The sequence below is a fragment of the Acidovorax cavernicola genome (assembly GCF_003581445.1).
Map to the genome: position 1 here is coordinate 1 of NZ_QXMN01000030.1, position 86003 is coordinate 86003.

Here is an 86003-nt window from a genome sequence, read left to right on the forward strand (position 1 = left end):
GGCCGGGATGGGTGGTGCTGGGCGTGGTCAAGATGCTGGGCGGGGCGCTGCTGGCTTACCTGGCGATCACGCACATGGTGCCGGTCGAGCGCGCCGTCGATCCGAACCAGATGTACCTGGCGGCCTACGAGTACGTGTTTCCGAACTACGGCTGGGCGGTGGCGGCCACGGCGTTGTTCGTGGTGATCTCGCAGTTGAAAATCAACGTGACGAATGCCTATGCGGGCTCGCTGGCCTGGAGCAATTTCTTCTCGCGCGTGGCGCACAGCCATCCGGGACGCGTGGTGTGGGTGGTGTTCAACGCGCTCATCGCCTTCATGCTGATGGAGATGAATGTGTTCGAGGCACTGGGCGATGTGCTGGGCCTCTTCGCCAACATCGCCATCGCCTGGATGATGGCCGTGGTGGCCGACCTGGTCATCAACAAGCCGCTCGGGCTGTCGCCGCCGGGCATCGAGTTCAAGCGCGCGCACCTGTGGGACATCAACCCGGTGGGCGTGGGCGCGATGGCGCTGGCGTCGGTGCTGTCGATCACGGCGCACCTGGGGGTGTTCGGGCCGCTGGCGCAGGCCTTCTCGGCGCTGATCGCGCTGGGCACGGCATTGGTCGCATCGCCGCTGCTGGCGTGGGCCACGGGCGGCAAGTACTACCTCGCGCGCACGTCGGATGCGGGTGGCTCCGTGCTGTTCGCGCCGGCTGCAGGCGGGCGCGAAGTGCGCTGGGCGCGGGTCGAATCCTCGTCGGAAGAGGGCGGCAGTTACCAGCGCCTGAAGGTGCAGCACTGCGTGATCTGCGAGCGCGAATACGAAGGGCCCGACATGGCGCATTGCCCGGCCTACCAGGGCGCGATCTGCTCGCTGTGCTGCACGCTCGACGCGCGCTGCGGCGACCTGTGCAAGCCGCACGCGAGCCTGTCGGCGCAGTGGTCCGCGGTGCTGCGCTGGCTGCTGCCGCGCCGCAGCTGGCGTTACCTCGACACGGGGCTCGGGCACTTCCTGCTGCTGATGCTGGTCATCGTGCCGCTCCTGGCCGTGGTGTTCGGCGTGCTCTACCAGCAGGAGCTGCGGGCCCTGAGCGAAGGTGCGCTCGCGCTGGCGGCGCAGGCCGATGTGGCCGGGGCGCTGGCCTCTGTGCAGCAGGCTTCATTGCGCTCGGGCTTTCTGAAAGCCTACATGGCGCTGCTGGTCATCGCAGGCATCGTCGCGTGGTGGCTGGTGCTGGCGCACCAGAGCCGCAAGGTGGCGCAGGAAGAATCGAACCGCCAGACCCACCTGCTGGTGCGCGAGATTGCCCTGCACCGCGAGACCGACCGCGCGCTGCAGGACGCCAAGCAGAGCGCCGAGGAGGCCCGTGAGATCGCAGAGCACGCCAAGCTCGCGGCCGACCAGGCGCGGCGCGCGGCGGACCTCGCGAACCAGGCCAAGAGCCGCTACATCAGCGCCATCAGCCACGAGCTGCGCACGCCGCTCAACAGCATCCTGGGCTACGCGCAGCTGATGGGCGAAGACCACTCGGTGCCGCCGCACCGCCAGCAGGCCGTGGCCGTCATCAAGCGTGGCGGCGAGCACCTGCTGTCGCTCATCGAAGGCACGCTGGCCATCGCCCACATCGAGGCCGGCAAGCTCACGCTGGACGCGCGCCCGATGCGCTTTGCCGACGCGATGCGCGAACTCGCCGACATGTTCGAGCTGCAGGCGGCGGAGAAGGGCCTGAGCTTTCATTTCGAGGCGGCCGGCGCGTTGCCCGAGGTGGTGCGCGCGGACGAGAAGCGCGTGAGCCAGATCCTCATCAACCTGCTGGGCAACGCGATCAAGTTCACGGCGGCGGGGCAGGTGATCTTGCGCATTTCCTACGCGCGCGAGTTCGCCGCCATCGAGATCGAGGACACCGGGCCGGGCATGACGGCGGCCGACATCGAGCGCATCTTCGAGCCCTTCGCGCGTGGCCATGCGGCGGTGTCGTCGGCGCCGGGCGCGGGCCTGGGCCTGACCATCGCGAAGATGCTGACCGACCTGATGGGCGGCGAGATGAAAGTGCGCAGCACGCCGGGCGAGGGCTCGCTGTTCTGCGTGCGGCTGTTCCTGCCGCGGGTGCACGACGCGGTGGCGGGCGCCGCGCGCATCGCACCGGGCCCGCGCGCGCGGCGTGGCTACGAGGGCGCGCGCCGGCGCCTGCTGGTGGTCGACAACGAGGAGGCCGACCGCGAACTGCTGGGCCATGTGCTCGCGCCGCTGGGCTTCGAGCTGCGCACGGCGGCCAGCGGTCATGACGCGCTGGACCTGATTGCCGCCGGCTACCGGCCCGACGCCATGTTCGTCGACCTCGCGATGCCCGGCATCGATGGCTGGGAGACGATCCGCCGCGCGCGCAGGCTGGGACTCGCCGACGCGTCGGTGGCCATCGTCTCGGCCAACGCCTTCGACAAGGGGCTCGACAACGACGTGGGCATTGCGCCCGAGGATTTCTTCGTCAAGCCCGTGCGCCACACCGAACTGCTCGACTGGCTGGAGCGCCGGCTCGCCTTGCAATGGACCGACATCGCCGTACGGCCCGCGCCCGCCGTGGCTGCGCCGCGCGCGATGCAGCCGCCGTCGCTGGTGCGCCTGCGCGCGCTCGACGAGGCCGTGGCCCTGGGCTACTTCCGAGGCATCATGAACCAGCTCGACGACATCGACCTCGCGCAGCCCGAATGCGCCGCGTGGACCGAGGCCCAGCGCGCACTGGCCCGCCAGTTCCAGTTCGAAGCCATGGGCCGCGCGCTGGCCGAGGCCGCAGAAGCTGCCGAGGGCGCCGCATGACCATGGAAACTTCCGCGCTCGCCCGCACGCTGCGCGAACAGCAGGGCGCTCACGGCGACCTCGTGCTGATCGTCGACGACGTGCCCGACAACCTTGCCGTGCTGCACGACGCGCTCGATGAATCGGGCTACACCGTGCTCATCGCCACGAATGGCGAGCAGGCGTTGCAGCGCGCCGCGCAGGCGCGCCCCGACATCGTGCTGCTCGACGCCATGATGCCGGGCATCGACGGCTTCGAGGTGGCGCGCCGGCTCAAGGCCGATGCCTCTACCGCGCACATTCCCATCGTCTTCATGACCGGCCTGACGGAGACCGAGCACCTCGTGGCCGCGCTCGAGGCGGGCGGGGTCGACTACGTCACCAAGCCGATCAAGCCGAAGGAGGTGCTGGCGCGCATGAACGTGCACCTGCAGGGCGCCCGCCGCGCGCGGCAGGAGGCGCACCAGGCCGGGCAGGCGCGCAACGCGCTCGACGCCTTCGGCTACGCGAGCATCACGGTGCGGCTGCCCGAGGGGCGGCTGATCTGGCAGACGGCGCTGGCGCGCGAGTTGCTGGCGCGCTACTGCGAGACGCAGGCGCCCGAGACGCCGCCGGTCGTGCTCGAGTGGCTGCACCAGCACGCACCCGAGGCGCGCGCACGCGGCGTCGAGCCGCCGGCCCTGGCGATCGCGCAGGGCGCGCGCAGCCTGAGCCTGCGGTTGCACCGCCAGACCGGCGAGGACGACGCGGGCGACGAATGGATGATCGTCATGCGCGAGATCTCGGACACCGCCGTGATCGAGGCCATGAGCCTGAGCCTGAAGCTCACGGCGCGCGAGGCCGAGGTGCTGTACTGGGTGGTCAAGGGCAAGACCAACAAGGACATCGGCGAGATCCTCGGCAGCAGCCCGGCCACCGCCAAGAAGCACCTGGAGCGCGTGTACGTGAAGCTGGGCGTCGAGACGCGCACCGCCGCGGCGGGCGTGGCGATCAAGCGCATCCGCGAGCTGCAGCCGCAGTTCGAGTTCTGAATGCGGTGCGGCAGCGTTGCGTCATGGCGCGGACTTTCCGGCTTCCTAGAATGAGACAAGGGCTCTTCGGGGAAGCACGAGATGAAGAACAACAAACGCACCGCACGCCTGCAACTCGCCGCATTCACCGTGTTCACGACGCTGTCGGGTACCGGCGCGCATGCCGCCGGCCACTTCGATGTCGACGATGCCGGCACGCTCGACCCGGGCCAGTGCCAGTACGAAACCTGGTGGGGCCGCAGCGGCGTCGAGCCGGTCGTCGGCCTGCATGTCGGGCCGGCCTGTCGCGTCGGGCCGGTCGAGCTGGGGCTGAACTTCGACCGGCTTTCGGTGCAGGGCGTGCACTCGGTCACGGGCGGTCCGCAGATCAAGTGGACCTTTGCCGGGACGGCCGCCGACGCGCCCTTCAGCGCCGCCGTGTCGATGGGCGCGGTGGCCGACCTGCGCCGCGGCGGTCGCATGGGCGGCCAGCTGGTCGTGCCGCTCACCTGGCGTCCCACCGGCAGCCTGCAGTTCCACGCCAACCTGGGCGCCGACTGGGCGCTGGGCACCGGCGCGCGCACGCCGCGCGGCGGCCTGGCGGTGGAGTGGGCGCTGAACGACGCCGTGTCGCTGATCGCGGAGCGCAATCGCGCAGGGGGCGTGTGGACCTCGCGCGTGGGCGGCCGCTTCAGCCTGACGCCGCTCATCAGCGTCGACATCAGCGCCTCGCGCACCGGGCTGCCGGGCGGGCGTGGTGTGCGCGGCGTGGTGATCGGGCTGAACCACGAGTTCACGTGGAAATAAGTGAAGAGAAACTGAAATCCACTGCAATGGGATGAACTCCCGTATCGTGGATTTCGTTGATTTTGAATAAGATTCGGTCACATTTATTAACGAGTCAACGATCCGTGACCCCATCGCCCGTTCTGGACTTCAAGTTCACCGCGCCGCCGGAGCGCCCCGCGCAGACCTATCTGCCGGGCCGTCCCCTGGCCGGGGTGCTCGGCCGCTCGTTCATGCCCGAGCGCAACCCGCGCCTGCAGGGCCTGCAGTGCCTGCGTTGCGACACGCTGTACCCGGTCACCCTCGCGAACGACGGCTGCCCGGCCTGCCGGCAGGCCGGCTTTCACGTCGGGCTGCAGGCGAGCTACCGGCCCGGGGGCGCGGACGTGGTGCCGATGCCGTACGTGCAGGGTTTTTCGCTGGGCGAGGGGAACACGCCGCAGCACGACATACCCGAACTGGCGAAGCGGTTCGACATTGCGCGCCTGAGCATCAAGGATGAATCCCGCAACCCGACCGGCTCGCCGAAGGACCGGCTCACGGCGATGGGCGTGGCCCAGGCGCTGGACGCCGGCGCCCACACGCTGGTGCTCGCATCGTCGGGCAACACGGCGGTATCGGCGGCGCACTACGCATGGGCCGCGGGGCTCGGTTGCGAAGTGGCCACTTACGAGGCGATGCCCGCCACCTATGCCCGCCAGCTCGACGCGCTGGGCGCGCGGCGCTACGTCTTCGCCGACAACACCGGCCGCTGGGGCTTCGTGCGTGAGCGCTCGCAGTACCCAGGGTATTTCGCGCTTTCCAATTACCGCCTGCCTGCGCTTGGCAGCGCGCCGCTGGGTGTGGAAGGCTACAAGGCCATCGCCGAGGAGTGCCTGAAGGATGGCGGCCTGCCCGATCACGTCGTGGTGCCGACCGGGCGCGGCGACATGGCCTGGGGCATCTACGCGGGCTTTCGCGACCTGCTGGCGGCGGGGCGCATCGCGCGCCTGCCGCGGATGTGGCTGGTCGAGCCCTTCCCGCGGCTGTCGCGCGTGCTCGAGGGCGGGGCCCTCAACGGCAGCTACCCCGGCCGCACCGCGCAGCTTTCGAGCGCGGGCGCGACGGTCACCTACCTGCAATGGCAGGCGGCCACGGCCAGCGGCGGCGGTGCCGTGGTGGTGGGCGACGACGAGGCCCGCGCGGCGCGGCGGCTGCTCACCGCGGCCGGCGTGAGCGCCGAACTGGCGGCAGCGGCGGGCCTGGGGGCGGTGCGGCAACTGCGCGAGGCCGAGACCATCGCGGCCGACGCACATGTCGTGCTGGTGCTGACCTCCGACGCTTCCAGCGATCCGAGCTGGCCTGATCGCGCTGTCGCTGCCTGAGAAAAAGAGTGTGTGGCTTCGGGGCTCACCGCCCCGTGTACACCTTGATCCGGATCGTCGACACGTCCCAGCCGCGGTTCTTCAGGCGCGTCACCAGCATCGGCGACAGTTGCCGCAGCTTGGCGGCCGCGGCGCTGCCCTTGACCAGCAGGCACCAGACATCGCCCTCGGCCGGCCCGGGCTGGATGGCCGCGCGCATGGCCGGTGGAATCAGCCCTTCGATGGCCTTCAGCCGCTCGGCGCTGTCGCGCGCGCGCGCCATCAGGCTCCCCAGTGTGGGGGCGCCTGCCGCAGCTTCCTGCAGTGAGATGGCGGGGGGGAGTCGGCGATACATGGGTAATCCAGGGGTTAGAAACAAGACAGCTAAAATGCCCGGTTTGCCGACGCTTGCGTCGGCGTTGTTCCGGAACGGGGCCATCCGACTTCGAGACTTGCGAAGCTTGCATTCGAAGAAGATGCGCCCAACTGCTTTCACCATATCTTAGGGAATCCGGTCGCAGTGCCTGTCGTCTCAGGTGCACGCCCCTCTCCACGCCCATGGCAACCAACTTCCTGACCCAGATCTTCGGCAGTCGCAACGACCGGCTCCTCAAGCAGTATCGCAAGACAGTGACGCGCATCAATGCGCTCGAACCCGAGTTCGAAAAGCTCAGCGAGGACGCGCTGCGTGCCAAGACGCAGGAATTCAAGGACCGCCTCGCCAAGGGCGAGACGCTCGACGACCTGTTGCCCGAAGCCTTCGCCACCGTGCGCGAAGGCTCCAAGCGCATCATGAAGATGCGCCACTTCGACGTCCAGCTGCTTGGTGGCATGGCGCTGCACAACGGCAAGATCTCCGAAATGCGCACGGGCGAAGGCAAGACGCTGACCGCCACGCTGCCGGTGTACCTGAATGCGCTGTCCGGCAAGGGCGTGCACGTGGTCACGGTGAACGACTACCTCGCCAACCGCGACGCGACCTGGATGGGCCGCCTGTACAACTACCTGGGCCTGTCGGTCGGCATCAACCTGCCGCAGATGCCGCGCGAGGAAAAGCAGGCCGCCTACGGCAGCGACATCACGTACGGCACGAACAACGAGTACGGCTTCGACTACCTGCGCGACAACATGGTCTACGAGCCCGGCGACCGGGTGCAGCGCGGCCTGAACTTCGCGATCGTCGACGAGGTGGACTCCATCCTGATCGACGAGGCCCGCACGCCGCTAATCATCAGCGGCCAGGCCGAAGACCACACCGACCTGTACCTGGCCATCAACAAGGTGGTGCCGCTGCTCAAGAAGCAGGAAGGCGAAGCCGATCCGCGCACGGGCGAGGGCGTCACGGTGCCCGGCGACTTCACGGTCGACGAGAAGACCCACCAGGTGTTCCTGACCGAAGACGGCCACGAGAATGCCGAGCGCATCCTGGGCGAGCTCAAGCTGATTCCCGAAGGCGCGTCGCTGTACGACCCGGCCAACATCACGCTGATGCATCACCTGAATGCCGCGCTGCGTGCCCGCCACCTGTACCACCGCGACCAGCACTACGTGGTGCAGCAGGGCGAAGTGGTGATCGTCGACGAATTCACCGGCCGCCTCATGAGCGGCCGCCGCTGGAGCGACGGCCTGCACCAGGCCGTGGAAGCCAAGGAAGGCGTGGAGATCCAGGCCGAGAACCAGACGCTGGCCTCGATCACCTTCCAGAACTACTTCCGCCTGTACGGCAAGCTGGCCGGCATGACCGGCACGGCCGACACTGAGGCCTATGAATTCCAGGAAATCTACGGTCTCGAGACCACGATCATTCCGCCGAACCGCATCAGCAAGCGCGACGACCAGCTCGACCGCGTCTACAAGACGACGCGCGAGAAGTACGAAGCGGCGATCCAGGACATCCGCGAGTGCTACGAGCGCGGCCAGCCGGTGCTGGTGGGCACCTCGTCCATCGAGAACTCCGAAATCATCGACGCCCTGCTGGAGAAGGCGGGCCTGCCGCACCAGGTGCTGAACGCCAAGCAGCACGCCCGCGAAGCCGACATCGTCGCGCAGGCCGGCCGCACGAAGATGATCACCATCGCGACCAACATGGCCGGTCGCGGCACCGACATCGTGCTGGGCGGCAACATCGAGAAGATGATCGAGGCGATCGAAGCCGACGAAGGCCGCGACGAAGCCACCAAGCAGGCCGACATCGCCCACGTGCGCGCCGAATGGACCAAGGACCACGAGTTCGTGAAGTCGCTGGGCGGCCTGCGCATCATCGCCACCGAACGCCACGAGTCGCGCCGCATCGACAACCAGCTGCGCGGCCGCTCGGGCCGCCAGGGCGACCCGGGTTCGTCGCGCTTCTACCTGAGCCTGGACGATCCGCTGATGCGCATCTTCGCGGGCGACCGCGTGAAGGCGATCATGGACCGCCTGAAGATGCCCGATGGCGAAGCCATCGAGGCCGGCATTGTCACGCGCAGCATCGAAAGCGCGCAGCGCAAGGTCGAGGCGCGCAACTTCGACATCCGCAAGCAGCTGCTCGAGTACGACGACGTGTCGAACGACCAGCGCAAGGTGATCTACCAGCAGCGCAACGACATCCTCGACGCGGGCGACCTCACGGCGCAGATCGCCGCGCTGCGCGAAGGCTGCTTCACCGACCTCGCGCGCCAGTACGTGCCGCGCGAATCGGTCGAGGAGCAGTGGGACCTCGACGCCCTCGAGAAGAGCCTGTTCAGCGAATGGGGCATCGACATGCCGCTCAAGCAGCAGGTCGAGGCTTCCGAAGCCATCTCCGACGAGGAAGTGGTCGAGAAGATCGTGGCCCATGCCAACGAGAGCTTCGATGCCAAGGTCGCGCTGATCGGCCAGGAGAACTTCACCCAGTTCGAGCGCATGGTGCTGCTGCAGAGCATCGACACCCACTGGCGCGAACACCTGGCCTCGCTCGACTACCTGCGCCAGGGCATCCACCTGCGCGGCTATGCGCAGAAGCAGCCCAAGCAGGAATACAAGCGCGAGGCCTTCGAGCTCTTCGGCCAGCTGCTGGACTCGGTCAAGAACGAAGTCACGCGCCAGCTCATGACGGTGCGCGTGCAGTCGGGCGAGCAGCTCGAGCAGGCTGCCGAAGAGATGGAAAGCCGCGGCGAGAACGTCTCGAACATCACCTACACCGCGCCCACCGAGACCGGTGGGGTCGAGGTGCGTGTCGACGAGGAAAACCAGCGCCGCATCGCGGCCGCGGGCCTGGGCACGCTGGGCGCCGAAGCGGCAGCTTTCGCGCGCGTCGGCCGCAACGACCCGTGCCCCTGCGGCAGCGGCAAGAAGTTCAAGCAGTGCCACGGCAAGCTGAACTGAAATCCCGAACGCTTCATTGAGAGAAATTCCATGCCCGTGAACCTGTCAGCTCCCGATCCCGCCGCCTTGTTCGCGGTGCCCGGCGTCCGCATCGGCGTGGCCGAAGCCGGCGTGCGCAAGGCCAATCGCAAGGACCTGACCGTCGTGCTGATCGACGAAGGCTCGGCGGTCGGCGGTGTGTTCACGCAGAACCGTTTCTGCGCGGCCCCGGTGCAGGTCTGCCGCGACCACCTGGCGTCCAACTTTGGCATCCGCGCGATGGTGATCAACACCGGCAATGCCAATGCCGGCACCGGCGAAGAAGGCCTGATGCGCACGCGCGCGACCTGCATCGCGCTGGCCCGCCACCTGGAGCTGGCACCCGAGCAGATCCTGCCGTTCTCGACCGGCGTGATCATGGAGCCGCTGCCCGTGGACCGCATCGAAGCCGGCCTGCCCGCCGCGCTGGCCGATGCGTCGGAGAACAACTGGGGCCGTGCCGCCGAAGGCATCATGACCACCGACACGATCCCGAAGGCGTTCAGCCGGCAGGTGAAGATCGGCGGCGCCACGGTCACCATCACCGGCATCAGCAAGGGCGCCGGCATGATCCGCCCGAACATGGCCACCATGCTCGGCTTCATGGCGACCGACGCGAAGATCGACCCGTCGCTGATCCAGCCGCTGGCCAAGCAGCTGGCCGACGCCTCGTTCAATCGCGTGACCATCGACGGCGACACCTCGACCAACGACTCGTTCGTGGTCATCGCCACGCAGAAGGCTGCGCACGCGACCATCACCTCGCTCGACTCGGCCGACGGCCAGGCGCTCGTGGCTGCGATGCGCGACGTGGCGCGGCTGCTGGCGCAAGCCATCGTGCGCGACGGCGAAGGCGCGACCAAGTTCATCACCATCCAGGTCGATGGCGGCAAGAACACGGCCGAGTGCCGTCAGGTGGCCTACGCCGTGGCGCATTCGCCGCTGGTCAAGACCGCTTTCTTCGCCAGCGACCCGAACCTGGGCCGCATCCTGGCGGCTGTCGGCTACGCCGGCATTGCCGACCTCGACCAGACCGGCATCGACCTGTTCCTGGACGATGTGCATGTGGCCGTGAAGGGCGGGCGCAACCCGTCGTACCGCGAGGAAGACGGCCAGCGCGTGATGAAGCAGAGCGAGATCACGGTGCGCATCGGCCTGGGCCGCGGCAACGCGAGCGAAACCGTGTGGACCTGCGACTTCAGCCACGAGTACGTGACCATCAACGCCGACTACAGATCATGATGACCCCCACGCTCCGCACTTCGTGTCGTCGCTGCCCCCCGAGGGGGTGCTCAACGCCCTTCGGGCGGCCGGGCGGGCGTCGATGAACGAGCAGTTCCAGAAGCTGATCGAGCGCGCCGAGCAGCTCATCGGCCGCATCGAGTCGATCCTTCCCCAGCCGCTGGCCGCGCCGGCCGACTGGAATGCCTCCATCGCCTGGCGTTACCGCCGCCGCAGCTCGGGCCACGGCGTGCTTGAGCCGGTGAAGCATGTGGCGGCGATGTCGCTCGATTCGCTGAAGGAAATCGACGTCCAGAAGGAAAAGATCGCGCGCAACACGCAGCAGTTCGTCGAGGGCAAGCCGGCCAACAACGTGCTGCTGACCGGTGCACGCGGCACGGGCAAGTCGTCGCTGATCCGCGCCTGCCTGCAGGCCTATGCACCGCAGGGCCTGCGCCTGATCGAGGTCGACAAGGCCGAGCTGACCGACCTGCCCGACATCGTCGAAGTGGTGTCGCAGCGACCCGAGAAGTTCATCGTTTTCAGCGACGACCTGAGCTTCGATGAAGGCGAGCCGGGCTACAAGGCGCTGAAGTCGATCCTCGACGGGTCGATCGCGGCCTCGACGCCCAATGTGCTGATCTACGCGACCAGCAACCGGCGCCACCTGCTGCCCGAGTACATGAAGGACAACCTCTCGTACACCCACACCGAGGACGGCGAAGTCCATCCGGGCGAGGTGATCGAGGAGAAGATCTCGCTGTCGGAGCGCTTCGGCCTCTGGGTGAGCTTCTATCCCTTCAGCCAGAACGAATACCTGACGATCGTGGGCCAGTGGCTCTCGTCGTTCGGCGTCAGTGATGCCGCCATTGCGGCGGCACGGCCCGAGGCGCTGGTCTGGGCGCTGGAGCGCGGCTCGCGCAGCGGCCGTGTGGCTTACCAGTTCGCGCGTGACTACGCCGGGCGGGCCCAAGCGTGAGCGAGGCTGTGGCATCGGCACGCAAGCACACCGAAGTGGCCGTCGGCGTGCTGATCCGGCTGGCCGACGATGCGCTGTTGCTCACCACCCGTCCCGAAGGCAAGGCCTACGCGGGCTACTGGGAGTTTCCGGGCGGCAAGATCGAAGTCGGTGAAACGGTCGAAGAAGCCCTGCGCCGCGAGCTGCAGGAAGAACTGGGCATCACCATCGGCGGCGCCGAGGTCTGGAAGGTCACCGAGCACGACTACCCGCACGCGCTGGTGCGCCTGCACTGGTGCAAGGTAACGGACTGGACCGGCGAGTTCGAAATGCGCGAAAGCCAGGCCATGGCCTGGCAGCAGCTGCCACTCGACGTGGCACCGGTGCTGCCGGGCGCGCTGCCGGTGCTGGCGTGGCTCGTCGAGGAACGCGGACTGCCCGCGTCGGCCGCCGAGGCGGTGTCGACCGTCGCCTGACGACACACGGCGCGACCGTGGCCCTGAAGTAAGAGATATGCATCCCAAGTACCGCGCCGACATCGACGGCCTGCGCGCCGTGGCCGTGGCCTCGGTCGTCATCTATCACGCGTTTCCGAAGCTGCTGCCTGGCGGCTTCATCGGCGTCGACATCTTCTTCGTGATCTCGGGTTTCCTGATCACGACGATCATCATGCAGAGCCACGCGGCCGGCGATTTCAGCTACCGCGATTTCTATGCACGGCGCATCCGCCGGATCTTCCCGGCGCTGATGCTGGTGCTGGCGGGCGTGCTCGCCTTCGGCTGGTACGTGCTGCTGAACAAGGAGTTCGTCGAGCTGGGCAAGCAGGCGCTGGGCGGCGTGGGCTTCGTGGCCAACTTCGTCTTCTGGAGCGAGGCCGGTTACTTCGACACGGCCGCCGAGACCAAGCCGCTGCTGCACCTGTGGTCACTGGGCATCGAAGAGCAGTTCTATATTTTCTGGCCGCTGCTGCTCGGCCTGGCCTGGCGTCGGCGCTGGCCGATCGTGCGGGTGCTGTGGGTGCTCGCGGTGGTGTCGTTCCTCATCAACGTGACGACGATCCATCCGTTCCGCACCGCAGCGTTCTATTCGCCGGCCTCGCGTTTCTGGGAGCTGATGGTGGGCGGCATCCTCGCCTGCATGCGGCTGAAGCCCGCGGCACCGAGCGTCTGGCGCAGCCATGTGCAGTCGGTCCTGGGTGTGGGCCTGATCGTGCTCGGCCTCGTGATGATCCGCAGCGACAAGGCCTTCCCAGGCTGGTGGGCCCTGTTGCCCACCCTGGGCGCGGTGAGCTGCATCGCCGCCGGCCCGACGGGTGTGTTGAACAAGTACTTCCTGTCGAACCGCGCGATGGTGTGGATCGGCCTGATCAGCTATCCGCTGTACCTGTGGCACTGGCCGCTGCTGGTGTACGCACGCATCGTCAAGGGCGTCGGCCTCGAGCCGTCGGTGGGCACGCGCCTGGCGATGGTGGTCTCGAGCGTGCTGTTGGCCTGGCTGACCTATCGCTTCATCGAGCGGTTCACGCGGGCCCGCTTGGGCGTGGGCATGTTGCGCACGCTCGTGGGCACCGGCGCCTTCGTGGCCGTGGCTGGCGTGGCTGTGATGAACGGCTTGCCCGCACGCCACAACAGCGAGCTGCTCCAGAAGGTGACCGACGCAACGGTGGACGGTGACTATTACAGCGGCTTTTCTTCGGAAAACTTCGGCCCCTACGCAGTGAATCGCGTCGGCAACGGCGCTCGCAAGGTGCTGCTGATCGGCGACAGCCACGTCATCGAATACGGTCCCCGCGCCGAGGAACTGGCACGCACCGCGCCGGAGCGCATGGCGACCACCTACTTCTTCACCTACGGGGCGTGCCCGGCCATTCCGAACGTCTTCGCCGAGCAGAACCCCGGCTGCGGCCCGGCTCGCGATCAGTGGATGGCGATGGCGCGCGACCCGCAGATCGACACCGTGGTGATCGGGAGTTGCTGGAACTGCTACTTCACGGGCGATTTCCCGCTGGACTATGTCTATCGCGAAAACGGTGCTTCGTTGTCTCTGACCCGCGGAGACCGTGCAGGCATCGAGCCCTCGCTGAAGGCGCTGCAGGCGTGGGTGACCGAGTTGGTCAAGCAGAAGAAAAAGGTCTACCTGCTGCTCGACAACGCGCTGGGCGACGACTTCGAGCCGCGTCGCATGATCGCAGGCAGCCGCCTGCACACGCTGACGGTCGTGGGCAACTCGCCGACCGCACCCGCACCCGCCGACCAGGTGAAGCTCAACCAGCGGCTCCTGCAGATCGCGGCCGCCAGCGGGGCGGAAGCGATCGACGTGTTGGGCGCCCTGTGCAAGGACGGACAGTGCCCGCGGACGATGCCCGACGGTGCGCCGGCCTACAAGGACCACGGCCACCTGCGGCCGGCGTTCACGCGCCAGTTCGCGACTTACCTGGACAAGGTGTTCCTGGAAGAGGGCGTGCAGCCCGCGGCTGCCAACTGATCGTCTGGTTGGGCGCGGCAGCCCGCAGCGCTTGCCGGGGCTGCGGTGCCGGGCAGCCTGGACCGCCTATTGCTGCAGCTTGGGATCGCCGAACGGCTCGTCGTCGGGCGGTGTCTCCGCCGGCATCCTGAACTCTTCGGTGGCCCAGGCGCCGAAGTCGATGCCCTTGCAGCGTGCGCTGCAGAACGGCCGGAACGGGTTGCGCTCGGCGTAGATGCTGTCGCCGCCGCAGGTCGGGCAGCGGACGATGCGCTCGTCTTCTTTCTTCTTGCTCACACCATGCCTCATGCGCAGAGTGTCAGTTCGAAGGGCGTGTCTTCCGTGCTCGGATGCAGGCGGTCGTCGGACTCGTGCCGCATGAGCCGCACCGAAACCATGAGGCGGTTGCCACTGATTTCTGGGATGAGGCCCAGCTTGGGATCGATGCGCAGCCGCAGCAGCTGGAAGCTGCGCCCCTGCGGCAGGTTCTGCTGGAACTGGCCGTGGCTGGCGATCACCTTGTAGGGCACGTCGGCGTCGCGCAGCAGCTTGAGCAGCAGATAGATCGACGACGCCAGCGGCGACAGCGTGTTCGACCAGCGCTCCAAGTCAGCGCGGCGGCTGGCCGGGGTGCGGTGCTGCCAGGCGTAGTAGGCGGGCAGGTCGAACTCGCAGGTGCCGCCCGGAATGCCGGCACGGCTGCGGATACTCATGAGCCACTCGTTCTCGGTGAGTGCCTGTCCTGCCTTGCCGGCCACGCTGTTGAGCGAACTGAAGTTGCGCTCGAGCTGGTCGACCACCTGGTTCAACACCGTCTCGGCGATGGCCGGATTGCCCCGGTAGCTGTTGAAGACGTTCTTGTGCTTGTCGAGGTCGCGCAGCACGTCGGCCTTGAGGTCGGCGCGCGCCGCCACGTCCATGATCTCGAAAATCGTGACCAGTGCGTAGTGGTGCGAAAGCGGCGATTCCGAGGGCACCAGTTCCCCGAGGCGACGGAACAGATGCTCCAGCCTCAGGTACGTACGGATGCGCTCGTTGAAGGGGTACTCGTAGAGGATCACGCGTATTTGTCGGTTTCCTGTCGCGGAATCATAACTTCAGGGCGATTTCGAAGGGGGTGTGGGCATCACTTCGCGCACGGCGGCCAGCATGCGCTCGCCCAGGGCGAGCTGTCCGTGCATGGACATGTGCGTGTCGTTCGAGAAGTAGAAGTCGCGGATCTGCGTGTGCTTTTCGCGGGTGAAGGCGTAGAGGTCGGGGCCGAGCTTCGCGCTGCTGAAGCCGCTTTCGAAGTCCTTCGAGAAATCGGGATTGATGTAGACCGTGGTCTTGTTGGGCACCACCATCCACATGATCGGGATGGTGCTGTGCGCACCGGTGAAGTTCTTCATTCGCGCCAGCGTGTCGAGGGTCAGCGGGCCATTGTCATCGTCTTCCTTGAAGAAGGGCATCCGGTCGCACTGGCGATGCGAGAAGAATTTGCAACCATCGGGTACTTTCCTGACCCAGGTGTCACGATCGAAATAGGTGTCTACCGGCGAGTTCTTGGCCCTCCACGTGTGGTAGTAGGTCACGACACCCGTCATGTACTGCACTTCCCAGTTGGGCGAGAAGGTCGGCACGGTCTCGTCGGGCTCGATGAGCGGCTCGGCCTTGGCGCTGTACGGGAAGATGGTCTTGCCGTCCTTGCAGCGCTCGCTGTAGCGCATGCGCATGTCCAGCAGGCGCTCCACGCTTTCGATGATGACCAGCTTGCCCTTGAAGCCGGAGTTCTGGACCCACTGGCTGAAGTCGCCGCACAGCGATTCGCCGTACTGGCCCCAGTAGGAGGTCGAGACGCGGTAGCCGGCCTTGGCGAGCACCGACTGCCAGCGGTGGGTCATGGAGAAGCTGTCGCCAACGACCATCACATCGGCCTGCGCGATGGGCGTGCTGGCGAGGTAGACCGGGTCGACCTTGGGCGGCGGGTCCCGCCAGCCGAATTCACGTTCGGACAGGCGTCCGATGCGCGTGAGGTCGCCGTAGGGGACCGGGCTGGTGAGCGAAACGATCCACAGGGCCATCAGGACGAAGTAGCCGATGAGGAAGAAGCGCAGCCAGACTTTCGCGGGCGTCGTCGTCATGTCGAATCAGAATTGGAAATAGAGGAAGGGGCTGTAGCCGCCCAGCTTCGAAACGCACCACGCGAACAGCGCGAAGGTGCCAATGGCGAGCACGACGGTCGACAGGCGGGCCATCACCGGACGGCCGGCCATCGATTTCGGGTGGGGAATCCAGCGCTCCAGCGTGATGGTCGGCGGCAGCGTCAGGCAGATGATGATCGCCACCAGCATGAGCTGGAAGAACTCCGGCTTGCGGAACGGCACCTTGCCGAACTCGCTGAACGCCGATGCCGGTGCGCCGTTCAGGCCGAGCATGCCCTTGTAGACGGACATGGCCGTGTCCATGCTGTCGGCGCGGAAGACGATCCAGGCCACCACCACGCACACGAAGGTCAGCAGCCAGCCCAGCACGCGCGCGATGCGCCCCGGGGTGGCGTTGCGGCGGACCTTGGCGTTCCAGAGGTGGTTGATCATCAGGAACACGCCGTGCATCGCACCCCAAATCACGTAGGTCCATGCCGCGCCGTGCCACAGGCCGCCCAGCAGCATCGTGAGGAACAGGTTGATGTAGCGCCGCGCCGGGCCCTTGCGGTTGCCGCCCAGCGGCACGTAGAGGTAGTCGCGCAGGAAGGTCGACAGCGAGATGTGCCAGCGGCGCCAGAACTCGATGATGTTGGTCGACTTGTAGGGCGAGCGGAAGTTGAGCGGCAGCTGCACGCCCAGGCACATCGAGAGGCCCACGGCCATGTCCGAGTAGCCCGAGAAGTCGAAGTAGATCTGCAGCGTGTAGGCCATGGCACCGAACCACGCGGTGTACAGCGTGGGTTCGATGCCCCCCTTGTGAACGCCGTTGAACATCAGGTCGGCGTACTGGCCCATGGGGTCGGCGATCAGCAGTTTCTTGGCAAGGCCGAAGACGAAGATCGCGACGCCGATGGCGACCTTGTTCGGGTCGATGCGGTAGGTCGCGGGGTTCGCGAACTGCGGCATCATCTGCGCGTGATGCAGCACCGGGCCCGCGATCAGGTGCGGGAAGTAGGTGACGAACAGCATGTAGTGAATGAAGCTGCGCTCGTGCACCTTGCCCTGCCAGCAGTCGACCAGGAAGGCGATCTGCGTGAAGGTATAGAACGAGATGCCGATCGGCAGCACGATGTGCACGAGCTCGATCGGCGTGAGACCCGCCGCGACCAGTCCGGCATCGACGTTCTGCAGGAAGAAGTTGGCGTACTTGAAGACAGCCAGCACGCCCAGGTTGATCACGAGCGCTGCGATCAGCAGCGCCTTGCGCTTGCGCTCGTTGCGGCCCGGCGCAGGCGACAGCTGCAGGCCGAACCAGTAGTTGACGCAGATGGAGCCCAGCAGCAGCGGCAGGGCCTCGACGCTCCACCAGCCATAGAAGAACAGCGAGGCCAGTCCGAGGAAGCCGGCGGCGGCGCGGGTGTTGCGCTTGCCGATCAGGAAGAACCCGAGCAGGACCAGCGGGAAATAGACAAAAATGAAGGGATACGAGTTGAAAAGCATCTCGGGGAGGGCACTGCTGTGGCGAGCGCCTTTTTGTCGTAATCGTTATAGAGCCGCCGGGGCGGCTGGTCGCCGATTATCGCGTGGTGGCCGCAGCCCACAGTTTCCAGAGACCCCGCACCTCGGTGCCTAGTTCCGCGAGCGTCAGCGACTCGTTGTAAATCACGGCGTCGGCGGCGGCCCGACGTGCCTTGCGCGGGGCCTGTTGCGCGATCACGGCACGCACGGCCTCGGGTGCCCAGCCCGAGCGCGACATCACACGCTGGAGCTGCGTTTCTTCCCGGGCATCGACCACCAGCACGCGATCCACCAGGGTGCGCCAGCGGCCGGATTCGACCAGCAGCGGCACGTCGAACACGACCACCGCATGGTCGCCGGCCGCAGCCGCCTGGCGTTGGGTTTCGGTGCCGATCAGCGGGTGCAGGATGGCTTCGAGGCGGGTCTTGGCGCCCGCATCGGTGAACACCAGCTGGCGCATGGCGACCCGGTCGAGGCTGCCATCGGGGGCGATGACCGAGGAGCCGAACGCCGCTTCGATGGCGGGCATCGCGATGCCACCGGTTTGCGCGATGCTGCGTGCGATGGCGTCGGTATCGACCAGCACCGCACCTTCAGCCACCAGCAGCGACGCGACCGTGCTCTTGCCGCTGCCGATGCCGCCGGTCAGACCGATGCGCTTCACTGCCATGCCGCAGTCATTCTCAAAGGGCCAGGGCCCCGAAAGGGAAAGCGAAAGGAATCCATTGCTTCACGACGGCGGGGCCGGCCACAAGGCAGATCAGCCCGGCACCGGCCAGGAAGGGGCCAAAGGCGATGGGAATGTCCTTGTGGGCCAGCTTGCCGGCGAAGCGCAGCGTCAGGCCGATCACGGCACCCACCACCGAGGAGACGAGGATGATTGCGATGAGGTAATCGGCGCCGAGCCAGGCGCCCAATGCGGCGAGCAGTTTGAAGTCCCCATGTCCCATGCCTTCCTTGCCTGTGACCAGGCGATAGGCATGGTACACAAGCCACAGGCTCAGGTAGCCGAACACGGCGCCCCAGACTGCAGCGCTCAAGCCGATACCGGTCCAACCCATGGCGGCACCGATCAGGCCGAGCCAGAGCAGCGGATAGTTCAGCGCATCGGGCAGGAACTGGGTGTCGAAGTCGATCAGGAACTGGCAGATCAGCACGGCCCCGAAGGCCGCCCAGAGCGCGCCCGTAGGGGTGAGGCCGAAGCGATGGCCGCACAGCGCGAACAGCGCACCCGTGATGAGCTCCACGAGGGGGTAGCGAGGGCTGATCGCCGTCTTGCAGCTGGCGCACCGGCCGCGCAGCAGCAGGTAGCTGAGCACGGGGATGTTCTGGTACCAGCGGATCTGGTGGCCGCAGGCGCCGCATCGCGAGGCGGGGCGTGTGAGGTCGAAGGGCGGCAGCTTCTCTAGAGCTTCGGCCGCCTTGTCCGCTGCCGCTTCAAGACATGCAGGCGGCACCGCTTTTGGACCGAAGACCAGCGACCAGAGTGAAGGCATGTCCTTCGACGACATGAGGTTGGCGACCGCATCGCTCAGCCAGCCTCGATACATCATGACCGGGGTCCGGTAGATCACCACGTTCAGGAAGCTGCCGATCAATAGCCCCAGCACACCGGCCAATGCGGTGTCGAACCCTTGCGACACCAGCATCAGACGACCTGGCCGAGCTTGAAGATGGGCAGGTACATCGAGACCACGATGCCGCCGATGATGACGCCCAGGAACACGATGATGATGGGCTCCATCAGGCTGGAAAGGCCGGCGACCATGTCGTCGACTTCGGATTCATAGAAGTCCGCGGCCTTGCCGAGCATGTGATCGATCGAGCCCGACTCTTCACCGATGGCGGTCATCTGGATCACCATCGATGGGAACAGGTTGACGTTGGTCATGGCCGCCGTCAGGCTGGTACCGGTCGAGACTTCCTGCTGGATCTTGGCTGTGGCGTCGCCGTAGACCGAGTTGCCTGAAGCACCTCCCACCGAATCGAGAGCCTCGACCAGCGGCACGCCGGCCGCGAACATGGTGGCGAGCGTGCGGGTCCAGCGCGCCACACAGGATTTTTCGATCAGCGTGCCGAAGATGGGCAGGCGCAGCAGCAGGCGGTCCATGACCTTCTGGACGCGCTCGTTGCGTTTCCAGGCTTGGAGGAAGAAGTAGATGCCGCCGCCGAGCACGCCGAAGATCAGCCACCAATAGGAAACAAAGTACTCGCTGATTGCCATCACGAACAGCGTCGGCGCGGGCAGGTCGGCACCGAACGAGGAGAACACCTGCTTGAAGGCGGGGATCACGAAGATCATGATGATCGCGACCACCACGAAGGCCACGACCACCACCGAGGTCGGGTACATCAACGCCGACTTGATCTTCGACTTGATCGCCTCGGTCTTCTCCATGTAGGTGGCTAGGCGATCGAGCAGGTCTTCCAAAATACCGGCCGCTTCACCGGCTTCCACCAGGTTGCAGTACAGGTTGTCGAAGTACTTCGGAAACTTGCGGAAGGCGGCAGACAACGAGGTGCCGGTCTCGACGTCGCTGCGGATGTCGTTCAGCAGCTTGGCGACGCTCGGGTTCGCGTTGCCGCGACCCACGATGTCGAAGGATTGCAGCAGCGGCACGCCGGCCTTCATCATGGTCGCCAACTGGCGCGTGAAGATGGCGATGTCCTTGGGCTTGATGGCCTTGCCCGAGCGCATGCGGCGCTTCTTGATCTTGGACGCCAGCACGCCCTGCCGGCGCAGGGCCGCCTGCACCTGGTTCTCCCCGGCTGCACGAAGTTCGCCGCGCACCAGCTTGCCGTTGCGATCCTTGCCTTCCCATTCGAAGACAAATTCCTTGTGCGTGACCTGGGAGCGTGGAGTTGCCACTGTTGCCATTCGATCTCCGGTGTTCAGTGTGTTCGTTATAGGTTGGTGCAAGCCACGACTTCTTCGAGCGACGTGAGGCCCTGCATGACTTTGCGAAGACCCGACTGGCGCAGCGAGCGCACGCCTTCGGCTTCGGATTGGTTTGCGATGTCCAGCGCGCTGCCGTCGCGCAGGATGATTTCCTGGATGGCTTCCGAAATCGGCATCACTTGGTAGATGCCGACCCGGCCCTTGTAGCCGCTGCTGCAGGCGGCGCAGCCGACCGGGCGGTACGGCTTCCAGGAGCCATCGATGTCTTCTTCGCGAAAGCCTGCATCGAGCAAGGCGTCGCGCGGGATGTCTGCCGGCACGCGGCACAGCATGCATAGCCGGCGTGCGAGGCGCTGCGCGGTGATCAGGATCACGCTCGATGCGATGTTGAACGGCGCGATGCCCATGTTGCGCATGCGTGTGAGCGTGGTCGGGGCGTCGTTGGTGTGCAGCGTCGACAGCACCAGGTGGCCGGTCTGCGCGGCCTTGATCGAGATGTCGGCGGTTTCGAGGTCGCGGATTTCGCCGACCATGATGATGTCGGGATCCTGCCGCAGGAAGGCGCGTAGTGCGGCCGCGAAGGTGAGGCCAGCCTTCTCGTTGACGTTGACCTGGTTGACGCCGGGCAGGTTGATTTCCGACGGGTCTTCCGCCGTCGCGATGTTGACGCCTGGCTGGTTGAGCAGGTTCAGGCAGGTGTAGAGCGACACGGTCTTGCCCGAGCCCGTCGGGCCGGTCACCAGCACCATGCCGTAGGGGCGGCCGATGGCGTGGAGGAGCCGTTCCTTTTCATCGGCGTCATAGCCCAGGGCATCGATGCCCATGCGGGCGCTGCTCGGGTCCAGGATACGCACGACGATCTTCTCGCCGAACAGCGTGGGCAGCGTGCTTACGCGAAAGTCGATGACACGGTCGGGGCCGATCTTGAGCTTCATGCGGCCGTCTTGCGGCACGCGTTTCTCGGAGATGTCGAGCCGGGAAATGACCTTGATGCGCGAGGCCAGCTTGTCCTTGATGACTGTGGGCGGCGAGGCGATCTCGCGCAGTTCGCCGTCGACCCGGAAGCGCACCCGGTAGTGGTGTTCGTAAGGCTCGAAGTGGATGTCCGAGGCCCGCATGCTGACTGCGTCGAGCAGCATCTTGTGCAGGAAGCGCACAACGGGTGCGTCTTCGACTTCGGCGATGGCCTGCTCGTTGGCGTCGCCCGAGGTGTCGGCCGTGACGTCGTCGAATTCGAACTCGGTGCCGACGATGCTGTTGATGGTTTCCGCCGCGCTTGCGGCGGCGGCCTCGATCATGCGCGAGAGCTTGTCGTATTCCGCAATGACCCAGTCCACGCCCATCTGCGACGCGAACTTGATCTTTTCAGCGGCCTGTTGGTCAGACGGGTCGGCGGTCGCGACGATCAGGCGGTTGTTGCGCTTGCTGAGAACGACAATGCGGTAGGCGTGACAGAGCTTGGGATCGAGCAGGTCCTTGGGCAGGCGCTGATGATCGACGGCATCGAGATCGAGCAAGGGGGCGCCAAAGGCGCTCGACAGGGTGTGAGCGAGGTCGGCGGCAGAGACGGCGCCGGTGCCGGTCAGCTCGGCGATGAAGCTGGTGCGACCGCTCAGCGACTTCTGATAGATGTCTTCGGCGGTCTTTGCCGCGAGCTTGCCGGCCGACACCAAGGCGCGCGCCAAGCCGGGAAGGGCGATCTGCGTAGTTTCTTTAACGGGAATTTCGGCAGCGGCCATTCAGCGAATGCAAAAGATGTGAAAAAGTGCTTCACGATCATCGCTGAACACACCTGTGCTGTAAATCGCTACACAGCAACAGGGGCTGACATTAACTGGACCAGTCGAGAAAAACTGGTCGGGGTGAGAGGATTCGAACCTCCGGCCTCTACGTCCCGAACGTAGCGCTCTACCAGGCTAAGCTACACCCCGATTGGTTGCAAGAAAAAGAAATCGTCCTAGATGCCAACTCTGGTGAGGTGTTCAGGCACGTCGCTCAAGCAACTGAGCCGCTAATTGTAGCAAACCTGAAGCGTGCAAATTCGACGGAAGGTCGCGCAATGCGTGAATTGCGCGTTCGGCCTCGGCCGCAGCGGCGGCGCGCGAGGCTTCCAGGGCGCCGGTTTCGCGAACGATCTCGACGATTTTCCCCAGCTGCGCGGTGTCGCCGGCCTCGATGGCTGCCCGCACCAGGGCGCTCTGCTCGGGGGTGCCGCGTTGCATGGCGAAGATCAGTGGCAGGGTGGTCTTGCCTTCGCGCAGGTCGTCGCCGACGTTCTTTCCTGTTTCCTGGGCATCGCCTGCGTAGTCGAGCACGTCGTCGATCACCTGGAAGGCTGTGCCCAGCGCTTGCCCGTAGGTGGCGCAGGCTTCTTCGATTTCAGGTGTGGCGCCGGCCAGCACGGCGGCCAGCCGGGTGCTGGCCTCGAACAGCTTGGCGGTCTTGGAGCGGATCACGCGCAGGTACGCTGCTTCGTCCAGCGAGGCGTCGTGCATGTTCATCAGCTGCAGCACTTCGCCTTCCGCGATCACGTTGGTTGCCTCGGCCAGGATCTGCATGATGCGCATGTTGTTTGCATCCAACATCATCTGGAAGGCGCGCGAATACAGGAAGTCGCCGACTAGCACGCTCGCGGGGTTCCCGAAGGATTCGTTGGCGGTGGCGCGGCCGCGGCGCAAGGTCGATTCGTCGACCACGTCGTCGTGCAGCAACGTGGCGGTATGGATGAACTCCACCACGGCTGCCAGATTGAAGCGTTGCTCGCCCTTGTAGCCGAGCGCGCCTGCCATGAGCAGCAGCAGCGCCGGCCGCAGACGCTTGCCGCCGGCCGAGATGATGTATTGCGAAACCTGGCTGACCAGCGGGACGCCGGTGCTCAGGCGTTGGGCGATCACACGGTCGACTTCGACCATGTCGCCGGCAATCAGGTCCAGCACGGTGGCGGTGGGGGAGGTGTCGGCGGCGGGAACTGGCAAAGCGAAGGCGCGAGGCGCTGCGAAGATGAGGGCGGCCCTGGAGGCCGGAACGCGGGAATTATAGGGAGCCGTGCACGAATCCCGGGCGCGTCTCAGAGTCGGGGTGGTGAGCGTTCGCAAACCGCGCTATAATCTTGGGCTCTGCGGAATTCGCTGCGGAGACTCATTTCTAAGAGGTTTACATGTACGCGGTCATAAAAACCGGCGGCAAGCAGTATCGCGTTGCTTCCGGCGAGAAAATTAAAGTAGAACAGATTGCTGCGGACGTAGGCCAGGAAATCGTGATCGACCAGGTTCTGGCCGTCGGAAACGGCGCTGAAATCAAGGTTGGCACGCCCCTGGTGTCCGGCGCAACGGTGACAGTCACGGTGCTGTCGCACGGCCTGCACGACAAGGTTCGCATCTTCAAGATGCGCCGTCGCAAGCACTATCAAAAACGTCAAGGCCATCGCCAGCAGTTCACCGAACTGCAAATCGGCGCGATCGCCGGCTAAGGAGCACATTCCATGGCACAGAAAAAAGGCGGCGGCTCCACGCGAAACGGGCGCGATTCCAAGCCCAAGATGCTCGGCGTGAAGGCCTTCGGCGGCGAACTGATCAGCGCAGGCTCGATCATCGTGCGCCAGCGCGGCACCCAGTTCCACCCCGGCGTGAACGTCGGCGTGGGCAAGGACCACACGCTCTTCGCCCTGGTCGACGGCCACGTGTCGTTCGGTCACAAGGGTGCGCTGAACAAGCACATGGTCAACGTGACGCCCGCGGCCTAAGCCCCGCAGTCACTTCGATCTTTCCGAGGCCCCGCATTGCCGGGGCTTCTTCATTTGTAAACTGGACATCCCATGAAGTTCGTCGACGAAGCCTTCATCGACATCGCCGCGGGCGATGGCGGCAACGGCTGCGTGTCGTTCCGTCATGAGAAGTACAAGGAATTCGGCGGCCCCAACGGCGGCGACGGCGGCCGTGGCGGCCACGTGTTCGCGGTGGCCGATTCGAACCTCAACACCCTGGTCGATTTCCGCTACTCGCGCCGGCACGAAGCCAAGCGCGGTGAGCATGGCATGGGCTCCGACATGTTCGGTGCCGCGGGCGACGACATCGTGCTCAAGATGCCTGTCGGCACGATCGTCTCCGACGCTGAAACGGGCGAGGTGCTGTACGAACTGCTCAAGGACGGCGAGGTCATCACCATCGCCAAGGGCGGCGACGGCGGCTTCGGCAACATGCGCTTCAAGAGCGCGATCAACCGTGCGCCGCGCCAGAAGACGCCGGGTTGGCCCGGCGAGAAGAAGAGCCTCAAGCTCGAGCTCAAGGTGCTGGCCGACGTTGGCCTGCTGGGCATGCCGAATGCCGGCAAATCGACACTGATCAGTGCCGTTTCGAACGCTCGACCGCGCATTGCCGACTATCCCTTCACCACGCTGCACCCGAACCTCGGTGTCGTGCGCGTCGGCCCCGAGCAGAGCTTCGTGGTGGCTGACTTGCCTGGTCTGATAGAGGGCGCCTCGGAAGGCGCCGGTCTCGGTCACCTCTTCCTGCGTCACCTGCAGCGCACCCGCCTGCTGCTGCACGTGGTCGACATGGCGCCGTTCGACGACAGCGTTGACCCGGTCGCACAGGCCAAGGCGCTCGTGGCCGAACTCAAGAAGTACGACGCCGCGCTGTACGACAAGCCGCGCTGGCTGGTGCTCAACAAGCTCGACATGGTGCCGGAGGACGAGCGCGCCGCGCGCGTCAAGGACTTCGTCAAGCGCCTGCGTTTCAAGGGCCCGGTCTTCGAGATCTCGGCGCTCACGCGCGAAGGCTGCGAGCACCTGGTCCAGGCCGTGTACCAGCAGGTCAAGGCGCAGCAGGTGGCCGAGCACGAAACCGTCGTGGTCGATCCGCGCTTCGTCCCGCTGCCGCCCGAAGGAAACTGAAGGCGTCGCAGCACCTTGGGTGCTGCAAAATGGATAGCAAGCAGCGCAGGCTGCATCCCTGAAACACGCCTTCTTCCTTCATGACCTCGAATTCCGGTTCCACTGCTTTGCGGGATGCCCGCCGTATCGTCGTCAAGGTGGGTTCCAGCCTTGTGACCAACGAGGGGCGCGGCCTCGACGAAGGTGCCATCGGCGAGTGGTGTCGACAACTGGCCGAGCTGGTGCGCGACGGGCGCGAGGTGGTCATGGTGTCGAGCGGCGCGATCGCCGAAGGCATGAAGCGCCTGGGCTGGAAGAGTCGTCCGCACGAAGTGCACGAACTGCAGGCCGCGGCGGCCGTCGGGCAGATGGGCCTGGCCCAGATGTACGAGACCAAGCTGCGCGAGAACCAGATCGGCAGTGCGCAGGTGCTGCTGACTCACGCCGACCTCGCGGACCGCGAACGCTACCTCAACGCGCGTTCCACGCTGGTCACGCTGCTTCGGCTCGGCGTGGTTCCGGTGATCAACGAGAACGACACCGTGGTCAACGACGAGATCAAGTTCGGTGACAACGACACGCTTGGCGCCTTGGTCGCCAACCTGGTCGAGGCCGACGCCCTGATCATCCTGACCGACCAGAAGGGCCTGTACACGGCCGATCCGCGCAAGGATCCCGACGCCAAATTCGTGCACGAGGCTGCCGCTGGTGACCCGGCGCTCGAAGCCATGGCCGGCGGTGCCGGCTCGAGCATCGGGCGGGGCGGCATGATTACCAAGATCCTCGCGGCCAAGCGCGCGGCGGGCTCCGGTGCTTCCACAGTCATTGCTTGGGGGCGCGAAGCCGACGCGCTGCTGCGGCTGACGCGCGGCGAATCCATCGGCACGTTGCTGGTGGCGCAAACCGCGAAGCACCAGGCGCGCAAGCGCTGGATGGCCGACCATCTGCAGCTGCGCGGCGCCGTCATCGTTGATGCCGGTGCGGCGGCCAAGGTCCGTGGCGAGGGAAAGAGCCTGCTGCCGATCGGCATGACGGGCGTATCCGGCGAGTTTTCGCGCGGCGATGTGATCGCGGTGCGTGACGTCGACGGTGTCGAGTTGGCCCGCGGGCTGGCCAACTATTCGAGCGTCGAGGCCCGGCTGCTGTGCCGCAAGCCATCGACTGAGTTCGAGCGGCTGCTGGGCTATGCGGCCGAGCCGGAGATGGTGCACCGCGACAACATGGTGTTGATGCCGGGCTGATCCGGCCAGTGGTCATCAAGGCGGGGCGCGATGCCCCGCAGGTTCAGGGCAGTTCGCGCAGCGGATTGCGGATGTTCTGCACCATCTCGTTGACCGAGCTGCGCGGCGCATTGCCCCGGCACAGCCCCTGGGACGTCAACGCCGGCACGTAGCTGGAGTTCATGTCCTTCACGCGCTTCCACTCGGGCGACTTCGTTTCCTGCCATGCGCCGTTGTTGTAGCGGGCATAGCTCTTCATCTCGGCCGTCGAGCAGCGCACGCCTTCGTAGAAGGCATTGACTGCGCCGCCGGCTCGGTTCTGCGCCACCACCACGTAACGCACGATGCCGTCCTTGGTGATGGCGATCGTGTTCGGATCGACACCGAATTTCAGCGTCATGTAGGGCGGCATTGCGATCGGCAGCAGGCGGCTTTCGCTGAAGGCCGGCGGCGGCGGCACCGCGGTTTCTTCCCACTCCTTGTCCTGCTCGGTGCTCTTGGGCGCGGGTGGCATGCCGGCCTGGGCCCAGTCGGGGTTGTCGGTGTCATAGCCGCGGGACGCGCAGGCGGAGAGCAGGCCTGCGCAGGCGATGACGAGCGCGCACTCAGCGTGGCGTCGGGAAAGAGGAAGGCGCGCTGTTCTTGGGAGGAGGTTCATCGCTCGCAGAAGGAATGTCGGGATGCGGATCGAAGCTACCGCCGGGCGGCAGGTCGAGGCCCGCGGGCGCCCCATGCTCCAGCGGATGGCGCTCGAATTCTCGGGCGCGCACGTTGCTGCGCAGGAAGCGATTGCGGAAATCCTGCCGGGGCAGGTAGCGAGCAAGCTCGGTAAGCGCCATCTCGTAGACGCCGCGCTTGAACTCGACGACCACGTCGAGCGGGACCCAGTAGTCGTGCCAGCGCCAAGCGTCGAATTCGGGATGGTCGGTGGCACGCAGGTTGAGATCCCAGTCGTGACCGACAAGTTGCAGCAGATACCAGATCTGCTTCTGGCCTTTGTAGTGGCCCCGTGCGTCACGGCGGATGAACCGATCCGGCACCTCGTAGCGCAACCAGTCGCGGGTACGGGCCACGATGCGCACATGCTCCGGATGGAGCCCGACTTCCTCGTGCAGTTCCCGGAACATGGCTTGCTCGGGACTTTCGCCGCGGTCGATGCCGCCTTGCGGAAACTGCCAGGAATGCGTGCGTATGCGCTTGCCCCAGAAAACCTGGTTTCTCTGGTTGAGCAGGATGATGCCGACGTTGGGCCTGAAGCCGTCCCGGTCGAGCATAATCAAACCCCAATTTTTGAACTGAGTCGATTATGCATGCCGGGTTGCCCTCGGCAAGCGACCGGTTCCGGGCTCTCAGGGTCTATCCGGGGTGCCTGTCTCCCTCCTCACTTCGAACCCACCTGCGCGATCCCGATGAAAGCTTCCCGATTTTTTGTCTCCACCCTGAAGGAAGCGCCCGCTGACGCGGAGGTCGCGAGCCACCGGCTCATGATGCGCGCCGGCATGATCAAGAAGGTCGGCACCGGCATCTACACGTACATGCCCATGGGCCTGCGCGTGATCCGCAAGGTCGAGGCGATCGTGCGCGAAGAGATGGACCGTGCAGGCGCGATCGAGATGACGATGCCGGTGGTGCAGCCCGCCGAGCTCTGGCAGGAGGCGGGTCGCTTCGACAAGATGGGTCCCGAGCTGCTGCGCATCAAGGACCGCCATGACCGCGACTTCGTGATCCAGCCGACCAGCGAAGAGGTGGTGACCGACATCGCGCGTCAGGAAATCCGAAGCTACAAGCAGCTGCCGAAGAATTTCTACCAGATCCAGACCAAGTTCCGCGACGAGCGCCGCCCGCGCTTCGGCCTGATGCGTGGGCGCGAGTTCACCATGAAGGACGCCTACAGCTTCGACCGCGACCTCGACGCGGCCAAGGCCAGCTACCAGAACATGGCGCAGGCCTACCGCAACATCTTCGACCGCTTCGGCTTGCGCTACCGCGCCGTGGCGGCCGACAGCGGTGCCATCGGCGGCGACCTGAGCGAAGAGTTCCAGGTGATCGCCGCCACGGGCGAAGACGCCATCGTCTACTGCCCCGACAGCACCTACGCCGCCAACATGGAAAAGGCCGAGGCGCTGGCCCCCGCCGGCCCGCGCCCCGCCGCCGTCAATGCGCTCGAGAAGACGCCCACGCCCGGCAAGAGCACCTGCGCCGACGTGGCCGAACTGCTCGGCGTGCCGCTGGCCACCACGATCAAGTCACTGGTGCTCGCCACCGACATCGTCGACGACGCCGGCAACATCAAGGGCGCGCAGATCTGGCTGCTGCTGTTGCGCGGTGACCATGACATGAACGAGATCAAGGTCAGCAAGGTGCCGGGCCTGGACAAGGGTTTCCGCTTCGCGACCACCGCCGAGATCGACGAGCACTTCGGCTGCAAGCCGGGCTACCTCGGCCCGCTGAACCTCAAGAAGCCCGTCAAGCTCGTGGCCGACCGCGAAGCAGCCGTGCTGGCCGACTGGATCACCGGCGCCAACGAGGTCGACTTCCACATGACCGGCGTCAACTGGGGCCGCGACCTGCCTGAACCTGACCTGGTCGCCGACCTGCGCAATGTGGTCGCCGGCGACGCCTCGCCCGACGGCAAGGGCGTGCTGGCCATCGAGCGCGGCATCGAAGTGGGCCACGTGTTCGTGCTCGGCACCAAGTACAGCAAGGCCATGAACGCCACCTACCTCGACGAAGGCGGCAAGCCGCAGTTCCTCGAGATGGGCTGCTACGGCATCGGCATCACCCGCCTGCCGGCCGCTGCCATCGAACAGAACCACGACGAGCGCGGCATCATCTGGCCCGACGCGCTGGCGCCGTTCACGGTGGTGGTCTGCCCGATCGGCATGGACCGCAGCCCCGAGGTCAAGGTCGCGGCCGAAGCCCTCTATGAAGAGCTGCTGGCCAAGGGCGTCGACGTGCTGCTCGACGACCGTGGCGAGCGCCCCGGCGCGATGTTTGCCGACTGGGAGCTGATCGGCGTGCCGCACCGCGTCGTCATTTCCGACCGTGGCCTCAAGGAAGGCCAGCTCGAGTACCAGGGCCGGCGCGACACCGCGGCCACCAAGGTGCCTGCAGCCGGCATCGCCGACTTCATCGCGGGCAAGCTCGCGGCATGAGCGTGACCGGGGGGCTTTCGCGACGCAGCTGCCTGCTGGGCAGCGCTGCGGCAGGCGCCCTGACCGCACTCTCGCTGCCGCAAACGGCCTGGGCCGGCGCGCAGATCGAGGAGCCGCTGATCGACTCGGTGCGCACCGCGCTGAGTTCGGCCATCCACAACAAGGCGCCGCCGGTGCCGCAGTTCGCCGACACCGAGGCGCGCCTAGCGTACCTGCGGTGGCTCGGCGAGATGAGCGAGCGCCTGCGCAAGAAGGTCGCCGACCCGGCCACGCGCATCGAGTTCCTGCAGACCGTCTGGTACGAGGCCAGGCGCTCGGGGCTCGACGTGAGCCTGGTGCTGGGTTTGATCCAGGTCGAGAGCAACTTCCGCAAGTTCGCAGTTTCCAGCGCCGGCGCGCGCGGCTACATGCAGGTGATGCCGTTCTGGACCCGCGTGATCGGCGACAGCGACTCCGCCAAGCTGTTCCACATGCAGACCAACCTGCGCTTCGGCTGCGTGATCCTGCGCCATTATCTCGACCGCGAGAAGGGCGACCTCTTCATGACACTGGGCCGCTACAACGGCAGCCGGGGCCGCGCACCCTATCCGAACGCCGTGTTCGCGAACCAGCGGCTGTGGGCCTACGTCGACAGGGACCGCTCGGCGGCCTGACCGCAGTCGCGGTCGCTCAGTCTGCGGCGACCACGGCCTTGGCGGTGACCGAGCCCTTGGTGACCATCACCTGGTCGATGCGGTAGCTGTCGACGTCCATCACCTCGAAGGTGTAGCCGCCCCAGGTCACGCTGTCCGTGCGCTTGGGCACGCGGCGCAGCATCACCATCAGGAAGCCCGCGAGCGTTTCGTACTCCTCGGCGTGCGGCAGCTCGTCGATGTGCAGCGCGCGCTGCACGTCCTGGATCGGCGTGATGCCGTCGATGAGCCACGAGTTCTCGTCGCGCTTCACGATCTGTTCTTCTTCGGGTGTCGAGGTCGACACCAGGTCGCCCATCACCGTGCTCATCACGTCGTTGAGCGTGATCACGCCGACCACCAGGCTGTACTCGTTGACGATGATCGCGAAGTCTTCATGTGCCTGCTGGAACTGCTCCAGCACTTCGGTGAGCGAGAGCCGGTCGGGAATCACCAGCGCCTTGTGGAGCGTCAGGCCCTGGTCGAACGCCAGCGGCTGGCCGCTGAGCACGCGCTGGAACATGTCCTTGGCGTCCACGTAACCGAGCACGTGATCGATGTCGCCGTCGCACACCGGGTAGGCCGAGAAGGGCTCGGCCACGATGCGCGCGCGCAGCACCGATTCGGTGTCGTCGTGCAGGAACCAGGCGATGCTGTCGCGCGCGGTCATCACGCTGCTGACAAGGCGGGTGTCGAGTTCGAACACGTTGGCGATCACCTGCTGCTCGCGCGCTGCCAGCACGCCGGCCTGCGCGCCGGCCTCGGTCATGGCGAGGATGTCGGCCGAAGTGATCTTGTCGTCGCGTGCCATCGGCATGCCGAGCACCTTGAACAGCAGGTCGGTCGCGCGGGTGAAGAACCACACCAGCGGCTTGAAGGCCGTGATCAGCAGCAGCATCGGGCCGACGATGCGCACCGCGAGCCGTTCGGGGGCGCTCATGCCCAGGCGCTTGGGAAACAGGTCGGCGAACACCAGGAACACCGCGATCACGATCACGAACGAGCACAGGAAGGCGATGTTGGCCGCGAGCTCCACGCTCAGCCAGTTCTCGAAGAAACGGGCGAAGTAGGGGCTGAGCGAGCCTTCGCCCACCACGCCGCCGAGGATCGCCACCGCATTGAGGCCGATCTGGACCACGGTGAAGTAGTGGCCCGGCTGCTCCTGCACGCGCAGCACCTTTTCCGCGCGAGGGTCGCCTTCGTCGGCCATCTGGCGCAGGCGCAGGCGGCGCGAGGCGGCCAGGCAGATTTCGGCGAGGGAGAAGAAGGCACTCATCGCGATCAGCAGCGCGATGATGAGCAGGCTTTGGGTGAGAGTCATGGCGGCACGTTGTAGACCGCCATGGTGCCATGACTGGCACCGGGTTCGGGCGCGCGCGGGGCGCGGCGCCCGTCAAACGGAAAGGCTCAGGCGGCCGCGCCGCCGCCGATCACCTGCTGCAGCTCGCCCGACTCGTACATCTCCATCATGATGTCGGAGCCGCCCACGAATTCGCCCTTGACGTAGAGCTGGGGGATGGTGGGCCAGTTGCTGTATTCCTTGATGCCCTGGCGGATCGCGTCGTCCTCGAGCACGTTGACGGTCTTCAGCGCCTTGGTGTCGACCCCCACGGCCTTGAGGATCTGGATGGCACGGCCCGAGAAGCCGCACATCGGGAAGCTGGCGTTGCCCTTCATGAAGAGCACGAGTTCGTTGGATTTGACGAGGTCGTCGATGCGTTGTTGAGCGTCGGACATGGGGACTCCTGAAGAAAAGTGGGCTGGGGGGATTATTTCACCGTGCGCCAGATGCCGCCGGAGCAGCGCGCGATGCCGGCGAGGTCGTCGCGGCTTTGCACCTCGGCAAAACCGCGCGCGGCCAGCAGCTGGCGCACCGCGTCGGCCTGGTCGTGGCCGTGTTCCAGCAGCAGCCAGCCGCCGTCGGCCAGGTGGGCGGGCGCGTCGCGCACGATCTGGCGGATGTCGTCGAGGCCGTCGGCGCCAGCGACCAGCGCGCGGGTGGGCTCGTGGCGCAGCGCGGGCAGGTGCGGATCGCCGGCGGCGATGTACGGCGGGTTGCTGGCGATGACCGCGTAACCGCTCTCGGCACCGTCGAGCCAGCTCGATTCGGTGAAGCGCACCGGCAGGCCGAGGCGCTGCGCGTTGGCCCGGGCCACCGCGAGCGCATCGGCGCTGGCATCGACCGCGTCGACCTGCGCGTCGGGGCGCGCATGCTGCAGGGCCAGCGCGATCGCGCCGCTGCCCGTGCCGAGGTCGAGCACGCGCGGGGCCAGGCGGCCGTCGAGGCACTGCAGGGCCCATTCGACCAGCGTTTCGGTGTCGGGGCGCGGCACCAGCACGCGGGCATCGACCTGCAGCTGCAGGCCGTGGAATTCCTTCTCGCCCAGCAGGTAGGCGACCGGCTCGCCGGCCTTGCGGCGCGACAGCTGGCGCGCAAGCGCAGGCCAGGCCTCGCCGGGGAAGGGATCGGTGTCGTGTGCGAGCAGCCAGGCGCGGTCGTTCACGGGGCGGCCCAGCGCGTGCAATAGCAGCAGCTGGACGTCGAGGCGGTCGATGCCCAGGGCCATGGCCGCGGCCAGCGCCTGCGCCACGGTGGACGGTGCGGCGGTGTCGGTCATCACGCGGGCAGGCTCGATTCCAGCTCGGCCAGTTGCTCGGCCTCGCGTGCGGCGCGCAGCGCGTCGAGCACGTCGCCCAGGTCGCCTTCCATGATGGCCAGCAGCTTGTAGAGCGTGAGGTTGATGCGGTGGTCGGTGAGCCGGCCCTGCGGGAAGTTGTAGGTGCGGATGCGGTCCGAGCGGTCGCCGCTGCCGATCAGGCCCTTGCGCATGGCGGCGTCCTTGGCGGCGCGCTCGCTGCGCTCCTTCTCCTGGATGCGCGCCGACAGCACTTGCAGCGCCTTGGCCTTGTTGCGGTGCTGGCTGCGGTCGTCCTGGCACTCGGCCACGATGCCGGTCGGGATGTGCGTGATGCGCACGGCCGAGTCGGTCTTGTTGATGTGCTGGCCACCGGCGCCGCTGGCGCGGTAGGTGTCGATGCGCAGGTCGGCCGGGTTGATCTGCACCGCCACGGTCTCGTCGGGCTCGGCCAGCACGGCGACCGTGCAGGCGCTGGTGTGGATGCGGCCCTGCGTCTCGGTGGCCGGCACGCGCTGCACGCGGTGGCCGCCCGATTCGAAGCGCAGGTGGCCGAAGACCTCGTCGCCCACGATGCGGATCACCACTTCCTTGTAGCCGCCGAGTTCGCTCTCGCTTTCGCTCACCACTTCGCAGCGCCAGCCGGCGCGCTCGCAGTAGCGCGTGTACATGCGCAGCAGGTCGCCCGCGAACAGGGCCGACTCGTCGCCGCCCGTACCGGCGCGGATTTCGAGGAAGGCGTTGCGCGCGTCGTCCGGGTCCTTGGGCAACAGCAGGCGCTGCAGCTCGTCCTCGAGCTGCACCAGCTCGGCCTCGGCGCCGGCGATTTCTTCCTTCGCCATCTCGGCCATGTCGGGGTCGTCGAGCATTTCCTTCGCACCCACGATGTCGGCCTCGCGCTGCTTGAAGCGCTCGTAGCGGCCCGCGATCTGCGTGACTTCGGCGTGCTCGCGCGAGATGGTGCGGTACTGCGCCATGTCGCTCATGATGTCTTCGCGCGAAAGCAGGAAGTCGAGCTCGCCCAGGCGTTGGGCGTAGCGTTCGAGTTGGTGGCGCAGAAAGGATTTCACGACGGAAGGGGCTCGGAAAAATGAGGGGAGAAACGCCGCAGTGCAGCAGCAGGGCGCATGAAAGACCGCGGCCCGCGCGGCGAGCGGGGCCATCGACGCGCGTCGTCGCTAACGCTCTTTGCGCAGGAACAGGCGCGAGAGCGTCTGCGCCGTCTGTTCGCGCGAGGCGGCGTCGCCCGCGTGCAGTTCGGCCATGGCGCCGTGCATCATCTTCTGCGTGAGTCCGCGCGACATGGCTTCGAGCACGGCGTCGATCGATTCGCCCTTGGCGAGCAGCTTGCGCGCACGGGCCATCTCGGCGGCGCGCCATTCGTCGGCCTGCGCGTTGAGCTGCTGGATCAGCGGCACGGTGCCGCGCTGGCCCAGCCAGTGCATGAAGCTCTGCACGCCGGCGTCGATGATGACTTCGGCCTGCGCCACGGCGGCTTGCCGGTTGGCCTGGCCCTGCTGCACGACCTGGGCGAGGTCGTCCACGGTGTACAGGTAGATGTCTTCCAGCGCCTTCACTTCGGGTTCGATGTCGCGCGGCACGGCCAGGTCGACCATGAACATCGGGCGGTGCTTGCGAGCCTTGAGCGCGCGTTCCACGGCGCCCAGGCCGATGATCGGCAGCGTGCTGGCGGTGCAGCTGATGACGATGTCGAATTCGGCCAGGCGGGCGGGCAGGTCGGCCAGCCGCATGGCTTCGCCGCCGAAGCGCGAGGCGAGCTTTTCACCGCGCTCCAGCGTGCGGTTGGCGATGGCGATGGCCTTGGGTTCCTTGGCCGCGAAGTGCGTGGCCGCGAGGTCGATCATTTCGCCCGCGCCGACGAACAGCACGCGCGTCTTGCGCAGGTCTTCGAACAACTGGCCGGCCAGGCGCACGGCGGCGGCGGCCATGCTGATCGAGTGGGCGCCGATCTCGGTGGCGGTGCGCACCTCTTTCGCGACGGCGAAGGAGCGCTGGAACAGCTGGTTGAGCGTGCTGCCCAGCGCGCCGGCGGTTTCGGCGGCGCGCACGGCGTCCTTCATCTGGCCGAGGATCTGGGCCTCGCCGAGCACCATCGAGTCGAGGCCGCTGGCCACGCGGAAGGCATGGCGCGCGGCTTCGTCGTCGTGCAGGGTGTAGGCGTGCGAGCGCAGCAGGGCGGGGGCCACGCCGCCGCTCTGGGCCAGCCAGCCGAAGGTGTGGTCGAGCGCGATGTGCTCGGAGGCGCAATAGATCTCGGTGCGGTTGCAGGTCGAGATGATCGCGGCCTCGACCTGCGGGTGGCGACCGCCGGCGAAGGAGCTGCGCAGGCTGTGCAGCGTCGGGGCCATCTGGTCGAGGGCGAACGCGAAACGACCGCGCAGATCGAGCGGCGCGGTCGTGTGGTTCAAGCCGAGAGCCCAGACTGACATGCCCGTGATTATAAAATCAGCAGCCGGGCGAGGTTTGCCGAGGGACAAATGGCTTTCCCTATGACAGCCATACGCTCTGCCGCATGGCCCCCGCGCGCTCTCACGGCCCCTGACCGGCCCTCTTCCTGGACCTCATGGACCTGCTGGATTTCCTCAATCACCTGCTCAATTTTGTGGCACCGGCGGCCTTCATCGCCTTGGTGCTGGTGGCCATGGGGCGCTTTCTCGGCGGTCCGCGCACCGGCATTCCGCGCTGGTGGATGCAATGGGCGATCACCTTCGGGGCCGGCGTGCTGACCTCGCTGGCCGGCCTGATCGTCACGGGCCGCGACGGCTCGATGGCCACTTACGCCGCACTGGCCGCGGTCTGCGGCACCGTGCAGTGGCTGGCGATGCGCGGCTGGGGCCGCTGAACCCGCTTCAGTCGAGCCGGCGAGCCATGTAGACCGAGAGCCCGGGGTAGGTCGCCAACCGGGCCTGTTGTTCCTCGCCGGCCGGCGTGACGGCCGCATAACCCTGCCGTTCCCAGAACCCGACCGACGCCTGCACCGACACCAGCGTCGAATGCCGCCAGCCCGCGCGCAGCGCGTGGGCCCAGGCGTGGCGCACGAGGCGTGGCCCCAGGCCCAGCCCCGACGCATCGGGGTGCACCGCCAGGTCGTGCAGGTAGAGCGCGTCGGCGTCGGGCGCCACGTCGAAGTCGCCATGCAGCGGCGTGAGCTTGCCGCGCTGCGAGGGGTACGCCGCCAGGTAGGCCCGCACGGCGCCGCCGTGTTCAGCCACCCAGCCGGTGTGCGGCGAGGCCGCCAGCCGCCGCGCGATGAGCACGCCGTCCTCCACGAACCCCGCGCCGTAGCAGGCGAGCTGGATCGCCAGCACCGCCGCGAGGTCGTCCCCGTGCATGTCGCGCACGACAACGGTGGGTGGGAGGGCGGAAGGCGCCGCGTCCATTAGGCCAGCAGCAGCTTGTCGTCGTCCAGCTTCTCGCCGCGCGTCTGCTCGAACATGCGCAGCAGGTCGGGCACGTCCAGGCCCGCGCGCTGGTCGCCGGCCACGTCGAGGATGACTTGGCCTTCGTGCAGCATTACGGTGCGCGAGCCGTAGTCCAGCGCCTGGCGCATGCTGTGCGTCACCATCATCGCGGTGAGCTGGCTGCCTTCGACGATCTTGGCCGTGAGCTCCAGCACGAAGGCGGCGGTCTTGGGGTCGAGCGCGGCCGTGTGCTCGTCGAGCAGCAGGATGCGCGAAGGCCGCAGCGATGCCATCAGCAGGCTCACGGCCTGGCGCTGGCCGCCCGAGAGCAGGCCGATGCGGTCGGCCAGGCGGTTCTCCAGGCCCAGTTTCAGGATCGACAGCTTCTCGCGGAACAGCTCGCGCAGGTTGCGGTTGAGCGAGAAGCCGAAGCCGCGCCGCTCGCCGCGCTTCCACGCCAGCGCCATGTTCTCCTCGATGGTCAGCGCCTCGCAGGTGCCGGCCATCGGGTCCTGGAACACGCGCGCGACCATGCCCGAGCGCTGCCACGCGTTCATGCGCGTCACGTCCTTGCCGTCGATCTCCAGGCGGCCCTTGTCGACCAGCAGGTCGCCGCTGATGGCGTTCAGGAAGGTCGACTTGCCTGCGCCGTTCGAGCCGATCACGGTGACGAACTGGCCGGTGGGAATCTCCAGGCTCAGGCCGCGCAGCACGCGGTTCTCGATCGGCGTGCCGGGGTTGAAGGTGATTTCGAGTTGTTGGGCGCGCAGCATCAGTTCTTCCCCTTGAAGAGGCCGCCCAGCTTGCGCTTGTAGGCAGGCACCAGCAGCGCGAACGCCACGAGCACGGCGGTGACCAGGTTCAGGTCCTGCGCCTGCAGGCCCATGAAGTCGGTGTTCAGCGCCATCGCGATGAAGAAGCGGTACAGCAGCGCGCCGATGATGCAGGCCAGCGTGGTGATCACCATGCTGCGCGCGGGCATCAGCGTCTCGCCGATGATCACGGCCGCCAGGCCGATCACGATCGTGCCCACGCCCATCGAGATGTCGGCCGTGCCCTGGCTCTGCGCGAACAGCGCGCCGGCCAGCGCCACCAGCGCATTGGAGAGCGCCAGGCCCGCCATGGTCTGGAAGTCGGTCGAGATGCCCTGGGCCCGCGCCATGCGCGCGTTGCCGCCGGTGGCGCGCATCGCCAGGCCGGCTTCGGAGGCGAAGAACAGGTCGACGACGATCTTCGCGGCGATCACGATGATCAGCAGCAGAAGCGGCTTGGCCCAGTGCTCGGGCATGCCGCCGAAGCTGACCATGCTGAACACCGTGGGTTCGGTGATGAGCGCCACGTTGGGCTTGCCCATCACGCGCAGGTTGATGGAGTACAGCGCGATCATCACCAGGATGCTCGCGAGCAGCTGCATGATCTTCAGCTTGACGTTGAGCCAGGCCGTGAGCCAGCCCGAGGCGGCACCGGCCACGCAGGCCACGGCCGTGGCGGCGATGGGGTTCCAGCCCGCGACGATCAGCGTCGCGGCCACGGCGGCGCCCAGCGGAAAGCTGCCGTCCACCGTGAGGTCGGGAAAGTTGATGATGCGGAACGACATGAAGACGCCCAGCGCGACCAGTCCGAAAATCAGACCAATCTCGATGGCGCCCAGCGAAGCAATGAGGGACATGGGGGCTTCCGGCGGGAGCGCGGTCGGCGGGCCCCGGCGCCCGGCCTGCGCCGGGAGCGGAAGGCCCGCCGGGGCGGCTTTTACTTGGTGCTGACGACCTTCGCCGACTTCAGCAGCGCGTCCGACAGGGTCACGCCCTGCAGCTTGGCGGCGCCGGGGTTCACCACCAGCTCGAAGTTGGTGCTGGTCTGCGAGGCGATGGTGCCGGGCTTCTCGCCCTTGAGGATGCGCACCACGATCTTGCCGGTCTGGCGGCCGATGTCGGTGTAGTTCAGGCCCAGCGCGGCCACGGCGCCGCGCTCGACGGTGGCGGTGTCGGCGGCCACCACGGGCAGCTTGGCCTGTTGCGCGACCTTCACGATGCCCTCGAAGGCCGAGACCACGTTGTTGTCGGTGGGCGTGTAGATCACGTCGGCCTTGCCGACCAGGCTCTGTGCGGCGGTGGGCACGTCGACCGTGCGGGCCGCGGCGGCTTCCACCACCGTCATGCCGGCAGCCGAGGCGGCCTTCTTGAGCGAATCGACGATGGCCACCGAGTTGGCTTCGCCGGGGCTGTAGATCACGCCGATGCGCTTGGCCGCGGGCACGACCTTCTTGATCAGGTCGATGTGCTTTTCGAGCGGCGACAGGTCGGACACGCCGGTCACGTTGGTGCCCGAGGGCTCCCAGTTCTTCACCAGCTTGGCGGCCACCGGGTCGGTGATGGCGGAGTACACGACGGGAATCGTCTTGGTGGCGGCCACGGTCGCCTGCGCCGACGGCGTGGCGATGGCGACGATCACGTCGGGCGCATCGCCCACGTACTTGCGGGCGATCTGGGCGGCGGTGCCCACGTTGCCCTGGGCGCTCTGGTAGGTGAACTTGAGGTTCTTGCCTGCTTCGTAGCCGGCGGCCTTCAGCTCTTCCTTCACGCCGTCGCGCACGGCGTCCAGCGCCGGGTGCTCGACGATGGCGGTCACGGCGACCGACTTGTCCGCGGCCAGGGCCGGCGCGGCGGCGAGCACGCCGAGGGCCAGGGCGACGGCGCTGAAGGGGGTGCGAAGCAAAGCGTTTTTCACGAAAAAGGTCTCCGGGTGGGGAAGGGATGGATGCGTTCAAGCCGCCGGCAATCCGCCGGGGCGGGTCATTCAGCGCCCCGGCTTGGCGTGGTGCTGTCCGGGCGCGTCGAAGTCTAGATCGTACTTTGCACAATTAAGGTGCATGAAGGCCTCGGGCTTTCCCCGCTTTAGGAAACATAATTGCGTCCACTGATGAATCGGGGAGATGAAATTGCAGACTGTCGGACTTGACCGCATCGACCTTCGAATTCTGGACCACCTCCAGGTCAACGGCCGGGCCTCGAACCTGGAGCTGGCGGAGGTGGCCAAGCTGTCGCCCGCGCAGTGCCTGCGGCGGCACAGGCGGCTGGAGGAACTGGGGCTCATCACCGGCTATGCGGCGCGGCTGAATGCCCGCCATGTCGGGCTGGGCGTGATCGCCTTCATCCACGTCACGATGGCGCGCGGCCATGTGGACGAGCTGCCCAAGTTCCAGGACCTGATCGCCGACATGCGGCAGATCCTGGAGTGCTATTCGGTGACGGGCGACTTCGACTACGTGATCAAGGTGGTCGCGAGCGACCTGGAGTCGCTCTCGCAGTTCCTCATGCACACGCTGATGCGCATGCCGGGGGTGTCGGCGGTGCGATCGAGCGTGTGCCTCAACGAGATCAAGTCCACCACGGCGCTGCCGCTGGAATGACGCGAGAGGCTCAGGTGCTCGCGCCCGGCAGCGGCGAGGCCGGCGTGGCGGGTGCCGGCGACGGCTCGGCGGGCAGCACCGGCGCGGCCGCGGCCATCACGAGCGTCGTCGGCGTGGCCAGCGGCAGGTCGGCCTTCTTGAGCGCATCGAGGATCGTGAACAGCAGGTCGCTGCGCACGCCGCCCGCCAGCCGGGGGCTCGGCACGTAGGCGATGGCCTGGAAGATCAGCAGCCCGTTCTCGATGCCTTCGAGCGTGAGCGAGGGCGCCGGCGTTTCCAGCACGCCCTCGTGCGAACGGCAGGCCTCCAGGATCAGCTCGCGCACGCGCTGCGCGTCGGTGGTCAGCGGCATCGGCAGGCGGATCAGCACGCGGCCTTCGGCGTTGGCCAGCGTCATGTTGCGCACGGTCTTGGTGATGAACTCCGAGTTCGGCACGATCAGCGTCGAGCGGTCGCCCAGCTGGATCTCGGTGGCGCGCACGTTGATGCGCCGCACGTCGCCCTCGGTGGTGCCCAGCACCACCCAGTCGCCCACCTTCACCGGCTGCTCGGCCAGCAGGATGAGGCCCGAGATGAAGTTCTGCACGATGGCCTGCAGGCCGAAGCCGATGCCCACCGACAGCGCGCTGGCCACCCACGCGATGCGCTCGATGCCGATGCCCAGGGCCGACAGCGAGAACGCCACCACAAGGATGCCGCCCACGTAGCCCAGCAGCGTGGTGATCGAACTCTGCATGCCCGGCTCGAACTGCGTGCTCGGCAGGTAGCTGCGCGACAGCCAGCGCTTGAACACCCGCAGCACGATGAAGCCGACGACCGCCACCGCCACGGCGCTGAGGATCGCGCCCGGCACCAGTTGGAACTCGCCCACCTTCACACCCGTGCCGAGCTTGCCGCCGCGCTGGAACACCTCGCCGGGGCCCGTGCCCAGCGGCGCGGCGAGCGCCACCAGCATGTAGAAGAACAGCCCCACGCGGCTCAGGCCCGAGAGCACCGTGGCGGCCTGGTCGAGCGTCTGCGGCGCGAGGCCGAAGCTCTTCTGCAGCCGCTGGCCGGAGGCGCTGCGCGAGGACACCACGGCCATGAACAGGTCGTCGGCGAACTTGAACAGCACGTAGAAGGCCGCCGCGACGATGCCGCTCCAGGTGAGCTGCGAGGCCAGGAAGCTCGCCAGCGCCACGTAGCCGAAAGCCACCAGCACCCAGATCGCGATCACCAGCATCGCGATCAGCGCCACCAGCACCCCGACCCACATCGGCCGTTCGGGCAGGCCGGCGTCGGGTGCGTCGGCGCGTAGCGCCTTCAGGCGGTACACGACGATGCCGACCAGCGCGGTGAGCAGCAGCGCCGTCGCCACGTGCGTGGTCACCACGGCGGCAAAGCTGGCGTCGATGAGCGCGTTGATCTCGGCCGGTGTCCACGCCAGGGCGGCCACCAGCGCGACCAGCCAGGGCAACGCCGCCAGGCGCTCGGCCGTGAGGTCGGGAATGGCCGGCAGGCGCCACGTCGGCCGCCCGGTGGCCAGCAGCCCGCGCCCCAGGCCGATGATGAAGGCCATGAAGGTCAGCGTCTGCGCCGTCGATTGCAGCGCCTTGCGCGCCTGCGCGTCCCATTCGGCGTGGGCCTTGAGCACCTCGACGACGCCGTGCGCGGCCACGGCGACCAGCAGCACGTGCGTCGCGACGATGGCGATCACCAGCAGCGAGCGGCGCAACCGCCCGGCCGGCAGCACGCGCGTGGCCAGGCGCGTCAGGCCGTGCTCGGCGGCCCAGACGCCAAGCCACGCGAGCAGCAGCGCGCCGATGAACGCGGCGATCACCGGCGTGCGGCTTTCAGGCTGCAGCGCCTGATCGAAACCATCGCCAAGCGCCGCGCCTATCGCCCGCAGGCGCTCGGAGTCGTCGGGCCAGGCCTCGCGCAGGTCGTCCCAGAACTCGGCGCCCAGCGGCGAGGCGGCGCGGTTGGTGAGCTCGGCCTCGAACTGCTGGCGCCGCTGCGACACCACGTCGGTGCCGCGCTGGCGCACGTCGATCGCCAGCAGCCGGGCCAGGCGGATGTCGGCGTCGAGCGCATTGCGCTCCTTGGTCAGCTGCGCGCGCTGGCGCGTGATGTTGGGGTCTTCGGTGGCACCGGCCGCGGGCGGGTTGCCGAGTTCGCCCAGCCGCGCGTTCAGGTCGGCCAGTTCGCCGGTGCGCGCGGCCACGAACTTGTCGGCCTGTGCGCCGATCTCGTTGATCTGCGCGAGCTGCTTGCGCGCATCGTCTTCGGCGCCGGGAACGACACTGGCATTGCCCTTGGTCGAAGGCGCGATCCGGGCGAACTGTGCGCGCAGCTCGGCGATGGTGGGCGGCGGGGCGGCTGCGGCAGCCGCGGTGTTGGCGCTGTTGTTGGGATTGCCGATGCCGGCGGTCATGCTGGCGTCCGGCTGCGCCAGGGCGCCGCCGCACGTGAGCAAGGCCAGCAGGGCCAGGAGGGCTGGGAGGCACAGGCCTGCCAGGCGAGAGGTCCGATTCATGGCCGCATCATAGAAGCGGCCATGACGTAAGAACGGGTAAGAAATGCTGCGGGGCAGCGTCAGCCCGCGGGACTGAACAGGTCCACCCGGTCAGTGATGATGCCGTCGGTGCCCAGGTCGATGAGCCGCTGCGCCGCCCAGTCGTCGTTCACCGTGTAGCTCAGCGAGCGCAGGCCCGCGCCATGCACTTGCGCCACGGTGGCGGCGTCCCACAGCGCGTGGTTGCAGACGATGGCGGTGCAGCCGAGCGCGAGCGCGGTGTCGAGCCAGCCGTTCCAGAGCGTGTCCAGCAGCAGGCCGCGCGGCAACTCGGGCTGCACGGCCTGCGCGCCCTTGAGCGATTCGACCTGGAACGAGGTGAGCAGCGGCGGCACGGCCGCGCCCTGCCAGAGGCGCGCGGCTTCCCGAGCCACCACCTCGCCGGTCTCGCGTTCGGTGCCGGGCGTGGGCTTGATCTCGATGTTCAGCAGGTGGTCGTTGGCTCGGCAGAAGCGTGCCAGGTTCTCCAGCGTGGGCAAGGGTTCACCCGCGAAGGCGCGCGAATGCCAGCCGCCGGCGTCGAGCTGCGAGAGCGCCCCCCACGCCTGCTGGCCGCCGATGCCGCGGCCGTTGGTGGTGCGGTCCAGCGTGGCGTCGTGCATCAGGAAGACCACGCCGTCGGCGCTGAGCTTGGCATCGCACTCGAACATGCGGTAGCCGTGCGACGCGCCGAAGCGGAAGGCCGCGAGCGTGTTTTCAGGCGCCAGCTTGCCGGCGCCGCGGTGTGCGACCCAGCGGGGGTAGGGCCAGGGTTTCATGAACATTTCCAGAATTGGCTTTCGGCTTCTTCGCGGGACACCGCGGAACCGGCTTTGCCGGGCCGCTGGTGTCGCCCCCGGTAGGGGGTAGGAGAAGCGACACGAAGTGCGCGAAGCCTGGGGGCGAGCACTAGTCCGCCCTTTTGCCGGAGCCGGCGTCGAACCAATGGAGCTTGTCTTCGCGCGCGGCGATCTTCACCGTGTCGCCGGCGACCGGCGGGTGATCGCCTTCGTCGGTGCGCATGATGATCTGTTCTTCGCCGATGCGGCCGTACACCAGGCGCTCGGCGCCCAGCAGTTCGACCTGCTCCACCTGCACCGTCCAACCGCTCTCGTCGAGCGTCAGGTGTTCGGGACGGATGCCCAGGATCTGGCCCGGGCGCACGCCCGGCGCGTGCTTGAGCAGGTTCATCGGCGGCGAGCCGATGAAGCTCGCCACGAAGGTGGTGGCGGGCTTGGAGTACACCTCTTCGGGCGTGGCGAACTGGTCCATCACGCCGCCGTTCATCACGATGATGCGCTGGGCCAGCGTCATGGCCTCGACCTGGTCGTGCGTGACGAACAGCGAGGTGATGCCCAGCTCGCGGTGCAGCTTCTGGATTTCGAGGCGGGTCTGCGCGCGCAGCTTGGCGTCCAGGTTCGACAGCGGTTCGTCGAACAGGAACACCTGCGGCTGGCGCACGATGGCGCGGCCCATGGCCACGCGCTGGCGCTGGCCGCCCGAGAGTTCGCGCGGCTTGCGCTCGAGCAGATGGCCCAGCTCGAGGATCTTGGCCGCCTTGTCGACGCGCACCTTGATCTCGGCCGTGGGCACCTTGGCGATCTTCAGGCCGTAGGCCATGTTCGCGAACACGCTCATGTGCGGGTACAGCGCGTAGTTCTGGAACACCATGGCGATGTCGCGCTCGGAGGGTTCGAGCTGGTTCACGACCTTGCCGCCGATGCAGATCTCGCCGGCCGAGATTTCCTCGAGGCCGGCCACCATGCGCAGCAGCGTCGACTTGCCGCAGCCCGAGGGACCGACGATCACGATGAATTCATGGTCGGCGATCTCGGCGCTCACGCCGTGGATGACCTGGTTGGCTTTCGGCCCGTGGCCGTAGCGCTTGATGACGTTGCGAAGAGAGAGAGCAGCCATAGTTATTTTTCAGTGTCCACGAGGCCCTTGACGAACCACTTTTGCATCAGGATCACCACCAGCGCGGGCGGCAGCATCGCCAGGATGGCGGTGGCCATCACGACGTTCCATTCGTTCTGTCCGTCGCCGCCGGCAATCATCCGCTTGATGCCGACCACCACGGGGTACATGTCTTCGCTCGTGGTCGCGAGCAGCGGCCACAGGTACTGGTTCCAACCGTAGATGAACTGGATCACGAACAGCGCAGCGATCGATGTCTTCGACAGCGGCAGCAGCACATCGAAGAAGAAGCGCATGGGGCTCGCGCCGTCCATGCGCGAGGCCTCGGTGAGCTCGTCGGGCACCGTGAGGAAGAACTGGCGGAACAGGAAGGTCGCCGTGGCCGAGGCAATCAGCGGCACCGTCAGGCCCGCGTAGGTGTTCAGCATGCTCAGGTCGGACAGCACCTTGTAGGTGGGCAGGATGCGCACCTCCACCGGTAGCATCAGCGTCACGAAGATGGCCCAGAAGCAGATCTTCTTGAACGGGAAGCGGAAGTACACGATGGCGAAGGCCGACAGCAGCGAGATGGCGATCTTGCCGATGGCGATCACCATGGCCGTCACGAAGCTCACCCACATCATGTGGGCCACGGGGGCGTTGGAGCCCGCGCTGCTTTCGCGCCCGAAGAGCGCGCCCTTGTAGCTGTCGACGATGTTCGAGCCGGGCGTGAGCGGCATCGGCGCCTGCACGATCTCCTGGGCCGTGTGCGTGGAGGCCACGAACGCCAGGTAGAGCGGGAAGGCGACGATGAACACGCCCAGGATCATGATGACGTGGGCCAGGATGCCCTGCGTGCCGCGTTTTTCAACCATGCTGCGCTCCGCCCAGTTTGAATTCTTGTTGTTGCTTCATCAGTACTGCACCTTCTTCTCGACGTAGCGGAACTGGATGACCGTCAGCGCCACCACGATCACCATCAGCACCACCGACTGCGCGGCCGAGCCGCCGAGGTCGAGGCCCTTGAAACCGTCGTGATAGACCTTGTAGACCAGGATGGTGGTGTCCTTGCCCGGGCCGCCCTGCGTGGCCGCATCGACGATCGCGAAGGTGTCGAAGAAGGCGTAGACCACGTTGATCACCAGCAGGAAGAAGGTGGTGGGCGACAGCAGCGGGAACTGCACGGTCCAGAAGCGGCGCCACGGGCGCGCGCCGTCAATGGCCGCAGCCTCGATCAGCGACTTCGGAATGGACTGCAGGCCCGCCAGGAAGAACAGGAAGTTGTACGAGATCTGCTTCCACACCGAGGCCATCACGATCAGCGTCATGGCGTGGCCCGAGTCGAGCAGGTGGTTCCAGTTGATGCCGATCTTGCCCAGGGCGTAGGCCACCACGCCCAGCGAGGGCGAGAACATGAAGACCCACAGCACGGCCGCCACGGCCGGCGCCACGGCGTACGGCAGGATCAGCATGGTCTTGTAGAACATGCCGCCGCGCACGATGCGGTCGGCGAACACCGCCAGCAGCAGCGACAGGCTGATGCCGATGCTGGCCACCAGCACCGAGAACAGCGCCGTGGTCTTGAACGACTCGGCATAGGCCGGGTCGTCGAAAAGGTGACGGAAATTGTCGAGTCCGACGAACTCGACCGACGTGCCGAACGCGTCCTGCTGCTGCAGCGACTGCAACAGCGCCTGGCCGGCCGGCCAGAAGAAAAACACGAGGATCACCGCCATCTGCGGTGTCAGCAGCAGCCAGGGCAGCCAGCCCGAGCGAAAGAAAACGCGTTTTTCCATGAAGCCTCTACATAAAAAATCCCGCCCGGCTCGCCCTGGAAGAAGGGCGTGCGGGGGCGGGCGATATTAGCCGGACACGGAGCCCGGAACTTCAATCGTTAGCTTTTGTTAGCTTTTTGGAAGCGTTCCAGCTGTTCGTTGCCACGGGTCACGATGGCGTCCAGGGCTTCCTTGGCGGTCTTCTTGCCGCCCCAGACCTGTTCGAGCTCTTCGTCCTCGATGGCGCGGATCTGCACGTAGTTGCCCAGGCGGATGCCGCGGCTCTTGTCGGTGACCTTGCGGATCATTTGCGTCACGGCCACGTCGGTGCCGGGGTTCTGCTTGTAGAAGCCCGATTCCTCGGTGAGCTTGTACGAGGCGGTGGTCACCGGCAGGTAGCCGGTGCGCTTGTGGCTGGCGGACTGGACTTCAGGCGTCGAGATGAAGCTGAAGAACTTGGCCACGCCCTTGTACTCGGCGGCCTTCTTGCCCGACATGACCCACAGGCTCGCGCCGCCGATCACGGTGTTCTGCGGTGCGCCCGGCACGTCCGGGTAGTAGGGCAGGGGTGCCAGGCCGTAGGCGAACTTGGCGTTCTTGGCCACGTTGCCGTAGAAGCCCGACGAGGTGTTGATCATGGCGCACTCGCCCGAGACGAACGAGGCTTCAGGCACGTTGCCGCGGCCCTTGTAGATGAACAGGCCCTGCTTGGCCATGCTGGCCAGGTTCTCGATGTGGCGCTGGTGCAGCGGCGAGTTCACCTTCAGGCGCGCGTCCAGGCCCTGCAGGCCGTTGGCCTTGCTGGCGAACTCCACGTTGTGCCAGGCCGAGAAGCTCTCGACCTGCGTCCAGTTCTGCCAGGCGGTGGTGAACGGGCACTTGTGGCCGCTGGCCTTGAGCTTGGCGGCGGCGGCGACCACTTCGGGCCACGTGGCCGGAGCCTTGTCGGTGGGCAGGCCGGCGGCCTTGAAGGCGTCCTTGTTGAAATAGAAGATGGTGGTCGAGCTGTTGAACGGGAAGCTCAGCATCTGGCCGTTGGGGGCGGTGTAGTAACCGGCCACGGCGGGGATGTAGGCGGCCGGGTCGAACTTCTCGCCCGCGTCCTTCATGACCTGGCCGACCGGGATGATCGCGCCCTTGCTGGCCATCATGGTGGCGGTGCCCACTTCGAACACCTGCAGGATGTGCGGCGCGTTGCCGGCGCGGAAGGCCGCGATGGACGCCGTCATGGATTCGTCGTACGTGCCCTTGAAGGTCGGCACGATCTTGTATTCCTTCTGGCTCTCGTTGAACTGCTTGGCCAGGTCGTTGACCCACTCGTTGTTGACGGCGGTCATGGAATGCCACCACTGGATCTCGGTCTGGGCCTGGGCTGCATTGAACAGCGTGGCGGCCAGCGCCGATGCCAACGCGAGCGTCTTGAATCGCATGAAGACTCCTGAGGGAAAAAATGGAAAGCGCGAATGCTAGGGCATGTGCGTGACACAGCCGCGTCACATTGGGGCATGGACCGTGGGGTTCTTCCAATCAGGGAAACCCCTTTGGCGTCAAGCCCGGCGCGGGTTGCGGGCCTCATGCTGCGCTGCACCATGCTAGCATCGCCCTCCCTTTTTTGGCCTAGCTTGTCGCCATGGCCGGGGCTTCCTTGAGTACGTCATGAGCAGCAAAACCTCCCTCGACAAAAGCAGGATCAAGTTCCTTTTGCTCGAAGGCATCCACCCCTCGGCCGTGGAGGTGCTGCGCGCCGCCGGCTACACCAACATCGAGTCGCTGCCGGGTGCCTTGCCCGACGCCGAACTCAAGGCCAAGATCGCCGATGTGCATTTCGTGGGCATCCGCTCGCGCACCCAGCTGACGGCCGAGGTGTTCGCTGCCGCGCACAAGCTGGTGGCGGCCGGGTGCTTCTGCATCGGCACCAACCAGGTCGACCTGGACGCCGCCCGCGAGCACGGCGTGGCCGTGTTCAATGCCCCGTACTCCAACACCCGCTCGGTGGCCGAGCTGGTGCTGGCCGAAGCGATCCTGCTGCTGCGCGGCGTGCCCGAGAAGAGCGCCGTGGCGCACCGTGGCGGCTGGCTCAAGTCGGCCGACAACGCCTTCGAAATCCGCGGCAAGACGCTGGGCATCGTGGGCTACGGCTCGATCGGCGCGCAGCTGTCGGTGCTGGCCGAGGCGCTGGGCATGCACGTGGCTTTCTACGACGTGGTCACCAAGCTGCCGCTGGGCAACGCGCGCCAGGTGCGCGAGCTGCACCAGCTGCTGGGCCAGAGCGACATCGTGACGCTGCACGTGCCCGAGACGCAGGCCACCCAGTGGATGATCGGCGCCGCCGAGATCGCGGCCATGAAGCCGGGCGCCATCCTGCTGAACGCCTCGCGCGGCACCGTGGTCGAGATCGAGCCGCTGGCCGAGGCGCTGAAGAGCAGGAAGCTGCTGGGCGCCGCCATCGACGTGTTCCCGGTGGAGCCGCGCAGCAACAAGGACGAGTTCCAGTCGCCGCTGCGCGGGCTGGACAACGTCATCCTCACGCCGCACATCGGCGGCTCGACCATGGAAGCGCAGGCCAACATCGGCCTCGAAGTGGCCGAGAAGCTGGTCAAGTACAGCGACAACGGCACCTCGACCTCGTCGGTCAACTTCCCCGAGGTGGCGCTGCCGGCGCACCCGGGCAAGCACCGCCTGCTGCACATCCACCGCAACGTGCCGGGCGTGCTGTCCGAGATCAACAAGATCTTCTCGGACAACAACATCAACATCTCGTCCCAGTTCCTGCAGACCAACGAGAAGATCGGCTACGTTGTGATGGACATCGACGCCGCCTCGTCGGACCTGGCGCTGGAAAAGCTGGCGAAGGTGGGCGGGACGATCCGCAGCCGGGTGCTGTTCTGAGCCCTGGTCGGGGCCTTCGCGGTTTCCTCTTCAGGGTATAGCAGCAGGGCAGGGCAAAGCCCCCACGCCCTGCCCTAAAATCGACCCCCCGGCTACATGGGCGCGCAGCGCCTGGCCAAGGGCCCCACCCGATGAATGCTCCGACCGCGTTGAATACGCTGTTGTCACAGGCCGCAGAGCCTGTACGACTGCGCGAGATCCCGTACAACTACACCAGCTTCTCCGATCGCGAGATCGTGATTCGCCTGCTGGGCGAACGCGGCTGGGACCTGCTCCAGACCCTGCGCGCCGAGCGCCGCACCGGCCGATCGGCGCGCATGCTCTACGAGGTGCTGGGCGACATCTGGGTGGTGCAGCGCAACCCCTACCTCGTCGACGACCTGCTCGACAACCCGCGCCGCCGCGGCCAGCTGGTCGATGCCCTGCGCCATCGCCTGGGCGAGGTGCAGAAGCGCCGCACCCCCGACAGCGACCTGCCGCGCGACCAGCTGGTGGGCGAACTCACCGGCCTCGTCAGCCAGGCCGTTGCGGCCTTCGACGACACCTTCCGCGAAGTCACCGCCCTGCGCCGCAAGGCCACGCGCGTGCTGGGCCGGCTCACCGCCAAGGACAACATCAAGTTCGACGGCCTGTCGCGCGTGTCGCACGTGACCGACGCCACCGACTGGCGCGTGGAGTACCCCTTCGTCGTGCTGTGCCCCGACACCGAGGTCGAGATGGCGCTGCTGGTGAAGGGCTGCATCGAGCTGGGCCTGACCATCATCCCGCGCGGGGGCGGCACCGGCTACACCGGCGGCGCGATCCCGCTGACCTGGAAGAGCGTGGTCATCAACACCGAGAAGCTCGAGGCCATGACCGAGGTCGAGCACGTGTCGATGCCCGGCCTCGACCACCCCGTGCCCACCATCTGGACCGAGGCCGGCGTGGTCACCCAGCGCGTGGCCGATGCGGCCGAGCGCGCGGGCTTCGTGTTCGCCGTCGATCCCACCTCCGCCGAGGCCTCGTGCGTCGGCGGCAATGTCGCCATGAACGCCGGTGGCAAGAAGGCCGTGCTGTGGGGCACGGCGCTGGACAACCTCGCCTCGTGGCGTATGGTCACGCCGCAGGCCGAATGGCTCGAAGTCACGCGCATCGGCCACAACCTGGGCAAGATCCACGACGCGGAAAGCGCGCTGTTCGAGTTGCAGTACTACGCCGCCGACGGCAAGACGAAGCTGCGCACCGAGCGCCTCGACATCCCCGGCAAGACCTTCCGCAAGGAAGGCCTGGGCAAGGACGTGACCGACAAGTTTCTCTCGGGCCTGCCGGGCATCCAGAAAGAGGGCTGCGACGGTCTCATCACCAGCTGCCGCTGGGTCGTGCACAAGATGCCGGCGCACACGCGCACGGTGTGCCTGGAGTTCTTCGGCAACGCGAAGGATGCGGTGCCCAGCATCGTCGAGATCAAGGACTTCATGTTCGCCGAGCAGAAGCGCTCGGGCGTGCTGCTGGCCGGCCTCGAACACCTGGACGATCGCTACCTCAAGGCGGTGGGCTATGCCACCAAGTCGAAGAAGCACGGCGGCCTGCCCAAGATGGTGCTGTTCGGCGACATCGCCGGCGACGACGCCGATGCCGTGGCCCGCGTCACCTCCGAAGTGGTACGCATCGCCAACTCGCGCAGCGGTGAAGGCTTCATCGCCATCAGCCCCGAGGCACGCAAGAAATTCTGGCTCGACCGCAAGCGCACGGCCGCCATCAGCAAGCACACCAACGCCTTCAAGATCAACGAAGACGTGGTGATCCCGCTGCCGCGCATGGCCGAGTACAGCGACGGCATCGAGCGCATCAACATCGAGCTGTCGCTGCAGAACAAGCTCGCGCTCACCGACGCACTCGAAGCCTTCCTGACGCGCGGCAACCTGCCGCTGGGCAAGACCGACGACGCGCACGAGATTCCCGCGGCCGAGCTGCTGGAAGACCGCGTGACGCAGGCCGTGGCGCTGGTGCACGACGTGCGCGCGCTGTGGGCCGGCTGGCTGCGCAATGTCGACACGCTGTTCCCGCAGTTGCAGGACCACACCTTGCGCGCGAGCTGGAAGACCCAGCTGCGCCAGCCGCTGCAGGAGATCTTTTCGGGCGCCGAGTTCGGGCCGATCCTGGCCGAGTGCGCCGCCATCCACAAGCAGGTGCTCAAGGGCCGCGTGTGGGTCGCGCTGCACATGCACGCGGGCGACGGCAACGTGCACACCAACCTGCCCGTCAACAGCGACAACTACGAAATGCTGCAGACCGCGCATGCCGCGGTGGTGCGCATCATGGCACTGGCACGCAGCCTGGACGGCGTGATCTCGGGCGAGCACGGCATCGGCATCACCAAGCTCGAGTTCCTGAGCGACGAAGAGCTGCGTCCGTTCACCGAATACAAGGCCAAGGTCGACCCCGAAGGCCGCTTCAACAAGGGCAAGTTGCTGCGCGCCCCGGCGGGCCAGACCGAAACGCTGCACGCCGACCTGACCAACGCCTACACGCCGAGCTTCGGCCTCATGGGGCACGAGTCGCTGATCATGCAGCAGAGCGATATCGGCGCCATCGCCGACAGCGTGAAGGACTGCCTGCGCTGCGGCAAGTGCAAGCCGGTGTGCGCCACGCACGTGCCGCGCGCCAACCTGCTGTACAGCCCGCGCAACAAGATCCTCGCGACCTCGCTGCTGGTGGAGGCCTTCCTCTACGAGGAGCAGACCCGGCGCGGCATCAGCATCAAGCACTGGGAAGAGTTCGAGGACGTGGCCGACCATTGCACGGTCTGCCACAAGTGCCTCACGCCGTGCCCGGTGAAGATCGACTTCGGCGACGTGTCGATGAACATGCGCAACCTGCTGCGCAAGATGGGCCAGAAGAGCTTCCGCCCCGGCAACGCGGCCGCGATGTTCTTCCTCAACGCGACCAATCCGCAGACCATCAAGACGGTGCGCGCGGGCATGGTGGGCATCGGCTTCAAGGCGCAGCGCATGGCCAACGACCTGCTGCGCGGCCTGGCGAAAAAGCAGACCTCGGCCCCGCCGGCTTCGCTCGGACCGGCGCCGATCAAGGAGCAGGTGATCCACTTCATCAACAAGAAGATGCCGGGCAACCTGCCGAAGAAGACGGCGCGCGCGCTGCTCGACATCGAGGACGCGGACTACGTGCCGATCATCCGCAACCCGAAGGCGACCACCTCGGAAACGGAGGCGGTCTTCTACTTCCCGGGCTGCGGTTCGGAGCGCCTGTTCTCGCAGGTCGGCCTGGCCACGCAGGCCATGCTCTGGCATGCGGGCGTGCAGACCGTGCTGCCGCCGGGCTACCTGTGCTGCGGCTACCCGCAGCGTGGCAGTGGCCAGTTCGACAAGGCCGAGAAGATGATCACGGACAATCGCGTGCTCTTCCACCGCGTGGCCAATACGCTCAACTACCTGGACATCAAGACGGTGGTGGTGAGCTGCGGCACCTGCTACGACCAGCTGCAGGGCTACCAGTTCGACAAGATCTTCCCGGGCTGCCGGATCATCGACATCCACGAGTACCTGCTCGAAAAGGGCATCACGCTGGCCGATGCGGCGGGCGGTGGCTACCTGTACCACGACCCCTGCCACTCGCCGATGAAGCAGCAGGACCCGATGAAGACCGTGAAGGCGCTGGTCGGCGACAACGTGCTCAAGAACGACCGCTGCTGCGGCGAGTCGGGCACACTGGGTGTGTCGCGTCCCGACATCTCGACGCAGATCCGTTTCCGCAAGGAGGGCGAGCTGAAGAAGGGCGAGGCGGCGCTGCGCGACAGCGGCGCGATCGGCGCAACCGACAGCGTGAAGATCCTCACCAGCTGCCCGAGCTGCCTGCAAGGCCTCTCGCGCTACGGCAACGACCTGAACAACGGTCTGCTCGAAGCCGACTACATCGTGGTCGAGATGGCCAACAAGCTGCTCGGCGAGGACTGGATGCCGAACTACGTGGCCGCGGCCAATCAGGGTGGCATCGAACGAGTGCTGGTATGACGGCAGTGGCCGGTTGCCCCCTGTGCGATGCACCCGGCGGGCGCATCGTGTTCGAAGGCGCCAAGCTGCGCGTCATCCACGCGCAGGAAGAAGGCTTTCCGGCTTTCTATCGCGTGGTGTGGCGCGACCATGCGGCGGAGTTTTCCGACCTCGACGCGGCCGATCGCGTGCTGTGCATGGAAGCCGTGGTGCGCGTGGAGCAAAGCCTGCGCGACGCGCTGGCGCCCACCAAGCTCAACATCGCCGCGCTCGGCAACATGGTGGCGCACCTGCACTGGCACGTGATTGCGCGTTTCGACTGGGACAGCCATTTCCCCGGTTCGGTCTGGGCGGGGGGGCAGCGCGTCGCACCGGCAGAGCGGTTGGCCGCCGTGCAGGCCCTGCTGCCGCAGGCGGAGACCGACATGGTCCGTCGGCTGGCGACGCTGGCCTGAGCCTGTCGTTTCCTAGCTGGCTGCGGCGGTGCGCGTCGTGGCGGCGGCCTTGCGGTCCGCGCAGGCCTGCTTGAATTCCGGTGTGGCGCGTGTTTCCTTCGAGAAACGCTTCGAGGCCACGCTGCCGTCCCTGCACACGCGATCAAGCTCAGCCTGTGCGCTCTTGTTGCCAGCGTGCGCGGCGTGGGCCAGCAGGCGCACGGCATGGAAAGGCAAGGCACCCGAGGTGCCGGACGAGGCGGCGGCAGGTGCCGTGGCAGCCGTCGGCTGCGGTGCCGCGGCCTTGACGGGCTCCGCAGGCAGCGTGCGCGCGGTGTTCGCAGAGCTCGGCATGCGCTCGACGGCCGTGAAGTCGCCGCTCTTGCCGGCGCGCTCGACCATCTGCCGGTAGCTGTCCATCATGAACGACGTGTCCTTGGGCGTGAGTTCCTTCGCCGGCTTGGCGAGGTAGGCCGCCACCTCGGGCGGCAGCGCGGCATTCACCGCGCTCAGTTCGTGGGCGCCGCCGAAGCCCTTCGAGCCGACCTGGGCGGCATGCGCCGCGTCGTCGCCCAGCGCCATCGCACCCTTGGCAGCCACGCCCGTCGCGCCTTCGGCCGCCACTGCACCGGCGCCGACCGCTGCCCCTTTGCCCGCCACGCCAGCCGCCTTTCCGGCCGTCGCAGCCTTGCCTGCCGCCTTGCCGATCAGGCCCCAGAAGGCATGGGCGGGCGGGGCGAGGGCCGCGCCCGTGAGCGCGGCGCAGAGGACGAGGGCGGCCCGGTTCGAGCGAGACAGGAGCGGGTGGAGGCGTGTGCGTGACGGCATGCGACGATGCTAAGCGCAGGCGGCCGGCACACCACCGTGGAGCGCGCGGCATACTGCGCGACTCCCGCACCTTTTCTCTCTTTCACTTCTTCCGAACGGACTCCCCATGGCAGGTTTGCAAGCCGGCGCGCCGACGCCCCAATCGATCACCGTGCACGGCCAGTCGCGCGTGCTCGAAGTCGGCTTCTCGGACGGCGCCACCTTCCGCATTCCCTTCGAACTGATGCGCATCTATTCGCCCTCGGCGGAAGTGCAAGGCCATGGTCCGGGACAGGAGGTGCTGCAGACCGGCAAGCGCGAGGTCGAGCTGGTCGGGCTGGAGCCGGTCGGCAACTACGCCGTGCAGCCCGTCTTCAGCGACGGCCACAACACCGGGATCTACACGTGGAGCCTGCTGTACGACCTCGGTGCGCGCCAGGCCGAACTGTGGACCGACTACGAGCGGCGCCTGGCCGAGGCCGGCGTGGACCGCGATGCGCCGATGGTCGACAAGGGCGGCCACGCCTGCAGCAGCCACTGAGACCGGTGGTGAGGGCGGACATGCCCTGTTGCTATTGAAAAGATAGCCTTACACACAGCAAAGACGCGCGTTGCGGCGGCCCTCCGTTGGAGGAAAAAGCAACAAATGTCCGCCGTGGCCGCGGGGTCGTCGCCTTGAAGGAATGCCTTCCGGCCTAACATCGACCGCATGAGTACAACCCACTTCGGCTTCGAGAAAGTCGACGAAAGCGAGAAGGCGCAACGCGTTCGCGGCGTCTTCGACTCGGTGGCCTCGCGCTACGACATCATGAACGACCTGATGTCGGCCGGCCTGCACCGGGCCTGGAAGGCCTACACCGTGATGGTCGCGAACGTGGGCGAAGGCTCGCGCGTGCTCGACATCGCAGGCGGCACCGGCGACCTCGCGCTGGCCTTCTCGAAGAAGGTCGGCGCCACGGGCCAGGTGGTCCACACCGACATCAACGAAGCCATGCTGCGCACCGGCCGCAACCGTCTGCTCGACGCCGGCGTGGTGCTGCCGACCACGGTCTGCGATGCCGAGAAGCTCCCCTTTCCCGATGACCACTTCGACGTGGTCACCGTGGCCTTCGGCCTGCGCAACATGACGCACAAGGACGTCGCGCTCAAGGAGATGAACCGCGTGCTCAAGCCCCGCGGCAAGCTGCTGGTGCTCGAGTTCTCGAAGGTCGCGAAGCCACTCACGAAGGCCTACGACTGGTATTCGTTCAACGTGCTGCCGCGCCTGGGCAAGCTCGTGGCGGGCGACGACGCGAGCTACCGCTACCTGGCCGAATCGATCCGGATGCACCCCTCGCAAGAGGAGCTCAAGACCCTCATGAAAGAGGGCGGTTTCGGACATGTGGACTATCACAACATGACGGGGGGAATTGCAGCCCTCCATGTTGGAATCAAGTGTTGATCACGATGACGACGCGATTTTTCGCTCAAGAGGAGACGGCATGAAGAGTTTGGGTACTTTGTTTTTGGCGGCTGCACTGGTGCTCGGAAGCGTTCAGGCAGAAGCCGCACGCATGGGCGGCGGCAAGTCCGTCGGTCGCCAGTCGTCCAACGTGACGCAGCGCCAGGCCACGCCGCCCGCGGCCCCTGCGCAACAGAACGCGACCAATGCGGCACCCAAGCCTGCAACGCCCGCAGCGGCTGCACCGAAGCGTCCATGGGGCGCCATGCTCGGCGGTCTCGCCGCCGGCCTGGGCCTGGCATGGCTCGCGAACTCGCTGGGCCTGGGTGCGGGCTTCGCCAACATCCTGCTGATCGCGCTGCTGGCCTTCGCTGCGATTGCGGTGTGGCGAATCTTCAAGGCGCGCTCGGCTGCGTCGTCGGGCAACGCCAACCGCCAGGGCGGCTTCGCCTTCCAGGGCGCTGGCAGCCCCGCCGATGCACGCGCACCGGCACAGTACAGCCCGGCCAACGTCGGCAACGACGCTTCGGCACGGCCATGGGAACGCAACGCCACCGCGTTCGATGCCACGCCCGCGGACTCGGAGCGTCACGGCAGCAGCCTCTCGGCCGCGGGTGCCGCAGCCGGCGGCAGCATGATCGGCTCGGCACTGGCCGGTTCGCAGTCCTGGGGCATCCCCGCGGGCTTCGACACCGACGGCTTCCTCACCGCTGCCAAGCGCAACTTCGTGACCCTGCAGGATGCATGGGACCGCGCCGACGTGTCGACGCTGCGTTCCATGATGACCGACGGCATGGTTGAAGAGATTCGCACGCAGTTGGCCGACCGCGCCAGCCACACCGGTGGTGCGCTCAACAAGACCGAGGTCGTGATGCTCGACGCCAAGCTGCTGGGCATCGAGGAGCTGCCCGATGCCTACATGGCGAGCGTGGAGTTCTCCGGCATGATCCGCGAAGACGCCTCGGCGGGCCCGGCCCCGTTCCGCGAAGTCTGGAACATGACCAAGACCGGCAGCGCTGGCTGGCTCGTCGCAGGCGTGCAAGCCCTGCAATAAGGACAACAAACTCGCCGCGCGAGGCGGTTGCCGCCGGGCCGCCCCAAGGCGGACCGCGCCTCACCCTCGGGGGGTGGCGAATGACACGCAGCGCAGCGAAGTGCAAAGCCGGGGGGCTTCATGACTGGGATAATGGGGACCATGGCTACACCATCGTCCCCTTTTTCTTTGCTCGGCGACCTGTTCAACCGTATCGGCGAACGCCTGCAACCGCCGGCCTGGGCCATCCACGAGATCCAGCACCGTGTGGTCCTGTTCCTGAACCATGTGCTGCAGCAGGAGCCCGAAGCGCAGCAGCGGCTGCTGCGCCAGCAGGGGCGGGTGGTGCGTTTCCAGTGGCGCTTCGTGACGATGGAGCTGGTGGCCACGCCGGCCGGCCTGCTCGACCTGGCGCCCGAAGGCTCCACGCCTGAGCTCACGCTCACCGTGACCGACGACTCCCCCTTCGACATCGCTCGCGCCACGCTGCGCGGCGACAAGCCCTCCGTGCAGATCGTCGGCGACGTGCAACTCGCGGCCGAGGTCAACTGGCTGGTCGATCACGTGCGCTGGGACGTCGAAGACGACCTGGCCCGCGTGATCGGCGACGTGCCCGCGCACACGCTGGGCAACGGCGTGCGACGCGTCGTGGGCGCGCTGCGCCAGTTCGTCGGCGACCGCACGGCCCGCGCCGGCGGTGCGGCGGGCCACGCCGAATGAGGCGCTTCTATCGCGGTCTGTTCATCGTCTGGATCGCACTGCGCTACGGTCTGGACGAGCTCGTGCTCTCGAGCTTCCAGAAGCCCTGGCTGCGCGTGGTGGCGCGCATCGTTTCGATCGGACGCAATCTCGACGCACCGCGCGGCCAGCGCCTGCGTGAGGCGCTGGAGCGGCTGGGCCCCATCTTCGTGAAGTTCGGCCAGGTGCTGTCCACGCGCCGCGACCTGCTGCCGCCCGACATCGCCGACGAACTGGCCTTCCTGCAGGACCGTGTGCCGCCGTTCCCCTCGTCGGTGGCGGTCGCGACCATCGAGCGCGCCTTCCGCCGTCCGGTGAGCGACGTGTTCGTGCAGTTCGACGAGACACCCATTGCCAGTGCGTCGATCGCGCAGGTGCACTTCGCGACCATCCGCACCAACCAGGGCGAGATCCGCGACGTGGCGGTGAAGGTGCTGCGCCCGAGCATGCGCGGCGTGATCGAGAAGGACCTGGCCTTGATGGCCATGATGGCCGGCTGGATCGAGAAGCTCTCGCCCGACGGCAAGCGCCTGAAGCCGCGCGAGGTGGTGGGCGAGTTCGACAAGTACCTGCACGACGAGCTCGACCTCGTGCGCGAGGCGGCCAACGCTGCGCAGCTGCGCCGCAACATGGCCTCGCTCGACCTGGTGCTGATTCCCGAGATGTTCTGGGACTTCTGCCACCCCGAGGTGATCGTGATGGAGCGCATGAACGGCGTGCCCATTGCCCAGATCGACAAGTTGCGCGCGGCCGGCGTCGACATTCCCAAGCTCGCGCGCGACGGCGTGACGATCTTCTTCACGCAGGTGTTCCGCGACGGCTTCTTTCATGCCGACATGCACCCGGGCAACATCCAGGTGAGCCTGGCACCCGAGACTTTCGGGCGCTACATCTCGCTGGACTTCGGCATCATCGGCACGCTCACCGAGTCCGATAAGGAGTACCTCGCGCAGAACTTCGCGGCCTTCTTCCGGCGCGACTACAAGCGCGTGGCCGAGCTGCATCTCGAAAGCGGCTGGGTGCCGCAGGGCACGCGCATCGACGAGCTCGAGGCTGCGATCCGCACCGTGTGCGAGCCGTACTTCGACCGGCCGCTGAAGGAGATCTCGCTGGGCATGGTGCTGATGCGCCTGTTCCAGACCTCGCGTCGCTTCCATGTCGAGATCCAGCCGCAGCTGGTGCTGCTGCAGAAGACCCTGCTGAACATCGAAGGCCTGGGCCGCAGCATCGACCCTGAACTCGATCTCTGGGCCACGGCCAAGCCTTTCCTCGAGAAGTGGATGGTCGACCAGATCGGGCCGAAGAAGCTGTTCCAGCAGCTGCGGGCCGAGGCGCCGCGCTACGCGAAATTGCTGCCGCAATTGCCGCGTCTGCTGCACGATTTCCTGGAAAATCGGCCGCCCGATCACCGCCGTGAACTGCAGGAGCTGCTGGCCGCGCAGAAGCGCACCAACCGGCTGCTGCAGGCGATTCTTTACGGCGGCATCGGGTTCGTTCTGGGTTTGCTCGCCATGCAACTGCTGCTGCGCGTGCGCTTGTTCTAGATCTAGAGGCTGAAGGAGTTTCACCGTGTTGTTGACGCTGGTCATCGTCTATCTGCTGGTCACCATCGCCATCGGCCTGTATGCGGCCAAACGGGTGAAGAACACCACCGACTTCGCGATCGCGGGGCGGCACCTGCCGCTGTTCATGATCATCACGACCACCTTCGCGACCTGGTTCGGTTCCGAGACGGTGCTCGGCATCCCGGCCAAGTTCATCGAAGGCGGCCTGAGCGGCGTGGTCGAAGACCCGTTCGGCGCAGGCACCTGCCTGATCCTGGTGGGCCTGTTCTTCGCGGGCAAGCTCTACCGCATGACGCTGCTGACCATCAGCGACTACTACCGCGAGCGCTATGGCCGCAGCGTGGAAGTGGCCTGCTCGCTGATCATCATGCTGAGCTACCTGGGCTGGGTCTCGGCGCAGGTCACGGCGCTGGGGCTGGTGTTCAACGTGCTGTCGGCCGGCGCGATCAGTATTCCGGTGGGCATGGTGATCGGCGTGGTCTCGATCCTGGCCTACACGCTGTTCGGCGGCATGTGGTCGGTGGCCGTGACCGATTTCATCCAGATGATCATCCTGGTCGTGGGCCTGGCGGTCATCGCGATGTTCGCGGGCGACATGGCCGGCGGCGCCGACAAGGTGGTGGCCTTCGCGGTCAGCAAGGACCTCTTCAAGTTCTGGCCCGAGCCCAACTGGCACGACATGGTGTTCTTCTTCGCCGCGGCCATCACGATGATGCTGGGCTCCATTCCGCAGCAGGACGTGTTCCAGCGCGTGATGTCAGCCAACAGCGTCAAGGCCGCGACCCGCGGCCCGGTGATCGGCGGTGTGGCGTACATCCTGTTCGCCTTCGTGCCGATGTTCCTGGTGGCCAGCGCGCTGCTGATCATGCCGGAGGAGGTGGCCGTGCTGCTGAAGGAGGATCCGCAGAAGGTGCTGCCCACGCTGGTGCTGCAGAAGATGCCCTTCGTGATGCAGGTGCTGTTCTTCGGCGCGCTGCTGTCGGCCATCAAGTCGACCGCGTCGGCCACCTTGCTGGCGCCCAGCGTCACCTTCACCGAGAACATCTGGCGCCAGTTCCGCCCCGCCGGCACCGACCGCGAGAACCTGATGACCATGCGCATCACGGTGCTGCTGTTCAGCGCCGCCGTGCTGGCCTACGCGATCCGCATGCAGGGCACGCCGATCTACGAGCTGGTGTCGGGCGCCTACCAGGTGCCGTTGGTGGGCGCCTTCGTGCCGCTGGTGTGCGGCCTGTACTGGCGCCGTGCCACCACCCAGGGCGCCATCGCCTCGATCGCCGGGGGCATCGGGGTCTGGCTGCTGTTCATGGCGATGCCTTGGGGCACGGCCTTCCCGGCCCAGCTGGCGGGCGTGCTGTCCTCGTTCGCGGGCATGGTCATCGGCTCGCTGATGCCGCAATGGATAGCGAACACTCACACGCCGCACCGCATGCTGGCGACCGAGCCGGCCTGACGGCGGGCAGGGCCGAGCCCTCTCGGCCCTTGCCGGCGAGGGCGCCTCTATAATCGAGGGCTTTGCGAGCGGCAGCTGCGCCGCGCATTTCCACCCCGATTCCCATGCCCATTTACGCCTACAAGTGCAGTTCCTGCGGCTTTGCCAAGGACGTTCTGCAGAAGATGTCGGACACGCCGCTCTCGGTGTGCCCGGAGTGCGGTGCGAGCGCATTTGAAAAGCAGGTCACGGCCGCCGGCTTCCAGCTCAAGGGCTCGGGCTGGTACGTGACCGACTTCCGCGACGGCGGCGGCAAGAAGTCCGAGACGGCTGCCGCGCCCGCGGCGCCTTCTTCCGCGGCGCCCAGCCCGGCACCTGCCCCCGCCCCGGCGCCTGCGCCGGCACCCGCTGCCGCCAAGAGCGGCGACTGACGGAACCCTCTCCCATGTCCGCCCTGCGCAAATGGCTGCTCTCCGGCTTGCTGGTCATCGTGCCGCTGGTCATCACGCTCGGCGTGCTGAACTGGATCATCGGCACGCTCGACCAGACGCTGTGGTTGCTGCCCGAGCAGTGGCAGCTCTGGCTCAGCGACCACAAGGTGCGCGGCCTGGGCGTGCTGCTCACGCTGGCCATCCTGCTGGTGGTGGGCGCCACGGCCAGCAACTTCGTCGGCAAGCGCCTGCTCGGCTGGGGCGACGCCGTGGTGCGCCGCATCCCGGTGGTGCGTTCGATCTATTCGAGCGTCAAGCAGGTGTCGGACACGCTGTTCTCCGAGAACGGCAATGCCTTTCGCACCGCGGTGCTGGTGCAGTGGCCGCGCGAAGGCGTGTGGACCATCGCCTTCGTCACCGGCGCGCCCGGCAATGAAGTCGCCGAGCACCTGGGCGAGGGCGAGTTCCTCAGCGTCTATGTGCCGACCACGCCCAATCCCACGGGCGGCTACTTCGTGATGCTCAAGCGCAGCGACTGCATCGAACTCAAGATGAGCGTGGACGAAGCGCTCAAGTACATCGTCTCGATGGGGGTGGTCGTTCCAGGCGGCCCCGCCACGGTGGCGGTGAAGCCATCCAATCCGTAAAACAAAACGAACGCGCCACGACGGCGCCGGAAGTCCTTCCTATGGCCATGCGTACTCACTATTGCGGTCTTGTGACCGAAGCCCTGTTGGGCCAGACCGTCACCCTGTGCGGGTGGGTCAACCGTCGCCGCGACCACGGCGGCGTGATCTTCATCGACGTGCGTGACCGCGAAGGCTACGTGCAGGTGGTGTGCGACCCCGATCGCGCCTCGACCTTCGCCGTCGCCGAAGGCCTGCGCAACGAGTTCTGCGTGCAGATCACCGGCCTCGTGCGCGCGCGCCCCGAAGGCACCGCGAACGACCAGCTCAAGAGCGGCAAGATCGAAGTGCTGTGCCACGACCTGAAGGTGCTGAACCCCTCGGTCACGCCCCCGTTCCTGCTGGACGACGACAACCTGTCGGAAACCACCCGCCTCACGCACCGCGTGCTCGACCTGCGCCGTCCGGCCATGCAGCGCAACATGATGCTGCGCTACAAGGTGACGATGGAAACGCGCAAGTTCCTCGACGCCAACGGCTTCATCGACATCGAGACGCCGATGCTGGGCAAGTCCACGCCCGAAGGCGCGCGCGACTACCTCGTGCCCAGCCGCGTGCACGACGGCAGCTTCTTCGCGCTGCCGCAGTCGCCCCAGCTCTTCAAGCAGCTGCTGATGGTGGCCGGCTACGACCGCTACTACCAGATCGTGAAGTGCTTCCGCGACGAAGACCTGCGTGCCGACCGCCAGCCTGAATTCACGCAGATCGACATCGAGACCTCGTTCCTCGCCGAAGAGGAAATCCGCGAGATGTTCGAAGGCATGATCCGCAACGTGTTCCGCAACGCCGCGGACATCGATCTGCCGGTGTTCCCGACCATGAGCTACGCCGACGCGATGTTCAAGTACGGCTCCGACAAGCCCGACCTGCGCGTGAAGCTCGAGTTCACCGAACTCACCGAGCTGATGAAGCGCGTCGAGTTCAAGGTGTTCTCGAACGCCGCCACGATGGCCGGTGGCCGCGTGGTCGCGCTGCGCGTGCCGGGCGGTGGTGCCGAGGGCGGCCTGTCGCGTGGCGAGATCGACGCATACCAGGAATTCGTAAAGATCTACGGCGCCAAGGGCCTGGCCTACATCAAGGTCAACGACGCAGCGGCTGGCCGCGAAGGCCTGCAAAGCCCGATCGTCAAGAACCTCGACGACGCCACGTTGGCCGAGATCGTTGCCCGCACGGGTGCGCGCAACGGCGACATCCTGTTCTTCGGCGCCGACAAGGAAAAGATCGTCAACGACGCCATCGGCGCGCTGCGCATCAAGATCGGCCACAGCCCCTTCGGCAAGAAGACGGGCCTCTTCGACGACCGCTGGGCGCCGCTGTGGGTGGTCGACTTCCCGATGTTCGAGTTCGACGAGGAAGGCCAGCGCTGGAGCGCCGTGCACCACCCGTTCACGGCACCGAAGGACGGCCATGAAGACCTCATGGACACTGCGCCCGAGAAGTGCATCGCCAAGGCCTACGACATGGTGCTCAACGGCATCGAGATGGGCGGCGGTTCGGTGCGTATCCACCGCGAGGAAGTGCAGAGCAAGGTGTTCCGCGCACTGAAGATCAGCGCCGAGGACGCACAGCTCAAGTTCGGCTTCCTGCTGGACGCGTTGCAGTACGGCGCGCCGCCGCACGGCGGCATCGCCATCGGCCTGGACCGCCTCGTCATGCTCATGACCGGCGCCGAGTCGATCCGCGACGTGATCGCCTTCCCCAAGACCCAGCGCGCGCAAGACCTGCTGACGCAGGCGCCGAGCCCGGTCGACGAGAAGCAGCTGCGCGAACTGCACATCAAGCTGCGCAACACGCCTCAAGCCGCTGCCTGAGGCCGGCAGGTTGGCGCGGAGGCGGTGATTGGCTAAAATGGCTAATCACTCCCCGGAGCCAACCATGCAGATCACCGCCACCGAAGCCAAGAATCGATTCGGCTACTACCTCGGCCAGGCTGAGCGCGAACCGGTGCATGTGATGAAGAACGACCGCGTGGCGGTCGTTCTTGTTTCTGCGGCGCGCTTTGCGGAGCTCGAAGCGCTTGAAAAGCAGAAGTCGATGGCGCAACGCAAGCGCGAGTTCAACGAGGAATACAAGGACTGGATTGCTGCGCAGAACGAGCTGGTCGAGACGCACGGTGTCTTCGGCGAAAACTTTCGCCCCTGGTAAGCACCTGTGGCGCAATTCGACATCTACGCCAATCCCGACAAGGCCCAGCGCGCCGCGTTCCCGTGGTGCGTCGACATGCAAAGCGACCTGCTCGGCGTGTTGGCCACGCGGTTGGTCATGCCGCTGACCACTCAGAAGTACCTGCCGGCCAAGGCGCCGCGCCGGCTGTGTCCGCCCGTCCAATGGGACGGCGAGACTTTCTTTGCGTTGCCTCAGATGACTGCGCCTTTCCGGGTGAAGGACCTGGGCACTGCGAAAGGCAACGTGCGCCTCGCTTCGAATGACCTGGTGGCTGCGCTCGATGCGGTCATCAGCGGTATCTGAGCACTGCTGTGAAGCCATTCAAGATCCCGGAGTCGGTGCTGGTCGTGATCCACACGCCGGCACTTGATGTGCTGCTGATCCGGCGTGCCGATGCCAGCGAGTTCTGGCAATCGGTCACCGGCAGCAAGGACACGCTCGACGAGCCGCTCGTGCTCACAGCGGCGCGCGAGGTGGCCGAGGAAACCGGCATCCAGTGCGGCGAGGGCACGCCGCTGGCTTCTCAGCTGGTCGATTGGCAGCTGCGCAACGTCTACGAGATCTACCCGGGCTGGCGCGCGCGCTACGAACCCGGCGTCACCCGCAACACCGAGCACCTGTTCGGCCTGTGCGTGCCCGAGTGCCTGACGCCCGTGCTCGATGCGCGTGAGCACACCGACTGGCGCTGGCTGCCGTATCGCGAAGCGGCGGACGCCTGCTTTTCCCCGTCGAACGCCGAAGCCATTCTGTTGCTGCCAGAATTTGCGAGATGAACCAGCCGGCAGCCGCCACCGCAGCAGCAATTCAGAACCTCCGGGTCGCGACCTACAACATCCACAAGGGTGTGCAGGGGATCGGGCCGACGCGTCGGCTTGAAATCCACAACCTGGGCCATGCCATCGAGCAGCTCGACGCCGACATCGTCTGCCTGCAGGAAGTGCGCAAGATGAACCGCCAGGCGGCCGCGCGCTTTCCGCGTTGGCCCGAGTTGCCGCAGGCCGACTTTCTTGCGCCCGAGGGCTACACGGCCGTCTACGAGACCAATGCCGTCACGCGCCACGGCGAGCACGGCAACGCGCTGCTCACGCGCTGGCCGGTGCTGCGCACGGGTCACCAGGACATCTCCGACCATCGCTTCGAACAGCGCGGCCTGCTGCATGCCGTGATCGAGGTGGAGGGGCGGCCGGTGCACGCCATCGTGGTGCATCTGGGCCTCATCAAGGGCAGCCGGGTGCGCCAGATCGCGCGGCTGCGCGAATTCATCGACCGCGAGGTGCCGGCCGACGAAGCCGTGGTGGTGGCCGGCGATTTCAATGACTGGGGCGCGCGCATGCGCTACGCCATGAACGCCATGGGGCTGCGCGACGCCAGCGACCTGCGCGGCCCGCGCACGCTCACCTACCCGTCGCGCCTGCCAGTCACGCAGCTCGATTTCGTCTACGGTCGCCGGCTGGAGCCGCTGGCCTGCTCGGTGCCGCGTGGCCCGATCTGGGCTCGAATGTCCGACCACCTCCCGCTGGTAGCCGATTTTTCGCTACCTAATTGATAGCATTGCTCCGAGAAGGGGCGGGCGTTGCAGCCCGAATCCTCTGGAGCCATTCACTGGTACGATCCCCGCCATGCTGAGGAAAACCGACGTCGAACCGCTTCCCGATCGAAAAGACGATGACGAGGGCACCCCCGTCTCCGTCAAGATCCGTGAGCGACTGAATGCAGCGCGCAAGCGTTTCAACGCCAACGACAACATCGCCGAGTTCATCGAACCGGGCGAACTGGAGTCGCTGCTCGACGAGGTCGAGGTCAAGATGAAGGCGGTGCTCGAGAGCCTCGTCATCGACGTCGACAACGACCACAACACCGACAACACCGCCCGCCGCGTCGCCAAGATGTACCTCAACGAGGTGTTCCGTGGCCGCTACGTGGCGCCGCCATCGCTCACCGAGTTCCCCAACGCCGAGCACCTGAACGAGCTGATGATCGTCGGCCCGATCACCGTGCGCAGCGCCTGTTCGCACCACTTCTGCCCGATCATCGGCAAGCTCTGGATCGGCGTGATGCCGAACGAGCACACCAACGTGATCGGCCTGTCGAAGTACGCGCGCCTGGCCGAATGGGTCATGGGCCGCCCGCAGATCCAGGAAGAGGCCGTGGTGCAGCTGGCCGACCTGATCCAGGAAAAGACACAGCCCGACGGCCTCGCGCTCGTCATGGAAGCCGAGCATTTCTGCATGGCCTGGCGCGGCGTGAAGGAAATGGACAGCAAGATGATCAATTCCGTGATGCGCGGCGTGTTCCTGAAGGACCCGAGCCTGCGTCGCGAATTCCTTTCCCTCCTGCCCAGAAAGAGCTGATCATGCTGGTCCGTCTTCTCTATGCCAGCCGCGCCGTCGATACCAGCCCCGATGCCATCGAGGCGATCCTCGCGAAATCGCGCACGCACAACCCGGCCTGCGGCATCACCGGCATCCTCTGCTATGGCGCCGGCACCTTCCTGCAGGCCATCGAGGGCGGGCGCGACGCCATCAGCGATCTCTACGGCCACATCCAGCGCGATGCGCGCCACAAGGACGTGGTGTTGCTGCACTACGAGGAAATCTCCGAACGCCGTTTCGGCGGCTGGACGATGGGGCAGGTAAATCTCTCGAAGCTCAACGCCTCGACGCTGCTGAAGTACTCCGAGAAGCCCGAACTCGACCCGTACAAGGTCTCGGGCAAGGTTTCGTTGGCACTGCTCGAAGAACTGATGGCAACAGCTGCCATCGTCGGCCGCCACTGAGAACGTGGCCCCCACGCTCGGCACTTCGTGTCCTCGCTGCCCCCCGAGGGGGCCGCTCGCGCCTTGGGGCGGCCCGGCGGCGCTCGGGTTCGACTGACCCGAGGTGCCACTTTCCGCTTTCGCACTGATCCTGCTGGCCGGGGTCATTCATGCCAGCTGGAACATCGCCGCCAAGAAGGCGAACGGCGACGCGCGCTTCGCATTCCAGAGCAGCGTCTTCATGGCGGTGGTGTGGGCGCCCGTGGGCATCGCGCTTGGCTGGAGCGTGGTGCCGGCCTGGGGCACGAAGGAGTGGGCCTTCATCGTGCTCAGCGGCGTGCTGCACGTCTTCTATTACGTCGTGCTGCTGCGCGGCTACCGCAAGTCGGACCTCACGGTGGTCTACCCGCTGGCGCGCGGCTCGGGGCCGCTGCTCTCGTCGCTGGTCGCGATCCTGTTCCTGGGCGAGAAGATCAGCCTCATCGGTGTGGCCGGCATCTTCGGCGTGGTGCTCGGCGTGTTCCTAGTGGCTGGTGGTCCGCGCCTCTTTCAGAAGAAGCACGACCCGGCGCAGCGCGAGCGCGTGCACAAGGGCATGCGCTACGGCGTGCTGACCGGCGCCTTCATCGCGGCCTACACGGTGACCGACAGCTACGCCGTCAAGTTCCTCGCGATGTCGCCGATCCTGCTCGACTACATGGGCAACTTCGTGCGCCTCGTGCTGCTGCTGCCCGCTGCGCTGCAAGACCGCGCGACCACCGCGCGCATGTGGCGCGCGCAGTGGAAGTACGCGTTGCTGGTGGCGGCGATCAGCCCCGTCTCCTACGTGCTCGTGCTGTACGCGGTGCAGCAGGCGCCCATTTCGCACGTCGCGCCGGCGCGCGAGGTGTCCATGTTGTTCGCTGCGCTGATCGGCGGGCACCTGCTGCGTGAGGGCGACCGCGTGCTGCGGTTGCTGGGTGCGCTGTTCATCGCGGCCGGCGTGATCGCGCTCGCGCTGGGCTGACCGGGCACGGGCGATGCTCTTCGGCTGCGATTTCTCGAGCGCACCGACCGCCCGCAAACCCATCGTCGTGGCCGTCGGCGAGACGGCCGGCGATGGCGTCGTCACGCTGACCGGCCTGTATCGCTTCGCCACGCTCGACGCCTGGGGCCAATGGCTCGACAGCGCGCCCGCCTGGCTCGGCGGTTTCGACTTTCCCTTCGGCCTGCCGCGCGAGCTGATCGAGCATCTGCATTGGCCCACGACATGGGACGCGCTGATCGCTCACTACGCCGTCCTGAGCCGTGCCGAGATTCGCGACACTTTCGCCGCCTTCTGCGCGGCCCGGCCGGTGGGCGGCAAGTTCGCGCACCGTGCGACCGACGCGCCGGCCGGGTCGAGCCCGTCGATGAAGTGGGTGAACCCGCCCGTGGCCTACATGCTGCACGCCGGGGTGCCGCGCCTGCTCGCGGCCGGTGCCACGTTGCCTGGACTGCATGCGGGCATCCACGAGGACCGCATCGCGCTGGAGGCCTATCCGGGCCTGCTGGCGCGCGAATTGATCGGCCGGCGCAGCTACAAGAGCGACGACCTCGCACGCCAGTCGCCCGAGCGCGAGGCGGCACGCGCCGACCTGCTCGCCGAACTCGAAGCCGGACAGACGCGGCTCGGCCTGCGTCTCCAACTAACGGCCGTGCAGCGCGACGGGCTGCGGGCCGATGCCAAGGGCGATGCACTCGATGCCGTGCTGTGCCTGCTCCAGGCCGCCTGGGCCCGGCAGCGCGCTGACAGCCCGGGGCCTGGCTACGGATTGCCGTGGGACATGGACCTGCTCGAAGGCTGGATCGTCAGCGCCTGAGCCGCCTGCCGGCGCTTGCTTGTCCTACAGCGCTTCGGGCCGGTGGCGACACCCGTGCGCGGGCGGGGGGGGGCTAGATTGACCGGCGTGGGCCAAACCGGTCCATGCATTCATTCCGACCGCAGGAGGATTCCCATGACAACGTCGAACCGATCTCTCGTCCCCTTCGCCCCTTCCGCCACTGCGCGCACCTGGCTCGCCGTGCTCGCGGCGGGCGCCGCGCTGACCCTGGCCGCATGCGACAAGCCCGGCAACCAGACCGCCGGCGAAAAGCTCGACAGCGCCGTCGCCAAGACCGAGCAGGCGGCTTCCGATGCCAAGGCCAAGACCGAACAGGCCGCGACCGACGCCAAGACCGGCATGGCTGGCGCCGCGGCCGATGTGAAGGAAGCGACCAAGGACGCCACCGCCGCGGTGACCGCCACGGTCGACGACGCCGCCATCACCGCCTCGATCTCGGCCGGCCTGGCCAAGGACCCGGACCTGAGCGCGATCAAGATCGACGTCGATACCAAGGGCGGCGCCGTGAGCCTCAAGGGGCCGGCACCGACAGCCGCCGCCAAGTCGCGCGCCGAAGAGATCGCCAAGGCCGTGCAGGGCGTGAAGTCGGTGGACAACCAGCTCGAAGTGAAGAGCTGACCCGCTCTTCGCACCCAGCAAAAAGCCCGGCTCGACCGGGCTTTTTCTTTGGGGTGTGTGACGGTGAAATCTCAGGGCGGGTCCTGGCGCGGAGGCCGTTCGGGCTTCTGCATCAGCGTGTTGACCAGGTCGGCCACGTCGGAAGTCTTGAGCACCGCCGCGATCACGGCCGTGGCCGAAAGCAGACGCCAAGGCCGCACGAGCACCAGCAGCGAGCCCGTGGCTGCCGCGGCGGCCATGAGCTTGACGGGCTCCGTGCGGGCGTAGTGTTCGAGCAGGGGGCGGGCCAGCTGGCCAGCCGCGTGCGCGGGATGGCGACGCCACCAGCGCTGCACCACGCCGCGCGCCATCGCGCTCCAGACGTTGTGACGGCGCCCCGGCGACGCGGGGGACGCGCCGCTGTCGGTGTCGTGGTGGGCGTATTCGAGATCGTCGTCGGCGTCGCTGGCGGCAAAGGCGCGGTGAGGTGTCGGTGTATCCGGTTCGCCGCCGTTGAGTTGGCGCACGAGTGCGCGGCGCGAGATCGCCAGCCGTTGCTGCGGGGTCAATGCTTGCGCGGAAGGACGGCGTGAATCAGTGCTGCGCATGGCGGGCTCCGGCGGCGTGCAGCGCGTCGAGGTCCGCGGCCAGCTGGGCGCGCAGATCGTCGAAGCCGTAGTTCGGACTCGGGCGGGTGGCGATCCAGGTGCAGATCGCCGCAATCACCACCGCCACGGCAGGCACGGCCACCAGCACCCAATGGAAGCTGCCGTGCAGCACGCCGAGCAGCACGGCCACGCCGATCAGCCCGAGTGCCAGCACGGCGGTGGCCACCGCCAGCACGCCCGCGACCAGTCGGGCGACGAGGCCGCGTCCGGCCACGGCACTCTCCTGCCGGGCCAGGGCGGCGTAGTTGGCGATGTGATCGGCAATGAGCTCCGGATGCCCGAGCAGCGTCGAGAAGATCGGATGAAGCATGTGCGGGCGGGGGCCGGCGCGTCGCTCGATCAGTAGTCGTCGCGGCTGCGACGGCTGGCCAGCACGATCAGCGCGGTGATGGCGGCGCCGGCGGCGGCGGCCAGCAGCACCGAGCGCACCGGCTGGTCGGAGATGTAGCGGCCCGTCACGTCGGCGGCCTGTTCGATGCGGCGGCTGGCGCGGGCGCTGGTGGTCGAGGCGGCGTCGAGGCCGCGCTGGACGGCCTGCTGCACGCGTGCGGCCAGTTGCTCGACGGCCGGCTCGGCGTCGCGGCGCAGTTCGCGGACCTTTTCGCCCGCCGCATTCACCGCGTTCTGAGCGTAGGCGCGGGTGGTTTCGGCCGCTTCCTGGGCGGTCTGGCGCGCGTCGTCGGCGAGTTGCGAAGGGGTCTTGGTCGTGTTCATGGGAGAGTCCTTTCCGGGAAGATGAAATGCGGGAGCCTGTGGATCGTAACTACGCTACTTGCGTCGTAGCAAGCCGGCCAGGAAGCTGGCGATGGCGAGCACGGCAAAGATGATGAAAAGGACCTTGGCGATCCCCACCGCGCTGGCGGCGATGCCGCCGAAGCCGAACACGGCAGCGATGAGTGCGATGACCAGAAATACCACGGCGTAGTGCAGCATGCGGAACTCCTTCGAGGCTTCCCTCTTTATGGTTGAAACCGCGCATCCGATGCACCGGCTGAAGCAGCAGCCCGGTGCCGGATGACACAGGACCTACCTTAAGTGCCGGGCCGCTTCGACCCTGTCAGCGACCGGGGCGGGGGAGCGTAGGAGGCGACCGAGTGGCCGCATGCCGGTGCGTGAAGAAATGCCGCCGATGCCACGCGCCGTCAGGCCCCGCGCGATGCCGTGGCGGCGTCGGCGCTCGTCGGCTTCACGACCGGCAGCATCGCGGTGAGCCGCGTGCCTTGCCCGGGCGCGGAGGTGATGGTGAGCTTGCCGCGCGCGGCCTCGACGCGGTGGCGCATGCCTGCAAGGCCGTGCGTCGAAGGGCGCACGCGTTGCGCATCGAAGCCCTTGCCGTTGTCGGCCACCTCCACGATCACGTGGTTGGCGTAGTTCTTCAGCACGATGGTGGCTTCGCTGGCTTCGGCGTACTTGCCGATGTTGGTCAGGCTCTCCTGCACCATGCGATAGATCGTGAGCTGGCGCGACTCGTCCATGGTCACGGGCTCCAGTGCCATCTCGATCTCCAGCCCCGAACGCTCACCGAACTCGCGGCCCAGGATTTCCAGCGAGGCGACCAGCCCGAGGTTCGACAGTGAGGAGGGCCGCAGGTCTTCGATGATTCGGCGCTTCAGTGCGATGCCGCTGTTGAGCAGCTCGGTCAGATGCTGCAGCCGCTGGATCGCATCGGGCGAGTCGGCCAGCCGCGACTTCAGCCGCGCCACATCGAGCTTGGCGGCCGTGAGCAGCGAGCCCAGCTCGTCGTGCAGTTCGCGCGCCAGGTAGCCGCGCTCGGTCTCGCGCACGTCCTGCAGGTGGGTGGCGAGCTCGGCCAGCGAGGCGGTGCGCTCGCTCACCTCGTCCTCGAGCGCATTGCGTTCGCGCTGCAGCGCCTCCTGCTGGCGCTCGCCGATGGAGCGCAGCGCGTGCGTCTGCCGCAGGTACAGGAAGAAGGCCATCAGCGCGGCCAGCGCCACGATGCCGGTGCCGACGCGTGCCAACTGCAGCGACTTCATCACCTGCAGCTGGCCGGCATGCAGCGTCTGGTTGCTGGCCTTCACGAGCTCGTTGGCGGTGGCGCGGATGGCTTCCATTTCCTCGCGCCCGACGTCGGTGGTCATGACGAACTTCCAGGCATCCTCGTTGCCCTCGTGGCGCAGCCGCACGCTCATGTCCATCTCGGCGATCTTGCGCAGCACGTGCTTGGACAGTTCGGACAGCTGGGCCTGCTCGGCCGGGCGTCCGGCATACAGCTGGCGCAGCGTGGCCAGGTTGCCGTCCACCTCCTTCACGGCGATGTCGTAGGGTTGGCGATAGGCCGCTTCGCCCGTGAGCAGGAAGCCGCGCTGCCCGGTCTCGGCGTCCAGCATGTTCTGCAGGATCTGGTTGAGCGTGCCGCGAATCTGCTGTGCATCGTCGATGTCCGCCAGGGCGCGGCTCGATTGCCTGTACCCTGCCTCGTTGATGCCCACGAGGGCCAGTGCAGCCAGCGCCGCGAGCAACAGGCTCACGGCCATTTTTTGGGGGGCTAACCAGTGCATGACACCCTCAGGGTCGCATTCAATGCAACTTCGTGAATAATTGATAACAATCAGGGACCCGGCTGCTTCGGTTCGCAGAGCCGCAGCACAACGACGAAAGTAACAGATGATCAAAATTGGAATTGTGGACGACCACGCCATCGTGCGATCGGGCCTCCGGCAGTTCTTCTCCGAGCACGTGGACTTGCGCGTGGCGGGCGAGGCAGCGAGTGGCCGCGAAGCCATCGAGCTGGTGCGCACGACCGAACTGGACGTGCTGGTGATGGATCTCTCCATGCCGGGGCAAAGCGGTATCGATGCACTTGCCATGATCCGCGCCAAGGCGCCGGACGTGGGCATCCTGATCCTCAGCGGCTACCCGGAGGAGCACTACGCGATGAACCTGATCCGTCAGGGCGCGAGCGGCTACCTCAACAAGGAATGCGATCCGATCGAGATCGTGAACGCCATTCGCACTATCTCGCTGGGCCGGCGCTACATCACGCCCGCCGTGGCCGAACTGCTGGCCCGCCAGCTCGACCGCAAGGACGACGCCGCGCCGCACGAACAGCTCTCCGAGCGCGAGTTCCAGGTGTTCCTGAAGCTGGCCAAGGGCGAGACCGCGGGCGACATCGCCAAGACGCTGTCGCTGTCGGTGAAGACGGTGAGCACCTATCGCACGCGGCTGATGGAGAAGATGAATCTTTCTTCCAACAGCGACCTGACCTACTACGCGCTGAAGAACAAGCTCATCGATTGATGAGGCGCGACGCCGGCGCCTGCTAGGCATCGCCGGAGGCGCTGGGCGACGCGGCAGACCGGAGCACCGCCGCCTGGCGGATGCAGAACTCGACCAGCGCGTCGATCTCGTTCGACTTGTCGAACACCGCGTCGACCCCGAACTCGGCGCAGCGGCGCCGGATGTCGGGCGTCGCATAGTTGCTGAGCACCACCACCTTCTGGCCGGGCTTGCGCGACTGGCAGGCCTGAAGAATGCCCAGGCCGCTTCCCTGCTTGAGAAAGAGATCGACGATGGCCAGGTGCCACGCGTCGGCGTGCTCGCGCAGCCAGTCGCGCGCGTGCTGCTCGGTCTCGGCGAAGCCGACGACCGTGGTGCAGGTGAGCTCTTCCAGAGTGCCGATGAGGTTTTCACGGATCGTGGGGTTGTCTTCGACAACGTAGGTCTGCAATCTGGAATCCATGCCGAACCGCTCTTCCTCTGAGGTTCTGGGGTGGGCAGGTGCTCGTGTCCCCAAGCATCCCGCGAAGGGGAAGGCCTGCCCATGGACATTGAGGCTTTCCCGCTGCGGATCATGCAGGGTTCGAGAGCCGCCGGTTGTAGGCGGGTTCCGACGCAGATGCAGGCCGCCGCCTCCGCGTGAATTCGTGCCGCCCCGTAGGCCATGCCGCACGGGCTCTGCGGCCCGTCGCCGACCCGGACGGGGAGGCCATCCGGGTAAGAATCGACCATGGCAACCCAATCCATTCGCGTCCGGCCGCGCTGGCAGAAGCTGCTGGCGGCGTTCACGCTGCTGGTCGTCGTCCTGGTGGCCGCGTTCGCGCTCCTCGTCGCCTTCTTTCCGTGGGACACGCTGCGCGAGCCGCTCAACCGTTTCGTGAGCGAGAAGACCGGGCGCAAGTTCGAGATCACCCGCCAGCTCGACGTGGACCTCGGCTGGAAGGCGGCCACCGTCACTTTCGACGGCATCGAGTTCGCCAACCCCGACTGGGCGCGCGACCCCTACCTGGTGAAGGCCGAGCGTGCGAGCTTCGAGATCCGGCTCTGGCCGCTGCTCGACAAGCAGGTCGTCATCCCGCGCCTGGCGCTGTCCGCGCCCACCGTCGGGCTGCAGATGGAGGCCGACGGGCGCCGCACCTGGGCCTTCGGCAAGGACACCTCCGACACCGGCACCGTGCCCACCATCGGCCTGATCCAGGTCGACAAGGGCGCCGTCGACTTCCTGGCCAAGCACCTGGGCGTCGACGTGCATGCCGACCTGGACTACGACAGCACCCGCGGCGAGCTGCCGCTGCACTACCGGATCAAGGGCCGCTACAAGGGCCAGCCGCTCACGGCCGACGGGCGCACCGGCGACGTGCTGCAGATCAACGCCGCGGGCGCGCCGCCGTTCCCGCTCGAGATCAACGCCGCCGCCGGCCAGACCAAGCTCAAGGCCAGCGGCACCGTGGCCCAGCTCGCGGGCTTCGACGGCATCGACGCCAAGTTCCAGGTCAAGGGCCAGACGCTGAGCGCGCTCTACCCGCTGACCGGCGTCGTGCTGCCGCAGACCCCGCCCTATGCGCTGAGCGGCGGCCTGCGCAAGCGCGGCAAGCTCTGGGAGGCCGCGGGGCTCAACGGCCGGTTGGGCCTGTCGGACATCGGCGGCGACATGAGCTTCGACCAGGCCGAGAAGGTGCCGCGCCTGTCCGGCATGCTGCGTTCGCGCGTGATGGACATGGACGATCTCGGTCCGCTGATCGGCCTGCCGCCCACGGCGCGCTCCGCCAACGCCGTGGAAGGCGTGGCGCCGGTCGCCTCGGCCCAGCCCAAGCGTCCGCCCGGCGGCAAGGTGCTGCCGACCACGCCGTTCGATTTCGGGCGGCTGCACGCCATGAATGCCGACGTGAGCTACACCGCCGAGCGCATCCGCAACGTGCGCGAGGTGCCGCTGGACCGTGGCAGCGTCAAGATCAAGCTGACCGACGGCGTGCTGTCGCTCGACCCGCTCGACCTCGGCGTGGCCAGCGGCAAGCTGGTGGGCGCGGTCCGCATCGATGCGGGGAAGACGCCGACCGACATCCGCGTCTCGATGGACGTGCGCGGCCTGAAGCTGGCACGGCTGATTCCCAAGCTGGAAAGCTCGGGCAACAGCGTGGGCCAGCTCGACGGGCGCATCAACCTGTCGGGCGCCGGCAATTCGGTGGCCAGCTGGCTCGGCGGCGCGTCGGGCGACATGGCGGTGCTGTCGGGGCGCGGCCAGTTCGGCAACCTGATGCCGGTGTTCGCGACGCTGGTGGGCGGCGACATCCTCAAGTTCCTGCTGCGCGGCGACCGCGATGTGGAGCTGCGCTGCGCGGCGCTGGCCTTCGACGTGAACAAGGGTGTGATGAGCGGGCGCACGCTGGTGCTGGACACCACCAACGCCGTCTTCACCGCCACCGGCCAGGCCAACCTCGCGACCGAGACACTCGATTTCGTGATCCGCCCCGAGCCCAAGAGCGCGAGCATCCTGTCGCTGCGCACGCCGCTGGTCGTGAGCGGCACTTTCGGTGCACCCAAGGGCGGCGTCGAGGTGGGGCCGCTGGCCGGCCGGGGCCTCGCGGCGCTGGCGCTCGGCGCCATCAACCCGCTGCTGGCGCTGGCGGCGACCATCGAGACCGGCCCCGGTGAGAACGCCGACTGCACGGGCGTGCTGGCGGTGGCGAACCGGCCGACGGCCGGGGTTGCGGCGCGCGGTGCCGCGAAGGCCAAGGGGGCTCGCCAGCCTTAAGGAGCGGAAGGCGGCGGGCGCTCAGGCGCTGGCCTGGGGCCGCTGCGCGCAGACGCTGCAGTGCGGATCGCGCGAGACGCGCAGCGTGTCGAAACCGGTGCTGCGCCCGTCGAACATCAGCAGCTTGCCCGCCAGCGACGGGCCGATGCCGGCCAGCAGCTTGAGCGCCTCGCTGGCCTGCAGCGTGCCGATGGTGCCGACCACCGGCCCGAACACGCCCAGCACCGCGCAGCGCGTTTCCTCGAAGCTGGCCTCGGGCGGGAACAGGCAGGCGTAGCAGGGGCAGGCGGCGTCGCGCGTGTCGTAGACGCTCAGCTGGCCGTCGAAGCGGATCGCCGCCCCTGCCACCAGCGGCCTGGCGTGGGCCACGCAGGCGCGGTTCACGGCCTGCCGGGTGGCGAAGTTGTCGCAGCAGTCGACCACCACGTCAGCCCCAGCCACGAGCTGTGCGAGCAGCGCCTCGTCGGCGCGCACGGCGTGGGTCTCGATGGCGATGTCGGGGTTGATGTCGCGCATGGCCTGCGCGGCGGATTCGACCTTGGAAAGACCCACCCGCGCCTGCGTGTGGGCGACCTGCCGCTGGAGATTGGTCAGGTCGACCTCGTCGTCGTCGACCAGCACGATGTGGCCGACGCCTGCTGCCGCGAGGTACAGCGCCACCGGCGAACCCAGCCCGCCGGCGCCGATGACGAGCACCCGGCCGGCACTGACGCGCTCCTGGCCGTCGATGCCGAATTCCTCAAGAAGGATGTGGCGCGAATAGCGCAGCAGCTCGCTATCTTCCATGCGCCACCGGATCAGTTCTCTTTCTTCTCGTCCTTGTTGTCGACGATGACCTGCGTCTTGCTGACGAGCACCGGCTGGCCCTTCAGGCGGTTGAGCGCCTGCACCAGCGGGAAGTCCTTGTCGGTGCCGAACTCGGGCACCTTGCGGTCCTGCGGCGGCTTCTTGGCTTCTTCCTCGAGGCGCTTGCGGGCTTCGTCGCGGGCCTTTTCACGCTCGGGGTCCTTCACCTCGGGGCCCTGGCCGCTGGCCAGGTGCTTCTCGAGGTCGGCCTCGCGCATGCGCAGGGCGGCGAAGGGGCTGCCCTCGGCGCTCTCGTCGACCAGCACGTTGGGCACGATGCCCTTGGCCTGGATCGAGGTGCCGCTCGGGGTGTAGTAGCGTGCCGTGGTGATCTTCAGGCCGGTGTCCGGGCCGAGCGGGCGCACGGTCTGCACCGAGCCCTTGCCGAAGGTCTGGCTGCCCATGATGGTGGCGCGCTTGTGGTCCTGCAGCGCGCCGGCCACGATCTCGCTGGCCGAGGCCGAGCCTTCGTTCACCAGCACCACCAGCGGCACGCTCTTGAGCGCCGCTGGCAGGTTGCGCAGCGGGTCGCTGCCCGAACGGCGCTGGTAGTACTCCGGCGCCGCCTTGTAGATCGACTTGCTCTCGGCCAGCTGGCCGTCGGTGGTGACCACCGTGACGTTCTCGGGCAGGAAGGCCGCCGACACCGCCACGGCCGCGTCGAGCAGGCCGCCCGGGTCGTTGCGCAGGTCGAGCACCAGGCCCTTGAGGTTCGGGTCTTCCTTGTAGAGCTCTTCGATCTTCTTGACGAAGTCGTCGACCGTGCGCTCCTGGAACTGCGACAGGCGGATCCAGCCGTAACCCGGCTCGATCATCTTGCCGCGCACCGATTGGGTACGGATTTCCTCGCGCGTGATGGTCACCGGGAAGGTGCGGCTCTCGTCCTTGCGGAAGATGGTCAGCAGCACCTTGGTGTTGGCCTCGCCGCGCATGCGCTTGACGGCTTCGTTGAGCGACAGGCCGCGCACGGCGGTGTCGTCGATCTTGGTGATCAGGTCGTTCGGCTTGAGGCCGGCACGGAAGGCCGGCGAGCCTTCGATGGGGGAGACGACCTTGATGAGGCCGTCTTCCTGCGAGATCTCGATGCCCACGCCGACGAAACGGCCGGTGGTGCCTTCGCGGAATTCCTTGAAGGACTTCTTGTCGAAGTACTGCGAGTGCGGATCGAGCCCGGCGACCATGCCCGAGATGGCGTCGGAGATGAGCTTCTTCTCGTCGACCGGTTCGACATAGTCGCTCTTGACCATCCCGAAGACGGCCGCGAGCTGCTGCAGCTCTTCGAGCGGGAGCGGCGCGAGCGAACCCCGCGCGACCGTCTGCAGCGAGACGGTGGTCAGGACGCCAGCAACGGCGCCGGCGGCGACCCAGCCGGTGATCTTCAGTTTCTGGCCCATCATGAGTGAAATGTCCTGTATGTCGACGGCTGTCGAACCAATATACACAGCTTGGAAACAAATTGCCTGTCGGGGTTCCACGAAGGGCCCGACAAGTCGGATTTTGTTCCTTTGCTTACTTCTTCAACCCTTGCCTTGCGAGGCCACGGCAGCGGCGGCCTTTTCGGCGGCCGCGGCATCGCCCAAGTAATAGTGGCGCAGGGGCTTGAGGTCGTCGTCGAGTTCGTAGACCAGCGGGATGCCGTTCGGGATGTTCAGGTTGACGATGGCGTCGTCCGAGATGCCGTCCAGGTACTTCACCAGCGCGCGGATCGAGTTGCCGTGCGCGGCCACGATCAGGCGGCGGCCGGTGCGGATGGCCGGGGCCATCGATTCGTTCCAGAAGGGCAGCACGCGGGCGACCGTGTCCTTCAGGCACTCGGTCAGCGGGATCTGCTCGGGCGAGAGCTTGGCGTAGCGCACGTCGCCGCGTTCGCTGCGCGGGTCGTCCGCTTCCAGCGGCGGCGGCGGGGTGCTGTAGCTGCGGCGCCAGACCAGCACCTGCTCGTCGCCGTACTTCTTGGCCGTCTCGGCCTTGTTCAGGCCCTGCAGGCCGCCGTAATGGCGTTCGTTGAGGCGCCAGGAGTGCACCACGGGCAGCCAGGTGCGGTCGAGTTCGTCGAGCGTGTGCCAGAGGGTGCGGGTGGCGCGCTTGAGCACGCTGGTGTAGGCGACGTCGAAGTCGTAGCCCTCGGCCTTGAGCAGCCGGCCGGCCTGCTTGGCCTGCTCGACGCCGGTCTCGGTCAGGTCGACGTCGGTCCAGCCGGTGAAACGGTTTTCGAGGTTCCAGGTCGATTCGCCGTGGCGGATCAGTACCAGTTTGTGCATGTCGGAGGCCTTTGGCAGCGCGTGGGAAAACCAGCATTCTAAAATCCTGGGTTTGCCATCCAAGGAACCCCCGTGAAATTGATCGAATTCGTCACCGCGAACTGGATGCTGATCCTGATGGCGCTCACATCGGGCGGCATGCTGGCCTGGCCGATGATCCGTGGCGCGGGCGGCGGCACGCTCACGGCCCAGGGTGCGGTACAGCTCATCAACCGCGAACGCGCGGTGCTGGTCGACGTGCGCGAACCTGAGGAGTTCGCCGGCGGCCACATGATCGGCGCCAAGAACGTCCCGCTGAACCAGCTCGAGGAAAAATTGGCCGGTACGGTCAAGAACAAGACCGTGCCGCTGCTGCTGGTGTGCGCCACCGGTGCCCGCGCCCAGCGCGCCGTCGCCACGGCCAAGAAGCTCGGCTACGAGCAGGCCCAGGCGGTCGCTGGCGGGCTGAAAGCCTGGAAAGAAGCCAACCTGCCGGTTGAAAAGGCCTGATTTCCCCCAAGGTAAAGCGCATGCAAGCCGTCAAGATGTACACCACCGCCGTCTGCCCGTACTGCACGCGTGCGAAGCAGATCCTGAAGTCCAAGGGCGTCGAGCAGATCGAAGAGATCCGCATCGACACCGACCCGCAAGCCCGCGCCACCATGATGGAGATCACCCAGCGCCGCACGGTGCCGCAGATCTTCATCGGCGACACCCACGTGGGTGGCTGCGACGACCTGATGGCGCTGGACAGCCGCGGTGGCCTCGTGCCACTGCTGCAGGGCGCCTGAAGTCCCTGCCCGCGACGCTGGTCACGAAAGTGCTGCGGGCGTCGGGCGATAATCGTTTGTTCCTTCATCTGCAGCCCGCTGCGGGACCTTCTCCCCGGCGGGCATTGTTTTGATCCTCGAAAGTTCAGCCATGGCCGACCAGCAAGCCCAAGATCCCGTGTTCCAGATCCAGCGCGTCTACCTCAAGGACCTGTCGCTCGAGCAACCCAATTCGCCCGCGATCCTGCTGGAGCAGACGCAGCCCACCGTCGACATCCAGCTCGGCGTGGACGCCCAGCCCGTGGCCGACGGCATCTTCGAGATCACCGTGTCGGCCACCGTGCAGACCAAGATCGAAGACCGCACCGTGTTCCTGGTCGAAGCCAAGCAAGCCGGCATCTTCGAGATCCGCAACCTGCCGGAAGACCAGATGGGCCCGATCCTGGGCATCGCCTGCCCGCAGATCGTCTACCCGTACCTGCGCGGCAACGTCGCCGACGTGATCCAGCGCGGCGGCTTCCCGCCCGTGCACCTGGCCGAAATCAACTTCCAGGCCATGTACGAGCAGCAGCAAGCCCAGGCCGCCGGCCAGGCTGCGCCGACCCTCGCCCAGTAAACCGGCTGCACGACGCCGCCAGCGCACGATGAAGATCTGCGTTCATGGCGCCGGTGCCTGGGGCACGGCCGTCGCGGTCAACGCGGCGGCCCGCCACGAGGTCACGCTCTGGGCGCGCGACGCCGCCCAGGCCGACGCCATGTCGGCCGCGCGTGAAAACACCCGCTACCTTCCCGGGCTGGCATTGCCGGCCGCCCTGACTGTGCGTGCGGGCGACATCGCCCAGGCGCAGGCCGGGGCCGACCTCGTCATCGTGGCCACGCCCATGGCCGCCCTGCGCGAACAGCTGATCGCCCTGCGCGGCACCACCGCGCAGGTGGCGTGGCTGTGCAAGGGCGTCGAGCCCGCGCTCGACAACACCTCTCCCACCGCCTTCGGCCTGCTGGCCCACGAAATCTGGGCGCAGGTCGCGCCCGAACTGAAGGCGGGCGTGCTCAGCGGTCCCAGTTTCGCGCAGGAGGTCGCCGAAGGGCGTCCGACCGCGCTGGTGGCTGCCAGCCCGCACGAAGCCGTGCGCGACGCGCTGGTCGATGCCTTCCATGGCCCGGCGATGCGCGTCTACGCCAACGACGACATCGTGGGTGTCGAAGTCGGCGGCGCGGTCAAGAACGTGCTGTCCATCGCCACCGGGTTGTGCGACGGGCTCGCGCTCGGGCTCAACGCCCGTGCGGCGCTCATCACCCGCGGCCTGGCCGAGATGACGCGCTTCGGCCTCGCGCTCGGCGCCCGCGCCGACACCTTCATGGGCCTTTCCGGCCTCGGCGATCTGGTGCTGACCTCCACCGGCGACCTTTCGCGCAACCGCAAGGTCGGGCTGCTGCTGGCCCAGGGCCGCACGCTCGCGCAGGCGGTCGACTCGCTCGGCCACGTGGCCGAAGGCGTGTACTGCGCGCGCACCGTGGTGCAGCGCGCGCGCGGCCTGGGCATCGAGATGCCCATCTCCGAAGGCGTGGTCGCGCTGCTCGACGGGCAGGTGAGCCCGCGCGACGCCGTGGCGGCCCTGACCGGGCGCGACCCGGTGCCGGAGTCGGTGCAAGCCGGTCCGGCCGGCCGCCTTTCCTCCTAAGAAAACAGAATTCCAGAGACATGAGCCCTCGCTTTGATTTCTCGGCGTCGGCCGTCGCCGCGCTGGCCGAGTCCGACGTCGCCCGCGCCCTGCAGGAAGACGTCGCCGACGGCGACCTGACCGCCTCGCTGGTCGATGCGTCCCGCACGGCCCATGCGCGCGTGCTCGCGCGCGAAACCGCCGTCGTGTGCGGCGCACCCTGGGTCGAGGCCACCGTGCGGCGGCTCGATCCGCAGGCGCGCATCACCTGGCTGTGCGGCGAGGGCGAACGCTGCGCCGCCGATCAGCCCGTGCTCGAAATCGAAGGCGGCGCCCGTGCGCTGCTGACGGCCGAGCGCACCGCGCTCAACTTCCTGCAACTGCTGAGCGCCGTCGCCACCAAGACCGCCATGTACGCCGAGGCTGTGAAGGGCACACGCGCCCGCATCGTCGACACCCGCAAGACCCTGCCGGGCCTGCGCCTGGCGCAGAAGTACGCGGTGCGCACCGGCGGTGGCCTGAACCACCGCATCGGCCTGTACGACGCGGTGCTCATCAAGGAAAACCACATCGCCGCGGCCGGCGGTGTCGCCGCCGCCTTGCGCGCGGTGGCACCTGTGGCGGCGCAGGCGGTCTTCGTCGAAGTCGAGGTCGAGACCCTGGCCCAGCTGCAGGAAGCGCTCGACGCCGGTGCCCGCATGGTGCTGCTCGACAACATGGACCTGCCCACGCTGCGCGAAGCCGTGCGCATCAACGATGCCGTGGGCGAGGCACGCAAGGCCGTGCTGGAGATCTCCGGCGGCGTCACGCTCGACGGCCTGCGCGCCCTGGCCGAAACGGGTGTCGACCGGATCTCGGTCGGCGCGTTGACCAAGGATGTGAAGGCCATCGACTACTCGATGCGCTTCCTGAGCCACTGAACTGCCATGACGACCGCTTCCGTCATCGATGTCGACTACGAACAGCCCGCGCAAGGTGCGGTCTGCGACACGCGCCACGCTTGGGCCCGCGTGCCCCCCGAACCTTCGCCCGATGAACGCATTGCGCTGAAGGACCGCATCCGCCGCCTGCTGCGCGAGCGCAATGCGGTGATGGTGTCGCACTTCTACGTGCACCCCGACCTGCAGGACCTCGCCGAGGAAACCGGCGGCATCGTGAGCGATTCGCTCGAGATGGCGCGCTTCGGCCGCGACCACGCCGCCACCACGCTGGTGGTGTCGGGTGTGCGCTTCATGGGCGAGACCTCGAAGATCCTGTCGCCCGAGAAGCGGGTGCTGATGCCCGACCTCGACGCCAACTGCTCGCTCGACCTGGGCTGCCCGGTGGAGCAGTTCAGCGCCTTCTGCGACCAGCATCCCGACCGCACCGTGGTCGTCTATGCCAACACCAGCGCGGCCGTGAAGGCGCGCGCCGATTGGCTTGTCACTTCCAGCTGCGCGCTCGACGTGGTGGGCGCGCTGCACGCGGCGGGACAGAAGATCCTCTGGGGCCCCGACCGCCACCTCGGCGACTACATCCAGCGCCAGACCGGCGCCGATATGGTGAGCTGGAACGGCGCGTGCATCGTGCACGACGAATTCAAGGCGCTCGAACTCGAACTGCTCATGAAGGAGCACCCGAAGGCCAAGGTGCTGGTCCACCCCGAGTCGCCCTCGGACGTGATCGCGCTGGCGCATGCGGTGGGTTCCACCTCGGCCATCCTGAACGCGGCGCAGCGCATGGACGCGAACGAGTTCATCGTTGCCACCGACACCGGCATGCTGCACAAGCTGCGCACGCTGAACCCCGGCAAGACCTTCATCGAGGCCCCCACGGCCGGCAACGGCGGCACCTGCAAGAGCTGCGCGCATTGCCCGTGGATGGCGATGAACGGGCTGGTCGAACTCGCGAACGCGCTGGAGACCGGCGCGGGCGAAATCCACGTCGATCCGGCGCTGGGCGTGCGGGCGCGGGTGCCGATCGATCGGATGCTGGCGTTCACGGCTGGGCTGAAGAACGGGCAGGCGCCCGGCAGTCTGGTCGCCGGCATCGGCGCGGCCTGAACCTGTCTTGCTCCTTCCCCTTCCGGGGGAAGGCCGGGATGGGGGCTCCCGGCGCTGGATCGGCCGATGGCGATGGATGCGCCGCCGGCCCCCACCCCAACCCCCCCCCGGAAGGGGAGGGGGAAAGATAACTCAGAAATCCACGGTGCAGGAATCGCCCAGCGCCTCGCGCCAGACCCTCACGCGCGCCAGCGACTCCCGCAAATCCGGCAGCGCCTCCGCGATGAACACGCACAGGTTCTCCAGCGTCGGCGGATGCAGCCCCGGCACGTCGTCCAGCAGATGGTGGTCCAGCTGTTCGCGCACGTCTTCCAGCCGGCGGCGCAGCAGGCCCAGGTCGATCACCATGCCCGTCACCGGATCGCGCTCGCCCGTGAGCCACACCTCTGCGTGGTAGGTGTGGCCGTGAATGCGGCGGCTGCCTTCGACTTCGATTTCGCGTTTGAGCGTGTGGGCGGCGTCGAAGAAGAAGCGTTGGCTGATGGTGAAGCGCATCGTCGAAAAAGAAACTCGGAAACAAAAAGGAAAAAGGGGGCGCCGCTTCAGCGGATGCCCGTGATCTTGTGGGTCTGCACGCTCAGGCGCCAGGCGGGCTGCTTCATGCATTCGGCGATGCACAGCTCGGTGTTCGCCACGCGGTCCGGCCCGTCCATGGGCTGCAGGAAACGGTGCGTGAACTCGCCCGTGCGCGCCATGGCGTCGAGGTCGAGGCCGGCCTGCGGCCACACCAGCTTCAGCTCCTGGCCGCGTTGCTGCACCCACGGCGCGCCGGCCTTGGGGCTGATGCACAGCCAGTCGATGCCTGCGGGCGCGGCGACCGTGCCATTGCTCTCGACCGCGATGCGAAAGTGCCGCGCGTGCAGCGCGTCGACCAGCGCCGCGTCGACCTGCAGCAGCGGCTCGCCGCCCGTGAGCACGACCAGCCGGTGATCGGTGTCGCCGGCGGGCCATTGCGCGGCGATGGTGTCGGCGAGCTGGTCGGCCGTCTTGAACTTGCCACCCAGCGTGCCGTCGGTGCCGACGAAGTCGGTGTCGCAGAAACGGCAGACGGCCGTGTCGCGGTCTTCCTCGCGGCCGGTCCACAGGTTGCAGCCGGCGAAGCGGCAGAACACGGCCGGCATGCCGGCCTGGCCGCCTTCGCCTTGCAGCGTGTAGAAGATTTCCTTGACGCTGTAGGTCATGCGAGCGGCGTGTCGATTTCGAGGTTGTCGATGAGCCGCGTGCTGCCCAGCCGCGCGGCGGCCAGCGCCACGAGCGCGTCGCCGGCCTGGGGCGCCTGCAGGTCGGCGCGGCGGCGCAGCACCAGGTAGTCGGGCTGCCAGCCGCGCTGCGCGAGCGATTGCATGGCGCGCGCCTCGAGGGCGGCCACGTCGCGCTCGCCGGCGCGCACGGCTTCGGCCATGGCCTGCAGTGCCTTCGACAGCTGCACCGCTTCGGCACGCTCCGTGGCGCTCAGGTAGCCGTTGCGCGACGAGAGCGCCAGGCCGTCGTCGGCGCGGAAGGTCTCGCCGCCCACGATCTCGATCGGCAGCGCGAACTGCCGCACCATGTGGCGGATCATCATGAGCTGCTGGTAGTCCTTCTTGCCGAATACGGCCACGCGCGGCTGCACGCACTGGAAGAGCTTCATCACCACCGTGCACACGCCGATGAAGAAGCCGGGGCGGAAGTGCCCTTCGAGCAGGTCGGCCAGCACCGGATCGGGGTGCACCTTGCAGGTCTGGGGCTCGGGGTAGAGCGCTTTCTCGTCGGGCGCGAACAGCACGTCGCAGCCGGCGGCGCGCAGCTTCTCGCAGTCGCTCTCCCAGGTGCGCGGGTAGGTGTCGAAGTCTTCGTGCGGCAGGAACTGCAGGCGGTTCACGAAGATGCTCGCGACCGTGGCGTCGCCCAGCGGCTTGGCCTGGCGCACGAGCGCGAGGTGGCCGTCGTGCAGGTTGCCCATGGTGGGCACGAAGGCCGGGCGCTGGCTGCCCGCGAGGTGGCTGCGCAGCTCGTCGATGGTCTTGGCGATGTACATGAGAGGGTTCCTTCCTTACCAGGCGTGGAGGCGGTCGTCGGGGAAGCTGCCGTCCTTGACGGCGCGCACGTAAGACTGCAGGGCCGGCAGCACGCCCGGTGCGTCGGCCATGAAGTTGCGCACGAACTTCGGCATCTTTCCGAGGTTGATGCCCAGCATGTCGTGCAGCACGAGCACCTGGCCCGCGGTGCCCTTGCCGGCACCGATGCCGATGGTGGCGCAGTACTTCAGCTCGGCCGTGAGTTCGGTCGCCAGCGCGGCCGGCACCATCTCGAGCACCAGCATCGCGGCGCCTGCGTCCTGCAGCGCATGGGCCTGCTGCTTGAGCAGCGCGCCAGCGGTGTCGCCCTTGCCCTGCACGCGGTAGCCGCCGAGCGCATGCACGGTCTGCGGCGTCAGGCCGAGGTGGGCGCACACGGGAATGCCGCGCTCGACGAGAAAGCGCACGGTCTCGGTGGTCCAGCCGCCGCCTTCGAGCTTGACCATGTGCGCACCGGCCTGCATCAGCTCGGTGGCGCTGCGCAGGGCCTGCTCGCGGGACTCCTGGTAGCTGCCGAAGGGCAGGTCGGCGATGAGCCACGTCGTGCCCTGCACGCGGCGCAGGCCGCGCGAGACGCTGTCGGTGTGATAGCGCATGGCCTCGAGGCTCACGCCCACGGTGCTGTTCAGGCCCTGGCAGACCATGCCCAGCGAATCGCCGACCAGCAGGCAGTCGATGCCGGCCGCGTCGGCCATGGCCGCGAAGGTGGCGTCGTAGGCGGTGAGCATGGCGATCTTCTCGCCGCGCGCATGCATGTCGGCCAGCCGCGGCAGGCTCACGGGCTTGCGCTGCGCCAGGGGCGAGGCGGGGGGCAGCGTGCCGTAGGGCGTGGCTGCCGGGGCTTCGGACGAAGG

87 protein-coding genes and 1 tRNA gene are annotated in these 86003 nt (G+C 67.1%); 46 read left to right on the forward strand and 42 right to left on the reverse strand.

Translation table 11 applies throughout. The features are described from left to right. From D3H34_RS21260 to D3H34_RS21275, 4 genes are all read left to right on the forward strand, one after another. Positions 1 to 2798, forward strand: a 2798-nt coding sequence (locus D3H34_RS21260) for a hybrid sensor histidine kinase/response regulator (RefSeq protein WP_119556238.1), incomplete at its 5' end; no start/stop codon positions are given. Between the two features lie 2 nt (positions 2799 to 2800). Then, positions 2801 to 3808, forward strand: a complete 1008-nt coding sequence (locus D3H34_RS21265) for a response regulator transcription factor (RefSeq protein WP_119556239.1) — start codon at positions 2801 to 2803, stop codon at positions 3806 to 3808. 81 nt (positions 3809 to 3889) lie between these two features. Then, the gene (locus D3H34_RS21270) at positions 3890 to 4594 is read left to right on the forward strand and encodes a PA4824 family protein (protein WP_286186021.1); all 705 of its coding nucleotides are present in this window, start codon (positions 3890 to 3892) and stop codon (positions 4592 to 4594) included. Between the two features lie 104 nt (positions 4595 to 4698). Next, the gene (locus D3H34_RS21275) at positions 4699 to 5937 is read left to right on the forward strand and encodes a pyridoxal-phosphate dependent enzyme (protein ID WP_119556240.1); all 1239 of its coding nucleotides are present in this window, start codon (positions 4699 to 4701) and stop codon (positions 5935 to 5937) included. A gap of 25 nt (positions 5938 to 5962) precedes the next feature. On the opposite strand, the gene D3H34_RS21280 is transcribed toward D3H34_RS21275, so the two are convergent. Continuing rightward, positions 5963 to 6271: a DciA family protein gene (locus tag D3H34_RS21280; protein WP_119556241.1), complete on the reverse strand. Its 309-nt coding sequence runs from the start codon at positions 6269 to 6271 to the stop codon at positions 5963 to 5965. 203 nt (positions 6272 to 6474) lie between these two features. On the opposite strand from D3H34_RS21280, the gene secA reads away from it, so the two are divergent. The 5 genes from secA (at position 6475) to D3H34_RS21305 (ending at position 13942) form a co-directional block, all read left to right on the forward strand. Next, on the forward strand, positions 6475 to 9261 hold the full coding sequence (secA, locus tag D3H34_RS21285; RefSeq protein ID WP_119556242.1) for a preprotein translocase subunit SecA: 2787 nt from the start codon (positions 6475 to 6477) through the stop codon (positions 9259 to 9261). Between the two features lie 30 nt (positions 9262 to 9291). Further along, positions 9292 to 10521, forward strand: coding sequence for a bifunctional glutamate N-acetyltransferase/amino-acid acetyltransferase ArgJ (gene argJ, locus D3H34_RS21290; RefSeq protein ID WP_119556243.1), 1230 nt, complete (start codon positions 9292 to 9294; stop codon positions 10519 to 10521). Positions 10522 to 10603: 82 nt separating this feature from the next. Continuing rightward, positions 10604 to 11479 (forward strand): ATP-binding protein, encoded by an 876-nt coding sequence (locus D3H34_RS21295; RefSeq protein ID WP_119556244.1) that lies wholly within the window; start codon positions 10604 to 10606, stop codon positions 11477 to 11479. Continuing rightward, positions 11476 to 11934: an NUDIX domain-containing protein gene (locus D3H34_RS21300; RefSeq protein WP_286186022.1), complete on the forward strand. Its 459-nt coding sequence runs from the start codon at positions 11476 to 11478 to the stop codon at positions 11932 to 11934. The genes D3H34_RS21295 and D3H34_RS21300 overlap by 4 nt, the downstream gene beginning before the upstream one ends. A gap of 37 nt (positions 11935 to 11971) precedes the next feature. Further along, positions 11972 to 13942: an acyltransferase family protein gene (locus D3H34_RS21305; RefSeq protein ID WP_119556246.1), complete on the forward strand. Its 1971-nt coding sequence runs from the start codon at positions 11972 to 11974 to the stop codon at positions 13940 to 13942. 66 nt (positions 13943 to 14008) lie between these two features. Here the strand turns inward: D3H34_RS21305 and D3H34_RS21310 are convergent, their stop codons facing one another. The 10 genes from D3H34_RS21310 to D3H34_RS21355 all read right to left on the reverse strand — a co-directional run bounded on the left by D3H34_RS21310 (position 14009) and on the right by D3H34_RS21355 (position 23439). Next, a complete protein-coding gene (locus tag D3H34_RS21310; protein ID WP_434057702.1) occupies positions 14009 to 14218 on the reverse strand; it encodes a DNA gyrase inhibitor YacG in 210 nt (69 codons plus the stop codon). An 8-nt stretch (positions 14219 to 14226) separates the two neighbouring features. Further along, positions 14227 to 14982: a cell division protein ZapD gene (zapD, locus tag D3H34_RS21315; RefSeq protein WP_119556248.1), complete on the reverse strand. Its 756-nt coding sequence runs from the start codon at positions 14980 to 14982 to the stop codon at positions 14227 to 14229. 36 nt (positions 14983 to 15018) lie between these two features. Continuing rightward, positions 15019 to 16044 carry a hypothetical protein gene (locus tag D3H34_RS21320; protein ID WP_119556249.1) on the reverse strand — a complete coding sequence of 342 codons (1026 nt, stop codon included), beginning with the start codon at positions 16042 to 16044 and terminating at the stop codon, positions 15019 to 15021. 6 nt (positions 16045 to 16050) lie between these two features. Next, positions 16051 to 17547 (reverse strand): MBOAT family O-acyltransferase, encoded by a 1497-nt coding sequence (locus D3H34_RS21325; RefSeq protein ID WP_119556250.1) that lies wholly within the window; start codon positions 17545 to 17547, stop codon positions 16051 to 16053. Between the two features lie 76 nt (positions 17548 to 17623). Beyond that, complete coding sequence (gene coaE / locus D3H34_RS21330; RefSeq protein ID WP_167481252.1) at positions 17624 to 18235, reverse strand: dephospho-CoA kinase; 612 nt, start codon at positions 18233 to 18235, stop codon at positions 17624 to 17626. Between the two features lie 13 nt (positions 18236 to 18248). Next, positions 18249 to 19214, reverse strand: a complete 966-nt coding sequence (locus D3H34_RS21335) for a prepilin peptidase (protein WP_119556251.1) — start codon at positions 19212 to 19214, stop codon at positions 18249 to 18251. Next, a complete protein-coding gene (locus D3H34_RS21340; protein WP_119556252.1) occupies positions 19214 to 20443 on the reverse strand; it encodes a type II secretion system F family protein in 1230 nt (409 codons plus the stop codon). Before D3H34_RS21340 ends, D3H34_RS21335 begins: the two co-directional genes overlap by 1 nt. 26 nt (positions 20444 to 20469) lie before the next feature. Then, positions 20470 to 22203 (reverse strand): type IV-A pilus assembly ATPase PilB, encoded by a 1734-nt coding sequence (gene pilB / locus D3H34_RS21345; RefSeq protein ID WP_119556253.1) that lies wholly within the window; start codon positions 22201 to 22203, stop codon positions 20470 to 20472. Between the two features lie 115 nt (positions 22204 to 22318). Continuing rightward, positions 22319 to 22395 (reverse strand) — tRNA-Pro (locus tag D3H34_RS21350). A gap of 51 nt (positions 22396 to 22446) precedes the next feature. After that, positions 22447 to 23439 carry a polyprenyl synthetase family protein gene (locus tag D3H34_RS21355; protein ID WP_119556254.1) on the reverse strand — a complete coding sequence of 331 codons (993 nt, stop codon included), beginning with the start codon at positions 23437 to 23439 and terminating at the stop codon, positions 22447 to 22449. Between the two features lie 182 nt (positions 23440 to 23621). Between D3H34_RS21355 and rplU the strand changes: the two genes are divergently transcribed. The 4 genes from rplU to proB all read left to right on the forward strand — a co-directional run bounded on the left by rplU (position 23622) and on the right by proB (position 26575). Next, entirely contained in the window at positions 23622 to 23933 is a 312-nt protein-coding gene (gene rplU / locus D3H34_RS21360; protein WP_062474515.1) for a 50S ribosomal protein L21, read from the forward strand. A gap of 12 nt (positions 23934 to 23945) precedes the next feature. Next, the gene (gene rpmA / locus D3H34_RS21365; RefSeq protein ID WP_013543198.1) at positions 23946 to 24206 is read left to right on the forward strand and encodes a 50S ribosomal protein L27; all 261 of its coding nucleotides are present in this window, start codon (positions 23946 to 23948) and stop codon (positions 24204 to 24206) included. 72 nt (positions 24207 to 24278) lie between these two features. Next, positions 24279 to 25355 (forward strand): Obg family GTPase CgtA, encoded by a 1077-nt coding sequence (gene cgtA, locus D3H34_RS21370; RefSeq protein WP_119556255.1) that lies wholly within the window; start codon positions 24279 to 24281, stop codon positions 25353 to 25355. An 80-nt stretch (positions 25356 to 25435) separates the two neighbouring features. Then, positions 25436 to 26575, forward strand: coding sequence for a glutamate 5-kinase (proB, locus tag D3H34_RS21375; RefSeq protein ID WP_119556256.1), 1140 nt, complete (start codon positions 25436 to 25438; stop codon positions 26573 to 26575). Between the two features lie 43 nt (positions 26576 to 26618). On the opposite strand, the gene D3H34_RS21380 is transcribed toward proB, so the two are convergent. Together D3H34_RS21380 and D3H34_RS21385 are read right to left on the reverse strand one after the other, a co-directional pair. Then, the gene (locus D3H34_RS21380; protein WP_119556257.1) at positions 26619 to 27212 is read right to left on the reverse strand and encodes a CNP1-like family protein; all 594 of its coding nucleotides are present in this window, start codon (positions 27210 to 27212) and stop codon (positions 26619 to 26621) included. Further along, positions 27160 to 27828, reverse strand: a complete 669-nt coding sequence (locus D3H34_RS21385) for an RNA pyrophosphohydrolase (RefSeq protein WP_119556258.1) — start codon at positions 27826 to 27828, stop codon at positions 27160 to 27162. The genes D3H34_RS21380 and D3H34_RS21385 overlap by 53 nt, the downstream gene beginning before the upstream one ends. A gap of 135 nt (positions 27829 to 27963) precedes the next feature. Between D3H34_RS21385 and D3H34_RS21390 the strand changes: the two genes are divergently transcribed. After that, a complete protein-coding gene (locus tag D3H34_RS21390) occupies positions 27964 to 29709 on the forward strand; it encodes a proline--tRNA ligase (protein ID WP_119556259.1) in 1746 nt (581 codons plus the stop codon). Next, positions 29706 to 30362, forward strand: coding sequence for a lytic transglycosylase domain-containing protein (locus tag D3H34_RS21395; protein ID WP_119556260.1), 657 nt, complete (start codon positions 29706 to 29708; stop codon positions 30360 to 30362). The genes D3H34_RS21390 and D3H34_RS21395 overlap by 4 nt, the downstream gene beginning before the upstream one ends. A 16-nt stretch (positions 30363 to 30378) precedes the next feature. Here the strand turns inward: D3H34_RS21395 and paeA are convergent, their stop codons facing one another. The 5 genes from paeA to hemA form a co-directional block, all read right to left on the reverse strand. Continuing rightward, complete coding sequence (gene paeA, locus D3H34_RS21400; protein WP_119556261.1) at positions 30379 to 31701, reverse strand: polyamine export protein PaeA; 1323 nt, start codon at positions 31699 to 31701, stop codon at positions 30379 to 30381. 86 nt (positions 31702 to 31787) lie between these two features. Further along, positions 31788 to 32117 carry a Grx4 family monothiol glutaredoxin gene (gene grxD / locus D3H34_RS21405; RefSeq protein ID WP_119556262.1) on the reverse strand — a complete coding sequence of 110 codons (330 nt, stop codon included), beginning with the start codon at positions 32115 to 32117 and terminating at the stop codon, positions 31788 to 31790. A 32-nt stretch (positions 32118 to 32149) separates the two neighbouring features. Further along, the gene (prmC, locus tag D3H34_RS21410) at positions 32150 to 32998 is read right to left on the reverse strand and encodes a peptide chain release factor N(5)-glutamine methyltransferase (protein ID WP_119556263.1); all 849 of its coding nucleotides are present in this window, start codon (positions 32996 to 32998) and stop codon (positions 32150 to 32152) included. Next, the gene (gene prfA, locus D3H34_RS21415) at positions 32998 to 34086 is read right to left on the reverse strand and encodes a peptide chain release factor 1 (protein ID WP_119556264.1); all 1089 of its coding nucleotides are present in this window, start codon (positions 34084 to 34086) and stop codon (positions 32998 to 33000) included. Before prfA ends, prmC begins: the two co-directional genes overlap by 1 nt. Before the next feature lie 108 nt (positions 34087 to 34194). Next, positions 34195 to 35466, reverse strand: coding sequence for a glutamyl-tRNA reductase (gene hemA, locus D3H34_RS21420; protein WP_119556265.1), 1272 nt, complete (start codon positions 35464 to 35466; stop codon positions 34195 to 34197). A 134-nt stretch (positions 35467 to 35600) separates the two neighbouring features. Here hemA and D3H34_RS21425 point away from each other — a divergent pair, with 134 nt between their 5' ends. Continuing rightward, positions 35601 to 35879: a hypothetical protein gene (locus D3H34_RS21425; protein WP_119556266.1), complete on the forward strand. Its 279-nt coding sequence runs from the start codon at positions 35601 to 35603 to the stop codon at positions 35877 to 35879. Between the two features lie 7 nt (positions 35880 to 35886). Here the strand turns inward: D3H34_RS21425 and D3H34_RS21430 are convergent, their stop codons facing one another. From D3H34_RS21430 to D3H34_RS21445, 4 genes are all read right to left on the reverse strand, one after another. Then, positions 35887 to 36369 (reverse strand): GNAT family N-acetyltransferase, encoded by a 483-nt coding sequence (locus D3H34_RS21430; protein ID WP_286186026.1) that lies wholly within the window; start codon positions 36367 to 36369, stop codon positions 35887 to 35889. A 47-nt stretch (positions 36370 to 36416) separates the two neighbouring features. Then, a complete protein-coding gene (locus D3H34_RS21435; RefSeq protein ID WP_119556268.1) occupies positions 36417 to 37211 on the reverse strand; it encodes an ABC transporter ATP-binding protein in 795 nt (264 codons plus the stop codon). Further along, positions 37211 to 38107 (reverse strand): ABC transporter permease, encoded by an 897-nt coding sequence (locus D3H34_RS21440; RefSeq protein ID WP_119556269.1) that lies wholly within the window; start codon positions 38105 to 38107, stop codon positions 37211 to 37213. The genes D3H34_RS21435 and D3H34_RS21440 overlap by 1 nt, the downstream gene beginning before the upstream one ends. Before the next feature lie 80 nt (positions 38108 to 38187). After that, complete coding sequence (locus D3H34_RS21445) at positions 38188 to 39165, reverse strand: ABC transporter substrate-binding protein (protein ID WP_205736788.1); 978 nt, start codon at positions 39163 to 39165, stop codon at positions 38188 to 38190. 205 nt (positions 39166 to 39370) lie between these two features. On the opposite strand from D3H34_RS21445, the gene D3H34_RS21450 reads away from it, so the two are divergent. Further along, entirely contained in the window at positions 39371 to 39847 is a 477-nt protein-coding gene (locus D3H34_RS21450; protein WP_434057703.1) for an Lrp/AsnC family transcriptional regulator, read from the forward strand. A 10-nt stretch (positions 39848 to 39857) separates the two neighbouring features. On the opposite strand, the gene D3H34_RS21455 is transcribed toward D3H34_RS21450, so the two are convergent. The 6 genes from D3H34_RS21455 to ugpB all read right to left on the reverse strand — a co-directional run bounded on the left by D3H34_RS21455 (position 39858) and on the right by ugpB (position 47481). Continuing rightward, complete coding sequence (locus D3H34_RS21455) at positions 39858 to 42362, reverse strand: DUF3772 domain-containing protein (protein WP_119556271.1); 2505 nt, start codon at positions 42360 to 42362, stop codon at positions 39858 to 39860. A gap of 59 nt (positions 42363 to 42421) precedes the next feature. After that, positions 42422 to 43165 carry a glycerophosphodiester phosphodiesterase gene (gene ugpQ, locus D3H34_RS21460; RefSeq protein ID WP_205736789.1) on the reverse strand — a complete coding sequence of 248 codons (744 nt, stop codon included), beginning with the start codon at positions 43163 to 43165 and terminating at the stop codon, positions 42422 to 42424. A gap of 124 nt (positions 43166 to 43289) precedes the next feature. After that, positions 43290 to 44297 (reverse strand): sn-glycerol-3-phosphate import ATP-binding protein UgpC, encoded by a 1008-nt coding sequence (locus tag D3H34_RS21465; RefSeq protein WP_119556273.1) that lies wholly within the window; start codon positions 44295 to 44297, stop codon positions 43290 to 43292. Between the two features lie 2 nt (positions 44298 to 44299). Then, positions 44300 to 45151 carry a sn-glycerol-3-phosphate ABC transporter permease UgpE gene (gene ugpE / locus D3H34_RS21470; protein ID WP_119556274.1) on the reverse strand — a complete coding sequence of 284 codons (852 nt, stop codon included), beginning with the start codon at positions 45149 to 45151 and terminating at the stop codon, positions 44300 to 44302. A gap of 39 nt (positions 45152 to 45190) precedes the next feature. Then, complete coding sequence (gene ugpA, locus D3H34_RS21475; protein WP_119556275.1) at positions 45191 to 46072, reverse strand: sn-glycerol-3-phosphate ABC transporter permease UgpA; 882 nt, start codon at positions 46070 to 46072, stop codon at positions 45191 to 45193. Between the two features lie 98 nt (positions 46073 to 46170). Next, positions 46171 to 47481 carry a sn-glycerol-3-phosphate ABC transporter substrate-binding protein UgpB gene (gene ugpB, locus D3H34_RS21480; RefSeq protein ID WP_119556276.1) on the reverse strand — a complete coding sequence of 437 codons (1311 nt, stop codon included), beginning with the start codon at positions 47479 to 47481 and terminating at the stop codon, positions 46171 to 46173. 226 nt (positions 47482 to 47707) lie between these two features. Between ugpB and serA the strand changes: the two genes are divergently transcribed. From serA to D3H34_RS21495, 3 genes are all read left to right on the forward strand, one after another. Continuing rightward, positions 47708 to 48940, forward strand: coding sequence for a phosphoglycerate dehydrogenase (gene serA / locus D3H34_RS21485; RefSeq protein WP_119556277.1), 1233 nt, complete (start codon positions 47708 to 47710; stop codon positions 48938 to 48940). 131 nt (positions 48941 to 49071) lie between these two features. Next, the gene (locus tag D3H34_RS21490) at positions 49072 to 52950 is read left to right on the forward strand and encodes a DUF3683 domain-containing protein (RefSeq protein ID WP_119556278.1); all 3879 of its coding nucleotides are present in this window, start codon (positions 49072 to 49074) and stop codon (positions 52948 to 52950) included. After that, on the forward strand, positions 52947 to 53384 hold the full coding sequence (locus D3H34_RS21495; protein ID WP_119556279.1) for an HIT family protein: 438 nt from the start codon (positions 52947 to 52949) through the stop codon (positions 53382 to 53384). The genes D3H34_RS21490 and D3H34_RS21495 overlap by 4 nt, the downstream gene beginning before the upstream one ends. Positions 53385 to 53396: 12 nt before the next feature. Here D3H34_RS21495 and D3H34_RS21500 read toward each other — a convergent pair whose 3' ends face one another. Continuing rightward, positions 53397 to 54191: a hypothetical protein gene (locus D3H34_RS21500; RefSeq protein WP_119556280.1), complete on the reverse strand. Its 795-nt coding sequence runs from the start codon at positions 54189 to 54191 to the stop codon at positions 53397 to 53399. Positions 54192 to 54297: 106 nt separating this feature from the next. Between D3H34_RS21500 and D3H34_RS21505 the strand changes: the two genes are divergently transcribed. The 18 genes from D3H34_RS21505 to D3H34_RS21590 all read left to right on the forward strand — a co-directional run bounded on the left by D3H34_RS21505 (position 54298) and on the right by D3H34_RS21590 (position 68897). Then, a complete protein-coding gene (locus D3H34_RS21505; RefSeq protein WP_119556281.1) occupies positions 54298 to 54711 on the forward strand; it encodes a gamma-butyrobetaine hydroxylase family protein in 414 nt (137 codons plus the stop codon). Positions 54712 to 54879: 168 nt separating this feature from the next. Next, the gene (gene ubiE / locus D3H34_RS21510; RefSeq protein ID WP_056578284.1) at positions 54880 to 55611 is read left to right on the forward strand and encodes a bifunctional demethylmenaquinone methyltransferase/2-methoxy-6-polyprenyl-1,4-benzoquinol methylase UbiE; all 732 of its coding nucleotides are present in this window, start codon (positions 54880 to 54882) and stop codon (positions 55609 to 55611) included. A gap of 40 nt (positions 55612 to 55651) precedes the next feature. Next, a complete protein-coding gene (locus D3H34_RS21515) occupies positions 55652 to 56665 on the forward strand; it encodes a Tim44 domain-containing protein (RefSeq protein ID WP_119556282.1) in 1014 nt (337 codons plus the stop codon). 141 nt (positions 56666 to 56806) lie between these two features. Next, a complete protein-coding gene (locus tag D3H34_RS21520; protein WP_119556315.1) occupies positions 56807 to 57364 on the forward strand; it encodes a ubiquinone biosynthesis accessory factor UbiJ in 558 nt (185 codons plus the stop codon). Next, on the forward strand, positions 57361 to 58926 hold the full coding sequence (gene ubiB, locus D3H34_RS21525) for a ubiquinone biosynthesis regulatory protein kinase UbiB (RefSeq protein WP_119556283.1): 1566 nt from the start codon (positions 57361 to 57363) through the stop codon (positions 58924 to 58926). Before D3H34_RS21520 ends, ubiB begins: the two co-directional genes overlap by 4 nt. 25 nt (positions 58927 to 58951) lie before the next feature. Further along, entirely contained in the window at positions 58952 to 60400 is a 1449-nt protein-coding gene (locus tag D3H34_RS21530) for a high affinity choline transporter 1 (RefSeq protein ID WP_119556284.1), read from the forward strand. A 104-nt stretch (positions 60401 to 60504) separates the two neighbouring features. Further along, on the forward strand, positions 60505 to 60810 hold the full coding sequence (locus D3H34_RS21535; RefSeq protein WP_119556285.1) for an FmdB family zinc ribbon protein: 306 nt from the start codon (positions 60505 to 60507) through the stop codon (positions 60808 to 60810). Positions 60811 to 60824: 14 nt separating this feature from the next. Then, a complete protein-coding gene (locus tag D3H34_RS21540; protein ID WP_119556286.1) occupies positions 60825 to 61457 on the forward strand; it encodes a DUF502 domain-containing protein in 633 nt (210 codons plus the stop codon). A gap of 41 nt (positions 61458 to 61498) precedes the next feature. Further along, positions 61499 to 63307, forward strand: a complete 1809-nt coding sequence (gene aspS, locus D3H34_RS21545) for an aspartate--tRNA ligase (protein ID WP_119556287.1) — start codon at positions 61499 to 61501, stop codon at positions 63305 to 63307. A gap of 64 nt (positions 63308 to 63371) precedes the next feature. Beyond that, on the forward strand, positions 63372 to 63641 hold the full coding sequence (locus tag D3H34_RS21550; RefSeq protein WP_013543160.1) for a type II toxin-antitoxin system prevent-host-death family antitoxin: 270 nt from the start codon (positions 63372 to 63374) through the stop codon (positions 63639 to 63641). Positions 63642 to 63647: 6 nt separating this feature from the next. Next, positions 63648 to 63965, forward strand: coding sequence for a CcdB family protein (locus D3H34_RS21555; RefSeq protein ID WP_119556288.1), 318 nt, complete (start codon positions 63648 to 63650; stop codon positions 63963 to 63965). An 8-nt stretch (positions 63966 to 63973) separates the two neighbouring features. Continuing rightward, the gene (nudB, locus tag D3H34_RS21560) at positions 63974 to 64435 is read left to right on the forward strand and encodes a dihydroneopterin triphosphate diphosphatase (RefSeq protein ID WP_434057704.1); all 462 of its coding nucleotides are present in this window, start codon (positions 63974 to 63976) and stop codon (positions 64433 to 64435) included. Next, entirely contained in the window at positions 64432 to 65208 is a 777-nt protein-coding gene (locus D3H34_RS21565; RefSeq protein ID WP_119556290.1) for an endonuclease/exonuclease/phosphatase family protein, read from the forward strand. The genes nudB and D3H34_RS21565 overlap by 4 nt, the downstream gene beginning before the upstream one ends. A 73-nt stretch (positions 65209 to 65281) precedes the next feature. Continuing rightward, positions 65282 to 66013 carry a GTP cyclohydrolase I gene (gene folE, locus D3H34_RS21570; RefSeq protein ID WP_119556291.1) on the forward strand — a complete coding sequence of 244 codons (732 nt, stop codon included), beginning with the start codon at positions 65282 to 65284 and terminating at the stop codon, positions 66011 to 66013. A gap of 2 nt (positions 66014 to 66015) precedes the next feature. Continuing rightward, complete coding sequence (locus D3H34_RS21575) at positions 66016 to 66438, forward strand: BLUF domain-containing protein (protein WP_119556292.1); 423 nt, start codon at positions 66016 to 66018, stop codon at positions 66436 to 66438. A 103-nt stretch (positions 66439 to 66541) separates the two neighbouring features. After that, positions 66542 to 67423 carry a DMT family transporter gene (locus tag D3H34_RS21580; protein WP_119556293.1) on the forward strand — a complete coding sequence of 294 codons (882 nt, stop codon included), beginning with the start codon at positions 66542 to 66544 and terminating at the stop codon, positions 67421 to 67423. Between the two features lie 13 nt (positions 67424 to 67436). Continuing rightward, positions 67437 to 68258 carry a DUF429 domain-containing protein gene (locus tag D3H34_RS21585; protein WP_119556294.1) on the forward strand — a complete coding sequence of 274 codons (822 nt, stop codon included), beginning with the start codon at positions 67437 to 67439 and terminating at the stop codon, positions 68256 to 68258. Between the two features lie 135 nt (positions 68259 to 68393). Further along, the gene (locus D3H34_RS21590; protein WP_119556295.1) at positions 68394 to 68897 is read left to right on the forward strand and encodes a BON domain-containing protein; all 504 of its coding nucleotides are present in this window, start codon (positions 68394 to 68396) and stop codon (positions 68895 to 68897) included. 71 nt (positions 68898 to 68968) lie between these two features. On the opposite strand, the gene D3H34_RS21595 is transcribed toward D3H34_RS21590, so the two are convergent. From D3H34_RS21595 to D3H34_RS21615, 5 genes are all read right to left on the reverse strand, one after another. Beyond that, positions 68969 to 69484: a hypothetical protein gene (locus D3H34_RS21595; RefSeq protein WP_119556296.1), complete on the reverse strand. Its 516-nt coding sequence runs from the start codon at positions 69482 to 69484 to the stop codon at positions 68969 to 68971. Next, positions 69471 to 69854, reverse strand: a complete 384-nt coding sequence (locus D3H34_RS21600; RefSeq protein WP_119556297.1) for a hypothetical protein — start codon at positions 69852 to 69854, stop codon at positions 69471 to 69473. Before D3H34_RS21600 ends, D3H34_RS21595 begins: the two co-directional genes overlap by 14 nt. 29 nt (positions 69855 to 69883) lie before the next feature. Next, a complete protein-coding gene (locus tag D3H34_RS21605) occupies positions 69884 to 70258 on the reverse strand; it encodes a hypothetical protein (RefSeq protein WP_119556298.1) in 375 nt (124 codons plus the stop codon). A gap of 54 nt (positions 70259 to 70312) precedes the next feature. Next, positions 70313 to 70477 (reverse strand): DUF1328 domain-containing protein, encoded by a 165-nt coding sequence (locus D3H34_RS21610; protein ID WP_070063586.1) that lies wholly within the window; start codon positions 70475 to 70477, stop codon positions 70313 to 70315. Between the two features lie 209 nt (positions 70478 to 70686). Next, positions 70687 to 72039 carry a CHASE3 domain-containing protein gene (locus D3H34_RS21615; protein WP_119556299.1) on the reverse strand — a complete coding sequence of 451 codons (1353 nt, stop codon included), beginning with the start codon at positions 72037 to 72039 and terminating at the stop codon, positions 70687 to 70689. Positions 72040 to 72169: 130 nt separating this feature from the next. Between D3H34_RS21615 and D3H34_RS21620 the strand changes: the two genes are divergently transcribed. Then, positions 72170 to 72802 (forward strand): response regulator, encoded by a 633-nt coding sequence (locus tag D3H34_RS21620; RefSeq protein ID WP_007837167.1) that lies wholly within the window; start codon positions 72170 to 72172, stop codon positions 72800 to 72802. A 22-nt stretch (positions 72803 to 72824) separates the two neighbouring features. Here the strand turns inward: D3H34_RS21620 and D3H34_RS21625 are convergent, their stop codons facing one another. Continuing rightward, positions 72825 to 73244: a response regulator gene (locus D3H34_RS21625; RefSeq protein ID WP_119556300.1), complete on the reverse strand. Its 420-nt coding sequence runs from the start codon at positions 73242 to 73244 to the stop codon at positions 72825 to 72827. A 267-nt stretch (positions 73245 to 73511) separates the two neighbouring features. Between D3H34_RS21625 and D3H34_RS21630 the strand changes: the two genes are divergently transcribed. Continuing rightward, complete coding sequence (locus D3H34_RS21630) at positions 73512 to 75533, forward strand: AsmA family protein (RefSeq protein ID WP_119556301.1); 2022 nt, start codon at positions 73512 to 73514, stop codon at positions 75531 to 75533. Between the two features lie 21 nt (positions 75534 to 75554). Here the strand turns inward: D3H34_RS21630 and D3H34_RS21635 are convergent, their stop codons facing one another. The 3 genes from D3H34_RS21635 to gpmA form a co-directional block, all read right to left on the reverse strand. Continuing rightward, positions 75555 to 76319: a HesA/MoeB/ThiF family protein gene (locus tag D3H34_RS21635; protein ID WP_119556302.1), complete on the reverse strand. Its 765-nt coding sequence runs from the start codon at positions 76317 to 76319 to the stop codon at positions 75555 to 75557. An 11-nt stretch (positions 76320 to 76330) separates the two neighbouring features. Then, the gene (locus D3H34_RS21640; RefSeq protein ID WP_119556316.1) at positions 76331 to 77773 is read right to left on the reverse strand and encodes a S41 family peptidase; all 1443 of its coding nucleotides are present in this window, start codon (positions 77771 to 77773) and stop codon (positions 76331 to 76333) included. A gap of 123 nt (positions 77774 to 77896) precedes the next feature. Then, positions 77897 to 78640 carry a 2,3-diphosphoglycerate-dependent phosphoglycerate mutase gene (gene gpmA, locus D3H34_RS21645; RefSeq protein ID WP_119556303.1) on the reverse strand — a complete coding sequence of 248 codons (744 nt, stop codon included), beginning with the start codon at positions 78638 to 78640 and terminating at the stop codon, positions 77897 to 77899. A gap of 105 nt (positions 78641 to 78745) precedes the next feature. Here gpmA and D3H34_RS21650 point away from each other — a divergent pair, with 105 nt between their 5' ends. From D3H34_RS21650 to nadA, 6 genes are all read left to right on the forward strand, one after another. After that, positions 78746 to 79129 carry a rhodanese-like domain-containing protein gene (locus D3H34_RS21650; protein ID WP_434057705.1) on the forward strand — a complete coding sequence of 128 codons (384 nt, stop codon included), beginning with the start codon at positions 78746 to 78748 and terminating at the stop codon, positions 79127 to 79129. A gap of 20 nt (positions 79130 to 79149) precedes the next feature. Then, positions 79150 to 79410 (forward strand): glutaredoxin 3, encoded by a 261-nt coding sequence (grxC, locus tag D3H34_RS21655; RefSeq protein ID WP_119556305.1) that lies wholly within the window; start codon positions 79150 to 79152, stop codon positions 79408 to 79410. Between the two features lie 130 nt (positions 79411 to 79540). Next, entirely contained in the window at positions 79541 to 80005 is a 465-nt protein-coding gene (secB, locus tag D3H34_RS21660; RefSeq protein ID WP_056578332.1) for a protein-export chaperone SecB, read from the forward strand. 28 nt (positions 80006 to 80033) lie between these two features. Next, a complete protein-coding gene (locus D3H34_RS21665) occupies positions 80034 to 81071 on the forward strand; it encodes an NAD(P)H-dependent glycerol-3-phosphate dehydrogenase (protein ID WP_119556306.1) in 1038 nt (345 codons plus the stop codon). 20 nt (positions 81072 to 81091) lie between these two features. Continuing rightward, positions 81092 to 81970: a carboxylating nicotinate-nucleotide diphosphorylase gene (nadC, locus tag D3H34_RS21670; protein ID WP_119556307.1), complete on the forward strand. Its 879-nt coding sequence runs from the start codon at positions 81092 to 81094 to the stop codon at positions 81968 to 81970. 6 nt (positions 81971 to 81976) lie between these two features. Beyond that, positions 81977 to 83092 carry a quinolinate synthase NadA gene (nadA, locus tag D3H34_RS21675; protein ID WP_119556308.1) on the forward strand — a complete coding sequence of 372 codons (1116 nt, stop codon included), beginning with the start codon at positions 81977 to 81979 and terminating at the stop codon, positions 83090 to 83092. Between the two features lie 132 nt (positions 83093 to 83224). Here the strand turns inward: nadA and D3H34_RS21680 are convergent, their stop codons facing one another. The 4 genes from D3H34_RS21680 to panB form a co-directional block, all read right to left on the reverse strand. Beyond that, on the reverse strand, positions 83225 to 83587 hold the full coding sequence (locus D3H34_RS21680; protein ID WP_119556309.1) for a 6-pyruvoyl trahydropterin synthase family protein: 363 nt from the start codon (positions 83585 to 83587) through the stop codon (positions 83225 to 83227). A 47-nt stretch (positions 83588 to 83634) separates the two neighbouring features. After that, a complete protein-coding gene (queE, locus tag D3H34_RS21685; RefSeq protein WP_119556310.1) occupies positions 83635 to 84273 on the reverse strand; it encodes a 7-carboxy-7-deazaguanine synthase in 639 nt (212 codons plus the stop codon). Beyond that, on the reverse strand, positions 84270 to 85109 hold the full coding sequence (gene panC / locus D3H34_RS21690) for a pantoate--beta-alanine ligase (RefSeq protein WP_119556311.1): 840 nt from the start codon (positions 85107 to 85109) through the stop codon (positions 84270 to 84272). The genes queE and panC overlap by 4 nt, the downstream gene beginning before the upstream one ends. Positions 85110 to 85124: 15 nt before the next feature. Beyond that, a partial coding sequence (gene panB / locus D3H34_RS21695; protein ID WP_286186036.1) for a 3-methyl-2-oxobutanoate hydroxymethyltransferase occupies positions 85125 to 86003 on the reverse strand: 879 nt, incomplete at its 5' end.

What these genes read in the sequence shown, in the direction of transcription:
- D3H34_RS21425 (WP_119556266.1), top strand. Translation starts at nt 35,601, where the DNA reads ATGGACCTGCTGGATTTCCTCAATCACCTGCTCAATTTTGTGGCACCG.
- D3H34_RS21635 (WP_119556302.1), bottom strand. Translation starts at nt 76,319, where the DNA reads ATGGAAGATAGCGAGCTGCTGCGCTATTCGCGCCACATCCTTCTTGAG.
- rpmA (WP_013543198.1), top strand. Translation starts at nt 23,946, where the DNA reads ATGGCACAGAAAAAAGGCGGCGGCTCCACGCGAAACGGGCGCGATTCC.
- nadC (WP_119556307.1), top strand. Translation starts at nt 81,092, where the DNA reads ATGAGCCCTCGCTTTGATTTCTCGGCGTCGGCCGTCGCCGCGCTGGCC.
- ugpE (WP_119556274.1), bottom strand. Translation starts at nt 45,151, where the DNA reads ATGGTTGAAAAACGCGGCACGCAGGGCATCCTGGCCCACGTCATCATG.
- nadA (WP_119556308.1), top strand. Translation starts at nt 81,977, where the DNA reads ATGACGACCGCTTCCGTCATCGATGTCGACTACGAACAGCCCGCGCAA.
- D3H34_RS21575 (WP_119556292.1), top strand. Translation starts at nt 66,016, where the DNA reads ATGCTGGTCCGTCTTCTCTATGCCAGCCGCGCCGTCGATACCAGCCCC.
- D3H34_RS21625 (WP_119556300.1), bottom strand. Translation starts at nt 73,244, where the DNA reads ATGGATTCCAGATTGCAGACCTACGTTGTCGAAGACAACCCCACGATC.
- secB (WP_056578332.1), top strand. Translation starts at nt 79,541, where the DNA reads ATGGCCGACCAGCAAGCCCAAGATCCCGTGTTCCAGATCCAGCGCGTC.
- ugpQ (WP_205736789.1), bottom strand. Translation starts at nt 43,165, where the DNA reads ATGTTCATGAAACCCTGGCCCTACCCCCGCTGGGTCGCACACCGCGGC.
- gpmA (WP_119556303.1), bottom strand. Translation starts at nt 78,640, where the DNA reads ATGCACAAACTGGTACTGATCCGCCACGGCGAATCGACCTGGAACCTC.
- cgtA (WP_119556255.1), top strand. Translation starts at nt 24,279, where the DNA reads ATGAAGTTCGTCGACGAAGCCTTCATCGACATCGCCGCGGGCGATGGC.
- D3H34_RS21650 (WP_434057705.1), top strand. Translation starts at nt 78,746, where the DNA reads ATGCTGATCCTGATGGCGCTCACATCGGGCGGCATGCTGGCCTGGCCG.
- D3H34_RS21600 (WP_119556297.1), bottom strand. Translation starts at nt 69,854, where the DNA reads ATGCTTCATCCGATCTTCTCGACGCTGCTCGGGCATCCGGAGCTCATT.
- D3H34_RS21630 (WP_119556301.1), top strand. Translation starts at nt 73,512, where the DNA reads ATGGCAACCCAATCCATTCGCGTCCGGCCGCGCTGGCAGAAGCTGCTG.
- ubiB (WP_119556283.1), top strand. Translation starts at nt 57,361, where the DNA reads ATGAGGCGCTTCTATCGCGGTCTGTTCATCGTCTGGATCGCACTGCGC.
- grxC (WP_119556305.1), top strand. Translation starts at nt 79,150, where the DNA reads ATGCAAGCCGTCAAGATGTACACCACCGCCGTCTGCCCGTACTGCACG.
- ubiE (WP_056578284.1), top strand. Translation starts at nt 54,880, where the DNA reads ATGAGTACAACCCACTTCGGCTTCGAGAAAGTCGACGAAAGCGAGAAG.
- D3H34_RS21490 (WP_119556278.1), top strand. Translation starts at nt 49,072, where the DNA reads ATGAATGCTCCGACCGCGTTGAATACGCTGTTGTCACAGGCCGCAGAG.
- D3H34_RS21495 (WP_119556279.1), top strand. Translation starts at nt 52,947, where the DNA reads ATGACGGCAGTGGCCGGTTGCCCCCTGTGCGATGCACCCGGCGGGCGC.
- D3H34_RS21325 (WP_119556250.1), bottom strand. Translation starts at nt 17,547, where the DNA reads ATGCTTTTCAACTCGTATCCCTTCATTTTTGTCTATTTCCCGCTGGTC.
- D3H34_RS21335 (WP_119556251.1), bottom strand. Translation starts at nt 19,214, where the DNA reads ATGCTGGTGTCGCAAGGGTTCGACACCGCATTGGCCGGTGTGCTGGGG.
- D3H34_RS21595 (WP_119556296.1), bottom strand. Translation starts at nt 69,484, where the DNA reads ATGCGCAGCACTGATTCACGCCGTCCTTCCGCGCAAGCATTGACCCCG.
- queE (WP_119556310.1), bottom strand. Translation starts at nt 84,273, where the DNA reads ATGACCTACAGCGTCAAGGAAATCTTCTACACGCTGCAAGGCGAAGGC.
- prmC (WP_119556263.1), bottom strand. Translation starts at nt 32,998, where the DNA reads ATGACCGACACCGCCGCACCGTCCACCGTGGCGCAGGCGCTGGCCGCG.
- argJ (WP_119556243.1), top strand. Translation starts at nt 9,292, where the DNA reads ATGCCCGTGAACCTGTCAGCTCCCGATCCCGCCGCCTTGTTCGCGGTG.
- D3H34_RS21590 (WP_119556295.1), top strand. Translation starts at nt 68,394, where the DNA reads ATGACAACGTCGAACCGATCTCTCGTCCCCTTCGCCCCTTCCGCCACT.
- D3H34_RS21610 (WP_070063586.1), bottom strand. Translation starts at nt 70,477, where the DNA reads ATGCTGCACTACGCCGTGGTATTTCTGGTCATCGCACTCATCGCTGCC.
- D3H34_RS21395 (WP_119556260.1), top strand. Translation starts at nt 29,706, where the DNA reads ATGAGCGTGACCGGGGGGCTTTCGCGACGCAGCTGCCTGCTGGGCAGC.
- grxD (WP_119556262.1), bottom strand. Translation starts at nt 32,117, where the DNA reads ATGTCCGACGCTCAACAACGCATCGACGACCTCGTCAAATCCAACGAA.
- D3H34_RS21605 (WP_119556298.1), bottom strand. Translation starts at nt 70,258, where the DNA reads ATGAACACGACCAAGACCCCTTCGCAACTCGCCGACGACGCGCGCCAG.
- D3H34_RS21505 (WP_119556281.1), top strand. Translation starts at nt 54,298, where the DNA reads ATGGCAGGTTTGCAAGCCGGCGCGCCGACGCCCCAATCGATCACCGTG.
- D3H34_RS21320 (WP_119556249.1), bottom strand. Translation starts at nt 16,044, where the DNA reads ATGACGACGACGCCCGCGAAAGTCTGGCTGCGCTTCTTCCTCATCGGC.
- D3H34_RS21440 (WP_119556269.1), bottom strand. Translation starts at nt 38,107, where the DNA reads ATGTCCCTCATTGCTTCGCTGGGCGCCATCGAGATTGGTCTGATTTTC.
- D3H34_RS21585 (WP_119556294.1), top strand. Translation starts at nt 67,437, where the DNA reads ATGCTCTTCGGCTGCGATTTCTCGAGCGCACCGACCGCCCGCAAACCC.
- D3H34_RS21465 (WP_119556273.1), bottom strand. Translation starts at nt 44,297, where the DNA reads ATGGCTGCTCTCTCTCTTCGCAACGTCATCAAGCGCTACGGCCACGGG.
- panC (WP_119556311.1), bottom strand. Translation starts at nt 85,109, where the DNA reads ATGTACATCGCCAAGACCATCGACGAGCTGCGCAGCCACCTCGCGGGC.
- paeA (WP_119556261.1), bottom strand. Translation starts at nt 31,701, where the DNA reads ATGACTCTCACCCAAAGCCTGCTCATCATCGCGCTGCTGATCGCGATG.
- D3H34_RS21520 (WP_119556315.1), top strand. Translation starts at nt 56,807, where the DNA reads ATGGCTACACCATCGTCCCCTTTTTCTTTGCTCGGCGACCTGTTCAAC.
- D3H34_RS21515 (WP_119556282.1), top strand. Translation starts at nt 55,652, where the DNA reads ATGAAGAGTTTGGGTACTTTGTTTTTGGCGGCTGCACTGGTGCTCGGA.
- D3H34_RS21550 (WP_013543160.1), top strand. Translation starts at nt 63,372, where the DNA reads ATGCAGATCACCGCCACCGAAGCCAAGAATCGATTCGGCTACTACCTC.
- D3H34_RS21680 (WP_119556309.1), bottom strand. Translation starts at nt 83,587, where the DNA reads ATGCGCTTCACCATCAGCCAACGCTTCTTCTTCGACGCCGCCCACACG.
- D3H34_RS21305 (WP_119556246.1), top strand. Translation starts at nt 11,972, where the DNA reads ATGCATCCCAAGTACCGCGCCGACATCGACGGCCTGCGCGCCGTGGCC.
- D3H34_RS21615 (WP_119556299.1), bottom strand. Translation starts at nt 72,039, where the DNA reads ATGGCCGTGAGCCTGTTGCTCGCGGCGCTGGCTGCACTGGCCCTCGTG.
- D3H34_RS21295 (WP_119556244.1), top strand. Translation starts at nt 10,604, where the DNA reads ATGAACGAGCAGTTCCAGAAGCTGATCGAGCGCGCCGAGCAGCTCATC.
- D3H34_RS21640 (WP_119556316.1), bottom strand. Translation starts at nt 77,773, where the DNA reads ATGGGCCAGAAACTGAAGATCACCGGCTGGGTCGCCGCCGGCGCCGTT.
- D3H34_RS21340 (WP_119556252.1), bottom strand. Translation starts at nt 20,443, where the DNA reads ATGGCAACAGTGGCAACTCCACGCTCCCAGGTCACGCACAAGGAATTT.
- ugpB (WP_119556276.1), bottom strand. Translation starts at nt 47,481, where the DNA reads ATGCGATTCAAGACGCTCGCGTTGGCATCGGCGCTGGCCGCCACGCTG.
- ugpA (WP_119556275.1), bottom strand. Translation starts at nt 46,072, where the DNA reads ATGGAAAAACGCGTTTTCTTTCGCTCGGGCTGGCTGCCCTGGCTGCTG.
- D3H34_RS21535 (WP_119556285.1), top strand. Translation starts at nt 60,505, where the DNA reads ATGCCCATTTACGCCTACAAGTGCAGTTCCTGCGGCTTTGCCAAGGAC.
- D3H34_RS21265 (WP_119556239.1), top strand. Translation starts at nt 2,801, where the DNA reads ATGGAAACTTCCGCGCTCGCCCGCACGCTGCGCGAACAGCAGGGCGCT.
- folE (WP_119556291.1), top strand. Translation starts at nt 65,282, where the DNA reads ATGCTGAGGAAAACCGACGTCGAACCGCTTCCCGATCGAAAAGACGAT.
- pilB (WP_119556253.1), bottom strand. Translation starts at nt 22,203, where the DNA reads ATGGCCGCTGCCGAAATTCCCGTTAAAGAAACTACGCAGATCGCCCTT.
- rplU (WP_062474515.1), top strand. Translation starts at nt 23,622, where the DNA reads ATGTACGCGGTCATAAAAACCGGCGGCAAGCAGTATCGCGTTGCTTCC.
- D3H34_RS21380 (WP_119556257.1), bottom strand. Translation starts at nt 27,212, where the DNA reads ATGAACCTCCTCCCAAGAACAGCGCGCCTTCCTCTTTCCCGACGCCAC.
- D3H34_RS21455 (WP_119556271.1), bottom strand. Translation starts at nt 42,362, where the DNA reads ATGAATCGGACCTCTCGCCTGGCAGGCCTGTGCCTCCCAGCCCTCCTG.
- D3H34_RS21385 (WP_119556258.1), bottom strand. Translation starts at nt 27,828, where the DNA reads ATGCTCGACCGGGACGGCTTCAGGCCCAACGTCGGCATCATCCTGCTC.
- D3H34_RS21450 (WP_434057703.1), top strand. Translation starts at nt 39,371, where the DNA reads ATGAAATTGCAGACTGTCGGACTTGACCGCATCGACCTTCGAATTCTG.
- coaE (WP_167481252.1), bottom strand. Translation starts at nt 18,235, where the DNA reads ATGGCAGTGAAGCGCATCGGTCTGACCGGCGGCATCGGCAGCGGCAAG.
- D3H34_RS21500 (WP_119556280.1), bottom strand. Translation starts at nt 54,191, where the DNA reads ATGCCGTCACGCACACGCCTCCACCCGCTCCTGTCTCGCTCGAACCGG.
- D3H34_RS21620 (WP_007837167.1), top strand. Translation starts at nt 72,170, where the DNA reads ATGATCAAAATTGGAATTGTGGACGACCACGCCATCGTGCGATCGGGC.
- aspS (WP_119556287.1), top strand. Translation starts at nt 61,499, where the DNA reads ATGGCCATGCGTACTCACTATTGCGGTCTTGTGACCGAAGCCCTGTTG.
- proB (WP_119556256.1), top strand. Translation starts at nt 25,436, where the DNA reads ATGACCTCGAATTCCGGTTCCACTGCTTTGCGGGATGCCCGCCGTATC.
- secA (WP_119556242.1), top strand. Translation starts at nt 6,475, where the DNA reads ATGGCAACCAACTTCCTGACCCAGATCTTCGGCAGTCGCAACGACCGG.
- D3H34_RS21435 (WP_119556268.1), bottom strand. Translation starts at nt 37,211, where the DNA reads ATGCTGCGCGCCCAACAACTCGAAATCACCTTCAACCCCGGCACGCCG.
- D3H34_RS21390 (WP_119556259.1), top strand. Translation starts at nt 27,964, where the DNA reads ATGAAAGCTTCCCGATTTTTTGTCTCCACCCTGAAGGAAGCGCCCGCT.
- D3H34_RS21540 (WP_119556286.1), top strand. Translation starts at nt 60,825, where the DNA reads ATGTCCGCCCTGCGCAAATGGCTGCTCTCCGGCTTGCTGGTCATCGTG.
- D3H34_RS21565 (WP_119556290.1), top strand. Translation starts at nt 64,432, where the DNA reads ATGAACCAGCCGGCAGCCGCCACCGCAGCAGCAATTCAGAACCTCCGG.
- hemA (WP_119556265.1), bottom strand. Translation starts at nt 35,466, where the DNA reads ATGTCAGTCTGGGCTCTCGGCTTGAACCACACGACCGCGCCGCTCGAT.
- D3H34_RS21665 (WP_119556306.1), top strand. Translation starts at nt 80,034, where the DNA reads ATGAAGATCTGCGTTCATGGCGCCGGTGCCTGGGGCACGGCCGTCGCG.
- serA (WP_119556277.1), top strand. Translation starts at nt 47,708, where the DNA reads ATGAGCAGCAAAACCTCCCTCGACAAAAGCAGGATCAAGTTCCTTTTG.
- D3H34_RS21270 (WP_286186021.1), top strand. Translation starts at nt 3,890, where the DNA reads ATGAAGAACAACAAACGCACCGCACGCCTGCAACTCGCCGCATTCACC.
- D3H34_RS21280 (WP_119556241.1), bottom strand. Translation starts at nt 6,271, where the DNA reads ATGTATCGCCGACTCCCCCCCGCCATCTCACTGCAGGAAGCTGCGGCA.
- D3H34_RS21430 (WP_286186026.1), bottom strand. Translation starts at nt 36,369, where the DNA reads ATGCACGGGGACGACCTCGCGGCGGTGCTGGCGATCCAGCTCGCCTGC.